General features: G+C 69.8%; 106 protein-coding genes (2 of these 106 only partly in view). 44 read left to right on the top strand and 62 right to left on the bottom strand.

Going from position 1 to position 111644, the window contains the following annotated elements; genetic code table 11:
- The 8 genes from ACVTJA_RS48005 to ACVTJA_RS48040 all read left to right on the top strand — a co-directional run.
- Window positions 1–343 carry the 3' portion of a hypothetical protein gene (locus ACVTJA_RS48005; RefSeq protein WP_465831036.1) on the top strand. 260 nt of this gene lie to the left of the window's left edge, so the window shows 343 of its 603 coding nt (coding positions 261–603); its start codon lies beyond the left edge, outside the window; the stop codon is at window positions 341–343.
- Window positions 344–359: 16 nt separating this feature from the next.
- On the top strand, window positions 360–1019 hold the full coding sequence (locus ACVTJA_RS48010; RefSeq protein WP_465831038.1) for a hypothetical protein: 660 nt from the start codon (window positions 360–362) through the stop codon (window positions 1017–1019).
- 110 nt (window positions 1020–1129) lie between these two features.
- Entirely contained in the window at window positions 1130–1828 is a 699-nt protein-coding gene (locus ACVTJA_RS48015) for a hypothetical protein (RefSeq protein WP_465831040.1), read from the top strand.
- Window positions 1829–1980: 152 nt separating this feature from the next.
- The gene (locus ACVTJA_RS48020; protein WP_465831042.1) at window positions 1981–3228 is read left to right on the top strand and encodes an Ig-like domain-containing domain; all 1248 of its coding nucleotides are present in this window, start codon (window positions 1981–1983) and stop codon (window positions 3226–3228) included.
- Between the two features lie 114 nt (window positions 3229–3342).
- Complete coding sequence (locus ACVTJA_RS48025) at window positions 3343–4821, top strand: PQQ-dependent sugar dehydrogenase (RefSeq protein ID WP_465831044.1); 1479 nt, start codon at window positions 3343–3345, stop codon at window positions 4819–4821.
- Window positions 4818–5159: a c-type cytochrome gene (locus tag ACVTJA_RS48030; protein WP_465831046.1), complete on the top strand. Its 342-nt coding sequence runs from the start codon at window positions 4818–4820 to the stop codon at window positions 5157–5159. Before ACVTJA_RS48025 ends, ACVTJA_RS48030 begins: the two co-directional genes overlap by 4 nt.
- Window positions 5160–5463: 304 nt before the next feature.
- Window positions 5464–6123: a TetR/AcrR family transcriptional regulator gene (locus ACVTJA_RS48035; RefSeq protein ID WP_465831047.1), complete on the top strand. Its 660-nt coding sequence runs from the start codon at window positions 5464–5466 to the stop codon at window positions 6121–6123.
- 39 nt (window positions 6124–6162) lie between these two features.
- Window positions 6163–7356: a cytochrome P450 gene (locus ACVTJA_RS48040; protein ID WP_465831049.1), complete on the top strand. Its 1194-nt coding sequence runs from the start codon at window positions 6163–6165 to the stop codon at window positions 7354–7356.
- A gap of 3 nt (window positions 7357–7359) precedes the next feature.
- Here the strand turns inward: ACVTJA_RS48040 and ACVTJA_RS48045 are convergent, their stop codons facing one another.
- Both ACVTJA_RS48045 and ACVTJA_RS48050 read right to left on the bottom strand, forming a co-directional pair.
- Complete coding sequence (locus tag ACVTJA_RS48045; RefSeq protein WP_465831051.1) at window positions 7360–8190, bottom strand: hypothetical protein; 831 nt, start codon at window positions 8188–8190, stop codon at window positions 7360–7362.
- Window positions 8187–10730: a TonB-dependent receptor domain-containing protein gene (locus tag ACVTJA_RS48050; protein ID WP_465831052.1), complete on the bottom strand. Its 2544-nt coding sequence runs from the start codon at window positions 10728–10730 to the stop codon at window positions 8187–8189. Before ACVTJA_RS48050 ends, ACVTJA_RS48045 begins: the two co-directional genes overlap by 4 nt.
- 102 nt (window positions 10731–10832) lie before the next feature.
- Here ACVTJA_RS48050 and ACVTJA_RS48055 point away from each other — a divergent pair, with 102 nt between their 5' ends.
- Window positions 10833–11717: a hypothetical protein gene (locus ACVTJA_RS48055; protein WP_465831054.1), complete on the top strand. Its 885-nt coding sequence runs from the start codon at window positions 10833–10835 to the stop codon at window positions 11715–11717.
- A 21-nt stretch (window positions 11718–11738) separates the two neighbouring features.
- On the opposite strand, the gene ACVTJA_RS48060 is transcribed toward ACVTJA_RS48055, so the two are convergent.
- Window positions 11739–12983 (bottom strand): hybrid sensor histidine kinase/response regulator, encoded by a 1245-nt coding sequence (locus ACVTJA_RS48060; RefSeq protein ID WP_465831056.1) that lies wholly within the window; start codon window positions 12981–12983, stop codon window positions 11739–11741.
- A 187-nt stretch (window positions 12984–13170) separates the two neighbouring features.
- Between ACVTJA_RS48060 and ACVTJA_RS48065 the strand changes: the two genes are divergently transcribed.
- Window positions 13171–13758: a DUF2378 family protein gene (locus ACVTJA_RS48065; protein WP_465831058.1), complete on the top strand. Its 588-nt coding sequence runs from the start codon at window positions 13171–13173 to the stop codon at window positions 13756–13758.
- A 90-nt stretch (window positions 13759–13848) separates the two neighbouring features.
- Here the strand turns inward: ACVTJA_RS48065 and trxA are convergent, their stop codons facing one another.
- The 7 genes from trxA to ACVTJA_RS48100 all read right to left on the bottom strand — a co-directional run bounded on the left by trxA (window position 13849) and on the right by ACVTJA_RS48100 (window position 19796).
- Complete coding sequence (gene trxA / locus ACVTJA_RS48070) at window positions 13849–14229, bottom strand: thioredoxin (protein ID WP_465831060.1); 381 nt, start codon at window positions 14227–14229, stop codon at window positions 13849–13851.
- 17 nt (window positions 14230–14246) lie between these two features.
- Window positions 14247–14570: an FKBP-type peptidyl-prolyl cis-trans isomerase gene (locus ACVTJA_RS48075; RefSeq protein ID WP_465831062.1), complete on the bottom strand. Its 324-nt coding sequence runs from the start codon at window positions 14568–14570 to the stop codon at window positions 14247–14249.
- Window positions 14571–14720: 150 nt separating this feature from the next.
- Window positions 14721–15893: an outer membrane protein gene (locus tag ACVTJA_RS48080; protein ID WP_465831063.1), complete on the bottom strand. Its 1173-nt coding sequence runs from the start codon at window positions 15891–15893 to the stop codon at window positions 14721–14723.
- 152 nt (window positions 15894–16045) lie between these two features.
- Window positions 16046–17938: an NAD(+) synthase gene (gene nadE, locus ACVTJA_RS48085; protein WP_465831065.1), complete on the bottom strand. Its 1893-nt coding sequence runs from the start codon at window positions 17936–17938 to the stop codon at window positions 16046–16048.
- Window positions 17939–18074: 136 nt separating this feature from the next.
- A complete protein-coding gene (locus ACVTJA_RS48090) occupies window positions 18075–18731 on the bottom strand; it encodes an LON peptidase substrate-binding domain-containing protein (protein WP_465831067.1) in 657 nt (218 codons plus the stop codon).
- A 156-nt stretch (window positions 18732–18887) separates the two neighbouring features.
- Window positions 18888–19331, bottom strand: a complete 444-nt coding sequence (locus tag ACVTJA_RS48095) for a MauE/DoxX family redox-associated membrane protein (RefSeq protein ID WP_465831069.1) — start codon at window positions 19329–19331, stop codon at window positions 18888–18890.
- A gap of 6 nt (window positions 19332–19337) precedes the next feature.
- Complete coding sequence (locus tag ACVTJA_RS48100) at window positions 19338–19796, bottom strand: 2,4'-dihydroxyacetophenone dioxygenase family protein (protein WP_465831071.1); 459 nt, start codon at window positions 19794–19796, stop codon at window positions 19338–19340.
- A gap of 108 nt (window positions 19797–19904) precedes the next feature.
- On the opposite strand from ACVTJA_RS48100, the gene pdxR reads away from it, so the two are divergent.
- From pdxR to ACVTJA_RS48115, 3 genes are read left to right on the top strand one after another with little or no spacing between them, the layout of a single operon-like run.
- Window positions 19905–21335, top strand: coding sequence for a MocR-like pyridoxine biosynthesis transcription factor PdxR (gene pdxR, locus ACVTJA_RS48105; protein ID WP_465831072.1), 1431 nt, complete (start codon window positions 19905–19907; stop codon window positions 21333–21335).
- Between the two features lie 17 nt (window positions 21336–21352).
- Window positions 21353–22360 (top strand): alpha/beta hydrolase family protein, encoded by a 1008-nt coding sequence (locus tag ACVTJA_RS48110; RefSeq protein WP_465831073.1) that lies wholly within the window; start codon window positions 21353–21355, stop codon window positions 22358–22360.
- Entirely contained in the window at window positions 22344–22928 is a 585-nt protein-coding gene (locus ACVTJA_RS48115) for an SMI1/KNR4 family protein (protein WP_465831075.1), read from the top strand. The genes ACVTJA_RS48110 and ACVTJA_RS48115 overlap by 17 nt, the downstream gene beginning before the upstream one ends.
- 131 nt (window positions 22929–23059) lie before the next feature.
- On the opposite strand, the gene ACVTJA_RS48120 is transcribed toward ACVTJA_RS48115, so the two are convergent.
- Window positions 23060–24049: a hypothetical protein gene (locus tag ACVTJA_RS48120; RefSeq protein WP_465831076.1), complete on the bottom strand. Its 990-nt coding sequence runs from the start codon at window positions 24047–24049 to the stop codon at window positions 23060–23062.
- A 181-nt stretch (window positions 24050–24230) separates the two neighbouring features.
- A complete protein-coding gene (locus tag ACVTJA_RS48125) occupies window positions 24231–26453 on the bottom strand; it encodes a M4 family metallopeptidase (protein ID WP_465831078.1) in 2223 nt (740 codons plus the stop codon).
- A gap of 317 nt (window positions 26454–26770) precedes the next feature.
- Between ACVTJA_RS48125 and ACVTJA_RS48130 the strand changes: the two genes are divergently transcribed.
- Window positions 26771–27475: a hypothetical protein gene (locus tag ACVTJA_RS48130; RefSeq protein ID WP_465831079.1), complete on the top strand. Its 705-nt coding sequence runs from the start codon at window positions 26771–26773 to the stop codon at window positions 27473–27475.
- A 39-nt stretch (window positions 27476–27514) separates the two neighbouring features.
- On the opposite strand, the gene trhA is transcribed toward ACVTJA_RS48130, so the two are convergent.
- Together trhA and ACVTJA_RS48140 are read right to left on the bottom strand one after the other, a co-directional pair.
- The gene (trhA, locus tag ACVTJA_RS48135) at window positions 27515–28156 is read right to left on the bottom strand and encodes a PAQR family membrane homeostasis protein TrhA (RefSeq protein ID WP_465831081.1); all 642 of its coding nucleotides are present in this window, start codon (window positions 28154–28156) and stop codon (window positions 27515–27517) included.
- Between the two features lie 8 nt (window positions 28157–28164).
- Complete coding sequence (locus ACVTJA_RS48140; RefSeq protein ID WP_465831083.1) at window positions 28165–28950, bottom strand: fatty acid desaturase; 786 nt, start codon at window positions 28948–28950, stop codon at window positions 28165–28167.
- Between the two features lie 60 nt (window positions 28951–29010).
- On the opposite strand from ACVTJA_RS48140, the gene ACVTJA_RS48145 reads away from it, so the two are divergent.
- On the top strand, window positions 29011–29670 hold the full coding sequence (locus ACVTJA_RS48145; RefSeq protein WP_465831085.1) for a TetR/AcrR family transcriptional regulator: 660 nt from the start codon (window positions 29011–29013) through the stop codon (window positions 29668–29670).
- Here the strand turns inward: ACVTJA_RS48145 and ACVTJA_RS48150 are convergent.
- The 3 genes from ACVTJA_RS48150 to ACVTJA_RS48160 all read right to left on the bottom strand — a co-directional run bounded on the left by ACVTJA_RS48150 (window position 29667) and on the right by ACVTJA_RS48160 (window position 31747).
- Window positions 29667–30044 (bottom strand): VOC family protein, encoded by a 378-nt coding sequence (locus ACVTJA_RS48150; RefSeq protein ID WP_465831087.1) that lies wholly within the window; start codon window positions 30042–30044, stop codon window positions 29667–29669. The two genes, ACVTJA_RS48145 and ACVTJA_RS48150, sit on opposite strands and share 4 nt — an antisense overlap.
- Window positions 30045–30206: 162 nt before the next feature.
- Entirely contained in the window at window positions 30207–30518 is a 312-nt protein-coding gene (locus tag ACVTJA_RS48155; RefSeq protein WP_465831088.1) for a hypothetical protein, read from the bottom strand.
- A 236-nt stretch (window positions 30519–30754) separates the two neighbouring features.
- Window positions 30755–31747: a quinone oxidoreductase family protein gene (locus ACVTJA_RS48160; RefSeq protein WP_465831089.1), complete on the bottom strand. Its 993-nt coding sequence runs from the start codon at window positions 31745–31747 to the stop codon at window positions 30755–30757.
- 114 nt (window positions 31748–31861) lie between these two features.
- On the opposite strand from ACVTJA_RS48160, the gene ACVTJA_RS48165 reads away from it, so the two are divergent.
- Window positions 31862–32770 (top strand): AraC family transcriptional regulator, encoded by a 909-nt coding sequence (locus tag ACVTJA_RS48165; protein WP_465831090.1) that lies wholly within the window; start codon window positions 31862–31864, stop codon window positions 32768–32770.
- A gap of 8 nt (window positions 32771–32778) precedes the next feature.
- Here ACVTJA_RS48165 and ACVTJA_RS48170 read toward each other — a convergent pair whose 3' ends face one another.
- The gene (locus ACVTJA_RS48170) at window positions 32779–33000 is read right to left on the bottom strand and encodes a hypothetical protein (protein ID WP_465831092.1); all 222 of its coding nucleotides are present in this window, start codon (window positions 32998–33000) and stop codon (window positions 32779–32781) included.
- A 34-nt stretch (window positions 33001–33034) separates the two neighbouring features.
- Entirely contained in the window at window positions 33035–35554 is a 2520-nt protein-coding gene (espC, locus tag ACVTJA_RS48175) for a serine histidine kinase EspC (RefSeq protein WP_465831093.1), read from the bottom strand.
- Window positions 35555–35687: 133 nt separating this feature from the next.
- On the opposite strand from espC, the gene ACVTJA_RS48180 reads away from it, so the two are divergent.
- Window positions 35688–35909, top strand: coding sequence for a hypothetical protein (locus tag ACVTJA_RS48180; RefSeq protein ID WP_465831094.1), 222 nt, complete (start codon window positions 35688–35690; stop codon window positions 35907–35909).
- Window positions 35910–36095: 186 nt separating this feature from the next.
- Here the strand turns inward: ACVTJA_RS48180 and ACVTJA_RS48185 are convergent, their stop codons facing one another.
- From ACVTJA_RS48185 to ACVTJA_RS48200, 4 genes are all read right to left on the bottom strand, one after another.
- Entirely contained in the window at window positions 36096–36365 is a 270-nt protein-coding gene (locus ACVTJA_RS48185) for a hypothetical protein (protein WP_465831095.1), read from the bottom strand.
- Between the two features lie 4 nt (window positions 36366–36369).
- Window positions 36370–37899, bottom strand: a complete 1530-nt coding sequence (locus ACVTJA_RS48190; protein ID WP_465831097.1) for a DUF4331 domain-containing protein — start codon at window positions 37897–37899, stop codon at window positions 36370–36372.
- A 156-nt stretch (window positions 37900–38055) separates the two neighbouring features.
- Window positions 38056–39183 (bottom strand): HupE/UreJ family protein, encoded by a 1128-nt coding sequence (locus ACVTJA_RS48195; protein WP_465831098.1) that lies wholly within the window; start codon window positions 39181–39183, stop codon window positions 38056–38058.
- On the bottom strand, window positions 39180–40388 hold the full coding sequence (locus tag ACVTJA_RS48200) for a tetratricopeptide repeat protein (RefSeq protein ID WP_465831099.1): 1209 nt from the start codon (window positions 40386–40388) through the stop codon (window positions 39180–39182). Before ACVTJA_RS48200 ends, ACVTJA_RS48195 begins: the two co-directional genes overlap by 4 nt.
- Window positions 40389–40795: 407 nt before the next feature.
- On the opposite strand from ACVTJA_RS48200, the gene ACVTJA_RS48205 reads away from it, so the two are divergent.
- Window positions 40796–42142, top strand: a complete 1347-nt coding sequence (locus ACVTJA_RS48205; RefSeq protein WP_465831101.1) for a sensor histidine kinase — start codon at window positions 40796–40798, stop codon at window positions 42140–42142.
- 36 nt (window positions 42143–42178) lie between these two features.
- On the opposite strand, the gene ACVTJA_RS48210 is transcribed toward ACVTJA_RS48205, so the two are convergent.
- The 3 genes from ACVTJA_RS48210 to ACVTJA_RS48220 form a co-directional block, all read right to left on the bottom strand.
- Complete coding sequence (locus tag ACVTJA_RS48210) at window positions 42179–43147, bottom strand: deoxyhypusine synthase family protein (protein WP_465831102.1); 969 nt, start codon at window positions 43145–43147, stop codon at window positions 42179–42181.
- A gap of 161 nt (window positions 43148–43308) precedes the next feature.
- A complete protein-coding gene (locus ACVTJA_RS48215) occupies window positions 43309–43857 on the bottom strand; it encodes a hypothetical protein (RefSeq protein ID WP_465831104.1) in 549 nt (182 codons plus the stop codon).
- Window positions 43858–43892: 35 nt separating this feature from the next.
- The gene (locus ACVTJA_RS48220; protein WP_465831105.1) at window positions 43893–44426 is read right to left on the bottom strand and encodes a putative glycolipid-binding domain-containing protein; all 534 of its coding nucleotides are present in this window, start codon (window positions 44424–44426) and stop codon (window positions 43893–43895) included.
- Window positions 44427–44599: 173 nt separating this feature from the next.
- On the opposite strand from ACVTJA_RS48220, the gene ACVTJA_RS48225 reads away from it, so the two are divergent.
- On the top strand, window positions 44600–45382 hold the full coding sequence (locus ACVTJA_RS48225) for a helix-turn-helix domain-containing protein (RefSeq protein ID WP_465831107.1): 783 nt from the start codon (window positions 44600–44602) through the stop codon (window positions 45380–45382).
- Window position 45383: 1 nt separating this feature from the next.
- On the opposite strand, the gene ACVTJA_RS48230 is transcribed toward ACVTJA_RS48225, so the two are convergent.
- The 4 genes from ACVTJA_RS48230 to ACVTJA_RS48245 all read right to left on the bottom strand — a co-directional run bounded on the left by ACVTJA_RS48230 (window position 45384) and on the right by ACVTJA_RS48245 (window position 48072).
- On the bottom strand, window positions 45384–46040 hold the full coding sequence (locus tag ACVTJA_RS48230) for an HAD family hydrolase (protein WP_465831109.1): 657 nt from the start codon (window positions 46038–46040) through the stop codon (window positions 45384–45386).
- A gap of 83 nt (window positions 46041–46123) precedes the next feature.
- The gene (locus tag ACVTJA_RS48235) at window positions 46124–46705 is read right to left on the bottom strand and encodes an ExbD/TolR family protein (RefSeq protein ID WP_465831111.1); all 582 of its coding nucleotides are present in this window, start codon (window positions 46703–46705) and stop codon (window positions 46124–46126) included.
- Between the two features lie 25 nt (window positions 46706–46730).
- Window positions 46731–47216, bottom strand: a complete 486-nt coding sequence (locus ACVTJA_RS48240) for an ExbD/TolR family protein (protein WP_206723897.1) — start codon at window positions 47214–47216, stop codon at window positions 46731–46733.
- Between the two features lie 121 nt (window positions 47217–47337).
- Window positions 47338–48072, bottom strand: a complete 735-nt coding sequence (locus ACVTJA_RS48245; RefSeq protein ID WP_465831113.1) for a MotA/TolQ/ExbB proton channel family protein — start codon at window positions 48070–48072, stop codon at window positions 47338–47340.
- A 324-nt stretch (window positions 48073–48396) separates the two neighbouring features.
- On the opposite strand from ACVTJA_RS48245, the gene ACVTJA_RS48250 reads away from it, so the two are divergent.
- From ACVTJA_RS48250 to ACVTJA_RS48265, 4 genes are all read left to right on the top strand, one after another.
- On the top strand, window positions 48397–49293 hold the full coding sequence (locus ACVTJA_RS48250) for a GspE/PulE/PilB domain-containing protein (protein WP_465831115.1): 897 nt from the start codon (window positions 48397–48399) through the stop codon (window positions 49291–49293).
- 66 nt (window positions 49294–49359) lie between these two features.
- Window positions 49360–50874, top strand: coding sequence for an AlkA N-terminal domain-containing protein (locus ACVTJA_RS48255; protein ID WP_465831117.1), 1515 nt, complete (start codon window positions 49360–49362; stop codon window positions 50872–50874).
- 65 nt (window positions 50875–50939) lie between these two features.
- A complete protein-coding gene (gene ogt, locus ACVTJA_RS48260; protein ID WP_465831119.1) occupies window positions 50940–51491 on the top strand; it encodes a methylated-DNA--[protein]-cysteine S-methyltransferase in 552 nt (183 codons plus the stop codon).
- A 273-nt stretch (window positions 51492–51764) separates the two neighbouring features.
- Window positions 51765–52577 (top strand): isocitrate lyase/PEP mutase family protein, encoded by an 813-nt coding sequence (locus ACVTJA_RS48265; RefSeq protein WP_465831120.1) that lies wholly within the window; start codon window positions 51765–51767, stop codon window positions 52575–52577.
- A 4-nt stretch (window positions 52578–52581) separates the two neighbouring features.
- On the opposite strand, the gene ACVTJA_RS48270 is transcribed toward ACVTJA_RS48265, so the two are convergent.
- From ACVTJA_RS48270 to ACVTJA_RS48280, 3 genes are read right to left on the bottom strand one after another with little or no spacing between them, the layout of a single operon-like run.
- On the bottom strand, window positions 52582–54495 hold the full coding sequence (locus tag ACVTJA_RS48270; RefSeq protein ID WP_465831121.1) for an ATP-binding protein: 1914 nt from the start codon (window positions 54493–54495) through the stop codon (window positions 52582–52584).
- Window positions 54485–56464 (bottom strand): PAS domain S-box protein, encoded by a 1980-nt coding sequence (locus ACVTJA_RS48275; RefSeq protein WP_465831123.1) that lies wholly within the window; start codon window positions 56462–56464, stop codon window positions 54485–54487. Before ACVTJA_RS48275 ends, ACVTJA_RS48270 begins: the two co-directional genes overlap by 11 nt.
- Window positions 56465–56516: 52 nt before the next feature.
- Entirely contained in the window at window positions 56517–58205 is a 1689-nt protein-coding gene (locus ACVTJA_RS48280) for a right-handed parallel beta-helix repeat-containing protein (protein WP_465831124.1), read from the bottom strand.
- Between the two features lie 420 nt (window positions 58206–58625).
- Between ACVTJA_RS48280 and queD the strand changes: the two genes are divergently transcribed.
- The 9 genes from queD (at window position 58626) to ACVTJA_RS48325 (ending at window position 66376) form a co-directional block, all read left to right on the top strand.
- A complete protein-coding gene (gene queD, locus ACVTJA_RS48285) occupies window positions 58626–58988 on the top strand; it encodes a 6-carboxytetrahydropterin synthase QueD (RefSeq protein ID WP_465831125.1) in 363 nt (120 codons plus the stop codon).
- 23 nt (window positions 58989–59011) lie between these two features.
- Complete coding sequence (locus ACVTJA_RS48290) at window positions 59012–59758, top strand: SDR family NAD(P)-dependent oxidoreductase (protein WP_465831127.1); 747 nt, start codon at window positions 59012–59014, stop codon at window positions 59756–59758.
- 153 nt (window positions 59759–59911) lie between these two features.
- Window positions 59912–60946 (top strand): M23 family metallopeptidase, encoded by a 1035-nt coding sequence (locus tag ACVTJA_RS48295; RefSeq protein WP_465831128.1) that lies wholly within the window; start codon window positions 59912–59914, stop codon window positions 60944–60946.
- Between the two features lie 83 nt (window positions 60947–61029).
- Window positions 61030–61587, top strand: a complete 558-nt coding sequence (locus tag ACVTJA_RS48300; protein ID WP_465831130.1) for a Uma2 family endonuclease — start codon at window positions 61030–61032, stop codon at window positions 61585–61587.
- An 89-nt stretch (window positions 61588–61676) separates the two neighbouring features.
- Window positions 61677–62318 carry a Uma2 family endonuclease gene (locus ACVTJA_RS48305; protein ID WP_465831132.1) on the top strand — a complete coding sequence of 214 codons (642 nt, stop codon included), beginning with the start codon at window positions 61677–61679 and terminating at the stop codon, window positions 62316–62318.
- 85 nt (window positions 62319–62403) lie between these two features.
- Entirely contained in the window at window positions 62404–62859 is a 456-nt protein-coding gene (locus ACVTJA_RS48310) for a hypothetical protein (protein ID WP_465831133.1), read from the top strand.
- A gap of 1 nt (window position 62860) precedes the next feature.
- Window positions 62861–63985, top strand: coding sequence for an alpha/beta fold hydrolase (locus ACVTJA_RS48315; protein ID WP_465831135.1), 1125 nt, complete (start codon window positions 62861–62863; stop codon window positions 63983–63985).
- Complete coding sequence (locus tag ACVTJA_RS48320) at window positions 63982–64893, top strand: alpha/beta fold hydrolase (protein ID WP_465831137.1); 912 nt, start codon at window positions 63982–63984, stop codon at window positions 64891–64893. The genes ACVTJA_RS48315 and ACVTJA_RS48320 overlap by 4 nt, the downstream gene beginning before the upstream one ends.
- 181 nt (window positions 64894–65074) lie before the next feature.
- Window positions 65075–66376, top strand: coding sequence for a PQQ-binding-like beta-propeller repeat protein (locus tag ACVTJA_RS48325; RefSeq protein WP_465831139.1), 1302 nt, complete (start codon window positions 65075–65077; stop codon window positions 66374–66376).
- A 6-nt stretch (window positions 66377–66382) separates the two neighbouring features.
- On the opposite strand, the gene ACVTJA_RS48330 is transcribed toward ACVTJA_RS48325, so the two are convergent.
- The 10 genes from ACVTJA_RS48330 to ACVTJA_RS48375 all read right to left on the bottom strand — a co-directional run bounded on the left by ACVTJA_RS48330 (window position 66383) and on the right by ACVTJA_RS48375 (window position 78827).
- Window positions 66383–67132 carry a queuosine precursor transporter gene (locus ACVTJA_RS48330; RefSeq protein ID WP_465831141.1) on the bottom strand — a complete coding sequence of 250 codons (750 nt, stop codon included), beginning with the start codon at window positions 67130–67132 and terminating at the stop codon, window positions 66383–66385.
- Window positions 67133–67155: 23 nt separating this feature from the next.
- On the bottom strand, window positions 67156–67935 hold the full coding sequence (locus ACVTJA_RS48335) for an SDR family NAD(P)-dependent oxidoreductase (RefSeq protein ID WP_465831143.1): 780 nt from the start codon (window positions 67933–67935) through the stop codon (window positions 67156–67158).
- Window positions 67932–68771: a dihydroneopterin aldolase gene (locus ACVTJA_RS48340; protein ID WP_465831145.1), complete on the bottom strand. Its 840-nt coding sequence runs from the start codon at window positions 68769–68771 to the stop codon at window positions 67932–67934. The genes ACVTJA_RS48335 and ACVTJA_RS48340 overlap by 4 nt, the downstream gene beginning before the upstream one ends.
- Window positions 68768–69493: an SDR family oxidoreductase gene (locus ACVTJA_RS48345; RefSeq protein ID WP_465831146.1), complete on the bottom strand. Its 726-nt coding sequence runs from the start codon at window positions 69491–69493 to the stop codon at window positions 68768–68770. The genes ACVTJA_RS48340 and ACVTJA_RS48345 overlap by 4 nt, the downstream gene beginning before the upstream one ends.
- Before the next feature lie 153 nt (window positions 69494–69646).
- A complete protein-coding gene (locus ACVTJA_RS48350) occupies window positions 69647–70165 on the bottom strand; it encodes a hypothetical protein (protein WP_465831147.1) in 519 nt (172 codons plus the stop codon).
- Window positions 70166–70300: 135 nt separating this feature from the next.
- Entirely contained in the window at window positions 70301–71428 is a 1128-nt protein-coding gene (locus ACVTJA_RS48355; protein WP_465831148.1) for a hypothetical protein, read from the bottom strand.
- Between the two features lie 166 nt (window positions 71429–71594).
- Window positions 71595–74783 (bottom strand): IPT/TIG domain-containing protein, encoded by a 3189-nt coding sequence (locus ACVTJA_RS48360; protein WP_465831149.1) that lies wholly within the window; start codon window positions 74781–74783, stop codon window positions 71595–71597.
- Entirely contained in the window at window positions 74780–76258 is a 1479-nt protein-coding gene (locus tag ACVTJA_RS48365; protein ID WP_465831151.1) for a hypothetical protein, read from the bottom strand. Before ACVTJA_RS48365 ends, ACVTJA_RS48360 begins: the two co-directional genes overlap by 4 nt.
- The gene (locus ACVTJA_RS48370) at window positions 76258–77718 is read right to left on the bottom strand and encodes a choice-of-anchor D domain-containing protein (protein WP_465831153.1); all 1461 of its coding nucleotides are present in this window, start codon (window positions 77716–77718) and stop codon (window positions 76258–76260) included. Before ACVTJA_RS48370 ends, ACVTJA_RS48365 begins: the two co-directional genes overlap by 1 nt.
- Complete coding sequence (locus tag ACVTJA_RS48375; protein WP_465831155.1) at window positions 77715–78827, bottom strand: vWA domain-containing protein; 1113 nt, start codon at window positions 78825–78827, stop codon at window positions 77715–77717. Before ACVTJA_RS48375 ends, ACVTJA_RS48370 begins: the two co-directional genes overlap by 4 nt.
- A 121-nt stretch (window positions 78828–78948) precedes the next feature.
- Between ACVTJA_RS48375 and ACVTJA_RS48380 the strand changes: the two genes are divergently transcribed.
- Window positions 78949–79665 (top strand): class I SAM-dependent methyltransferase, encoded by a 717-nt coding sequence (locus ACVTJA_RS48380; RefSeq protein WP_465831156.1) that lies wholly within the window; start codon window positions 78949–78951, stop codon window positions 79663–79665.
- A 53-nt stretch (window positions 79666–79718) separates the two neighbouring features.
- Here ACVTJA_RS48380 and ACVTJA_RS48385 read toward each other — a convergent pair whose 3' ends face one another.
- Complete coding sequence (locus ACVTJA_RS48385; protein ID WP_465831158.1) at window positions 79719–80633, bottom strand: MBL fold metallo-hydrolase; 915 nt, start codon at window positions 80631–80633, stop codon at window positions 79719–79721.
- Between the two features lie 87 nt (window positions 80634–80720).
- On the bottom strand, window positions 80721–81224 hold the full coding sequence (locus ACVTJA_RS48390) for a GreA/GreB family elongation factor (protein ID WP_465831160.1): 504 nt from the start codon (window positions 81222–81224) through the stop codon (window positions 80721–80723).
- A gap of 125 nt (window positions 81225–81349) precedes the next feature.
- On the opposite strand from ACVTJA_RS48390, the gene ACVTJA_RS48395 reads away from it, so the two are divergent.
- On the top strand, window positions 81350–81685 hold the full coding sequence (locus tag ACVTJA_RS48395) for a PilZ domain-containing protein (RefSeq protein ID WP_465831162.1): 336 nt from the start codon (window positions 81350–81352) through the stop codon (window positions 81683–81685).
- 153 nt (window positions 81686–81838) lie between these two features.
- Window positions 81839–82513: a dienelactone hydrolase family protein gene (locus ACVTJA_RS48400; protein ID WP_465831164.1), complete on the top strand. Its 675-nt coding sequence runs from the start codon at window positions 81839–81841 to the stop codon at window positions 82511–82513.
- 27 nt (window positions 82514–82540) lie between these two features.
- On the opposite strand, the gene ACVTJA_RS48405 is transcribed toward ACVTJA_RS48400, so the two are convergent.
- From ACVTJA_RS48405 to ACVTJA_RS48420, 4 genes are all read right to left on the bottom strand, one after another.
- Window positions 82541–83047: a hypothetical protein gene (locus ACVTJA_RS48405; protein ID WP_465831166.1), complete on the bottom strand. Its 507-nt coding sequence runs from the start codon at window positions 83045–83047 to the stop codon at window positions 82541–82543.
- 737 nt (window positions 83048–83784) lie between these two features.
- Entirely contained in the window at window positions 83785–86649 is a 2865-nt protein-coding gene (locus ACVTJA_RS48410) for an Lnb N-terminal periplasmic domain-containing protein (RefSeq protein ID WP_465831168.1), read from the bottom strand.
- Window positions 86646–87548, bottom strand: coding sequence for a hypothetical protein (locus ACVTJA_RS48415; protein ID WP_465831170.1), 903 nt, complete (start codon window positions 87546–87548; stop codon window positions 86646–86648). The genes ACVTJA_RS48410 and ACVTJA_RS48415 overlap by 4 nt, the downstream gene beginning before the upstream one ends.
- A gap of 68 nt (window positions 87549–87616) precedes the next feature.
- Window positions 87617–87976, bottom strand: a complete 360-nt coding sequence (locus ACVTJA_RS48420; RefSeq protein WP_465831172.1) for a hypothetical protein — start codon at window positions 87974–87976, stop codon at window positions 87617–87619.
- A 275-nt stretch (window positions 87977–88251) separates the two neighbouring features.
- Between ACVTJA_RS48420 and ACVTJA_RS48425 the strand changes: the two genes are divergently transcribed.
- From ACVTJA_RS48425 to ACVTJA_RS48435, 3 genes are all read left to right on the top strand, one after another.
- Entirely contained in the window at window positions 88252–88602 is a 351-nt protein-coding gene (locus ACVTJA_RS48425) for a hypothetical protein (RefSeq protein WP_465831174.1), read from the top strand.
- 346 nt (window positions 88603–88948) lie between these two features.
- Complete coding sequence (locus ACVTJA_RS48430) at window positions 88949–90070, top strand: LuxR C-terminal-related transcriptional regulator (RefSeq protein ID WP_465831176.1); 1122 nt, start codon at window positions 88949–88951, stop codon at window positions 90068–90070.
- A 30-nt stretch (window positions 90071–90100) separates the two neighbouring features.
- Window positions 90101–91249: a metallophosphoesterase gene (locus ACVTJA_RS48435; RefSeq protein WP_465831178.1), complete on the top strand. Its 1149-nt coding sequence runs from the start codon at window positions 90101–90103 to the stop codon at window positions 91247–91249.
- 3 nt (window positions 91250–91252) lie between these two features.
- On the opposite strand, the gene ACVTJA_RS48440 is transcribed toward ACVTJA_RS48435, so the two are convergent.
- Window positions 91253–92632: a thioredoxin family protein gene (locus ACVTJA_RS48440; protein WP_465831179.1), complete on the bottom strand. Its 1380-nt coding sequence runs from the start codon at window positions 92630–92632 to the stop codon at window positions 91253–91255.
- Window positions 92633–92743: 111 nt separating this feature from the next.
- Between ACVTJA_RS48440 and ACVTJA_RS48445 the strand changes: the two genes are divergently transcribed.
- The 3 genes from ACVTJA_RS48445 (at window position 92744) to ACVTJA_RS48455 (ending at window position 96221) form a co-directional block, all read left to right on the top strand.
- On the top strand, window positions 92744–94486 hold the full coding sequence (locus ACVTJA_RS48445; protein WP_465831181.1) for a GTPase: 1743 nt from the start codon (window positions 92744–92746) through the stop codon (window positions 94484–94486).
- Between the two features lie 181 nt (window positions 94487–94667).
- Window positions 94668–95063, top strand: a complete 396-nt coding sequence (locus ACVTJA_RS48450) for a helix-turn-helix transcriptional regulator (RefSeq protein WP_465831183.1) — start codon at window positions 94668–94670, stop codon at window positions 95061–95063.
- 84 nt (window positions 95064–95147) lie between these two features.
- Window positions 95148–96221, top strand: coding sequence for a hypothetical protein (locus tag ACVTJA_RS48455; protein WP_465831184.1), 1074 nt, complete (start codon window positions 95148–95150; stop codon window positions 96219–96221).
- Window positions 96222–96230: 9 nt separating this feature from the next.
- Here the strand turns inward: ACVTJA_RS48455 and ACVTJA_RS48460 are convergent, their stop codons facing one another.
- Window positions 96231–97772 (bottom strand): DUF2079 domain-containing protein, encoded by a 1542-nt coding sequence (locus ACVTJA_RS48460; RefSeq protein ID WP_465831186.1) that lies wholly within the window; start codon window positions 97770–97772, stop codon window positions 96231–96233.
- 204 nt (window positions 97773–97976) lie between these two features.
- On the opposite strand from ACVTJA_RS48460, the gene ACVTJA_RS48465 reads away from it, so the two are divergent.
- From ACVTJA_RS48465 to traB, 3 genes are all read left to right on the top strand, one after another.
- A complete protein-coding gene (locus tag ACVTJA_RS48465) occupies window positions 97977–99065 on the top strand; it encodes a glycosyltransferase family 4 protein (RefSeq protein WP_465831188.1) in 1089 nt (362 codons plus the stop codon).
- 167 nt (window positions 99066–99232) lie between these two features.
- Window positions 99233–101416 (top strand): outer membrane exchange protein TraA family protein, encoded by a 2184-nt coding sequence (traA, locus tag ACVTJA_RS48470; protein ID WP_465831189.1) that lies wholly within the window; start codon window positions 99233–99235, stop codon window positions 101414–101416.
- A complete protein-coding gene (gene traB, locus ACVTJA_RS48475) occupies window positions 101413–103047 on the top strand; it encodes an outer membrane exchange protein TraB (protein ID WP_465831191.1) in 1635 nt (544 codons plus the stop codon). The genes traA and traB overlap by 4 nt, the downstream gene beginning before the upstream one ends.
- A 298-nt stretch (window positions 103048–103345) precedes the next feature.
- Here traB and ACVTJA_RS48480 read toward each other — a convergent pair whose 3' ends face one another.
- From ACVTJA_RS48480 to ACVTJA_RS48530, 11 genes are all read right to left on the bottom strand, one after another.
- The gene (locus ACVTJA_RS48480; RefSeq protein ID WP_465831193.1) at window positions 103346–103957 is read right to left on the bottom strand and encodes an imm11 family protein; all 612 of its coding nucleotides are present in this window, start codon (window positions 103955–103957) and stop codon (window positions 103346–103348) included.
- Window positions 103958–103989: 32 nt separating this feature from the next.
- Entirely contained in the window at window positions 103990–104811 is an 822-nt protein-coding gene (locus ACVTJA_RS48485; protein ID WP_465831194.1) for an AHH domain-containing protein, read from the bottom strand.
- A gap of 93 nt (window positions 104812–104904) precedes the next feature.
- Window positions 104905–105663, bottom strand: coding sequence for an Imm49 family immunity protein (locus tag ACVTJA_RS48490; RefSeq protein ID WP_465831195.1), 759 nt, complete (start codon window positions 105661–105663; stop codon window positions 104905–104907).
- A complete protein-coding gene (locus ACVTJA_RS48495; protein ID WP_465831196.1) occupies window positions 105660–106265 on the bottom strand; it encodes an imm11 family protein in 606 nt (201 codons plus the stop codon). Before ACVTJA_RS48495 ends, ACVTJA_RS48490 begins: the two co-directional genes overlap by 4 nt.
- A 47-nt stretch (window positions 106266–106312) precedes the next feature.
- Entirely contained in the window at window positions 106313–107122 is an 810-nt protein-coding gene (locus ACVTJA_RS48500; RefSeq protein WP_465831197.1) for an AHH domain-containing protein, read from the bottom strand.
- Window positions 107123–107215: 93 nt separating this feature from the next.
- The gene (locus tag ACVTJA_RS48505; RefSeq protein WP_465831195.1) at window positions 107216–107974 is read right to left on the bottom strand and encodes an Imm49 family immunity protein; all 759 of its coding nucleotides are present in this window, start codon (window positions 107972–107974) and stop codon (window positions 107216–107218) included.
- A complete protein-coding gene (locus tag ACVTJA_RS48510) occupies window positions 107971–108582 on the bottom strand; it encodes an imm11 family protein (protein WP_465831198.1) in 612 nt (203 codons plus the stop codon). The genes ACVTJA_RS48505 and ACVTJA_RS48510 overlap by 4 nt, the downstream gene beginning before the upstream one ends.
- A gap of 34 nt (window positions 108583–108616) precedes the next feature.
- A complete protein-coding gene (locus tag ACVTJA_RS48515) occupies window positions 108617–109438 on the bottom strand; it encodes a hypothetical protein (protein WP_465831199.1) in 822 nt (273 codons plus the stop codon).
- Window positions 109439–109457: 19 nt separating this feature from the next.
- Entirely contained in the window at window positions 109458–110531 is a 1074-nt protein-coding gene (locus ACVTJA_RS48520; RefSeq protein ID WP_465831201.1) for a hypothetical protein, read from the bottom strand.
- Between the two features lie 18 nt (window positions 110532–110549).
- Window positions 110550–111014: a DUF4150 domain-containing protein gene (locus tag ACVTJA_RS48525; protein WP_465831203.1), complete on the bottom strand. Its 465-nt coding sequence runs from the start codon at window positions 111012–111014 to the stop codon at window positions 110550–110552.
- A gap of 19 nt (window positions 111015–111033) precedes the next feature.
- Window positions 111034–111644 carry the 3' end of a TIGR02270 family protein gene (locus ACVTJA_RS48530; RefSeq protein ID WP_465831205.1) on the bottom strand. The gene runs 814 nt beyond the window's last position, so the window shows 611 of its 1425 coding nt (coding positions 815–1425); the start codon falls outside the window, past its right edge; its stop codon occupies window positions 111034–111036.

Genomic DNA, 111644 nt, shown 5'->3' on the forward strand with positions numbered 1-111644 from the left:
CGTGAGCCTCCCGCACACCGCCTACAACGTCACGCTGCCCGCCACGGGCTTCTGCGGCTGGGGCGGCCGCGTCGGCTTCATCCCCGACGAGTCCGGCGAGTTCGCCTTCCTCCTGTCGCGCCACCGCGGCCTGCGCATCTTCGACGCCGCCACCGGCGCCGAGGTGGCTCGCGAGTGCCGCTACAGCGTCCCCACGAGCGTGTGCGGCGACCTGAAGACGGCCATCGTCGCGGACCTCGAGGGCGGAGTGGAGTACTACCTCCAGTTCCTGGCCATCGCGGAGCGGAACTCCGAGTTCACCCTCGTCATCGAGGAGGCGGCGCACGACCACTCCGAGGAGTAGTCGCGCCCGGGAAGCCATGTCCGCCCCCTTCCGCGTCCTCGCCCTGGCCACGTGTGCCCTGGCGCTCTCCGCCTGTGGCGGCAACACGCCCGAGCCCGTCATCGAGCCTCCGCCCGATGAGACGCCCGCGTCGACGGACCCGTGCGCACCCAATGGCCACGTCCATCGCGAGCCCACGGGAGACTGGTGCCACTGCAACCGCGGCTACCGCGCCGCCGCCGAGGGCCTCGCCTGTGAAACGGACCCCGACTATGTCCCCAGCGAGGGCTTCAGCTTCGGCGACAACGGTGAGCACGCCTGCTGGCACGTCACCAACGGGCCCTACGTCACCGTCACCGCGTCCACCACCCGCCTGCCCCGCGTGGATGACTTCCACACGTACTACACGGTGAAGCTCCGTCCGGAGGGAGGCCAGTACACGGGCACCTTCAGCTACAAGGCCTTCGCCACCGGCAACTTCGTCATCTACCTCAGCACCCCGGACGTCCCCGTCACGCTGGTGGAGACAGCCATCGGGACGACGGTGACGCCAGCCGGCACACGGCCCACCGACGACCACTGTGACGGCCTGAAGCACATGATTGGGTACGAGCTGACGGACCGCGTCCAGTACACGCTCACGCTCGGCCCCACCACCCTGCCCGAGCCAGGCATGGTGATTGAGCACCTGCCCTGACCACACGCCCCCTCATTCACGGTGACCGCGCGCCACGCACGCGGACACAGGGAGATGACCGGGCCGTTATTGCAACTCAGTTTCATCAGCCACTTCGAAAGGAACCCCACATGAATCGGATGAACTGGAAGCTCTGCGGTGCGCTGTTGGGCCTGTCACTGGCGGCCTGCGGCCCCGTGGAGGAGGACGGACTGGAGGTGTACGGGCAGCAGGAGCAGCAGCTGCCCGCGGACTGCACGTCGGTGGATGACACCAACATGACGGACCATGCGTGCGTCCACTACGGCAACAGCGCGGACAACGTGAATGTGACGGCGAGCGCCACGCGCACCACCAGCGCTCCTGCCATCAGCACGAAGCACAAGCACTACACCGTGACGCTGCCGACGGGCGCGGAGGGCTCGGTGACGTATGTCCCCTCGGCCACCACGGCGGGGGACACCACGGAGTCCATCGCGTTCTACCTGGCGCCGTCGGCGACACTCACCGTGCTGACCTCGGGCGGCACCACCGTGACGCCCGGGCTGAGCGAAGTCATCACCTCGGGCTGCGGGCTGTCGAAGGTGGTGACGTATGACCTGACGGTGGGCAGCACGTACATCCTGGCCATGGGTCCCGTCACCGGGAACCAGGTGCGCGTGGTGCCGGAGTACCTGGATGACAACCGCGTCCGCTGGTACCGCGACGCGGACGGCGACACCTACGGCACCAGCACCAACTCCATCCTCACCGCCTGCGAGCCGCCGTCCGGCTACGTGAATCGTCGCTTCGACTGCAACGACAACGACCCGGCCATCTTCAACTGCTGACCGTCTCACGCGAGCCCTCGGGCTCGTAGCACCGTGCACGTCCCGCTGACGCATCAGCGGGGCGTGCTTCTTCGCGCCGGCTTCCGTCGCCGCTGCTCATGCACTCCCCGCGGGTGCACTCGCCGCCTGCGTTCCCTTCTGGAGCAATCCCCATGCGACTCGCCCATGCCACCGCCCTGCTCGCCACCTGTGTCGCCCTCGTGCTGTCAGGCTGCGACAACGACGACCCTCCCGACACACCGGATGCGGGCACACAGCCCGACGCGGGAGACACGTCCGCGCCCACCGTGACGAGCACCACTCCCGCCTCGGACGAGGCACACGTGGCCGCTGACTCCGCCATCACCGTGCACTTCAGCGAGCCCATGAAGTCCGACCGGGGCACCGTGCGCGTCTCCGTGGACGGCGCGCAGCGGGCGCTCGGCATGAGCCACTGGAAGGAGGAGGGCCGCGCCTTCATGGTCCACCCCTCCGAGCCCTTTCCGTCAGGCGCGCGCGTCCAGGTCACCGTCGAGGCGGACTTCGAGGACGTCTCCGGCAACCGGCTCGCCGCGCCGCTCACCTTCCAGTTCACCGTGCACGGGACGGCCGCCGCCCGGCCGCACGTCACCGCGTCAACTCCCTCCGAGGGCGCCACCGGCGTCCTGCCCGTGGAGCTCTACAAGGCCGACGCCACCAACCTCGCTCAGCGCAAGGTGCTCGCCCTCACCTTCAACGAGCCCATGGACACCTCGACCGCGCAGGTGACGCTGCGGGACGTGACGACGCCCGCCAACGCCCCGCGCACGCTGACGGGCACGTGGTCCGCGGACGGCCTCACCCTGACAGTGGTCATTCCCCGCCCGGAGCCGGACCTGCCGCCGCTGGAGCAGGAGAACCAGTACACGCTCGACCTCGCGGGCCTGCGCGGTGCCACGGGCCAGCCGATGGACACGGCCCACGCCAGCCTTGGAGACGGGAAGCTGGACTTCACCACCGGCCGGCGCGACGCCAACGTCGAGCACGCCTGCACCCACGCGCTGCTCAACCCACCCATGGCCGTCACGGCCGGCAATTCGCCGACGAGCTTCTACCCGGCCACGGACACGGGCCACACCTTCTACGGCCTCATGCTGCCGGCGGACGGCGCATCCTTCCGGGGCTACACGGAGGTGGTGACGGACCCCGACCGGGACGGGAGCGTCGCGCTCTACCTCAACCAGTCCGTTCCCCTGACGGTGCACGACACGACGGAGGGCGAGACACTCGTGACCTCCACGCTGGAGCCCGCCGCGCCCGTCTGCGTCCCGGCGATTACGCACGTGGCGAAGTTCCCCGCGCCGTCGGGGGACCGATTCCTACGGCTCACCTTCGGGCCCACGACACACGAGACGCTCACCTTCGTCTTCGAGCGGTACTGAGGGCACTGTCTGTCGCGCAGGAAACCGTCGTCCTGCCCTGAATTGGACCAAGACGATGGCGACTCGTAGCGTCGGGTTCCTCACGTCCCCCCAGCCGAGGCTCCCTCGCCGCGTATGCGCTTCCTCCCTTCCGCACGCCCGCTCCTGACGGCGTGCGCGCTGCTGCTGCTCCCTGGCTGCTTCCACCTCTTCGGGGGTGGAGGCGGTGGCTCGACGGAGTTCAAACCGCCCCGGCGCGTGAATCCGGCGGACGTGGCCGTGCCGGAGGGCTACCGCGTCGAGGTCGTCGCCACCGGCCTCACCTACCCCACCGGCATCGCCTTCGACGGGGACGGCACGCCCTACGTCACCGAGTCCGGCTACAGCTACGGCGAGGACTTCGCCCAGTCGCGCCTGGTGCGCGTGGAGAAGGACGGCAGCCTCACGGAGATTGCTCGCGGAGACCATCCGCCCTGGACAGGCGTTGCCTGGTACCAGGGCGCCTTCTACGTGGCCGAGGGCGGAGTGCAGGGCGGCGGCCGCATCGCGCGGATTACGCCGGATGGCCGCACGACGCCGCTCGTGTCCAACCTGCCCAGCCTCGGGGACCACCACACCAACGGCCCCGCGGTGGGGCCCGACGGCGCGCTCTACTTTTCCGTGGGCACCGCGACGAACTCGGGCGTGGTGGGTCCGGACAACGCGAGCATGGGCTGGCTCCAGCGCAACCCGGCCTTCCATGACCTGCCGTGCCGCGACATCACCCTCGCGGGCGTCAACATCCCCAGCGACAACCCGCTCGCGCCGAACACCGGGCGCGTGAGCACCGGCGCCTTCGTCCCCTTCGGCACGGAGACGAAGCCGGGCCAGGTCATCAAGGGCGCCATGCCGTGCAGCGGCGCGGTGTTCCGGCTCGTGCCCGGCTCCACGGACCCGGAGTTGGTGGCGTGGGGCTTCCGCAATCCGTTCGGCCTCGCGTTCGCTCCGAATGGCCGGCTGTACGTGACGGAGAACGGGTACGACGTGCGCGGCAGCCGGCCGCTGTTCGGCGTGGCGGACTACCTCTGGGAGGTGGAGCAGGGCGCGTGGTACGGCTTCCCGGACTACGCGGGCGGCATGCCGGTGGACCAGGAGTGGTTCAAGGTGCCCGGCGGAGACGTCCCCAAGCGCGTCCTCCAGGAGCCTCCGGGCAAGGTGCCCCGGCCGGTGGCGCTGTTCGGCGTGCACTCGTCCTCCAACCACTTCGACTTCTCGCGCAGCCCGGAGTTCGGCCACGTGGGCGAGGCCTTCGTCGCGCAGTTCGGGGACCAGGCTCCAGACACCGGCGAGACGATGGCTCCGGTAGGCTTCAAGGTGGTGCGCGTGGACGTGTCCAACGGCGTCATCGAGGACTTCGTCGCCAACAAGGACAAGGGCAGCGGCGGGCCGGCGACGAAGCTGGGCAAGGGAGGGCTGGAGCGGCCCATCGACGCGCGCTTCGACCCGAGCGGCCGGGCGCTCTACATCGTCGACTTCGGGGTGATGCTGGTGAAGGCGAAGGGCGTCATCCACCCCTTCGAGAAGACGGGGGTGCTGTGGCGCATCACCCGCGCGGCGCCGGAGGCGAAGCCATGAGGAGCGCCCTACTGTGCGTGCTGGCCCTGGCCATGGTGACGGTGGCGGCCTGTGGCCCCTCGCGCCGGGGTCCCGCCTTCGGCACGCCCCGCGAGTTCAATGCGCAGCAGCAGGAGGGCCGTGTCCTCTTCATGCGCAACTGCAATCCCTGCCACCCGGGCGGCTCCGGCGGGCTCGGGCCGAGCATCAACAACAAGCCCCTGCCCTCCATTGCCATGCGCACGCAGATTCGCCGGGGCGTGGGCGCCATGCCTGCATTCACCGACGAGATGCTCAGCGACGCACAGGTGGACGCCATCGTCGCGTTCCTCAACAAGATGCAGGAAGAGACGAACTAGAAGCGCTGCCATTCCGCCCAGAGGTTTTCCACCGGCTTGCCGAGCTTCCGCGCGTAGGCCACGGCCTCCGCCGTGCCACCCTCGACGCCGGACCACCCATCGCGCTGCACGGACGTCCTGGTGCCGGCATGAGGCGTGAACGGCCCAGCCCCTGGGCGTCAGTGAAGCAGCCTGCCCATCGCGCTGCACGGGCGTCCTGGTGCCGGAGCGAGGCCTGACCGCTCCTGAACAGACGGCGCGCTCAGGGCAGCCCGCCCGTTTCGATACGCTTGCGTTCCGGAATCCCGGTTCCTAGCCTGGATTTATGGAACGACGCCGTCTCGTATCCCGCCGGCCAGCCCGCGCCCCCGAGAGCCCGCCGCCTACCGCTCCCGAGGCGAATGTCGCCCGCCGGCCCGGGCGCCCGAGGAGCGAGGAGGCCCACGGCGCCATCCTGGACGCCGCCCTCCAGCTCATCCGCGAGGTGGGCTACGACGCGCTCACCATGGACGCCATCGCCTCGCGGGCCGGAGTGGGCAAGGCGACCGTGTACCGGCGCTGGTCCACGAAGGAGACGCTCGCCGCCGAGGCCATCGAGCGCATCATGCGCGCCATCCCCGTCCCCGACACGGGCACCGTCGAAGGTGACTTGCGACGGATGATGCGCGACGCGCTGGGCATGTACAGGTCCTCGACCACCGGCGCGATGCTGTCCGGCTTCGTCGCGGCCATGGCCCGGAGCGAGCTCATCGCGCGGACCATCCGCTCCGGCTTCGTCGGCGTCCGTCGCGCCGCGCTGAGGCAGGTGCTGGAGCGCGGCGTGGCGCGGGGCGAGCTGCGGAAGGGGCTCGATTACGACCTCGTGCTCGACCTGCTCGGCGGTCCGTTCTTCTACCGCTTCCTCGTCACCGGCGGCCCCGTTGACGAGCGGTTCGCCCGAGGCGTCGTCGACGCCGTCCTGCGCGCCTTCGCGCCGAAGGACTGACGCCCACCCTTCCCACCACAGCCACCGAGGTCATGAGCCATGTTGGACTTCCTCTCCGACGAGATGCGCCGGGACCCGTACCCGCTGTTCGCCCAGGCCCGGAGCGCCTTCCCCGTGCTCCACGAACCCAACTCCGGCATGTGGCTGCTGTTCGACTACGACAGCGTGAAGCGGGCGCTCCATGACCATGAAGCCTTCAGCTCCGTGGTGGAGACACCCACGGGCAAGGCGCCCGATTGGCTCGTCTTCTCGGACCCGCCGCGCCACTCGAAGCTGCGCGCCATCGTCATGCGGGCCTTCACGCCGAAGTCCATCGCCTCCCTTGAGCCGCGCGTCCGGAAGCTGTCGCGCGAGCTGCTGGCACCGGTGCTGGAGCGCGGGGAGATGGACCTCGTCGCGGACTACTCGGCTCCGCTGCCGATGATTGTGATTGCGGAGCTGCTCGGCATCCCCACCGCGGACCGCCAGCGCTTCATGCATTGGGCGGAGGTCATCATGTTGCTGAGCTACACCGTCTCCGGCGGCGAGGAGGCGGCCCGGGCGCTGGCCGAGAACGCCGTGGTGAAGGAGGAGATGCGGGCCTACTTCGATGACCTCGCCGAGCAGCGGCGGAGGGCGCCCCAGGACGACCTCCTCACCCGGCTCGTCGAGGCCGAGGTGGACGGCGAGCGGCTGACGCCGAGCGAGTTCCTGGGCTTCTTCCAGCTGCTGCTGTCGGCTGGCACGGAGACGACCACCAACCTCATCAACAACGCGCTGCTGTGCCTGCTGGAGCACCCGGACCAGCTCGCGCGCCTTCGGGCGGAGCCCGGGCTGCTGCCCTCCGCCATCGAGGAGGTCCTTCGCTACCGCACGCCGGCGCAGATGGTGTTCCGCGCCACGAAGCGGGATGTGGAGTTGCACGGCCAGGTCATCCCCGCCGGAAAGCTGGTGCTGGTGATGGTGGGCTCTGCGAACCGCGACGCGACGAAGTTCGCCGACGCGGACCGCTTCGACATCACCCGCGAGCCGAATCCCCACATCGCCTTCGGACACGGCATCCACTTCTGCCTCGGCGCGGCACTGTCACGCATGGAGGGGCGCGTGGCGCTCACGGACCTGCTGGAGCAGTTGAAGGACATCCGGCTCGCGAGCACCGAGCCGTGGGTGCCGCGCAAGGCGCTCAACGTGCTCGGCCCCGTGAGCCTGCCCATCCGCTTCGAGCCCGTGCGGCGCGTCGCCCCGGGGACGTGAGGCTCACGCCGGCTCCCACGTCCCGGCGAAGGCGGTGTAGCGCCGCAGGTTGACGGACAGGGCGCGGTGCACCTGCGTCTCCGGCGTCACCTCCACCGGGGCACCACTGCGAGGGACCTCCAGCCGGTCGAAGTGCGCGCCCTCGAACCAGCGGTGCGGCTGCACCTCCACGACGAAGAGCCCTTCGTCATCCAGGTCCGCTTCGATGGGCACGAAGTCCACGCGCTGCAGCGCCAGCGGTGGCGGGAAGTCCAACGCGACACGGAAGGGCACGCGCGTCTCCTGGCGGAAGGCCGTGCCCTCCAGCACCACCGAGCGTCCGCCCAGCGGCGCTGCCTCCGCGCCTAGCGCCTTCGACGGAGGCTGGAGCAACAGCGAGAACGAGCGCGCCAGTCCGGCGATGCCCGGCGAGCGTCCCAGCACCCGTGCTTCGCCACCTCCCGCGAGCACGTCGTAGACCACCTCGCGGTCCCACTCACCGAGCACGCGGCCTCCGGAGAAGAAGTCTCCCTCGTGTGCTCGCACCGAGGGCACGAGCCACTCCGTCGCCCGGCGCAGCACGGCCGCCTGTGACTGGAGGGGCGACGCATTCTCGAAGAGGTAGATGGGGCCCAGCACCATCAGCCCGGAGGACAGCCGCACGCGCCAGCCGGTGTCGGTGGTGAACTCGCCTTGCACCGTCTCACCGGGTGCGCGCGCGGTGCGCAGCCCCATGCGGAACGTAATCGCCCGGCCTCCGGTGCCGGACAGGCCGCAGGCCGCGACGCCTCCGACCAGCGCCGAGCCCAACATCAGCGTGAAGGCGCGCCGCGTGGCGCGCAGCGAAGACGTCATGGCGTGCCCTCCTCCTGGAGGTCCAGGTACAGCGTGAAGGTGCCCGTGAAGGTGCGCGGCGCTCCCGCGGAGAAGTGACGCGTGGCCAGCAGCGACGCGGGCGCATCCGCGCCCCGGAAGTTGGAGACGTAGTTGAACTCCATCTCCCTCCAGCGCGTGTCGAGCAGGTTCTCCACGGCGAGCCCCACCTCGACGGCCTTCCACCTCGCGCGCGTGGCCACGTCGAAGAGGAAGACGGAATCGCTGAAGCGGTCCAGCGGGAGGGGCCGGGGGCCGATGGCGCTGTGCCCCACCGCCACGTTCCATCCCAGCCGTTCCCCCGCCAGGGTGGCCGTGCCCCGCACGGATGCATCCAGCCGGCCGAGGAGCTGCGGGATGTACGGCATCACCGTGCCGTCCCACAGCTTCCACTCCGAGGCCCCGGGCAGCGGCAGCGTGGCACGGGACCAGGCCAGCGAGGCCTGCACGTCCACCCGCTCCTGCCAGGTGCTCCGCGCGGAGACGAAGGCCCCCAGCCGCTGCGACGCGCCGATGGGCTGGTTGCGGCCCGCCTTCTCGTCGAAGACGAAGTCCTGCGACACGCGTGTGGCGAAGATGGCGCCGCGTGTCTCCAGGGTGTACGGACGGCCCTCGCCCTCCAGCTTCCAACCCAGCCCTGTCTCGGCGGCGGTGACTCGCGCGTAGGGCGCCAGCTCCGCGTCGGACAGGGCGGCCGCGTCGCTGGAGCGCGCGCCGAGCCCCACGCTGGTGAGCCAGCTCAGGCTCGGGGACAGGCGCACCTCGGCTGTCGCTCGCGGGCTGGCGAAGAAGCCGTAGGCCTCCAGCGACTCCTCGGGAATGCGCGTGCCGTCGCGGTCCTCGGTGGGCCGGTTCTCGTCGTCCACTCCGAAGAGGAAGGTGTCCAGCCGCACGCCGCCGCGCAGGGTGAGCCAGGACAGCGGCGCGGCCCGCAGCGAGGCGTAGGCGCCCACGTGCGTGGTGCGCACCCGGTTGTCGAAGCGCGTGGTGTACGGCGCACCGCCGCTGTCCCGCAGGCGCCGCGAGCGCGTGTGCACGTCGTCGAAGCGGGCCTCGTAGCCCAGCTCCAGCGGCATGGGCTGACCGAGCAGCGTGAGCCCCGGCGTGTAGCGGCCTCGCAGCCCGACGGTGGAGCCCTGGTAGTAGCCCTCCGTGTTGTCTCCGCGCTGGGCCTCGTCGACGGGTGGCGTGTCCTGGAGGAAGCCGGTGAAGTTGTCGCGAATGCGCGTCTGACGGAGGACGACGTAGCCCTGCTGCACGAAGCGGCCTCCGCGGCTCAGGCGGGAGCGCAGCTCGGCGGAGAGGATGTGGCGTTGGCCGGCGCCACCCTGGTTGGCATCGTAGAGGCAGAAGAACTGCGAGTCCGCGTCCTGGGCACACGGTAGCCGCGCGTCGACCACGTCCGTCTCCCGCACCACGCCCGCCGAGGAGAAGCGTGCGCCGGAGCTGGTGCCGAACAGGCGCAGCCGCGTCTCTTCGCCGAGCCGCAGCTCCACCTGCGCCATGGCGCCCGCGCTGGCGTGCGCGCGGTTGGGACCGAAGCCGTGGCCCTGGCGCAGCAGCAGTCCCACGAAGGTGGCGCTGCCGGACTCGGGAGGGCCCCACACCAGCGCGAGCCGGCGCGTGGCGAAGCTGCCGTAGGAGACGGACGCGGTGAGGCCCCGGCGCTCCAGGCCGAGCTGGTACTCCACCGAGCCCGCCACGCCGAAGTCTCCTTGCGACGGGTCGAAGGGTCCCTCGGTGACGTGCAGGGCCTCCACCAGCTCCGGGATGATGAAGTACGTGTCCGCGTAGCCGTGGCCGTGCGCGTGGGAGACCTCGTTGAGGGGCACGCCGTTGAGGCGCAGCTCCACGTCCTTGCCCTCGCCCGCGTCGAAGCCACGGATGAAGATGGTCTCCGCGTGGCCCTCGCCACCGTGGTTGGCGAGCATGACTCCGGGCGCGAGCAGCATCAGGTCCGCCGCCGAGTGGCGCGGCACGTCCGCGAGCTGCCCCACGGGGATGTGCAGGTCACCGACAGCGACGGGAGGCGGTGCGCTCGACGCGCCGCGCACGGTGGTGGAGAAGGAGGGTGCCTCGGAGGTGGGCTCGGCCGACTCCACGCCCGACCCGGTCGAAGTGGCGTCACCCTGCGCTACCTCCGCACCCCGGTCCTCCGTCCCGTGCGTCTCCGCGGCCACGGGCTCCAGGTGATGTCCGTGGACCGGAGGGACGAAGGTGACGGGGACATCGGCCCGCACCTCGATGGGTTCCTCGCCACGTCGCGCCGGATGGAACCTCCAGCGCACCGCAGCGGCCATGGCCTCCCGGTCGTACGCCACGCCCGCCGACTGCCGCACTTCCACATGTGACACCTCTCCCGCCGTATCGATGGTGAGGCGCAGGAGCACCGTCGCGGGCACCTCCGGAGGAGGCACGTCCGCCGGCAGCACCGGAGGCGGTGCGTCCAGGGGCACGGGCGGCGTCACGGGCACTTCGGCCGTGGCGCTCAACACGCAGAGCACCAACGTCGGAATCCACACGGGTGATGACCTCTCGCTCCAGCGCCCATCCAGGCACCGGCACGCCCTGATTACCCGGCCGCACGTTGACTTGCAACTCTATTGCATTTACATCCAGGAGACATGAAAGCACGACAGCAACAGTCCTGGAGGTGGTTTTGCGCGGCGCTGGTGGCCTGGGCGCTCGCGGGCGCGGCCTGCGACAACGTGGCCACCGGCGACGTGAAGGTGACGATGAGCGGTGGCGACGGCACCCAGCGCGGCCTGCCGGACACCCTCTTCGAGGATGGCTGGTCCATCCAGTTCACCCGCTACCTCGTGTCCCTGGGGGACTTCACCCTCACCTCCGCTTCCGGCGAGGTCCACACCCGCCACAGGCATGTCCTCGTGGACGTGCAAAAGGGCGACGTGCCGCTGACGGAGCTGAAGGGGCTGCCTCCGGGCCGCTGGGACGTGGGCTTCCGGCTGAGCCCGCCCCGGGAGGACACGGAGCTGGCTGACGGCCAGGTGTCCGCGGACGACGTGGCGATGATGCGCGAGCGCGGCTTCAGCTACTTCGTGGAGGGGCGCGCGGTGAAGGCCGGCGTGGGCGTGCTCACCTTCCGCATGGGCTTCCCCGTGGACGCGCGCATGAAGGACTGCATCAACGGCGTGGACGGCACCCGGGGCATCATCGTGCCGGAGGCTTCCGTGGCGGAGGCCGAGGTCACCATCCACGCCGAGCACATGTTCTACGACAGGCTCGGCACCCATCAGGGCGTGAAGCTCCGCTTCGACGCCATCGCCGCCACCGCCGAGAGTGGCGTCATCACCCCGGAGCGGCTCGCGTCCCAGCAGCTCACGGACCTGCACGATGCCGAGGGCCAGGAGCTGCGCGGCTCGGACGGCCAGCCCGTCATCTACCTCCCGGGCGCGTATGACGTGAGGACGCTCCAGGAGTTCATCACCCAGAGCATCGTCGACCAGGCGCACCTCAACGGCGGAGGCGTCTGCACCGTCGTGAAGTGAGGCACGCCCCTCTCCGGAGCCTCACGCGCTCATCGACAGTGCTTCCGGCGGCTCCTCGCACGGCGCGGGCTGTCGCGTGTCCACACGACGGGGCAGGCAGACGCGGAACGCCGTGCCCTCCTCCTTCGTGGAGCGCACACTGAGCGAGCCCCGGTGCGCCTCGACGATGCCGCGGGCGATGTAGAGCCCCAGCCCCAGGCTCTCGCGTGCCGTCGCCTCGGAGACGTCGCCCCGGCGGAAAGGCTCGAACAGGTGCGGCAGCAGCTCCGGAGGAATGGGAGCGCCCTCGTTGTGCACCTCGAGGAAGACGCCGTCGCCCTTCTCCCACGTGGACAGGCGCACCGGCGTCCCGTCCGGGCTGTGCTTCAGCGCGTTGTCCAGCAGGTTGGCCACCACCTGAGCCAGCCGCTGCAAGTCCCACGCGCCATGCAGGCTGTCCCGCGCGAAGTCGCACTGGATGACCCGGCCCGGCCGCGTCACGTTCAGCTCGTCCACCACGCGGATGCACAAGTCGTTCAAGTCGCCTGCCTGCGGGACGACGGGGATGCCTCCGCCCAGGCGGGCGCGCGTGAAGTCCAGCAGCAGGTCCACGATTTGCTGGATGCGCTCGCCACCGCGCGCCACGCGCTCGAAGGCCTTGCGCTGCGCGGGCGGCAGTGACTGCGAGCCGAGCTGCGCCTTCGCCGTGGTGAGGACGACGGACAGCGGCGTGCGGATGTCGTGGCCGACGATGCCCACCAACTGCTGCTCCAGCTCCGCCGCGCGCCGCAGCTCCTCCGCCGCGCGCCGCCGCTCCGCCAGCTCCAGCGCCTGGCGCTTCACTTCTTCCCCGCGCAGGTACAGGTCCACGAACACCTGCGCCTTGGCGCGCAGGATGTCCGGGTCCACCGGCTTGAGGAGGTAGTCCACCGCGCCCTGCGCGTAGCCGCGCGTGACGTAGGCCGCCTCGCGGCTGAGCGCGGTGATGAAGAGGATGGGCAGGTGTCGCGTGCGCTCACGGGCGCGGATGAGGCGGGCCGTCTCCAGGCCGTCCAACCCCGGCATCTGCACGTCCATCAGGATGCAGGCGAAGTCGCCGCGCAGCAGCTCCCTCAGTGCCTCTTCACCCGAGCGGACCGTCACCAGTTCCTGCTCCAGCGGCTCCAGGATGGCCTTCAGGGCCAGCAGGTTCGCCGGCACGTCATCCACGAGGAGGATGCGCGCGCGGAGCGGCGCATGGGAGAAGGCTTCGGAGGAGGGTACGGGGAGCTGGGACAGGGAAGGCACCTTTCAATCCATCCGCGGGCCCATGCCCACGTTGAGAAGAGGGAGCGGCGAAGCAGGGCCCCGAGAGCCCGCCCCCCGCGGACCGCCTCATCCTCAACACGCCTTTTTCCGCCCCCGTTCCCTCTTGGAGGTCCTGCCCCACTGCCCGCTCCCCCGCCCTGCACCCGGTGGAGTAGATAGGTGGCATATGGACTCTCCTCAATGGCTCCAGGCCCGCCTGATGCTGTGCCAGCCCGAGCACACCGTGCTGGACCTCTTCTTCCTGAGCCTCCGGCAGAGCATCATCGAGCTGACGGGGAAGCCCCTGGCCGCGGAAGCGCCGCCCCCGCGAAGCCTCTCCTCCCGCTCCGCCCCGGCCTTCCGCCCGGCGCGCGAGTACCTCCAGCTCCTCCATGAAGGCGCCACCGCGCTGGCCGCCACGGGCATGAGCTACGGCGACGCGGTGGAGAAGCTGTCATTCCACGCGGCCAACCGCATCTTCGCCGCGCCCGTGGGGGAGATGGTGCTGTCCGTCGCGGGGAAGGACCCGAACGAGGGCCTGTCCGTCACGCAGGGCATGGCCGGCGCCACGTCCACCTTCGGCGAGCGGGAGTACGAGCGCGTCTCGGACCGCTCCGCGCGACTCATCTTCCGGGACGAGTTCTTCGGCCCCGCGTGGAGCCGCGGCATGGCGCTCAGCGGGCTGCTCAAGGGCAACCCGCAGCTCTCCTTCAAGGTGGAGCTGGAGTCCGGCGAGCCGCCCTATCAGTCCTTCACGCTGCTCGTGAGCTGGTAGCCCCCGCACGCCGCCGGCCCGGCGGGCCCCCTCCCGGAAGAGGGAGCCCGGCTCGCAGCGGCGAGCGGTGTTTCCAGCGCCTGCCCCGGCTCAGGCCTGGGGCGTCTCGCTGGCGCGGCGTGCCTCGACTTCCTTCTTCACCTGCACCATGTCGAGCGCGCGCACCTGCTTCACCAGGTCCTCCAGCGCGGCGGCCGGGAGCGCCCCGGCCTGCTCGAAGAGGAGGATGCCGTCCCGGAAGACCATCAGCGTGGGGATTGAGCGAATCTCGAACGCGCCGGACAGCTCCGGCTGGGCGTCCGTATCAATCTTCCCGAAGACGATGTCCGGGTGCTTGCTGGAGGCCGACTCGAACGTGGGAGCGAAGGCCCGACACGGGCCACACCACGCCGCCCACCAGTCCAGGATGACGATGCCTTCCTTGGACACCGTCTCCTTGAAGTTGTCCTTCGTGATTTCCACCGCCGCCATGATGCGCCTCGCTTCCTTTAGCGGACTTCCAACAGCTCCACTTCGAACAGGAGGGTGGAGTTGGGGGGAATGACAGGCGGGAAGCCGCGCGTGCCGTAGCCCATCTCCGGGGGAATGGTGAGCTTGCGCACACCGCCCACCTTCATGCCGGCGACACCCTTGTCCCACCCCTCGATGACCTGCCCCGCGCCGAGCCGGAAGGTGAAGCCCTGGCCCCGGTCCCGGCTGCTGTCGAACTTGGAGCCGCTGGTCAGCGTCCCCACGTAGTGCACCGTGACAGACTTGCCGGCCGTCGCTTCCGCGCCGGTGCCCACCTTCACATCTTCCACCTTCAGGCTCATTCACCTCTCCTCGCACAACGGGGGTTGGACACCTTAACGCGAGGGGCGCTCACGCGCCGCATCGTAAAAGCGCGGTGGCGCGGAGCCCGTTGATTTCCGGGCCCCGCGCCACCCATTCAACCCGCGAATGCCACTTCCGCGACAGGCTTCTCAGAAGGTACCGCCAACGCTGATGGTGCCCTGGTAGCTGCCGCCCTCCTCGAAGTCACTGCCGCCGGACTCCACGCCCGGGGCGAACTCCTTGTCGAAGAGGAAGTTGTAGTTGGCGCGTGCGTCCACGGTGAAGTGGCCGATGGCGCCCCGGAGGCCGACGCCCGCAGGCACGCTGCCCACGGTGTCATCCCGGTAGCCCAGCGACTCGCCGCCGCGGAAGTTGTAGTCGTTGATGCCGATGCCACCCAGCACGTACGGCTGCCAGGAGGTGGCCATCAGACCCAGCGTGGCCACGGCCGTGCCGCCGTTGCGGACGAGGTCCGGGCCGTCCGTCACGCTGCTGTCGGTGCCGACGACGTCGATGTTGTTCAGCGCGCCGCTGTAGCCCAGCTCGAGGCCGAACACCCTGGACGGCCGGATGGCCGCGGTGACGCCCGCCGTGGCGCCGGGGTTGATTTGCGGCGCCAGCGCACCGGTGTAGCCCTCCACGCCGCCGCCAATCATCAGCGACAGGCCGGTCATGTCGTTCTTCTCCTTCTTCTTCTCCTCGACCTCCAGCGGCTGAATCGGCTCCGCCTTCTCCGCCGAGGGTGCGTACTCCGGAGGAGGTGTCGGCTGCTGGGCGATACCGCTACCGCCGGTGGCGTCCTCCTGCGGGTACGTCTGGGATTGCGGCGGAGGCAGTTCCTGGGTCGCCGGTGGCGGCAGCTGCTCCGCCGGTGGCGGCGTCAGCTCCTGCTGCGACGGGGCCTGAATCGTCCCGCTGCCGCCGGTGCCCTGCTGCACCGGCTGGCACTTCAGGATCATTTCACCCTGCTTGCCGCTGCCGCCGATACCCTGGTCCTGCTGTCCTACGTCCTGTTGTCCGAGGTCCTGCTGCTGGAGGTCCTGCTGCTGTCCGACGTCGCCGCTGCCGCCGACGCCTTCATTGAGCAGCGGGTCCTGCGCGGAGCCTGTCGCGTCGGGCACCGGCTCCGTCTCGATGACGGAGGAGTCCTCCTGCTGGACGTCGCCCTGAACGGGCTGCTCGTCCTGCGCCTGGGCCAACAGCGTCCCGTGCGAGGCGCCGTCAGCGCTGGCCCGTGAAGGCGGGCAGTCGCCGTCGGCGGCGACGGCCGCGGTGCCGTACATGAGCGCCGCGATGGCGCCCGCCAGAATCTTCGCTTTCATCCAACCCTCCATCGTCGAGTGGCTGACATGAAGGTTGTTTGCGAAGGCACATCCGGCAAGGCGCTGGGCAAGTCACGCGCGGGGCTGGAGGGGCCGACCGGGAGCCGGCCGGCCAGACGTGGCTTGAAGGCTACAGGGCTTGCGCGTGCGCGCTATCCGTCGCGCATCCACTCCGTGCCGGTGACGACAGGCAACTGCAGCGCGCGCTCACGGTCCAGGTCCAGGTTGCCGATGTGCAGCGACAGCGGAGACTGAACCCATTTGTAGATGGATTGCTGGAACAGGCGGACGAACTTTTCCACGTAGCCCTGAAGCCGCGCCTGCTCCACCTCCGGGAACATGGGGGTGAGCGCCTGGAGCATCTCCGCGGGGGTGAGCTTCTCGCCCGCGTGCAGATAGAAGCACGCGTCGAGCACGGGGAAGGGCATCAGCTCCTCCTCACCCACCTGGTTGTGCGCCAGCTCCGGGCCGGCCGGCTTGGCGAGCACCTTGCGGATGCCCTCGTAGCCCGTCGTCTCCTGCAGGTAGTCGAGCAGGTACATCACCACCGTCTTCGGGACGTTGGCGATGACGGCCAGCGCGCCCATGAGGTCACCGCCGATGGTGGTGTAGCCCACCGACTTCTCGCTCATGTTGCCCGTCTGCAAGAAGAGGCCGCCGCACGAGTTGCTCCAGTTCCACATGCGCTGGGCGCGCAGGCGGGCCTGGATGTTCTGCTCGGTAATGGGCGTGACGGGCTTGTCGCCGAGCATCTTCTGGGCGATGGCGCGCTCGCGCTCGTAGGCCTCGTCGATGGAGACAATCTGGAAGGGCACGCCCAGCTCGCGGGCAATCGTCTCGGCCGCGTCGCTGGTGGCGTCGCTGGAATAGCGGCTGGGCATGTAGAAGGCGCGGATGAGCGAGCCCGGGTCCTCGGGCCGGGCCTTCTTGGCGTAGCGGTGGGCGATGAGCAGCGTCAGCAGCGAGTCACGTCCGCCGGACAGGGCGATGCCCAGCACCTTGAAGGCGCGCGTCTTCTCGAAGTAGTCGCCCACGCCCAGGGCGAGCGCGTCGAGGATGTCCTCGCACAGGGCCGCGCGGGCGGGGCGGCGCTGGTCCGGGCCGGGGAGGAAGAAGCTGCGGTGCGGGGGCACCGGGAAGGTGAGCCCCTCGCGCCGGGTGCTGACGGCGCGGGTGCAGTCCAGCACGGGCACCTGCTTGCCGCCATTGGCCACCCACGCCTCGCGGTCCACGCGCCAGGTGGTGGCCTCGCCGCGCAGGCGCAGGGTGCGGTCCAGGTCCACCACCGCCGCGGACCAGCCCTCCTGGAAGCGCGGCGTCTCCCAGATGTGGCGGCCGTTCTGGTTGATGAAGCCGCCGCCGTCGAAGATGAGGCCGTCGTTGCTGCCCACCGCGTTGCAGTAGGCGATGGTGCACTGGTGGTCCGCCGCGCGCGTGGCGATGAGCTCGCGGCGCGTGTCCACGAACCCCAGACGGAAGGGAGAGGCGGACAGGTTCACCACCAGCTCCGCGCCGGAATAGGCGCGCCGTCGCATGGGGCCGTCCGCGCTCCAGATGTCCTCGCACACCTCCGGGGCCACCACGCCGAAGTCGAACTGGAAGAGGTAGTCACCCAACGGCACGCCGCGGTGCACCTCGGCCATGCCCGGCTGGCCGCGGCCAAACGTGCGCGCCTCGTAGAAGACGCTGTAGGTGGGCAGCTTCTCCTTGGGCACGAGGCCCAGCACGCGCCCGCCCGCCACCACCGCCGCGCAGTTGAGGCGCAGCCCCTGGAAGGCGATGCCCACGCCAATGATGAAGACGGTGGACAGGGAGGCCGTGTCGCGGGCGAAGCGCTCCAGCTCCGGCCACTGCCGGTCGATGAAGCCCTGCCACTGCACCAGGTCCTCGGCGGGATAGCCGGCGATGCACTGCTCCTGGAAGACGCCGACCGTGACTCCGTCCGCCGCCATCTTCTTCGCCAGGGCCAGGGCCTTGTCCGTGTTCCGGCTGAAGGCGCCCACGGTGGTGTTGACGCTGGCAAGCCCGACTTTCACGAGCCGCATGGTGATTCCAGTCCCCTTTCGGCCAGACGCGCCCGGGAGGGGCCGGCGTCCAGCACTGGTGTGGGGCCCAGCAATGCCCGGTCCGCCCGGCAAGGCAAGCCCAACCCGCGGTCGAGTGGGGCCCCCGCGGTCAGTGCTAGTTCAGCGGCCCGGAAGGCCGCACGGGCTGGAGGCGGCCGATGAGCTCGCCGATGTCCTCCATCACCGCTTCCAGGCGCCGCTTCACGTCCAGCTCGGCCAGCAGCTCCTGGCGCCGCTCGGCTTCCGGGATGATGGCCGAGGCCACCACGTCCGCCAGCGTGCCGCCCATGGCGCGCGCGGCCACCGGCAGCAGGTTCTCCGCGAAGGACGGCGGCACGCGGCCGGCCAGCTCGAAGACGGCCTGGCGGAGCTGCTCCTCCTCGGGCCCCTGGTACGGCATGTCCGGCAACACCTGCGCGGAGACTTCCCGGTACAGCTTGTCGCCCGTCAGCTCATCGGACATGCGGACGCGGCACACCCCCTGGAGGAGGATGTTGTAGCGGCCCTCTTCGACCTGCTCATCCCAGATGATGATGCCCGCGCACATCATGGACTGCATGGGCGGCTTGCCACTGTAGTTGCCCTCCCACCCGGACTCGAGCTGGGCCAGCGCCATGACGCGGTCTCCCGCGAGCGCGTCCTTCACCAGGGCGCGGTAGCGGGGCTCGAAGATGTGCAGGGGGATGACTGTGTGCGGGAAGAGCACCGCCGAAGGCAGTGGGAAGACCTTCAGCGCGCTGGCGGCGCGCTCGACGCGTTCTTGTGCGGTCATTGGGGGCACCCCTGTGGACATAAGCCCGCCGGCCCCAGGCCGCATTCCAAACATGCGGCCCGCCGAGCGCTCCACACAGGCTACAGGCACCCGCATCCAGGTGGCGCTCGGAAGCCTGGACGCTTCCAGGCTCCACGACACACCGACATGTGGGTCTCAGTCGTGGCGCCTGGGGTAAAGGGCCACGAGCAGCGCCCCCGCGGAGGCGGAGAACACCGAGTAGTCCAGCGGCTCCTTGGGCCCCAAGGACAGCGCCATGGCGATGCCGAACAGCGCCAGCAGCACGGCGGCGCCGAGCGCCACCTGCCGCCGCCACAGGCCCAGCACCAGCAGGATGCCGAGGGTGGTCTCCGCGACGGTGGCCGCCCACGCGAGGAAGGGGATGGTGGACGCGGGCATGAAGGCATTCACCTCGCCCGTGAAGCGGATGAAGCCCTCGAAGCGGCCGAGGCCGATGTCGCCCTTCCAGACACCGAAGCGGCTGGCCACGGCGGACAGGAACGCGGCGCCGAGCGCGAGGCGCGCGTACACGAGCCCGACGCGCTCCAGCGTCCAGGCACGGCTCGCGGCGGGGGAATCCTTCGCGGTCATGGGAGTCATTGCGAATCACTCGACGGTGGCGAGGAACGCGGCGCCGTGCTCCTCGCACCAGCGGCGGTAGGTCTTCAGCCTGTCACCCGACGTCACCCGGCCCGTCACCTCGCCGTCCTGGCCGAGGTACTCGATGGCACCGCGCACGGTGACAAGGAGGACCGTGGGCTCGTCGCCCACCGCCATCCAGGTGTCGACGTTGCCGGGCGGCTCGTAGACGTAGGTGCCCGGGCCAATCACCTCGCCGGTGTCGAGGAGCTTGCGGCTGCCGGAGAGGTTGTAGCCGTGCACCTCACCGGTGTGGCGGTGGCGAGGGATGACGGTGCCGGGCTCGAGCCGGAAGAGGTACATCCAGCCGCTGTCGTCCTTGAAGAAGTGGAGCGGCTTGAACGAGAGCCCCCGGGGGCCCATGGGAATCCAGGGCATGCGTTCCGGGTCCACGGGGTGCGAGGCGGCGAGGCTCATGGGCGTCATGGGTGTCTCCTGTCGTGTCGAAAGCAACGGCAGGGTGCCTCACGGCTGGCCCCGTGGCGGAGCCAGGATTGACGAATCTCACGGGTCCAATCCAAGGTCTGGGGTCGCATGGACCTGCACGTCAACCTCCAGAGCCGCCGCGACATCGCCGGGCAGATTTATCGGGCGCTGCGCGCGGCCATCCTCGACGGCCGGCTGCGGCGCGGAGAGCGGATGCCGCCCACGCGCGAGCTGGCGAAGCGCCTCTCGGTGTCACGCAACACGGTGAGCGTGGCCTACGAGTGGCTCGCCGCCGAGGGGCTGCTGGCGGGCCGCACCCGGGCGGGTAGCTTCGTGCAGGGCGAGGCGCCGAAGAGCCGGGTCCGCGCGGGAGCCACCTCGGCGGTGCGGCTTCGCGCGAGGGCCATCTGGAGCACCCTGCCCGACCCGCGCGCGCCCGACGTCCCGGCGACGCATGACTTTCGCGTGGGGATTCCCGACTCGCGGCTGTTCCCGTACGAGACGTGGCGCCGGCTGCTGGCGCGGCAGCTCCGAGCGGCGACGCTGCCGTCGGGCTACGCGGAGGCCTCGGGACACCCCGGGCTGCGCGAGGCGGTGGCGCGGCACGTGGGTGTTTCGCGAGGAGTGCAGGCGGACGCGGGGGACGTCATCGTCACGCATGGGGCGCAGCAGGCGCTGGACCTCATCGGGCGCGTGCTGCTGGAGCCCGGGGACTGCGTCGCGGTGGAGGAGCCGGGCTACCCGCCCGCGCGGATGTTGTTCCAGTCGCTGGGTGCTCGCGTCGTGCCCGTACCGGTGGATGGCGAAGGGCTCGACGTGCGCGCGCTGCCGGATGATACGCGCGTCGTGTACGTGACGCCGTCGCACCAGTTTCCGCTCGGCATGCCCATGTCGCCAGCGCGGCGGATGGCGCTGCTCGACTGGGCGAAGCAGCGGGACGCCGTGGTCATCGAGGACGACTACGACAGCGAGTTCCGCTTCGGCGGACGGCCGCTGGAGACGCTGTTCAGCCTGGACCGCTCCGGGCGGGTCATCTACGTGGGCTCGTTCTCGAAGGTGATGCTGCCCACGCTGCGGCTGGGGTTCCTGATTGCGCCGCCGTCGATTCAACGGGAGCTGCGGCTGGCGAAGCGGATGTCGGACCTGCACAGTCAGTGGCCCGCGCAGGCCGCGCTGGCGCGCTTCATCGAGGAAGGACTGCTCGCGCGGCACCTCCGCAAGATGCGGCGCGAGTACCAGGCCCGGCACGAGCGCATCCTGGAGCGGCTGGAGCGCGACCTCGGAGAGTGGCTCCAGCCCCTGCCCTCGGTGGCGGGGTTGCACTTGAGCGCCACGCTTCGCCGGGGTGGACTGAAGCTGGAGCGGGAGACGCTGGAGCGCGCGAGGGCGGCGGGTGTGACGTTGATGAGCCTGTCGAACTACTGCGCGAGCAGGCCCGCGCAGCCGGGCTTCGTGCTCGGCTATGGCGCGGTGGCGACGGCGCGCATCGACGAGGGCCTGCGGCGGCTGCGCGCCTGCATCGACAGCGCGGAACAATGAGTGCATAGGATGAGCGCATGGAGTCCTGGTCCCCGCTCCGCTCGCATGTCGTGGACGTCCTCTTCGCGGGGCTGGCTCGCCGCGCCCGGCTCTTCACCGAGGGCTGGGGCGACGAGCAGCTCTTGGAGAAGCTCGTGGGAATGTCCTTCTTCCCGGAGCCGGCCCGCGTCTCGCCCGTGTGGGGCGAAGCCCGCGCCCACCGGGGCGTGACGCTCCGCGACGGCACCTTCACCTCGCCGCTGCCGCACCTGGCCCCGCCCGTCCAGACGGCGCATGTCCGGTGGCTGAGCGCGGGAAGCACACGGGGCCGCTCTGCGTGCGTGGTGCTCGCGGCGTCTCGCGAGGAGGGCTTCGCGCTGCGCGAGCGCCTCTACATGCCGCTCGTCCGCGAGGGCATCGAGCTCTTCCTTCTGGAGAACCCGTACTACGGCGTGCGCCGTCCGCTCGGACAGAAGGGCGGCGCGTTGCGCACCGTGAGCGACCACGTGCTGATGAACCTCGGCATGGTGGAGGAGGCGCGCTCGCTGCTCACCTGGCTGGGTGATGCGGGCTACGAGCGCCTGGGCATCGCCGGCTACAGCATGGGCGGGTACATGGCGGCCCTCACGGCGGCGCTCTTCCCGGAGCCGCTCGCGGTGGCCGCGCTGGCCGCGGGGGCGTCCCCGGTGCCCGTGTTCACGCGCGGGCTGCTGTCATGGTCCATCGCCTTCGCGGAGCTCGACGGCGCCCGGCGAGACGCAGAGCAGGCGCGCCAGCGACTGGGCCGCATCTTCGACCTCGCCAACCTGACGAAGTTCCCTCCCCCACGCCAGCCCGGCGCGGCCATCCTCCTCGCGTGCAGGAAGGACGGCTTCGTCCCGGCGGAGGAGACGCGCACGCTGCACGCGCACTGGAAGGAGAGCGAGCTGCGCTGGGTGGATGCCGGGCACGTCTCCGCCATCCTCACCGAGCGCGGTGCGCTGTGCTCGGCGGTCCGTGACTCCCTCGCTCGCGTGATACAGATACAGCGTGTCCGACATCATTGAGAGCATCCTCGCCCTGAAGCAGCGCCTCGAGCGCGAGAAGGGCCTTCCCCTCCAGTCCATTCAGCTGACGCCCGTCGACGCGAAGGAGCTCCGGCGCCTGGAGGACGCCCTGGGTCCGGTGCTTCCTCCGGCGTACCTCCAGTTCATCACCCGGCACGGCCTGCTCTCCACGACGGACGCGCACGGCCGCGAGCACGCGCGGATGCTGAGTCCCTCCGAGGTGCTGGAAGAACACACCTGGCAGAAGGAATGCATCGAGGAAGGCTGTTTCGGTGACGAGGAGGACGAAATCGAGGCCTCCCGCCAAGAGGCGGAGGTCCGGTCCCGGCTCGTCCCGTTCCAGTACGTCACGTATTACGTACGGGACTTCTATGTCTTCGACACGGGGCTGCGCAGGGACACCGGCCCGCTCATCTTCGCGGCCCATCACGACGACTTCGACCTCGCGCCCTGGCTGCTGGACGAGTCCCCCGACGTGTCCGGCTGCACCTTCGACTTCGACGAGCACCTGCGCTGGGTGCTCCGCGAGTGCATGGAAGAGGGACGGTGGGGGCGCGAGGGCGGGTAGCCTCAACGCATGGACGCCATCCAGGCGCTGACCGGGCTCACGCTCGAACGGCAGCTCGCGACGCTCCACCTCACGCCGCTCGCGACGCGCGCCACGTCCCGGACGAAGTAGGGCACGCCCACGAGCCCGCGCTACGCCATCAGGACCTGGAGCCCCTGGAGCAGCCGCACGGCCAAGTCGCGTGACGGAACCCCGGCCTGCTGGATGAGCACGGCCTCGCGCTCCTCCTGCGCCACCTGGCGCTCCAGCTCGCGGAACGCCTCGGCGCGCGCCTCGCGCACACGCAGCAGCTCCTCGGGAGAGAGCCGTTCCGCCGCCCAGGCATCCACCGCCCGGGCCAGCTCGGCATGGCGCAGCTCATCCTCGGCAATCCGTCCCAGCTCGGCGCGCACGCGCGCATCCGTGGCGGTGCGCGCTTGCCACCCCGCCACCACCGCGCCGTAGGTCTCCCCGACGCAGCCCTCCCGCGCGTTCTCCATCAGCATGGCCTCCAGCGTGCGCTCGGAGAAGGGAGCCACCTCCGGCGCGGACACGGACGCCCCATGATGCCGGGCCAACGCCTCCATGGCCCGGGCGTGGCGCACCTCGTCTCCCGCCGAGCGCCGCGCGGCCCGGATGAGCGCCTCGGGCGCCCCGTGTGCCTTCAGTTCCTCCGCGAGCCGCAGGAAGGCCGGCACGGAGGCGGCCTCCAGCCAGGCCATCTCCGCGAAGAGCGCTCCTTGCGCGCACCGGGCCTCCACCCGCGCCGCCAGGAGCCCCTCGGGCCTGCGGCCGTCGTAATTGCACCCGGTATACGTTTCGATGTAGCGGCAATTCGTCCGGTAGCCGCGCACCGACCCAGCGTCCGCATTGCCAGCCTCGTACGGGGTGACACTGCAGCCCTGGAGCTTGGGCAGGTCCAGCGCCCGGCACACATCCATGCAGGTGGCGTCCGTGGGGACGCTCCCGTTCGGGTGGAGCTGGGTGGTGCTCCTGAGCGTCTCCCGGGACGTCTTGTAGTCCGAGCAGTCGGGCTCTCCACAGGCCGTCAGCGACAGCGTGGGAGCGAAGAGCAACAGGCCGGCGACGGTGCGGCGAAGACGGCGGTTCGGGGGAAGCTGCGGACTCCTGCCATGGCGCATCGAGATTCCTCTCGTGGCGAATGCCAGTCCGGCCCCCGTACTCGTACCAACGCCTGTATAGCACCGCCCCCGTGGCGTACCGGCACCCGGAGTACGAAAGAAAACACCCCGGCCACCCAACGCGGGCGACCGGGGTGCTTCCGTCAGGCCGTCTCCGGGAGACGGCCCTCATGCCTCGACATCAGTTGAACGTGATGATGAGCGTGCCGTCCGTGAAGCCGCCCTTCGCGCCGAAGACCTGCACGTAGTACTTGCCCGGCTCGAAGCCGTTCAGGTTGCAGTTCTCCGTGCTGTGCTCGTTCACGCCACGGCAGTCGTAGGCGGAGAACGTGGGCACCGCCGCGCGCTGCACGTAGAGGTCCGCGTTGCCCGTGCCGCGCAGACGGACGTGGATGTTGCGCGTGCCACCGTTGGTGCGCTCCGGAATCTGCACGGTGTACACCTGCGAGGAGCCCGCGGCGCCGGAGATGCCGTCAATCTGCACGTTCGGCTCGACGGGGATGTAGCCGCCCTCCCACGTCACGACCAGCGACACGCCGGAGTAGGCGCTGAAGCCGTTGATCATCGCGTACCAGGTGCCATGCGACGGAGCCGCGAAGGTGCACGTCTCGTTGTTGCCACCGGTGTACGGACGGCAGTCATACGAGGTGGACGTCGGCGCGTTGTTGTAACGGACGTACAGGTCCGCGTCGCCCGTGCCGCCGGACATGGTGAACTTCAGGTTCTTGGCGCCCTCGGGCACCACCACGGAGAAGTACACCTTGGCGTTGCGCGCACCGGAGAGGCCGGTGACGGGGACGCCCTTCTGCATCGGGGTGTTGGGCGGAGGAGGAATCGGCACGCCCACGCCGACGGCCTTCCACGCGTTGCCCACCGAGGCGACAGTCGCCGCGTCATAGCCGAGCTGCGCGGCCGCCTGCTCCGTGGCCGTCTTCGCGGCCTCGAAGTTGGACGACGGCAGGAGCAGGTCCGCGTTCGCCTTGTAGAAAATCTTGGCGGCCTTCTCGATGCCGATGCCGGCGACGACCTGCGTCGTCTTGGCGCGCGGGTGCGTGCCACCCTGCGACAGCAGGTAGAACGCCAGGTTGGAGATACCCGAGCTGTAGTGCACGTCCACGCCCGACGAGTAGTCCGGGTAGTAGTCCAGCGACGAGCCGTCCTGCGTCGGGTTGTTCATGTAGCGGAGCGCGTCGTTCGGGATGCTCGGCGTCCACACGTCGTCACCCACCAGCCAGTGACGCGGAGACACCTCGCCAGAACCGTCGCCGTACCACTCGCAGACCGCGCCGAAGATGTCGGACATGGACTCGTTGAGGCCGCCGGACTCACCCGAGTAGATGAGGTCCGACTCGTTGTCCGTCACCGCGTGCGTCAGCTCGTGCGCCGTCACGTCCAGCGAGTTCGCCAGGTTGGACGCATTCACCCCGTCGCCATCGCCGTACACCATCTGGGTGCCGTTCCAGAAGGCGTTGACGTAGTTGTTGCTGTAGTGCACCGAGCTGATGAGCAGCGCGCCGGCGTTGTTGATGGAGTCGCGGCCGAACAGCGTGCTGTAGCAGTTGTAGACGGTGCCCAGGTGGTCGTAGTTGGTGTTGACCACCGCGTCCGCGTGCGGAGCATCGCCCTCGTTGCGCGCCACGGGGCCGGGCAGCGAGGTGCCGTGGTTGAGGTTGTGCAGGCGGCGGTTGAGCGCCTCCTTGATGGTCGGGATGCGCACCTGCACGTCGCCCTTGTGCGCGTCCACCAGGAGGATGTCGCGCACGGGCGTGCCGTCCGGACGCTCACCGGTCTGCATGAGCTTGTACATCAGGCGCAGCTCGTCACCGTCGCGGAAGAACACCAGCTCCGCCTCGGGGTTGGTGACGGCGCCCGCGAGCGTGTCGCGGTCCGCGGACGCCGCGGCCACCGCCGCGTCCAGGGTGATGGAGGCCTTGTCAGCCGGAGCCGTCAGGTCGCTGCGGACGTTGGTGTTCGCCGCGAAGACCTTGCCGTCACGCGCGTGCAGGCGGAGCTCGCCGCCGTACACCGGGAGGCCCTGGCGGGAGACGGCGTAGCGGTAGTGAACGTCGCCCTGAGCGTCCTTGTACGCCTTCGTGAACTTCAGGTCCGCCGGGTCCAGGCTGAGCAGCGGAGCCACGGAGGCGACCACCGCCTCGAGCTGCGGGGCCTGCAGCGACTCGGCGCCCGTGCCCACCTCGGGCAGCACGCCCAGCTCACCACCGATGAAGCTGGCCTTGCCGGCCTTGTCCGTCTCGATGATGTTGACGCCATTCTCGACGCGTTGAGCGCGGCTGCCGGTCTCCGGAGCCTTCGCGTCCGCTGCCGGCTGCGCCTCGTTGCACGCACCCACGAGGAACGACAGCGCCGCGACCCCCAGCGCTCCACGTACTCGCTTCTGAATCATGAAACCCCCTGGTGAAATACGGCCATGTTGGATTCGGCCGTAATCAGCGTCTCACGCGATTTACCCGACTATCAAGTACCCACGACATTTTCCTGTGTTGCTGAACTTCCTACCTACCCGTGTGGGTCAGGAACCGGGAGATGTCCACCGGTGTTCAGGGGGTGTTTTCAGAGGGGCGGGAGACATCCAGCGTGCCCAGATTGTCGTTCCTCCCTTCCCTCCGGGGGCTCGTCATGCGTCCGCTCCTACTGTTGCTGTTGTGTGTCATCTGCAGTGCAGCCGCATGGGCCCAGGGGGAGGAAACGCGGCCCACGCCCATGCAGGGATGGGAGCCAGCCTATGACGCACACATCCGCGCGGAGGCGGCGAAGGTGCCGGCGCTGCGGACACTGCCCGCGGAGCGGATGTCCGATTTCTGTCCGAGGTGGGCGGAGCTGGGGCCCGACGCGCGCCTCCAGTTCTACGCGGATCTGCTCTACGCCATCTCCGGGCCCGAGTCCGGACGGGACAGGCGGGTGATGTTCAACGAGACGGGCATCATCGACCGGGCCACGCGGCGGCGGGTTGTCGATTCCGTGACACGGCGGCCGCTGCTCAGCGAGGGGTTGCTCCAGCTCTCCTACGCGGACATGGACGCCTATCCCCCGGCGGAGGGGCTGGGCTGCCGGTTCGACTGGGAGGCGGACCGCGAGGCCTTCGCATGGGACGTGGCCGCGAGCGCCGGGGCGCGCACGTTCCTCTCCAGCCACCCGGAGCGCTCGCTGCTGAATCCGTACGCGCAGCTCACCTGCGGCGTGCACGTGCTGAACACACTGGTGCGGCGCTTTCCCGAGGACGGCTTCCGCGCGGCGGCGGGACGCTACTGGTCCACGATGCGCCCGAGGAAGAAGGCTCACGCCCAGGTGGTGGCGGCGCTCCAGGCGCGCGAGAGCGCCTGCTTCCAGGAGGCTCCCGCGGCGTGGGCCTTCATGGCCGCGCTGGTGGAGTCGTGGGCCGCGCTGTCAGCGGACCGCGCGGAATGAGCCGCGGCCCCGGCGCCTCGTATCGGCGCGTGAAGCCGGCTACACGCTCGCGGCACGCACCAGCCGCAGCACCACGACGAAGTGGAGCGCGGCGCCCACGAGCGTCAGCGAATGGAAGAGCTCGTGGTACCCGAACACGCCGGGCCTCAGGTCCGGCCGCTTCAGCGCGTACGCGATGGCGCCCGTCGTGTACGCCACGCCGCCCGCCAGGATGAGAGACAGCTCGGCGGCGCCGAGCGCCCTGCGCGCATCCTCGAGGTACGGCACCAGAGTCCAGCCCACGCCCACCGCCAGCGCCGCCGTCAGCACCTTCGGCGCTCCCACCCAGAACAGCGACTGGAGGACACCCACGAGCGCCCCGCACCAGATGGCGAGCAGCAGGCTGTCACCCGCGGCACCGGAGACGCCGAGCAGTGCAATCGGCGTATAGGTGCCCGCGATGAGGATGAAGATGGACGCATGGTCCATGCGCCGCATCCATGCCCGCCCGCGAGGGGACCAGTCCACCCGGTGGTACGTCGCGCTCACCGAGAACAGCACCACCAGGCTGAAGGCATACAGCGCCGCCGCCGCCGCGGCCCGGGGCGTGGGCGCCATCGACACCAGCACCCCACCCGCTCCCAGCGCGCCCACGGCGGCGAACTGGTGCAGCACCCCGCGCAACCGGGGCTTTTGCGCCACCCCGGCGCTCAGGACGAGACCCGCGCTTCGGCGGCCGACTCCGAGGGGGGCCGGGGGATGAGGTAGTCGCGCTGGATGGTGGCGAGCCCCAGCTTCTCCAGCAGCACGCAGGCCCCGTAGCCGAGGTCGATTTCATGGCGGCGGTAGGAGAAGGACGCGGACCCCGGATAGCGGTGGTGGTTGTTCTGGAAGCCCTCGCCAAAGATGAGCCACGCAGCCAGGTGGTTGTTGCGCGAGTTGTCGTCCGTGTCGAAGTTGCGCCCGCCCACCGCGTGCCCGAGCGAGTTGACGAGGCCGCCCTGCACCGGGTGGCTCATCATCCCCAGGAAGTACGCCGCCCCCAGCAGCCACCCGATGCCCAGCCCCAGCGCGAGCCCCACCACCCCATGCACGACGTACGGCACGTACCAGCGCCCGGAGCTGTTCAGCCGGTTGAGCGGGAAGTCGAGGTCCTTGGCGTAGCGCGTGTACGCCGGCTCCTCGCGCAGCAGCCCCACGATGACCCGCTTGTAGCTGCGAAGCTGCTCCAGCCCGATGCCGAGGATGCCGACATTGACGGGCGAGTGCGGGTCCAGCGGCGTGTCGGAGTGCTCGTGGTGCAGCCGGTGCATCACCACCCACGCCTTCGGGTCCAGGCCGGTGAGCCAGTTGCCTCCGGCGATGACCGCCCTGCGCAGCGCCGGGTGGAGCCGTACGGCCTTGTGCGCCAGGCCTCGGTGATAGCCCACCGTAATCGTGAGAACGTTGAGGAGGTACGCGGCCAGGAAGACGGCTCCGCAGATGGCGAGATACATGGGGCCTCCAGCTCCGCCGACTGGTTACTGGCCAGTAGGTTTCGATTCGGTAAGTTACTCGTGAGTAGGTTCGAGGTCAACGTGGCGAAGAAGAAGCGACTGTCGGCGGCCGACCGCCGGGTCCAGTTGATGGAGGTCGGCCGGGGGGTCTTCGCCTCGCACGGCTACGAGGCGACCTCGATTGAGGAGGTCGCCCAGCAGGCGGGCGTGTCCAAGCCCATCGTCTACGAGCACTTCGGCGCGAAGGAGGGGCTGTACGCGGCCATCGTGGACCGGGAGATGGACGACCTGGTGGCGCGCATGTCGGAGAGCATCTCCCGGGGCACGCCGCGCGAGCGCTTCGAGGCGGCGGTGCTGGCCTTCATGACGTACGCGAAGGAGGAGCCCGCGGGCTTCGCGGTGCTGACGCGCGACTCGCCGCTGGCCACCGCGCGGCGGGGCCTGACGCGCGTCATCGACGACCTGGCGCAGCGGGTGGGCGACATCTTCCGCACCGAGTTCGAGCGCGCGGGCTACAACCCCAAGGTGGCCCCCATCTACGCCAACGCGCTGGTGGGCATGGTGACGCAGGTGGGCCAGTGGTGGGCGGCGGAGGGACGCTCGTTCTCCATCGACCACGTGTCGCGCCATGTCGCGGCGCTCGGGTGGATGGGGCTGCGCCACCTGCCCCGCGAGCCGGACTCTCCCGGGGCGCGGGCGGGCGCGAAGAAGCGCGGCTAGGACTGCTGGATGACGGAGAGCACGTTGCCGGCGGGGTCCTTGAACCAGGCAATCAGCGGGCCGCCGCCGTGGAAGATGCCCTTCGCGTCGGTGTCCTTCTCGAAGCGCGGGTAGTGCTCGAAGTGCACGCCGCGCGAGGACAACTGGTCCACGGCCTTCTCCACGTCCGGCACCGGGAAGTTGAGGATGGTGAAGGTGGCGGGGACGTGGTCCTCCTTGGGGTAGGCCAGCACGTCCTGCCCCCCACCGAGGTGCAGGAACAGCAGGCCATTCTCCACCGACACCTTCAGGCCCAGCGTCTCCTCGTAGAACTTCCGGGCCTTCTCCACGTCGTTCACCGAGAAGCCACTGAACGCCTTCGTGTTCCCGAACATCGGCGCGCCTCCTGCGTCAGTCTCTCGAGTCCATCGTGCGGGCCCGGGAGCGGCCTCGCAGCGGCGCTTGCGACGAGCGCTCGCCGCCCCGCCGGGTGAGCGGGCCCAGGGCACACGCGAGGCGCTCCACGCCCAGCTCGGCGCGCCCGCGCGCTGACGGACTCAGTGGAGGGTGCGGGGAATGACGTAGTCGATGGGCTCCCCGTCGCCCGGGTCGAGCACACGGACTTCCGAGGCGATGTGGAGCCCGCCGGCGATGTAGTAGCCGATGCGAATCTGCGCGTTGTCCGTCAGCCGGCCATCCTCGGTGACATCGGTCCAGGTATAGCGGGCGCGGTCGTCGATGCGGACCGTGACGTCCTCTCCCGCGGAGAGGTCATGCACCGTCAGGTGGTCCGGGCCGGCGTCCACGATTCTTCCGGTCACCAACCGCTCCACGTTGGCCTGGTTCTCGCTCCAGTTCTCCATCACCATGGCGCTCTCCCTGTCGTGCCCGTCCGCGAGGGCCACCCGGCGAACGAGCCCGTGGCCCGTCGCCCGGCGACGCGAGACGCTGCACCCGTCCTGTCCTCAACGTGCGCCCGGAGCAGGCCCGGCACCAGGACCACCAGGGCCCCTGCTCCGCCGCCATCCGATGGAGCAGCGGCCCGGAGCACAGGCGGGCCCGGAACATCAGTGGGAGCAGCGCAGCCCGGCGTGTGCTCACCCGCTCACCGCGCTGCTCTCGGGACGATGACCACCTTGCCCGAAGTCTCCCGCCCCTCCATCGCGCGGTGTGCGTCCGGCAGCTCGTGCAGGCCGAACGTCTGCCCCACGAACGCCTCCAGCTTCCCGCTCGCCGCGAGCTCGAAGACCTCTCGCAGCACCCCGGCCTGCACGTCCTGCGGCAGCGCGGGAAACGCGAAGCCCACGAGGCTCTGGTTCTGGAAGACCATCGGCCCGAGCTGCGCGCTGCTCACGCCGGTGCCGGACATGCTGTCGACGCCGAAGACGACGAAGCGCCCTCGAGGCGCCAGCGCCTTCAGGCCCTGCGCGAAGACCTCCCCTCCGTTGCGCTCGAAGACCACGTCCGCGCCGCGTCCGCCCGTGGCCTCGCGGACGCGCTCGGGCCAATCCGCGCGGGTGTAGTCCACCGCGACGTCCGCGCCCAGCCGCAGCGCCAGCGCCCGCTTCTCCTCGGTGCTCGCTCCGGCGATGACGCGCCCCGCTCCGAGCCGCTTCGAGAGCTGCACCATGAAGGAGCCCACGCCTCCCGCCGCCGCGGGGATGAACACCGATTCACCCTGCTGCACACGGCCGGCGATTCGCAGCAGGGCGAGCGCGGACGGCGCCGTGTTCAGCAGGGCCAGGGCCTGCTCGAAGGAGAGCCCGTCGGGAACGGCGGTGACGAGCGCGGCGGGCGCGACAGCCAGCTCCGCGAAGGCGCCCTGGGCCGGCAGCATCGCCACCACGCGCTGGCCCGCGCGCCACTGCGTCACCCCGGGGCCCACCGCCTGGATGACACCCGCGGCCTCGAAGCCCGGCGTGAAGGGCGGAGGCGGCACGCCCGGAATCCTCCCGGCCCGAATCAGCAGCTCCGCGTAGCTCAAGCCGGCGGCCTGCACGTGGAGGAGCACCTCGCCCTCCTTCGGAACCGGGGGCGCGAGTTCCTCGAGTCGCAGCTCCTCCGGCCCGCCGAACCGCTGCAATCGCATCGCCTTCATGTCTGTCTCCGTGGTGGACGCACTGAAGTGGCCCCGGAGAAGTAGCCCCGTGCTCCCGGACGGTCACTGGCCGGACGTCCGGATTCATGGTCCTTTCGTCCTGGAGGAGCGCCCATGGACGTACTCGCCGACACGCTGCGCGGCATCCACATGCGGAGCACGGTCCACAGCCGCTTGGAATTGTCCGCGCCGTGGGGCCTCCGCATCGAAGCGCGGGACAGGCCCTCGTTCTACGTCGTCTCTCGCGGAAGCTGCGTCCTCGAAATCGGGGGCGCGCGCCACGCGCTCGCGGGAGGCGACTTCGTCTTCATCCTCGGCGGCGTGTCCTATGTCTTCAAGGACAGCGGCAGGACGCGCCCCATCCCGGTCAGCGAGATTTATTCGAAGTGCGGCAGCATCGTCCGTCATGGGGGCGGGGGCGCGCCCACGACGCTCGTCTGCGGCGGCTTCGACTTCGACGGCACCGCGCTGAGCCCCTTCCTCGCGAGCCTGCCGCCCTTCCTCCACGTGAAGGCGGATGGTGGCGTCACCACGCGCTGGCTGGAGTCCACCATGCAGTTCGTCGCCTCCGAGCTGGACACGCGGCAGCCGGGCTACGAGACGGTGGCGAGCCGCCTGGGCGAGGTGCTCCTCGTCCACGCGCTGCGGGCACACGTGGCCTCGCTCCCGTCCGAGCAGGGCGGCTGGCTGCGCGCGCTGGCGGACCCGCGGCTCGGCACGGCGCTCCAGCGACTACACGAGAAGCCGGAGGCCCCCTGGACGGTGGAGGGGCTCGCGCGCGCCGCGAGCATGTCGCGCTCGGTGTTCGCCGCGCGCTTCAAGGCCGTGGTGGGCGAGGGGCCGCTGACGTACCTCACGCGCTGGCGCATGCACCGGGCCATGGAGCTCATGGGCAGCGGCACACACTCCACGAGCGAGATTGCCCAGGCCGTGGGCTACGAGACGGACAGCGCCTTCGTGAAGGCCTTCAAGCGCCACGTGGGCGAGACACCCGGCGCGTGGCGACGCCGGGTGAAGCGCTGACCTCCCGGCTACGGTTCCTCACCGAGCTCGGCACTGGCCACCATGCGGGCCGTCACGTTCTGGATGGCATCCAGCCGCCGGACCAGCTCGCGGTCCAGGAACTGGCGCTGCTCGAGTACCTCGTCGATGGCCGTCCACGCCTCGCGCGCGTTGTCGTATCCGTCATCCTCCCAGTTCTGGATGATTCGGTTGGCCCGCTCGGCCAGCGCGGCCCGCTCTTCGTCGGTCATGGTGTCGCTCCCTGATGAAGGGCGGCGACCCTAGCTAGTGCCGCGAGCCCCCTGCAACGGCAACGACAGGCTCCTGCTCCACCAGGGCCCCACTGTCAGTGAGGGCGGCCTCCACGGTGGCCATCAGCACCTCCGGGCGCACGGGCTTCTCCAGCACGCGGTTGGTCACCGACTCCATGAACGCGCGCGACTCCGCCGTGTACGCGCCGCCGGAGATGAACACCACCCGCTCCGCCTGGTCCGGGGCCGTGGCGCACAGGCGGCGGAAGACGGCGGCGCCGTCCACCTCCGGCATCTGCAAGTCACAGAGGATGACGTCGAAGCGGTGGCCCGCCGCCACCAGCGCCAGCGCCTCGCCGCCGCGCGTGGTGGTGACGATGTCGTGGTAGGGCTCCAGGAGCAGGCGCATGGACTGCGCGAGCCTCGGCTCGTCGTCCACCACCAGCACCCGCCCCCGCCGGCCGCGCGACGCGGGCAGCGGCGACGCCGCCGCGGGGCGCGAGGAGGCCGTGCTCACCTGCACCGGCGCGGCCGGCAGCAGCACGCTGAAGACGGAGCCGCGTCCCGGCTCGCTCCGGACCTCCAGCTCGCCGCCGTGCGCGCGCACCACCTGCTGGCAGATGGCGAGCCCCAGGCCGGTGCCTTCCCCGTTGGGCTTGGTGGTGAAGAAGGGCTCGAAGATGCGCGGCAGCACGTGGGCGGGGATGCCCGCGCCCGTGTCCATGACGTCCACGCGCGCCCGGCCGGACGCGTCCGTGCTGGTGCGCACGCGCACCTCATTCAGGGTGGGGCTGCCCTCGGAGATGGCCTGCATGGCATTCACCAGCAGGTTCAGCAGCACCTGCCCCAGGCGCGCCTCGCTGCCCAGCACGCGCGGCACCGGGCCGAACTCCTCCACCACGCGGGCGCGGTGGCGCAGCGCATGGCTGACGATGCGCACCGCCGGCGGCACCAGCGCGTTGAGGTCCACCAACCCCCGCTCCTGGTCCCCCTGGCGGCTGAACACCTGCAAGTCCCTCACGATGAGGCGGATGCGCTCGGCTCCCTCCAGCGCGCCCCGCACGCCGGACAGCGCGTCCCGCGAGGCCGTCCCCCCCCCCTCGGACAGGCTGCGCGCGGCGGCCTCCAGGTTGAGCACCAGGTACGCCAGCGGGTTGTTGATTTCGTGCCCCACCCCGGCGGCGAGCGTGCCCACGGCGGTCACGCGCTCGGCGGCGACGAGCCGCGCCTGCAGCTCCTTGGTGGCGGTGATGTCGCGGTGGGTGGCCACGAAGTGGGTGATTTCCTCGCCGGTGGCGCGCACCGGGGACATCAGCACCTCCGTGCGCACCACGCTGCCGTCCTTCCGGGTGATGGGCACCTCCGTGCACAGGGGCTCCCCCTTGAGGACGGCGGCCTTCACGCGCCGGGTCAGCTCCGGCTCCTGCTCGCCATAGACGAAGCATGGGTCCTTGCCCACGAGGTCCTCCCGGGGATGGCCCACCAGCGCGCAGAGGGCCTCGTTGACGAACACCGTGTGCAGGACCCCAGGGCCGCGCACCTCCGCGATGAGCACGCCCTCGTGGACGCCCCGCACGGTGGTGGCCGCCAGTTGGAGCTGCTCCATGGCGCGCTTGCGCTCCTCGCTCGCCGCCGCCACCAGCAGGCCGGTGACGGAGGTGACGGCGACGAAGAGCTGCAGCACCAGCAGGTCCTCCGTCACGTGGCCGGAGAAGAACGGCCCCTGCCCGCTCGCGGTCCCGATGGTGGCCGCCGTCGCGATGAACAGCGTGGCCGCGGACGCGCCGCCCGCGCCGAAGCGCAGCGCCGCCCACGCGGACATGGGGAAGAGGAGGAAGGCCGCGGCGTGCTTCGCGCTCATCCCCACGCCGGAGAGCATGAAGATGGCCGCGCCCAGCACGATGGTGAGCGCCGCCACCAGCAGCGCCTCGCCCCACCGGCGCGGGCGCCTCAGCCGCCTCAGGGCCAACAGCGACGGCGCCATCACCAGCACGCCCATCATGTCCCCCACCCACCACACCCAGATGGCGCGGGCCAGCTCCGACGAGGGCAGCACCTGGCCCAGCATCAGGCTCAGCGAGCCGAACGTGGCGCTGATGGCGGTGCAGGCGGCGCCCGCTCCCGCGCACAGCCACACGGCGTCCCGGACGCGGCACAGGCTGGCGTCGAATGACACCCGCCGCAGCAGCAGCGCGCCGGCCGACGCCGACAGCGTGGCGGCCACGGCGACGCCGAGGCTCGAGGGCAGGGGGGAATGTGTCAACCCGAAATTGACGCACAGCCCCCCCAGGAAGACGCCGGGCCAGCGCGAGGGTCCTCGCAACACCAGTGTCGCGAGCGCCACCCCCGCGGGCGGCCACACCGGGCTGATGTTGCTGCCCACCGTGGCCACCAGGAGGCCCAGCTTCCCGGCCAGGAAATACACGAGTGCCAGCGCCAGCACCTCCAGGAGGTACCTGACGTTGAATGCTCGAACACCGGCTCGGAGCAACCCGAAGATGACCCATCCCCCCAGGTACCGTCCGCCGACCCGACGCGTACCTATGGGCGCCATGCTAACCGGGTCCGGCGGCGCAATGCACCTGTCCCAGGGAGGGCAGGCAGGCAACCGTCCAGGAGCCGATAGCCGGTCCCATGCAATGGGTCCGAACCACCCGCGTAGTGAAGGGCAAGGAGGAAATAAAACGATGTCGCGTCCCGGAATCGCTGCCCTGCTGTCCTTCCTGATTCCCGGCGTGGGTCAGATCTACAACGGAGACATCCTCCGTGGCGTGTTCTGGCTCATCGTCACCCCGGGCTTCTGGATTGGTACCGGTGGGCTCCTCGGCTGGGTGTGCCACATCATCGCCGCCGCCACGGCGCACAGCCGGGCGGAGAGCCAACTGAAATACAGAGTCACCGTCGTCTAGCGGCAGCCGGCCGGTCCCGTGGGGGCGCCGGCCGGGAATTCCAGACCGCGGAAAGACGCCGGGCCCGGCGCCGGGGGACAACCTCCCGGCACCGGGCCCGTGTTTCATGACGACCGTGACACGAGGGCCCGGTGCGAGGAGAAGACTCCCCTGCCACCGGGCCCACGTACTTCCTGGAACGGCGTGCTACCGGAAGAACGAGTCCGGGAAGGCGTCCGTCGGCTCGCTGTCGACGAAGTTCCGGTTCTCCACCTCCACCGGCGTGCCGGTGGCGGTGGTCTGGTTCTCGATGAGGTCCTTCACGAACGCGGTGAACTCCGTGCCCGCGTCCGTGCCTGCGTCGGTGCCTCCGTCGGGGAACGGAATGGGACCCGGGTCCGGGTCGTCACTGCATCCGGTGTAGGCCAGGGCCGTCCCCAGGGCCAGGATGCAGGCCAGTGCTCTGAGCTTGCCCATGGCGTCACGTCCCATCGCCGTGAGCGCCCGGATTCGGCGTGCGCAGATAGGGGAAGGTCGTGTCGAACTGGGACGCATCCTGGAGCACGGCGTCGTGGAACGGCACGTTGCGAGACGGCGCGTCCGTGTCATTGGTCAGCAGGTAGCCCATGGCCACGCGCAGCTCGATGTCCACCACGTCGTCACCGGGGCGGCGGCCGTTGGGGAAGCCCGCCGTGTCGCAGCCCGGGTTGTTGGGGGTGAGCGCGCCGTTGACGAAGCAGGCCGCGGCGCCCAGGTTGTTCTGGTCCCCGCGAGCCTTCGGCGCAATCTCCACGTTGAGGCGCTGCATCTCCGCCGTGGAGCCGTTGGCATTCACATTGGGCACGCCGGTGAGGAAGGCCGCCACCAGGTCCGCGCGGGGGAACACCGTGGGCGCCCGCACACCGGCGCCGCTGAAGAGCGCCTCCAGCAGCGCGGGCAGCGTGGGGTGCGTGACGTAGTCGGCGAACTGCGCGTCGTCCTTCGGCTCGCTGGCGTTGAAGCGGTTCTTGTCCTTGAGGCCGATGACGACCTCGTTGACCAGCGGCATGCCCAGGCGGCTCACCTGCGTCCACGCCCCCCCCTCGCGCGACGGCGTGGTGAACGAGGCCTTCGGGTTGACGGCGCGCGCCTGACGCACGCTCGCCGTGGTCCACCCGCCGATGACAGGCTTGTCCGCCGTGCGCAGGCAGGCGACGGGCACCTCCAGCGCCAGCGTGGTGATGTTCTTGTCGTCCAGCGGGTTGGGCACCACGTTGCGGTTGGCGTCGTTGGCGATGACCGAGGCCGGCGCATTCACCAGGTCGAAGATGGGGCCCAGGTTGACGGCGAAGGACTCCTTGCGCTGCCCCACGAACACCTTCGCCTGGCCGGTGCAGCCGGGGATGTTCACGCTGTAGACGTGCTGCGCCGCGTAGGCCTCGTACGCCGCGGTATCACCGAAGGTCTTCGTGCCGGTGTAGTCCGTGGGCTTGAGGAACGTGGCGCTGCCGCCGCTGGCCTTCGTCACGTCCTGCGCGGTGCCGGTGCGGCGGTTGCCGCGGACGACCTTCAGCGTGTACGACTCCTCGACGTTGAGCTTGCTGCGGTCCGCCGCGGTGATGGGGCCCACGTTGATGAGGGGCACCGCCACGTTCTTCTGGTTGGCCCCGGTGCCGATGGGAAGACTCACGCCGTTGCCGCCGTTGGCCAGGGTGTTGTTGAAGCGGAACTGGAAGGTGATGTCCTCGACGGCGTCACCGTTGTTGTCGACGTGGATTTCGTACAGCGCATCCGAGTCCAACGTGAAGTAGTTGGGCCCGCCGTACGCGTCCTGCAGGGGCAGGTAGTTGGCAATCAGCGTGACGAAGTCCTGCCGGCCCGTCTCGTAGCTGCGGAACATGTAGAAGTCGGTGCCGTCCACCTTGGGCAGCTCCGTGATGAAGGGAGCTTCCCGGTGGCTGGATGCCAGTGCGCTCGTGGCACCCAGAGCGGCCGCGACGGTGAACGCCGCCGCGAGCTGTCTTGCTCTCATTTGATTCTCCTGTTGCGGGGTGTGGACTGCGGTTTCCCCGGGGCACACGCGCCTCACCGCACGCGCACCCGGGTCATGATTCACTACGGACTCACGGCATTCGTGGATGCGTGAAGGCGGGACTTCGCGCCAGCGCACCCGAGCGCGCGGCACGCGTCAGGTGATGGACATGCCAACGCCGAAGGCACGCTCGGCGAACCAGACGCATGCCACCAGGGCAATGGCAGCCGAGCCGCCGATGAGCAGCGCGCGGCGGTAGAGCACCGAGCCGCGCAGCGCGAAGGCCAGCGGGAGGAAGGCGGCCACGCACGCGAGCTGGCCCAGCTCCACGCCCACGTTGAAGCCCAGCAGCGTGACGGCGAGGCTGCCCGTGGGAAGCTCCAGGTCCACCAGCGTGGACGCGAAGCCGAAGCCGTGCAGCAGTCCCAGCGCGAGCGCCGCCACCCAGCGCGTGCCGCGCACCACGGGGAAGACGTTGTTGAGCGCGGCGGCGATGACGCTCGCGGCGATGGCGGACTCGACGAAGCGCGAGGGCAGCGACACGAGGCCCAGCACGGCGGCGCTCAGCGTGAGCGAGTGGGCCACGGTGAAGGCGGACACCACCTTGACGACATCCCGCAGCGCCGGACCGAAGCGCAGCACCGGCATCCAGCGGCCGTCCGCCTCGCGGCGCAGCACCGACGGCAGCAGCAGGGCGAAGAGGAAGAGCAGGTGGTCCAGGCCCGCGAAGATGTGCTTCACGCCCTCCACCACCACGTCCCCGAAGCGGCGCCAGGGAGACAGCCCCTCCAGCGACACGCGGGCCTCGTGATGCGACGCGGAGAGGACCAACGTCTCGGTGGCGCCGCCGCTGGCCACGCGCAGGATTCCGCGGTGCTGCGGGTCCCGGTCGAACAGCAGCGAGTAGTCGACGTCCAGCGCAGTGGGAGCCGAAGCGCAGCGCGCCGCGAAGTCCAGCACGGCATAGGTGCCGTCCGAGTGGCGCACCACACGAGGAGCGCCGCCCGCCTCCACCGTGCACGGAGCCCCCTCCGCGCTCAGTGCGAGACGCCCGAGCACGTACGCGGTGACGTCCGCCTGGCGCGCGCGCAGCTCGCCCCACGTAATCGTGCCGTCGCCCTGAGCGTCGAGGGAGAGGACCTCATCCAGGTCCTTCAGCGCCACGTCCCAGCGGCCGGTGAAACCGCTGCCGTCGCGCGTCAGGTGCAGGTAGCTGTCGCTGGGCTTGTGGGCCAGCGCGGCCAGCGGGGCGAGCAGCAGGAACAGCGAGACGAGGCGGCTCACGGCAGGCTCCTCCGCACGCGCTCCGCGAGCGCCACGAGTCCGGGGTCCTCGCATCGGGTGGAGTGCAGGAACTCCAGCACGGACGCCGCGGCCTCCGGCTTCCCGGCCGCGAGCGCGGCCTCCATCAAGAGCCGTGCGTCCCACGGCTCGCGCTGCACGTCCCACGAGGCCCGCGCGAGCGTGAGGGCCTTGTCCGGCGCCTTCTCCACGTGGAGCGCGAAGCGGGCCTCCTCGCGCGCGTGCAGGCCATCGCCGCGAAGGTGGCTGGCCGCGTAGCGCTCGGACAGGTTGGCGGCGAGCGTCGCGGCCTCGTCCGAGCCGAGCGCCGTCTCCGCCAGCACGAGGCGCAGGAGCTGGTTGTCGTCCTCGGTGTTCCCGCGCACCAGGGCGGCGGCCTCGCGCGGGCGATTCAGGTCGAGCAGCAGGTCCGCGAAGGCGGCGCGCGTGTACGCGTCACCGGGGTCCATCGCGAGCGTGCGCACGAAGAGCTTCTCCGCGCGCGCCGTGTCGCCCGAGCGAGCGGCGGCCTCGGCCAGCGTGGAGAGCGCCCAGGCCTCCACCTCCGGGCCCGTCGCTCCCCGGGCCAGCGCGTCCGTAAGCAGCGTGGCGGCCTCGAGCGAGCGGCCGGCGAGGCTCTTCACCTGGGCCTCGCACACCGCGGCCGTCAGCGGCCCGGCGAGCGCGGACAGCGGCGCGCAGCTCAGGGCGGCTTCCGTGTGCTGGCCGCGCACGCCCAGCACCACCGCGCGCGTCAGCCACGCCTGTGCGTTGCGAGGGTCCTCGCGCACGGCCGCGTCGAGGTCCGCGAGCGCGGCGGGGAACTCGTGCCGGCTCTGGAGGATGGTGGCACGCAGGAGCCGCACGCCGGGCGGAGGGCTGGGCGCGTCCCACCACGGCGCGAGCGCCGCCTGGGCGCGGCCGAGGTAGCGAGGGTCTCCCCGCATCCGGCTCTCCTCGATGTCCAGCCGGGCCAGGCGCAGCGCCAGGTCGAGCTGCTCGGGCTTCGCGGCCAGGGCGCGCCGCAGCGATGCGCGCTCGCGAGCGCGGGCGTCTCCCGCCGTGGCGGGCACCTGCTCCAGCACCACTTCGTCCGAGGTGGGAGTGAAGGGCACACGCTCGGCGGCGGGCGGGTTGCTGCCACACCGCAGGGCCAGCAAGGCGGCCACTCCCAGGGCGAGCTGGGAGGCGAAGCGGGTGCGTGGCATGTGGGCTCGCATCGATGACAGCTTTACGAAGCCCACACGTGGCTGGATTTCACGGAGCGTGCCGTGTCGTCCGCCAACCCCCGAGCGCCCTCTTTCCGACACTGGCGAGGCACCCGCGGCCCAAAGACATCGGAGGAGATCCACCCGGGCCCGCCACGCTCACCATTTCTCGACGACTTCATGCGCGGCCCCGGCCGCCCCTCGCGAGGAGCCCGACACCGACCCGCCCGAGACTTCCCGTTCAGGCACGGTGGAGCTTCACCGCCGTGCAGTCGCCTTCAGCGGCCCAGGTGCTTCCGACACGACAGCCGGACGCATCTGGGCCGTGCCGCTGAAACAGGCCCTTCGACATCCGCGGCAATTTCCACCGCCGTGTCCGACGGTGCGCAGGAGGAGTCCTCATGCCCATGAGCCCCCCACCCCTTCAGGAGCGCGCGGCGCGGCTTCATGCGGCCCAACTCCAGAGCAGCAGTCGGCGGGTGGACGGACTCTTCACGTGGCTGATGGTGGCGCAGTGGGTGTGCGGAGTGGCGATGGCCTGCGTGTTCGCTCCCGGTGCGTGGGAGCACACGGAGGAGTCCCACGTGCCCGTCGCCGTCATGTCGGGCACGGCCCTGAGCGTGCTGGCGGTGGCACTGGCGCGCTGGCGTCCGGGCTCGGTGCTCTCGCGACAGGGAATGGCGGTGGCGCAGATGCTCTGGTCCGCGCTGCTCATCCACCTCACGGGCGGGCGCATCGAGACGCACTTCCACATCTTCGCGTCACTGGCCCTGCTCGCCTTCTACCGTGACGCATGGGTGTTGCTCTCCGCGAGCGCCACCACCCTCCTGGCCCACCTCGCACGAGACCTCTGGTGGACGGAGTCCCTTCAGGGCGCGGGAGGCCCGGCGTGGTGGCGCTTCCTGGAGCATGCCTTCTGGGTGCTCATCACCAACGCGGTGCTCCTCACCGCGTGCCACGTCCTCCAGCGCGAGGCCTGGGAGAGCGCCGAGCGCCGAGCCGAGGCGGAGCTGGCGAACGAGCAGAAGCTCCAGGAGCTCCAGCAGCGATACTCGCGCGTCGAGAAGCTGGCCACCGTGGGGCAGATGGCCGCCAGCATCAGCCATGAGCTGCGCAACCCCCTGGCCGCCGCGCGCACGGCGCTGTCGTGCGTGCTGCTGCGGGTGGCGAAGCTCCAGGACTCGCTGTCGGACTCGCGCATCCTCCACTTCCTGGACGTCACGGAGCGCGAGCTGGCGGTGTGCGCGCGCATCATCTCCGACGTGCTGGACTTCGCGCGCGAGCGGCCGCCCCAGCTCGCGCCCTGCGCGCTGCGCCCGTTGGTGGATGAGGTGCTCGGCGTGGTGCCCCGGCGCGCGGGGGTGCGGCTCGTCAACGCGGTGCCGGAGTCCCTGCCCGTGCCCAGGCTGGACCGCGAGCTGTTCCGCATGGTGCTGGTGAACCTGGTGCAGAACGGCACGGAGGCGGTGGACCCCGGCAGTGGCGGCACCGTGCGCGTGGAAGCCGAGGGTGGCGCTGGAGTGCCCTGGCGCATCCGCGTGGTGGACGACGGGCCGGGCATTCCCACCGAGGTGCTGTCGCGCATCTTCGAGCCACTCTTCACCACGAAGCCCCAGGGCACGGGGCTGGGGCTCACCATCGTCTCCGCGCTGGTGCACAAGCACGGCGGCTCGCTCTCCGTGCGCAGCGAGCCGGGCCAGGGCACGGAGTTCCTCATCGAGCTGCCCACCGCCGTGCTCGTGCAGTCCGCGTGACGTCAGGAGCGGCGGTAGCCGCTCCCGAGAGCCGTGTCACACGTCGAGGACGTAGGAGAAGATGAGCGGTGCGACGATGGAGGCATCGCTCTCCACGATGAACTTCGGCGTGTCGACGCCGAGCTTTCCCCAGGTGATTTTCTCGTTGGGCACCGCGCCCGAGTACGAGCCGTAGCTCGTCGTCGAGTCACTGATCTGGCAGAAGTACGCCCAGAGCGGGACGCCCGTGCGCCGGAGGTCCTGGTGCAGCATGGGCACGACGCAGATGGGGAAGTCCCCTGCGATTCCGCCGCCAATCTGGAAGAAGCCGATGGGGCTCCGGGGCGCGGTCTCCGTGTACCACTCCGCGAGCGTGGTCATGTACTCGATGCCCGTGCGCACGGTGTGGACGTTCTTCACGTCTCCGGCGATGCAGTGCCCCGCGTACATGTTGCCGAGCGTCGAGTCCTCCCAGCCCGGCACCCAGATGGGGAGGTTCCGCTCGCAGGCCGCGAGCAGCCAACTGTTCCGGGGGTCAATCTGGTAGCTCCCCGCGAGCCGGCCTCCGCGCAGCACGCGGTAGAGGAACTCGTGGGGGAAGTGCCGGCGTCCGCTCTGGTCCGCCGCCACCCATTCCTCCAGGACGGCGGTCTCGATGCGGCGCATGGCCTCCATCTCCGGGATGCAGGTGTCCGTCACCCGATTCATGTGCCGTTCGAGCAGGGCCTGCTCGTCCGTCGGCGTGAGGTCCCGGTAGTGGGGCACCCGCTCGTAGAACTCATGGGCGACGAGGTTGAAGAGGTCCTCCTCCAGATTGGCTCCGGTGCAGCAGATGGCGTGGACCTTCCCGCGCCGAATCATCTCCGCCAGCGAGATGCCCAGCTCCGCCGTGCTCATCGCGCCCGCGAGCGTGACGAGCATCGAGCCTCCGGCATCCACGTGCCGGAGGTAGCCCTCCGCCGCATCGACGAGCGCCGCCGCGTTGAAGTGCTTGAAGTGAGTCCTACAGAAGTCCCGGATGTTCATGTGCTCCAGCTCCCGGCGACGAGGGACGGTCGTGGGAGCTGTCGCCAGGACGTGCCACGCCGAACGCCCTACGGCACGGGGACGTGCCGCCATCGAGGCGTTGGGTGGCTGAACGAAGCGCTTTATAGGAACCACGGGTGCGCGCCGCAACCCGGGCGTACTCAGGCGCTCCGGCGGCGGCAGGGCATCTCCTGCGTCAACCGCCAGGTGGCGCCGCCATCCTTGGAGAGGAAGCCGCGCCAGAGGAAGCTGTCGCGGGTGATGGCGGTGAACATCCAGCGCAGGAGGTTGCCCTCCGGGTCCGGCCCTTCGATGTGGATTTCCTCGCCGACGGGCCTGCCCGTCAGCACGGCGAGGAAGCCGGTGGTGGCGCCGAGCCAGATGACCTTCCAGCGGTCCGCCTTCGCGTCGTAGTGGCGCAGCGTGGTGCCGATGCGCCGCTCTCCCACGGCCGCGCTCAGGTTCGCCTCGGCGTTGGGGTAGATGAGCACGTCCTGGATGACGCGGCCGTCGAGGGCCCAGGAGAAAGACCACTCCCCGGGCTGGCGGAAGGTCTCCTTCCCGTCCTCGCCGTAGAAGATGACCTCCGCGTCCCAGGCGCCGACGAAGCGGCCGAACAGGTTCAGCTTGTCCGCGTGCGGGGCCAGGGGGCCCTTCGCGCGCAGCAGTGCCAGTGCCCGCTCGGAGAGCGGGGTCTCTTGGGTCGACATGATGACTTCCTCCGGGGGTGTTGAAAGGACGCGGGTCAGCGCGTTGCGACAACGCGCTCCCAGCCAGGCGGATAGTCGAGGACGAGCCCGAGCTCGTCCGTCTCCACCTCGGCCACGAAGCGGCCGCCGTTGCTCTCGTAGCGGTAGCGCGACGCCGTCAGCCGCGTGTAGCGCTGGGGCAGCGTCACCAGGGACAGGTCCGGCATGCGGACCCACGCGGCCGTCACGTCACGCCCCTGCCCCACTTCCAGCGCGAGCCGCCGGATGGGCAGCGTGTTCGTGGACGGAGAGAAGGAGAGGTCGATGTCCACGCAGCCGCGCAGTTGCGGCACCTCCTCCGCCCCCTTCCACCAGCGCTGCTGTTCATCGACACGAAGGTGGAGCGATTGCTCCACGCCCCCACGTCTCAGCAGGATGCGCGCCTCACGCGTCAGCCACTGTTTGTCGCACTGGAGGGTGTAGTCCGCGGCGAAGGGCTGCCCCTCGTGCGCGAGCACCACCGAGCCGGCCAGCGTCCAGCCGTCGGCGGCCTCGCGAAGCTCGAAGTACTCGCTCCCCGGCTGTTCCACGCGACGCCAGATGAGCGCGCGGAGACATCTCTGTGATTCGTGGCGCGGCGAATTCATGCGCCACACGGTAGGCGCGGGCCGCGCGGGCGTCTTACACGCCCTTGCTCTTTGCGTTCCGCAGTACACGCTCGCCGCGCTTGTCCCGGGCCCCGAGGCCTTGCCATGGTTGCGGCATGCCGCGCCTGCATGCCTCGCCCCTGCTCCGCGAATCGGACCTCCAGCTCTTCCGGGTGACGTGTGACGGCCATGACGGCCCACGCCTCAAGGAGGAGTCCTCGTCCAGCGAGAGCCTGGTGCTCGCGCTGCACGGCCGCTTCCAGTTCCGCGACGCGAAGACACGCACCGTGGTGGGCCCGGGCACCGGCCTCTTCATGCGCGCGCACCAGCCCTGTCAAATCAGCCACCCCCACGGCGGAGGCGACGCCTGCCTCTCCGTACGAGGCGCCTGGGTGCGCCGCTTCGCGGACCCGGCCCGGGCGACCTTCTCCGTCAGCGCGGAGGCCTACGTGCGCCTCCAGGCGGTGCTCGCCCGAGTAGCCCGCGACGAGGCGGTCGAGCGGCTCCAGGTGGAAGAAGCCCTCTGCTCCGCGCTGGCCCGCCCTGGGCCGCGCGCGGAGCCCGTGACGGCACGGGAGCGCAACATCGCCGAGGCGATTGCCCACGAGGTGTCGCTGCGCTTCGACGAGCGCCTCTCACTGGAGGAACTGGCACAAGGCGCGGGCGTGTCTGTCTTCCACGCCTGCCGCGTGTTCCGCCGCGTGGTGGGCGTGGGCATCCACCAGCACCAGCAGGAGGTCCGCCTGCGCCACGCGCTCGCCCTGCTGTTGGACACGCGCATACCGCTGGCCGAGGTGGCGCTGGAGGCCGGCTTCGCCAACCAGGGCCACCTGGGCAATGCCTTCATGCGCCGCTACGGAAGGACGCCGGGCGCCACCCGAAAGGGATTGAGGACCTGAATCAGGTCCGCGGATTGCGCAGCGCCGCCAGCAGCTCCTCCGCCGTAGCCGCCACCGCGCGCGCTCCATGGGCCTCGAGCTCGTGGCTCCGGAAGCCCCACGCCACGCCGACGCCGAACATGCCCGCCGCGCGCGCCGTGTCCATGTCCACCGCCGTGTCGCCCACGAAGCCGCACGCGGCGGGCGCCACGCCCAGCTCCGCCGCCAGCGCCAACGCGCCCGTGGGGTCCGGCTTACGTGGCACGCCCGGCCGCTCACCATACACAGCGCCGAAGGGCACGCCCGGCAGCAACGTCTCCACCAGCCGCTTCACGTAGCCGTCCGACTTGTTGCTCAGCACCGCCATCCTCATGCCCGTCCCCGCCAGCGCCGTCAGCATGGCGGCGATGCCAGGGTAGGGCCGCGTCCTGTCCACGAGGTGCGCGTCGTAGTACGCGCGCCAGGAGTCCAGCACCGGCGCGTGCAAATCCTCGCGCCCCGATGGCACCGCCCTGCGCACCAGCTCCTTCACGCCGTCACCCACCATGCGCAGGTAGGCGGCTTCCGGGTGCACGGGCAGGCCATGGTGCGAGAGCGCATGGTTCATCGCATCCGCGATGTCCCCCACCGAGTCCACCAGGGTCCCATCGAGGTCGAAGATGACGGCACGAAGCTGCATGGGATTGAAGTCTCCAGAAAACGAAAACGCCCCGGCCGGTGGGCCAGGGCGTTCGGGGCGTCGAAGCCCGTGTCAGGTGCTGGCTACTGCGTGACCTGGGCCGTGGGGCCCGCGGGCGTGTCGCCAGCGATGGTCATCACCGCGAAGTTGATGTTGTTGTAGCCGGCCGTGGCGCAGCTGAACATCACCCGCTTGATGATGGAGTACTCCACGTCCTTGTGGGCCTGGATGTTGATGTCGCCCTTGAAGCCGCCCTCGTCGTCCTTCGCCATGGCGTGGAGGTCCTCGTACTGCTTCTTCATGTCCCGCAGCTTCTCCTCCAGTGCGGGAATGTTGAGGTACTCGTCCTTGGTGAGGTCTTCGACGCGGCCGACGATGGTGCCGGACACGCTGACCTGCTCGCCGGACACCATGACGACGGGGTGCATCTCCACTTCCTTGACGTTGGCCGCCTCGGGAAGCTGGATGTCCTTGGTCATCATCAGCACCTCGCCCGTCGCGGAGAAGTTCGCGATGAGGAAGAGCACGATGATGACGAACATGTCGACGAGCGGGGTGATGAGCAGGTCGGCGTAGCCGCTCTTCTTGCCGTGCGCACCGTGTCCGAAGACCTTCGAGTGCGAGAGGCGCTTGCCGTACCGCTTGCCTGGAACCTGGATGGCCATGTGATTTCAGTGGCTCCGTGTGGGGCTAGCCCATCGCCGCGGACACCGACACCTGGGGCAGCCCGGCGCCGATGCACTCGTCGATGATGCGGACCAGGTCCTCGTAGCGGACCTTGTCCTCGGGCTGCAGGGTGATGGCGGACTGGTCCGGAAGCTGCGCCTTGAGCTCCTTGAAGCGCGCCACCAGCTTGGTCAGGTCCGTCTTGCCCTTGGCATCCTTGGTGAGGGGAATCGGGTCGAAGGCGCTCTGGTCCGCCGTCAGCCGCAGCTCCGTGGGGGTAATCAGCAGGCTGAGCTGGACCGTCTTGGTCTTCTCCTCCTCCTGCTGCTCCTCCGTGGAGGGGCCTCCCGCTTGAGAGACCTGGAGGCGGCCAATCTGTGTCCAGACGGCCGTCATGATGAGGAAGCTGATGGTCACTGCCATCAGGTCGATGAATGCGGTCAGGTTGATGGCGACGTCGAGCGACTTCTTGCCCTTGCCACCTTGACCTGTGTCCATTCCGCCGGCCATGGCGTTTGTCTCCTTTGGCCGTGGCTCACATTGGAGCCAGCGTCAGTTGCACCAAGGGCGCGCCGTGCGTCCCTCTCATGGGGACCAGACAGCGCGCCCGGTCACGGGGTTCCCGAACCGCCTACTCCTCGTCGCGGGCCGCGGGGACGTTCAGGTTCTTGAACTTGTCCTTGTTGGCCACGATGAGGTTGAGGACGGACACGCTGGTCTCGTTGATGTCGTTGATGAGCGACTGGGTGCGGCCCATGAGCACGGAGAAGGCCACCAGCGCCGGAATTGCCGTCACGAGCCCGAAGCCCGTGCAGTTCATGGCTTCCGAGATACCGTTGGCGAGAATGGTCGCCTTGTCGGCCGGGTTCACGTTGGCCACGGCCTCGAAACAGGAGATGAGACCGGACACCGTACCGAGCAGACCGGCGAGCATCGCCGCGTTGCCGAGCATGGCGAGGTAGCCGGTGCGGGCCTCCAGGCGCGGCGTCTCGCGCAGGCTGGCCTCGTCCAGGGCGGCCTGGACCTCGTCGTTGCCCTTCGGAACGTTCATCAGGCCGGCCTTGATGACGTTGGTCAGCGGGGTGGACTTCTGGCCGGCCACGTAGTTGATGGCCTTGTCCAGGTCACCGGCGTAGATGTGCTTCTTCAGGCCGCGCAGGAAGGCTTCCTTGTTGATGGAGGCCTTGCCGAAGAGGACGATGCCGCGCTCCACCATGATGGACAGCGCAATCACGAGGCACACCGCGATGGGGTACATACCCCACTGACCGGCCTCCCAGCGCCGCGCGATTTCCTCGAAGAGGCTGCGCTCGGGGCCGCCGGTGTTCGCAAGTACGGTCAGATTCGTCAGAAACCCCAGGTTCATCGCGTGATGCCTCCACTAGGCCTGGACCCGCTGAGGCGGGCCCTACATGCCTGCCGCCCCCCCGGGCGGTTGGTCCACCCTCATGGGCGGCAGGAATGGATGTTGAAAACGGTGTGCCGACTTTAGGAATGCGAGCCTGGGGTGTCAAGGTAGGCCCGGCGGCGTTAAGTGCTGAAATCTCACAGGAATTTTGCGGCGAAGCACCCCTTGTCAGGTGGTCTCCCCAGCAACAGGGCAGGCATTTTTGGGGGGGTTCCCAAGACGCGTCGGATGTGACACCGCGCGCGCTTTCGACCCCGCGGAACGCATGCTAAGGGCGCCGCCATGGCGAGGAAGCGCATTGGGGAGCTGCTCCTGGAGCAGAGGGCGATCAGCGTCGCGCAGCTCGAGGCGGGGCTGGCCGCGCATCGCAAGTCGGGGCAGCGGCTGGGGGCCACGCTCATCGCGCAGGGCGCGATTACGGAGGCCACGCTGGCGGGCGCGCTGAGCCAGGCGCTGGGGCTGCCCCAGGTGGACCTGGCGGCGATCACCCCCGAGTGGGCGGCGGTGCACCTCTTGCGGGCGCGGTTCTGCGAGCAGCACGAACTGTTCCCCATCGCACTGGAGAGCGCGGGCGGACGGCGGCAGCTCGTGGTGGCGATGGCTGATCCGCTCAACGTGACGGCGGTGGAAGAGATTGAGTTCACCACCGGCCTCAAGGTGAGCACGCGCGTGGCGGCCCTGTCCGCGGTGCGCAGCGCCATCCTTCGCTACTACCACAAGGTACCGGTGGCGGTGGCCAACGGGCAGGGCTCGGCGGCCCCGGCTCCGGCGCCCCGTAACCCGGTTTCGGCAAGGCCCGCGGCCCCTCCCGCGAGGCCCGCGGCTCCGGTGGCGCCGCCTCCCGAGGAGGAGAACGACGAGGAGGTCATCGTCGGAGAGGAATTGCCCCCGGGAGAGAAGACGCAGCGCACGTCCCTGGCGGACCTGATCCGCGAGCGGGAGGAGCAGCGCAAGCAGCGGCGGGGGCAGGCCTCGACGGCGAAACCGAAGCCGGCGACGGGCGGCGGCGGCGGCGTGCTGGATGATTTGGATTACCTCTTCGGGCAGGCGCGCGAGGACCCGGACCGCGTCGAGGAATTGGAGCGGAAGTTCTGGGCGCTGATGCGAATCATGGCGCGCAAGGGATTGCTGACGAAGGAGGAGTTCACCCGCGAGCTGGACGACGAGGGCGAGCGCTGACCGGTGGGAGTGTCGATGTCCGAAAACCGCGAGAGCGATTTCGGGAGACATGAGAAGGGTCCGGGCATGGACCTGCTCGACCGCGACGCGTGCTACCGCGCCCTCCAGACCCGTGATGCCCGGTTCGACGGACGGCTGTTCGTCGGAGTGACGTCGACCGGAATCTACTGCCGCCCCATCTGCCCGGCCCGGACCGCGCACTCGAAGAACTGTCAGTTCTACGCCTCGGCGGCCGCCGCGCAGGAGGCGGGCTTCCGGCCGTGCCTGCGCTGCCGGCCGGAGACGGCGCCGGACCTGGCCTCCTGGCGCGGCACGTCCAACACCGTGTCCCGGGCGCTGGCCATCATCGCGGACGGCGGGCTCGACGGGGGCGAGGCGGGCGTCGACGAACTGGCCGAGCGGCTGGGTGTGGGCGGGCGCCAGCTCCGGAGGCTGTTCAAGCAGCACCTCGGGGCGTCGCCGGTGGCGGTGGCCCAGACGCGGCGGGTGCTCTTCGCCAAGCAGCTCATCCAGGAGACGCGGATGCCCATGGCGGAGGTCGCGCTCGCGGCTGGCTTTGGCAGCGTCCGGCGCTTCAATGAAACCTTTCATGATTTGTATCACCGGCCGCCGAGTGAGCTGCGACGCAAGGCATTGACGGAGCTGCCGGCGGGCTCCACGGCCGAGGCGGGGGTGACGCTCCGGCTGCGATACCGCCCACCGTATGACTGGGAGGCGATGCTCGCGTACCTGGAGGCGCGCGCCATCGACGGCGTCGAGCAGGTGGTGGGCGAGGGCTACCGGCGCACGGTGGCGCAGGACGGGCGGCTGGGGACGGTGGAGGTGAGGCACGAGCCGGCGCGGAACAACCTGGTCGTCACGGTGCGCTTCCCTTCCGTGCAGGCGCTGCCGGCCATCCTCGCGAGGGTGCGGCGGGTGTTCGACGTGGGCGCGGACATCGAGACGATTGGCGCGCACCTGTCGAAAGACCCGTTCCTGGCGCCGCTGCTGGCCCAGCGCCCGGGGCTGCGTGCTCCGGGAGGCTGGGACGGGTTCGAGCTCGCGGTGCGGGCCATCCTCGGTCAGCAGGTGACGGTGGTCGCGGCGCGGCAGCTCGCGAGCAGGCTGGTGGCCCTCTGCGGCGAGGTGCTTCCGGAGGCGGCTCGTGTGCCCGAGGCGCTGTCGCGTGCGTTCCCTTCGCCGGAGCAGGTGGCCTCGGCGAACCTCGATGCGCTGGGCATGCCCTCGGCGCGGCGTGCGTCGCTCAAGGCGCTGGCGGAGGCAGCGATGGCGGACCCGCACCTCTTCCGTCCCTTCGGCACGGTGGAGGAGGCCATTGCGCGGCTGCGCTCCATTCGCGGCGTGGGCGAGTGGACGGCGCAGTACATCGCGCTGCGGGCCCTGCGCGAGACGGATGCGTTTCCGGCCAGTGATATCGGCCTGCTGCGGGGCGCGGCCAACGACGCGGGCGAGCGGCCGACACCCGAGGTCCTGTTGCAACGCGCGGAGCCGTGGCGGCCCTGGCGGGCCTATGCCGCGCAGCATCTGTGGGCCGCTGATGCGGTGGCGGGACAGCAGGCCCGGGAGGCGCGTCATGGCTGACACGCGATGCCCCATCAGCGAGGCCACCGAAGCCGGATTCGGCCATTGCTCCCGGGAGGCACGTCATGGCTGAGCCCCTGCGCCTGTTCATCGACCGGACCGGGACGCCCATCGGCGAGTTGGTCATCATCGCGGACCGGGAAGGCCGGCTGCGCGCCATCGACTGGGCCGACTACGAAGAGCGCATGCGCGAGCTGCTGCGCCTGCACTACGGAGCGGGCGGCTATGAGCTCGTGCCCGAGCGGAACCCTGGCGGCCTCACCACGGTGATGCGCCGCTACTTCGCGGGAGAGCTCGGCGTCATCGAGGGCCTGCCCGTGGAGACGGCCGGTACTCCGTTCCAGCGGACCGTGTGGGCGGCGCTGCGCGACATACGCTGCGGAACGACGGTCTCCTACGCAGAGCTCGCGCGCCGCATCGGCAAGCCCGCCGCCGTGCGCGCGGTGGGGCTCGCGAACGGCTCGAACCCGGTGAGCATCGTCGTGCCCTGTCATCGCGTGGTGGGCTCCAATGGCTCGCTCACCGGCTACGCCGGAGGCATCGAGAGGAAGCGCTGGCTGCTGAGCCACGAGGGTAACGCGGCATCTCAATCGCTCCTCCCGTTCGCGCGGTCATGACGCCTCGCGTCCCGAAGTCCACCTGAACGGTCTTGCGCCCCGAGCGCATGCCCCTGGTCCGTGAGCGCAATCGGGTTCGCGCATGACGGCGTGCACCCGCATGCCAGAACACCTGACCACGCCCCCTGAAGAGGAACCGCGTTCCGCTTACGGCGGTGTGCTCCCGCAGGCCTGAACGCGTGGCCCTGAAAAGAAACCGAGCTCCGCACTCTCGCGTGCGCGCCCGCACGCCCGAGCGCATAACTGCGCCCTCCGCGCTGAAAGGAAGTCCCAATGACCTCGACCCAATCGACGAATGTCCAGGTGTTCCGCAAGCTGCACACCGAAGGAATCCTGCTCCTCCCCAATGCATGGGACGCCGGAAGCGCCCGGCTGACGGAGAGCCTGGGAGCCAAGGCCGTCGCCACCACCAGTGCCGGAGTGGCCTGGGCGCACGGCTACGCGGACGGCAACCACCTGCCCGTGAAGCTGCTGGCCGCGACGGTGGCGGAGATTGTCCGCATCATCAAGGTGCCGCTCACCGTGGACATGGAGGGCGGCTACTCGGATGACCCCACCGCCGTGGGAGAGACAGTCGCCACGGTGTTGCAGGAGGGCGCGGTGGGCATCAACCTCGAGGACGGCACCGGTACGCCGGACCTCCTCTGCGCCAAGGTGGAGCACGTGAAGCGCGCGGCGGCGCGGCGTGGCGTGGACGTGTTCGTGAATGTGCGGACGGACGTCTACCTGCACGGGTTGGCCCCCCAGGAGCGCCGCGTCGAGGAGACGCTGGCCCGCGCGGCCCGCTACCGCGCCGCCGGGGCGGATGGCCTCTTCGTCCCGGGGCTGGTGGGCGCCACGGAAATCCGGGCGGTCGCTTCGGGAGCCGGCCTCCCGTTGAACATCATGGCCCGCCCGGGCCTGCCCTCCCCCGCGGAGCTCCAGTCGCTGGGAGTGCGCCGCCTGAGCGCGGGCATCAACATCGCCACGGCGGCCCTCGGCCGGGCGGCGGCGATGACGACTTCCTTCCTGCGAGATGGCGCCACCGCGGCCCTGTTCGAGGGCGCCCTCCCCTACCCCGAGCTCAACGCGCTGATGACGCGCTGACCGCTCACCCCACCGACAGCGGCAGTCGCACGGTGAACGTGGTGCCCGTGCCCACGGCGCTCTCCACCGTGAGCCGGCCACCGTGGTTCTCGACGATGCCCTGGCAGATGGACAGCCCCAGGCCGGTGCCCTTCCCCTCCGGCTTGGTGGTGAAGAACGGCTCGAAGATGCGCTGCAGGTGCTTGGACTCGATGCCCGTGCCCGTGTCGCGCACCGTCACCACCGCGTCCTGCCCGTCGCGCCCCGTGGACAGGAACACCGAGCCACCCGGCTGCATCGCATGGCACGCGTTGGTGATGAGGTTGACGAACACCTGCACCAGGTTGGCGCGCACGGCGGACAGCGGCGGGAGCTCCGCGTACTCCCGGTGCACGCTGACGCGCGCCTGCGCCACCACGTGCTCGCAGAAGCCCACCGCCATGTCGACCACGGAGTTGAGCTGTACCTTCTCCGGCTTGTCCTGCGCCGGCCGCGCGTAGCTCACCAAATCCCGCGTGAAGCGGAGGATGCGGTGGCTGCTCTCCAGAATCTTCTTCAGCTTCTCCTGGTCCGCCGGATTCGCGCCCGGCGTCAGCCGCGAGCGCTGCAGCAGCGCGTCCGCGTACGTGGCCACCGCCGTCATCGGGTTGTTGATTTCGTGCACCACGCTGGCCGCGAGCTGACCGATGGAGGCCAGCTTCTCCGCGTGGATGATGCGCTTCTCCAGCTCCTTCACCACGGTGATGTCCTGGCCGATGGCGATGACGCCCTCGACTTCACCGTGCTGCGTGAGCATGGACGACGTGGCGAAGGACACGCGCACCTCGCCGCCGTCGCGGGACAAGAGGCGCGTCTCGAAGTTGTTCACCGACTCGCCGCGCATGGCGGCGGCAATCACCTGCGTCACCCGCAGGTGCTCGCTCTCCGGTACCAGCCAGAAGAGGTCCTTGCCCAGCACGTCCTCCTTCCGGAAGCCGGTGAGCGCGCTGAGCGCCTGGTTGAAGACCACCACCTGCTTGTCCCGGCTGGCCACCAGGATGAGCGCGTTGGCCTTCTCCAGCAGGTCCTCCAGGTACTTGCGGACGAACGTCAGCTCGTCGATGAGCTTCGCGTTCTTCACCGCCACCGCCACCTGGTTGGCGAGCTGCAGGAGGACGCGCTCGTCGTGCTGCACGTCCGCGTCGAAGCCCTCCGGGTACTCCATGTTGATGGCGCCGAAGAGCTGCCCGCTCGCCACCAGCGGCGCGCTCACGCCGTGGGTGCTGCCCTGGAACAGGAGCGGCACCTCGGGCAGCACCGCCACCCGGCCCGGCGGCAGCGACGCGGGCGACAGGTTCGTCTTGTCCACCGCGCGCTGCAGCAGCGCCAGCGGCTCGTGCGCGCCCTCCTTCAGCCGTCCTTCCGCGTAGAGCGACGTCAGGCCACCGGTGCGCGCATCCGTAATCCGGATGCAGAACGAGCGCCCGGGGAACAGCTCCTTCACCCCGCGCGCCACCGCCGCGACCAGCTCCTCTTCGCCGCCGGACTCGGCCACGCTGCGGCCCAGGTCCAACAGCACGCTCTCCGTGCGCGCCTGCTCCAGCAGGGCCTTCTCCGCCACCACCAGCCGGTTGCGCGCCAATTCCGGCTCGTTGCGCGCGCGCACCGCCACCACGTCGCCCCGGCGCGACAGCGTCATCACCACGCCCGCCAGGCCGGACTGCAGCTCCACGTCACAGCTGGCGCCGTCCGCGGGCGCGCAGGCATCCGTCAGCGCCTTCGCTACGTCATCCACCGTGACGTGGTGCTCGTCACAGAAGCGGCGGAAGGCGTCGTTGACGGCCACCAGCCGCAAGGCGGGGTCGCACACGGCCGCGGGCGCGTCGAGCGCCTCGAAGAAGGCCTGGAAGGACTCGGCCGCGGGGCCGGGAATGCGCACGACGCGGGGTTCAGTCTTCATGGGAGCTTGCCTTGTCCAGGTCGAGAATCTGCTGCGCCCCCATGTACGACTTCGTCTCGTAGCGGGTGATCTTCCCAATCTTCCGGACGATTTCCGCCATGCGCTCCGCCTCGCGGTAGATGATGTCCACCGGCTTCCAGGCGAAGTCCTCCTCCTTCAGCTTGCGCTTGAGCAGCTCCGCGTAGCCCATGACGGACGTGAGCGGCTGGTTCAGCTCGTGCGCGGCCGTACCAGCGAGCGCGACGATGACGGCGCTCTTCTCGCTCTCCTCCAGCCGCGTCTCCACGTCCGACAGCTTGCGCTCCAGCTGCATGCGCGCGCGCATGTCCGTGAAGATGCCCACGCTGAACACCTCGCGGCCACCCTCGTAGACGATGGAGGCCGTCATGTTCACCGGCACGCGCTCACCGGAGCGGTGCATCAGCTCCTCGCGCGTGAGGGACAGCCGGCCCTTGCCGCCGTGCTCCGGGCTGCGGAGCATGGACATGATGCGCTTCGCGCCGCCGGGCGCGTAGAGCTGGTGGACGGTGAGGCCGCCGAGGGCCTCCTGCGCGGTGTAGCCGCACATGGCCTCGGCGCCCTTGTTGAAGAGGATGATGCGCCCCTTCAGGTCCGCCGCGATGATGGCGTCCACCGACGAGTCGATGAGCCGCTCCAGGAAGTCCTTCGTCTGGCGCAGCTCGTACTCCAGCTTGCGCGCGTCGGTGACGTCCCGGAAGGAGAGGATGGTGGCCGCGTCCTCGTCGCGCATGGGCGCGGCGGACATGGACAGCGTCAGCCGGCGGCCCGCGGGGGTGCACACCTCCACGTCCACGCCGGAGCGCGCGTCGCCGCGCGCGGCCGTCGTCACCAACTCCATCAGCACGCACTCGTCCACCGGCTGCGTCACCTGGTGCAGGTGCCGGCCGCGTGCATCCACCGCCGGGATGTCCAGCATGGCCGCGCCCGACGGGTTGAGCGACAGCACGCAGGCCTTGTCGTCGAGGATGGCCACGCCTTCACTGACGTGCGCGAAGAAGAGCTGGTAGGGCTTGAAGGACGCCGCCTGCTCCTCCGCCGCGAGGCGCGCCGTCTTCTCCGCCTCCGTCTGCCCGCGCACCGACTGGAGCACGGACGCGTTGCGCAGGGCCACCGCCGTCGCGTGCGCCACGGTGGTGAGGAAGTCGATTTCCCGAGGCGTGAAGGTGCGCCGCGTGCCCGCCGCGCGCACCAGCAGCACGCCGCGCACCTGGCCTCGCACCGGCAGGGGCAGCGCGGCGATGGCGTGGATGCCCCGCGCGGCCACCGCCCGGCGCTCCACGTCGCCCAGCAGCGGGTGCGTGGAGGCCTCCTGCATCACCACCGGCTTGCCGGTGCGCATCACCTCGCGAATCTCGGGGTAGCGAGACAGCTCGATGCGCAAATCCTTGAGCGTCGGGTCGTCGCTGGCGGCGACGATGACGCCCTCATCGGCGTTGCGGCCGAGCATCACCAGCGTGGCGCGGGCGATGGCCAGCTTCTCCGCCAGCCGGCGGGTGACGCCGTGGAGCAGCGCCTCCACGTCCGACGACTCGGCGTAGTCCGCCGTCAGCTCCAACAGGAGGGACAGGTCCTCCTGGCTGCGCTCCTGCTCGCCGCGCTCCACGTGGCGCGCGGCGGCGCACTGGAGCCGCCATGCCAATTCATGCGTGGCCACCGGCGTGGTGAGGATGTCCGCGGGCTTGAGCGCCTGCGCGGCGGCGAAGCCCCGCTCGCCGGGCTCCACCAGCGCCACCAGGGTGAGGCTGGAGGCGCGGGGGCCGTCGAGCAGGGCCCGCAGCGCGGGGCCACTGCCGGGAAGAGTCAAATCCACCAGGGCGAGGGAGGCCTCTTCCAGGCCGTCCACCACCCGCAATCCCGCACGCGCTGCCGAGGCGGCGAGCGCCTCACGCGCCTGCGAGTCGGGTGGCACCAGGGTGATGCCGAGGGCGAATTCCAGCGAGGACGGCACGTGAGAGTGGGGTCCAGGGGAGAGGGGCCCCCACTCTACACGTCCTGGCCGCCTAGGGGCAGTCCGACTCGAAGGCACCCAGGTCCGGGGCCGTCCCACAGTACGTCAGCCCCAGGGAAGCCCCCGCGTTGCGGGCCGGCGAGGCGGCTCCGAGGCGGAAGTCCCCGGTGTCGATATTGAGGAAGGCCGGCGACTTCTCCAGCGAGCGGCTGTCCAGGCCGCTGCCCGCCTTCCAGTCCGCGAAGTCCATGTCCACGCCGTTGAGGCGGAAGACGGCGGCCCCCCCGGAGCGGAAGTAGAGGTTGGAGCTCACCACGGTATTGGTGCGCTCCGGCCCGCCGCGCGCCGCCACGCCGCAGCCGGCGAAGACGTTGTTGCGCACATCCAGGGTGGCGCTCGGCCCGGTGTCGCCGTGGCCGAAGATGAGGCACGGGCCCGGCACGTTCCACACGGTGTTCTGCTGCACCTTCACGTTGACCGAGGTGTCCACGCGGATGCCGCTGCCCTCCTCGCTGCCACCGAGCGCGTCACGCACGAGGTTGCGGCGGATGGTGACGTTGGTGGGCGGGTCATTCACGCGCACGCCGCCGATGCTGATGGCGCGGCCGTTGCTGTAGAAGACGTTGTCCTCCAGCGTGACGTTCTTCGCGGACAGGTGCACCACCACGCCCTCGCCGCGCGACGTGGTGGACGTCTTGTGGCCCCAGATGATGTTGCCGCGCAGGGTGACGTTGGTGCACGTCTTGATGTCCGCGCCATTCTCGCGGTTCTCGTGCAGCTCGTTGTCCTCCACCAGGAGGTTGTCGAAGGGCGTACCGGAGATGGTGGCGCCTGCCTCGGGACCGATGCACTGCACCGCGTCCCCGGAGTTGTGGTGGATGTCATTGCCGCGCACCACCACGTTCTTCGACGTGGTCTGCAGGATGACACCGTGGCTGTCGTCGCTGCCGCGGCTGAAGTTGGAGATGACGTTGTTCTCGATGAGGATGTCGGCGGCCTTCTCGCCCACGTTGACGCCCGCGCCCGCGGTGCCGTTCTTCACGGTGCAGCCACGCAGCACGCCGTGGTGCGAGCCCACGCCGCGGTAGAGAACCGCGAAGGAGGCGTCACCCGCCAGGTCGAGCGTCAGGCCCTCGACGTGCCAGTACGCACCGCGCACGTCCACCAGCGCGGACGCGCTGCCCGAGGGCTTCAGCGTCACGGTGGCGCCGGGCGCGGCCATGACGGTGAGCGGCGAGGCCTCGGAGCCGCCCTTCTCCTCCAGCTTGAGGCGCTCCGAGTACGTGCCGGACTTGAGGTACACGGCCTCGTCCGGCTTGAGCAGCGAAAGCGCCTTCGTCACCGTGCGCAGCGGCGCGCCCTGCGTGCCGGCCGCGGTGTCGCTGCCGTTGGTGGCCACCCAGAGGATGCGGGAGAACGTCGGCGCGGGCGCGGGCGGCGGCGTGGGAGTCGGCGTCGGGGTTGGCGTCGGCGTCGGCGTGGGAGTCGGCGTGGGAGTCGGCGTGGGGTTGGAGGGCAGATCCGGAACAGGGAGCGGGCCGGGAATCGTGTCGGAGTCGTCCGGCGTGGTCGGCGTATCGGTGCCGGGCCGGACGACAGGCGGCGTCTCCGCCGAAGGGGCCTCATCCGAGCCGGTGCCCGCACCGGTGTCCTGGGCGAGCTCTCCCTTGCCATTGCAGGCAAGGGAGGAGAGCAGGACAGCGGAGCAGAGGGCCGGTATCAGCGGAAACCGTTGGCGCATCCTGTGTGACTCCTTGTGTGGGTCGCGACGCGTGGGGCGCTCGCGAGGACGGCCGCCAATTCCGGGCCCCGCGCTGTTCATTCCCGCACGCAACGGCAAGCCACGCCTGCCGGGCCGCAGGGGAAGAAGGCGGGAATCGCGATTTCGCGAGGTTGCGGAATGGGGAAGAAGTCCCGCTGATGTATCAGGCGCCGGACATTCGCCAGACGGGCAGGGCGCATGTGGGCCAGTGGAGGCGGAGATATTCCCGGTTCGAAATATCTCCGTTTCACCCTGGGAGAAGGCCGGCCCGGGCGGGAGCGGGCGGACGTGCGCGCGGGCGGGCGGCGAGCCTGTGGCGACCCACGGGGTCCTGCGTTCCTTGACGAGGAGAGGAGCGCGCGGGATATGAGCCCGCCTCACCCGTCGTCAGGAGACGCCTTGGACATCTTCAAGGAATTCACCTTCGAGGCGGCCCACCGGCTGCCCAATGTGCCCCCCAACCACAAGTGCAGCCGGCTCCACGGGCACAGCTACCGGGTGGAAATCCACGTGCGCGGCCCCGTGGGCGAGCGCACCGGCTGGGTGATGGACTTCGCCGACATCAAGGACGCCTTCGAGCCCCTGCGTCTCAAGCTGGACCACTATTACCTCAACGAAGTCGAGGGCCTGGAGAACCCCACCAGCGAGAACCTGTCGCGGTGGATCTGGAAGCGGCTGCGTCCGACGCTTCCGCAGCTCAGCCGCATCGTCGTGCGCGAGACGTGCACCAGCGGCTGCGTGTACCAGGGCGAGGACGACTGACGTCTGACTTCGAGGGCACTCACATGAACGTGTTCATCACCGGAGCCACCGCCGGGTTCGGCCTGGCCATTGCCCGCCGCTACCTCCAGAACGGGGCGCGCGTCATCGCCACCGGACGACGGACGGAGCGGCTGGAGGCGATGCGGGCCGAATTGGGCGAGCGTCTGCTTCCCGTGACACTCGACATCACGGACCGCGAGGCGGTGCAGCGCGCGGTGGCCTCGCTGCCGGCGGACTTCGCCGAGGTGGACGTGCTGGTCAACAACGCGGGGCTCGCGCTGGGGTTGGACCTGGCGCAGGCGGCGCGCGTGGAGGACTGGGACGTGATGGTGGACACCAACGTGAAGGGGCTCCTGTACTGCACGCACGCGCTCCTGCCCGGCATGGTGGCGCGCAACCGGGGCCACATCGTCAACATGGGCTCCATCGCCGCCGAGTTCCCCTACCCCGGCGGCAACGTGTACGGCGCCACCAAGGCCTTCGTGCACCAGTTCAGCCTCAACCTGCGCGCGGACCTGCACGGCACCGCCGTGCGCGTGACGGACATCGAGCCCGGCCTCGTCGGTGGCACCGAGTTCTCCAACGTCCGCTTCAAGGGTGACGACACGCGCGCCGCGTCCCTCTACGCCAACACCCAGCCGCTGACGCCCGAGGACATCGCGGACGCGGTGCACTGGGTGACGACGCGCCCCGCGCACGTGAACATCAACGTCATGTCGCTGATGCCGGTGGTGCAGTCCTTCGGAGCGCTGCCGGTGAAGCGGGGCTGAGCGGGGAAGCGCTCGCTCCGCTCAGCGTGAGCCTGGGGTCCGATGAAGGCTCCGGCCGGTAGCGGGCCCTCTTCGCGGACGACACCCGGCCCCGTCCGCCGTTCCCTCCATGAGAAGCCATGCGTGCACTGCGCGCGGGCGGGGGGAACGGCGATGACTCGTTACGGAACGGCTGCCTCGATTCTTCTCATCCTCCTGTTGGTCTACGAGGCGGTGATGTTCTTCGCCTCCTTCGCGGGCTTCGCGGGGGACGGGCCCATGGTGCCCACCGTGGTGGTGGCGCTGCTGACGTGGGGCGGCTTCAGCATGCTCACGCTCCACGGCATCCGGCGCGCGCTGGCCGTGCGCAGGGGTGAGGTGAACCGGTTCGACGCCACGGTGTTCTGGACGAAGACGCTGCCGTTGATTGGCGCGCTGCTGTCCATCGTCACGGCGTTCGCGTTCGGCTTCGGCGCGTTTGCCTCGTGCGGGCCGGTGTGGCTGTCGGGGCTGTACCACTGGGGTGGACTGGTGGGCAGCATGCTGTGCTTCGGCGCGTGGTTCGCGGCGCCGTTCATCGCGCGTGAGTACGCGGGGGAGACGGGGCAGCGCGTGGAGCGTCCCGGCTGGGGGAGGCTCGTGGTCATCGGCTCGGTGGTGTACGGAGCATGGGCCGTGGTGTGGCTCGTGGCGTGGATGATGTTGCGCGGCTCCATCGCGACGGGGACGTATCCGGTCGCGGCCAATTCGCCGTATCAGCTTCCGTATCCCCACGGAGAGCGCTCTTGGGTCATCCAGGGGAACAACTCGCACTTCAATCACAAGGGTGACGAGGAGTTCGCCTGGGACTTCCGGCGCCAGTGCGGCACGCCGGTGCTGGCGGCGCGCGGCGGCACGGTGCTCGGCGTGGAGGATGACTTCGAGGGGCACGGCAAGGGCAAGAAGAACAACTTCGTCACGGTGAAGCACGACGACGGCACTGTGGCGAAGTACCTGCACATCAAGACGGGCAGCGCGAAGGTGGCGGAGGGCGACACCGTCAAGCAGGGAGACCCGCTGGCGGAGGTCGGCAACGTGGGCAACAGCCTCACCGGCCACATCCACTTCGTCGTGGAGAAGGGAGGGGACAGCATCCCCGTCACCTTCCAGGACGTCGACGAGGACAAGGGCATCCCGAGGACGTTCGAGCGCTACGCCTCCGCGAAGTGAGCGCGGGACCGACATTTTCGTGAGTTACCTGGAAGGGTGTTCACATCGCACAGGATGTCAGAGGTCTGGTGCATGCTGGGCACATGAGCGACAAGCCGCAGCCGGGCGATGTGTATGAGGCACGTGAGCGCCTTCCCGAGGGCATTCTCAGTCAAATCATCGATGGCGAGCTGTACGTCAGCCCTCAGCCACGCATGACCCACAATCGAGCCGCTGGGGAGCTCTTCAGGGAACTCGCGCCCTTCGGAGAAGAAGACGAAGAATCTGGAGGCTGGCTGCACCTCATCAAGCCCGAGCTCCACCTGATCAGGGATGTGCTGGTGCCCGACGTGGCCGGCTGGCGGCGCGAGCGAATGCCCGAGTTGCCAGACGTCGTCGGAATCACGCTCGCGCCCGATTGGGTCTGCGAGGTCCTTTCTCCTTCCACCGAGGAGCTGGACCGGAGCCGGAAGATGGCGGTGTATGCCCGGGAGAACGTGCGACACGTGTGGTTCGTGGACCCGCGCATCCAGACGCTGGAGGTCTACCGGTTGGACGGCACGGGCTGGAGACAGGTTGGCGTGCACACGAGCGACGCCGTGGTCCGTGCGGAGCCATTCGAGGAGCTCCCATTGAATCTGGCGTTTCTCTGGAGGCGCTGAGGGGCAGGGGGTGGACTCATGGCCCGGGAACAACCCTGGAAGTCATCCCATTAGCATGAAATGTCAGAGGTAGGACGCATGCTGGACACATGAGCGAAGACATCCAGGCGCAGGAAGAGGGGCAGGTTGCGGTGAATGGGGCAGGGCCGCATCCTGGGGACATGGGCGACAAGCCAGAACCGAGAGACCCGTACGAGGAGTTGGAGCGACTCCCGGAGCACCTCACCGGTCAGATCATCGACGGTGAGCTGTACGTCAGTCCCAAGCCCGCAGTGCCTCACGTCCGGTCAGCATCGCGGCTCGGGGCCATCCTCGGCCCCTTCGACATGGGCACTCAGGGACTGGGAGGTTGGGTCATCCTGGTTGAGGTCGAGCTGCGCTTGGGCTCTCACTCCCGTCCCGATGTGCTCGCCCCTGACCTCGCCGGGTGGCGCCGCGAGCAGGTACCCGAGATGCCGAGAGTCGCCGCCATCCCGTACGCTCCCAACTGGGTCTGTGAAGTGCTGTCCCCTTCCACGGAGTCGTTGGACCGAAGCAAGAAGATGGCGGTCTACGCACGCGAGGGCGTAGGCCACCTGTGGTTCGTGGACCCGCGCGTTCAGTCACTCGAGGTCTACAGACTGGAAGGCAAGGGCTGGAAACAGGTCGGCCTGTACACGGGAGACACCTTGGTCCGCGCCGAGCCCTTCGAGGCGCTGCCCCTGAAGCTGGACCTGCTCTGGACGTGGTGAACGCACTGCGGCGACTCCCTGGAAGTGCCGAGAAGTGAATCACCCCTCATGTTCTCCAAGCCGCCCTCGGGATAGACTCCCCTCCATGAGTCAGTCGGACGCACAGGCTCCCAGCAGGGGGCTCCTCGCCCGCGGCCTGAAGCTGCTGGGGAACCTCACCCATCCACAGACGCGCACCGGAAAGGTGTTCACCCGCGCCGAGCAGGGCCTCACCAGGGTCCTCGCGCGCCTCGCGGAGAGCCCCACGTACCTGAAGGTCAGCGGTGGCCTCATGCGTCAGGGCTTCAATGCCCGCATCCGCCGCCGCGGGCTCGTGGAGCGCACCCTTCGCACCCTGCGCCTGCCCACCCCCTCCGAAGTGGAGGACCTGCGAGACCAGCTCCGCCGCGTGAATGACCAGGTGGAGGCGCTCGGCGTCCAGTTGGAGACCATGGTCGACCTCGTCCAGACGCCCGAGGCCCCGAAGCCCGCGCCCGACACCGCTACCGAAAACAGCGTGCCCCAAGTGCAGGGGCGTGCCTCCTCCACGCGCGACGCCTGAAATGACTGCGTCCACCTCCCAGCGTCTCCGCTCGTTCGTCGCGAGCAAGCTCGACCTTCCGCGGGCCGTGGCCACCGTCCTCAAGACGCGGCCGCTCAATCCGTACCCGTACCTCAAGCCCATCATCGAGAAGGCGTCCGGCGTGCGCGAGCCGCCCATCAGCGCCACGCCCCACACGGTGGTGTACACGCGCGGCAGCATGCGCCTGTTGCGCTACGCCGCGCCCCGGCGGCGCTACCGCACGCCCATCCTCTTCGTCTATTCGCTCATCAACCGCTGGTACATCCTCGACTTCCTCCCCGGCCGCAGCCTCATCGAGCACCTCACCCGCGCCGGCTTCGACGTGTACGCCATCGACTGGGGCGTGCCCGGGAAGAACGAGGAGCACGTCGACTGGGAGGAGCTGCTCGGCGGCATCATCCGGACGGCGGTGCAGTGGACGCTGCGGGTCAGCAAGAGCCGCGAGCTGACGCTCTACGGCTACTGCATGGGCGGCACCATGGCGCTGGCGTACACGTCCCTCTACCCCGAGGGCGTGCGCAACCTGGTGGCCCAGGCCACGCCGGTGGACTTCAGCAAGGGCGGCGTCTACACGCTGTGGACGGCGGCGGACCACTTCGACGTGGACTCGCTGGTGGACGCGTACGGCAACGTGCCCACCAAGGTGCTGGAGAGCGGCTTCATGATGGCGGCGCCAGTGCAGCGCCTCACGCGCTGGCTGGAGGTGTGCCGCCGCATCGACGACCCGGACTTCGTCACCACCTTCCTCGCCATGGAGCGCTGGGGCGCGGACCCCGTGCCCTTCCCCGGCGAGGTGTACCGGCAATACATCAAGGACTGCTACCAGCAGAACCTCTTCCCCAAGGGGGAGATGAAGGTGGGCGAGCAGTTCATCGACCTGCGCCGAATCACCTCCTCGGTGCTCAACGTCATCGCGGAGCAGGACAGCATCGCCCTGCCTCCCATGAGCGAGCCGCTGCCGACGCTGGTGTCCTCGAAGGACGTCGAGACGCGGCGCTATCCGGTGGGCCATATCGGCCTGTCCGCATCCAGCAAGGGCGCCACCGTGGTGTGGCCCTCCATCGCCGCCTGGATTGGCGAGCGCTCGAAGACGATGGAGCCATGATTTCCACCGACGCGGAGACAACGGGAGCAGGAGTCCAGGTGCGCGAGGGTGCCATCCGCCTGAGAGACGGGCGGCGGCTCGCGTTCGTCGAGTCGGGTGACTTGAATGGCCTGCCGGTGTTCTTCATCCACGGCAACCCGGGCTCGCGCTACATGCGGCATCCGGATGACCGACTCACGCACGGGCTCGGGGTGCGCCTCATCACCCCGGACCGGCCGGGCTACGGACTGTCGGACTACCAGCCCGGGCGCACGCTGCTGGACTTCCCGGATGACCTCGAGCAGCTCGCCAACGCGCTGAAGGTGGGGCGCTTCGCCCTCTTCGGCGTGTCCGCGGGCGGGCCGTATGTCGCGGCCAGCGCGTGGAAGCTGGGCGCGCGCCTCACCCGCGCGGCCATCGTCTCCGGGGCTTCGCCGCTGAAGCGGCCCGGAGCCATGGAGGGCGTGAATCGCGACTACCGCAACGCGTACTCGCTGGCGGCGTGGCCGGAGTGGCTGCTGCACCCGTTGATGGCCATGCACGACCGGCAGGTGCGCGCGAATCCGGCGAAGGCGCTGGCCGGAGTCCTGGCGCACGCGTCGCCGGACGACCGCGCAGTGCTGGCGGACCCGCTCATCGCCAAGCAGGTGCAGGGCTGGCGGCGAGAGGCCACGCGCCACGGCGTCGCGGGCATGCGGCGCGAGGCGCACATCCTCGCGTCGCCGTGGAACGTGCCGCTGGAGGAAATCCGCTGCGAGGTGGACCTCTGGTACTGGGAGGGGGACAGCATCGTCCCGCCGCAGATGGGGCGCTACCTGGCCTCGCGGATTCCTCGCACCGTGCCGCACTTCTTCCCGGGCGGCGGACACTTCTCCATCTACTCCCACTGGAGGGACATCCTCGCGCCGCTGGTCCACGAGGGCGTCTGATTCACGCCTCGGCTCATTGAGTCGCCCGGTGTCAGGGCCTCGACGTTGGGTGGCCCCACGAACACTCGAGACGGGCTCGGCTTCGCGCGCTCCGTGAAGTAGCGAACCTCGACCTTGCCTCCCTGGGCAGGCCTGCACAGTTTCGCGACCGGCCGGAAGCAGGGGCGGAGCGGGGACGGGCATGGTGCGTTGGCGGGCAGGCACGGCGGGGCTGGCGCTGGGCGTGTGGGCCGCGCTCGGCGGGGGTTGTGACGCGGGGAAGACGGCGCCCCCGGCTCAGTCCATCGTCGAGGAGCCGGCCCCCGCGCCCGTGATTCCCGAGCTCCAGCCCGGGGACGCCCGCTGGACGGCGCACACCGCGCAGGCCGGGAGACAGGACGTCGTCGCCGTCGCCTCGGATGGGAGCGGCGGCGTCATCGTGCTCGGCACGAGCGAGGCGCCGGCTCCCCGCTACACCTCGCTGGACCCGGATGGCACGACGCTCACCGTGTCACGCCATGACGGCAACGGGCAGCAACTCTGGACGCGAAGCTTCACGCCGGAACCCGGCGACGAGGGCATCGCGGACGTGGATGCGCCGATGCTCGCGGTGTCCGCCACGGGCGATGTCTTCGTGGCCGGCAAGGTGGAGGGCCGGCTCCGCGTGGGGGACACGGTCATCTTCGACAGCGCCTTCGTCGCGAAGCTGGCTCCGGACGGGAGTCCGCGCTGGGCGCACGCCACGGGCTCCGTGAGGGCGCTGCTGCCGGACGGAGACGGCGAAGTGGTGGTAGCGCACGGGCTGGTGGTGGAGCGCCACGACGCGCAGGGAGGCTCGCGCTGGAAACGGGACGTGCCCGCGGTGACCTCGGCCACCGTCGCGGCACTCGACTCGGAGGGCGGCATCGTCATGGCGGGACTGAAGCCCGTGGACCCCTTCGAGAGCCTCGGCTTCATCGTGCGACTCACGCCCGACGGCGAGGTGCGCTGGGAGCGCGAGGTGGGCCCCACCCCGCCGAACTTCACGGACGTGTCCTTCCGTCCGGACGGCGGCTTCCTCTTCACCGGAGACTTCAACGGCACCTTCGAATGGGGCCACGACACCCTGCAGACGCCCTGCTCCCGGCGCGGCTGCCATCCCACCGTGTTCGCCCTGGCCGCGGACGCGTACGGCGAGCCGCTGTGGGGGCGCGTGCTGGACAGCGAGGACACGAGCGGCTCGGAGGGAGCGCGGCTCGCGGTGGACTCGGATGGGAGCTCGGCGATGCTGTGGCGGCACGGCTGCGGCTCGGAGATGGCGCGCCTGTCCGCCGGGGGCGACGTGCTGTGGCAGGACTTCTACGTCACCACGCCGTGCTTCGCGACGCCGCTCCTGCGTGACGTCACCTTCCTGCCCGACGGAGACGTGGTGGGCGCGGGCATGTTCTTCGGCACGCGCACCTTCGGTAGCCGCTCGTTCGCCGCGGACGACACGGACGTCTTCCTCCAGCGGTTGGTGCCCTGAGCCGGCTCAGGCGGCGCGGAAGGAGGAAGCCTCGACGGCGGCCTGCGCGGGCGCTTCCACGGGCTCGCCATTCTCGCCCAGCACCACGGGCTTGATGCCGAGCTTGCGCTCGACGAAGGCGTGGCCCAGGTAGACGAACGGCGTCAGGCCCACGGCCACCAGCAGCTTCACCACGTACGACGTGTAGATGATGTTGAAGATGGTCGCGGTGGGCAGCACGTCCGTCCACGCGATGAACTGCACCACCACCGTGTCGATGAGCTGTGACACCAGCGTGGAGCCCGTCGCGCGCAGCCACAGCATCTTGTTGTGCGTGACGCGCTTGAGCAGGTTGAAGATGGCGATGTCGCAGAACTGGCCGACGAGGTACGCCACCATCGACGCCATCAGGATGCGCTGCGAGCCGGCGAAGATGTTGTTGAACGTGGCCTCCACCGCGCCCCGCCAGTCCGACGCGCGGGTGAGCGGAGCCCAGGGCACCCTCACGGCAATGGCAATCACGATGAAGGCGAAGATGGCCATGAAGAAGCCCACCCAGGTGATGAAGCGGGCGGCCTTCTTCCCGTAGAACTCGTTGAGGATGTCCGTGAGGAGGAACGTCACGGGGAACGGCAGCATGCCGATGGACATCACCGCCGTGATGGGCCCCAGGTTCACCTCGAAGAGCTTCACCGAGATGATGTCGCCCACCACCAGCGCGATGACGAACACCGCCGCCAGCACCACGAAGAGCTGAATCCGCCTGTCGAGAACCATCGCGCGCGCGTCTATACCGCGCCCTACTCCCGGAGCAGTAGCCCCCCGTCCAACACGAGCTCCGAGCCGGTGAGCCAGGAGGCCCCCAGGAGGTACCGCACCGCCTCTGCCACCTCCTCCGGATGCCCCAGACGGCCGAGCGGGTGCAGCGCCCGCAGGCCCGCAAGCTGGGCTTCCTGACGGCGCGCGTACTCCTGGGAGGACAGCGGGCCTTCACCCGGAGCGAGCCGCACCTCGCGCGTCATGTCCGTCTCCACCACGCCCGGGAGCACCGCGCTGGCGCGTACGCCTCGCGCCGCTCCGGCCAGGGCCAGCACCTTCATGACCTGGAGCAGTCCCGCCTTCGCCGCGCTGTACACCGCGCTGGTGAGGACGGGCCGCGTGGCCAGCGTGGAGGCGACGAAGACCTGTGCGCCACCGGGCTCCAGGACTTCCAGCGCCTGCTCTCCGAGGCGGAGCGGGGCCACGAGGTTGACCTCGAGCTGCGCGCGCAGGGCGTCCTCGCCGATGTGGCCCGGAGGCTGGTGCACCACCTGACCGGCGCTGTGGACGAAGCCGTCCAGCCCTCCGAGGAGCGTGGCCGCCCGGCGCAGCAGTCCGTCGCGGGCCTCCGGTGCGGAGAGGTCACACGGCAGGGCGAAGGCCTTGCCCGGCCACTCGCGCGCGAGTGAGTCCAGCACGTCCGCGCGCCGGCCCGTCACCACCACCTGCCCACCGCCGCGCAGCAGGGCTTCCGCCACCGCTCGGCCGATGCCCGTGCCGCCGCCGGTGACGAGCACCTTCCTGGTGCCGATTGCGCTCACGGACTGCGCTCCGCCGGCGAGCCCGGGGCCACGGGGGCTTCGTGCGGGTAGTAGGAGAAGCCCGTCGCGGGCGCGAGGCCTTCCCCGGGCGGCGCCGTCTCCACCTCGTCCGTGGGGATGAAGCGCGGCCGGTCCACGCAGAGCACTGTCTGCTCCGTGGCCGTCGGGTTGTCGTAGCGGTGCGGGAAGCCCTTCGGCCAGTGGAAGGCCATGCCCCGCTCCACCGGCCTGCCCTGCAGCAGCAGCCCGGGGCCGAGCACCAATTCGCTCTCCTCCATCTGCTGGTGCACGTGCGTGGGAATGGTGCCTCCCGGCTTCACGCGCAGGCGGTACACGCCGTACCCCGCGCCCTCGTGGATGATGTCCACGCGGCCGAAGGGCTTGTCCTCGCGCGCGTACTCCATCTCCTCGGCGGTGCGGTGAATCTGCATCGACGGCACCGCCATGCCTCCCAGCGCCTGCGGCTTGGTGACTCGCACCGTGGCCGCGTGCACCTGGGCTCTCGGCACATCCACGGTCGGCGGAGCCAGCAGGTAGCGGCACACGGCCTCGGCGGCGGACTCCAGCAACTCGAAGCGGCACGCCTCCAGGAGGAAGCGCAGCTCGCCCGCGAGCCGGCCGTAGTTCACCGTGTTCGCCAGCTTGCCGCCCGCCGCCGCGCTGCGCGTGTCCAGGAAGAGGGCCACGTCCAGCCGCAGCGGCTGCGCCGCGAAGCGCTCGCGGTTGAAGACGCCCACGATGCAGTCCACCGTGAGGCCCCGCAGCTCGATGACGTCCAGCGGCCGGCCCTGCGGCGTCGTCACCACCGGCGGGTGGAAGGGGGGCTCTCCATTCATAGCTGTGCGCTCCTGCCGCCATCCACGGCGATGACCTGCCCGGTGATGTACGGCGCCTCGCGGGCGAGGAAGACGACGGTGCGCGCGATGTCCTCGATGCTGCCCTCGCGTCCCATGGGAATCCGCTTCAGCACCGCCTCGCGCGCCGCCGCGTCGAAGTCCTCCGGGAAGGCCACCGTGCCGGGAGACACGGCGTTGACGCGCACGTGCGGCGCCAACTCCACCGCGAGCGCACGCGTCAGCATGATGAGCCCCGCCTTGCTCACCGAGTAATGCGAGTAGTGACTCACCGGCCGCTCGCCGCCGATGTCCGTGAGGTGCACCACCAGCGGGTCCTTCCCCGCGCGCAGTGACGGCAGCAGCGCCTGCGTGAGGAAGAAGGGCGCGTCCAGGTTGACGCCCAGCATGCGGCGGTACTGCGCGCGGGTGATGGAGGCGAAGTCCACGCGCTCGAAGAGGCCCGCGTTGTGGACCACCACGTCCAGCGAGGGGCAGGCCTCGCGCACCTGCGCGCCCAGCGCGTCCACCGCGTCCGGGTTGCTCAAGTCGCCCGCGTGGAGGGTGACGCGGCGGCCGAGCCCCCGCAGTTCCTCCGCCAGCGACTCCAGCGAGTCGAGCGAGCGGTTCGCGTGAAGGGCCAGGTCATAACCGGCGCGGCCGAGCGCGCGGGCCACCGCGCTACCGATGCGGATGCCGGCTCCCGTGACGAATGCGGTACCCATGGGCCGCATTCAGTAACAGGCCGCTGGCGGAAAGGCACCCCGCACCTGAAAAGGCACGGGGCGCACCGGACTACCCCCGTAGTCCGATGCGCCCCGCGATACATGTACTTCCCCTACTGAGGTACTTCCCCCTGAGTCAGAAAACCGTCTTCGCTACGGGTAGTAGCTGGCCGCGTGGGGGCGGTTGCGCCAACCGCCGTTGTCGTAGGAGACCCAGACCCACTCCTGCACGGCCTCGTAGTGGCCGGGCACCCACTGCTGCTCGTAGTAGCCGCCCGTGCACTTCGTGACGCGGCCGCGGCGGTGGTGGCGCTCCCTGCAGACCTCGGGGACCCACACGCGGTCGTAGCGGCCGTCGACGTAGCGGTTCACCGTCTGGAGCTCGTAGCGGCCGCGGGCCTGCGGAGGGGGCAGCGGCGCCGGGCCGTGGCGGCACGCGTCGCCGTGCACGTGGACCTCGACGTGGCCACCCCGGCGGTCATCGCGGTAGTCGCGGTCGTGGTCGCGGTCACCACGGCCATCCCGGTAGTTGTTGGGGGTGGTGCCGTTCGTGCGGCGCGAGGCCTCCTGGTTGGCCCAGTCACGCACGCTGCCGTCTTCCGCCAGAGCTGCCGTGGAGCCGAAGAGAAGGGTGCCGAGAACCAGGGACGCGATACCAGTCTTGAGAGCCATTGCGTTCAACCTCCGTCGTCCTGCTTGCACCTTCTGACGGGGGGCCCCGTGTTTCATTCAATGAACCGGGCATCCGCCCCCTCCCGGGCGGGCACCACCTGGACCTACACCCAAAACCCTCGGCGGTATGCGGAGTTAGCGGGGTGCGACCTCGGCACAGGTCAGCCCCTCCTGGGGGGCACAGTTCTGTCCCACGAGGCAGCCGCCCACGCCTCCGGAGTCCACGCAGCGGATGGGCCGGCAGTCCGCGTCCTCCGTGCAGGCTCGACGGCTCACCGTGCACGCGCCCTGGCTGCATGCGTCCTGCACGCAGTCCGCGTCCTGCTGGCAGGTGCAGAAGCCCTCCACGCCCCCCTCCGCAATCGCGCAGCGGCCCGCGCACGCGCCGGTGCCCTGACCGGGTGACTTCACGCAGCGGCCACCGTGTCCGCAGTCCGAATCACCGCTGCACGTCAGCGAGGGCACGGGCGCGCACTCCGCATCCGAGCGGCAACGGGCCCGGCTCGCGGCCACCACCACGTCCGCGCACTGGTAGCCGTTGGGGCAGCCCTGCCCCTGCGAGCAGTCCACGCCGCAGAAGGCGCTGCCCGGGTTGGCCGTGTCGCGCAGACAGAAGTTGGCGCCTCGGCCGCAGACCTGGAGGCCGCCGCCGTACGTGCAGCTCGCGCAGTAGGGGCGGCGCGTGGGGTCGAAGTCGCTGTAGCAACTCTGGGTGGTGCCGCAGCGCTGGCTGAAGGCGCAGTCGGTGTCGTCCGCGCAGAAGGCCGCATCGCAGACGCCGAGCTCGCAGGCGGCGCGGCCTTCGGGCGTGGTGGCGTCGCAGGTGCACGGTGCGTCGCCGCAACGGCAGGCAGTGCCAGGGCAATCGCCTTCGCTTCGACAGCCGGACACGCAGGTGGTTCGCGAGACATCGCAGACCTCACCCAGCGGGCAGTGCAGGTCCGAGGTGCAGCGGCCTCGCGTGAGGCAGGTGCCCGTGCCGGCGTCGCAGAAGAGCGAGGCGTCACCGCAGTCCGCGTTCGACTCGCAGCCCGCGCGGTCCTGGCAGAAGCCCGCTTCGTTGCAGAGCTCGCTCGGGCCGCAGGCGGTGTCCGTGCGGCAGCGGCAGGCGTGCGTCTGCGTGTCGCAGCGGAAGGCCTCGGCGGGCGTGCCGCAGTCCGCGTCCGCGCCGCAGGCCGTGGTGCCTGGCGCTGGAGCGTTGTCATGACAGGCAGCAAGTACGAGCAGCAACAGCGCGGCGAGCCATGAACAGCGGTGGCTCATGAGCGGTCCAGCGCGCTGACCGGCCACGTTACTGGCGAGACGGACGTTCATCAGTCGAGGGCCTCCGAGCAGCGCGGCATGCAGGCCCTGCCCATCGCGACAAGGCGACGGCTCACAGGTCGACCCCCCTCTGCCAGAACATGCATGTCACGGGCGGCGCAACAACTCACGGGTCGAAGACCTCCGAGCGTCCGAGCACATAGGCCGTCCACGTCACGGGCGAGAGGGTGTCGTAGGTCCACTGCGCGTAGTCGAAGCGCGGCACTCGCGCGGTGGACAGGTCCGCGCGCAGGCGCGTGTTCCCGGGCAGTCCGGCGCGGAGCACCTCCAGCGCGGGCTGCGGGAGCGTCACCTGTGTCTCTCCTCCAGGGAGGATGGCCGTCCAGCGGATGCCGGTTCCTTCGCCCACCGCGGTGAGGGTGAGCCGCTGCACGTCGGGCACCTGCGCGGAGGTGTCCGTGCTCCACGCCACCGCTCCGGAAAAGCGCTGGCCGGAGGGTGGCGCGGTGAAGACGGGTAGCGGCAGCAGGGGCCCGAGCATCATGCCCTGCGCGGGGTCTCCCGGCTGGCGGTGGTAGAGCAGGCTCTGCGGATACGTGGTGGTGCCTCGCAGCAGGTCGAGGAACAGGAGGCTCGTCCCGTCCACGCGAGGCAGGCCGGGGAAGCTGAGCCGTGGCCCCGGGCCTTCGATGACGGAGAAGAAGCGCGTGCCCGTGCCCCAGTTGTGCGGATGCGGCACCAGGCCCTCCGCGCCCAGGTCCAGCCATGCGTACACCTGGTGCAGCGCGGACTGTCCCGACACCGTGATGGGTCCATCCACCGTGAGCGGCGCGGTGACGTCGAGGTGCATGTCGAGCACCACGTCCTGCCCCTCCGCGACCCGCGTGGACGAAGCCGCGATGCCTCGGCGGATTCCGAGCAGGTAGGGCTCGAAGTCCACTTCGTCCCTCAACACGCCGAGCACCGCGTACACCGCTCGCAGGCCGGGCTGGGCGTGGACCTGGAACGTGCCGCCTTCCGCTCGTACTCGCCACGTGTCCGCGCGCCGGTCTCCGGGGCCCGCGAAGGGCGGGCCGGAGGTGGGGCTCGGCTGTGCGACGAAGACGCGGGCCTCCAGCACTTCGTTGGACGCGAGGGGCCTTGGCGGCTTGAAGCCTCGCACTCGGCCGGTGATGGTGGCCGGAGGGAGGTCGGGCGGGTTGCCCGGGTTTGAGTCGCTCGTGAGCTTGCGCAGGAACACTGTCAGGTTCTCCGCGCGGATGCCCGCCACCGTCACCGCGTCGTAGCCGTCCTTGAAGACCGTGACGACCTGCGCGCCCACCATCCGTGGGTCCGAGAGCGTGAGTTGCCCCCGTGCATCCGTGAGCCCCTGGAGCGGTGTCGCCGCGTCCGTGCCGAGCATCACCCGTGCTCCCGCGACAGGCTGTCCGTACGCTCCGGATGACGTGTCGAGCACCGTGACGTTCAGCGTCCCCGTGAGCGGCCCTCCGGAGAGTCCTCCCGGTCCTCTCGGGTCGAAGTACGTGAACAACTCGGGGAGCGCGGCGCGGGTGGCGCCTCGTGTGACGGCCACCTCTACGGGAGCCTGCACTCGCGAGGACGGCGTGCGGCAGGTCAGCGTGTGGCCGTCCACCAACTGCACGTCCGTCGCGGGCTCGCCTCCGAAGGTGACGATGGTGCCGGCTCCGAAACCCGCGCCTCTCACCGTGACTCGGGTGCCTCCGGCGATGGCGCCTCGGGCGGGCTCCACCTGGGCGAGGGTGAGCGGTGCTTCGTAGGTGAAAGCATCCGGCAGGAGGGCTTCATTCTCCGGGTCGCTCGCGGAGAAGACGTGGAGGGCGTGCGCGCCCGCGCCTCCTGGCGGCGTCGTGAAGCGCAACTGTTCCTGCGTGGGTGTGGATACGGCCATGGCTTCGAGCGCCCCCACCCGCCCCACCGCGTCCGGTGGAATGAACGTTCCTTCCACCGCTACCGATGTGCCTCCGGTGGTGGGGCCCGTGTCGGGTGTCGCTCGGGAGAGCGAGAGCTGGAAGGTGTAGCCATTCGGGAGGCTGGCGCTCGCGGCGCCGGTCGTGGCGCTCACGGTGACGATGCGTGGCAGGGAGGCGCGTACGGGCACGGTGACGGTGGCCGTAGTCGGTGTCACTGTGGCGAGCGTTGCGGCCTCGCCTCCGAAGGACACCGCGAGCCCGGGCGCGTCGAGCCCGCTTCCCGTGAGCGTCACCGTGCCGTCCGCTCTCGTGCCGACGTGGGGGAAGACTCCGTGCAGAGCGAAGCCTGATGAGGCGGGCTCCTCGTAGGTGAAGCCGTTGCGCACCGTCCAGGCGCCTCGTGGCGTGACGACTGTCACATCGATGGCTCCCGTGCTCGGGCCCGTGGGCGCGGTCACCGTGAGTCGCGATGGAGAGTCCACCTGGAACAGCGGGGCGGGCGTGCCTCCGAAGAGAACGGCGGTGGTGCCCTCGAAGCCCCTGCCCGCGAGCACCACCTGCGTGCCTCCGGATTGAGGGCCAGTGAGCGGCGTGACGTCCATGATTCGCGGGTCGTCGATGTAGCGATACGCGCGCCGCAGCACGCCTCCACTTCCCTGTCCCTGGACTCTCACGTCCACGGGGCCGGCGCTCGGGGCGCGAGGGACGATGACTCGGAGCTCGTTGGAGGAGACTCGCGTGACGGCGGGACTGGCCGTGCCTCCGAAGAGGACCTGGACCTCCACCGGGAAGCCCGTGCCCACCAGCGTCACCGTGTTGGCGCCGGAGAGGGCGCCTGTCGCGGGGGAGAGGTCTCGCAGGTCGAAGGACTCGAAGTACGTGAAGCAGGCTCCGCAGCGGGCCGTGCCTCGCGGATTCACCAGCGTGATGCTCACGGGCCCCGGTGTTCCTGGCGGCGTGCGGAGGTCGAGCGAGGTGTCATCGATGAGCTGGAAGTCGCGCACCTCGCGCTCGCCGACCTTGAGCACCGAGCGACGGGCCGCCTCCGTGGGAGTCGCGGCCACGCCCTGGACGAAGCCGCTGCCCATCAGCCGCACCCAGGTGCCGCCTCCGCTCTCGCCTCGTGCCGGCAGCGACGAGAGAATCGTGGGTGCCGGGCCCGCGTCCGTCTGCGCGCCCGCATCGGTGCCCGCGTCTTCGGCCGGCGTTCCCGCGTCGGTGACGCCAGCGTCGTTGATGCTTCCAGGTGGACGCGGACTGTCACCACAGGCGGACAGCAGCGGCAGCAGGCAGAGCACCGCCACGAGCAGGAGCCCTGCCCTGGCACTGGCGTGTTCCCGACAGCAGTCGCCATGACGGATGGCGCCCGCTCCACCGCGACGGAGGCGTGCTGGCAGCGCCCGGGCGCGGAGACCTCGGCTCATGGCAGCAGCTCCGCCTGGAGGGTGTAGCCATTCGTGGTGCGCGCATCGTCTCCGGTGACTCGCGCGGTGAGCGTCCTTCCTCCGGCGACGGATGCGGGCAGGGAGACCATCGCTCCGCCGGCCTCCGTGGAGCACCCCAGTTCCTGCGTGCCGTCTCCTCCGAACAGGCACAGACGCAGCAGCCCCTCCGCGGCGACGTAGTTCGACAGCACCACGCGCACGCCCCGCCCCTCCGGCACCGTCAGGCGGAAGTGGTCCTGGTCCTGGGGACACAGCATCCCCTCGATGAACGGACCCGCTGCGACAGCCGTTGTCGTGGCGGGTGTGTTGTTGGGCTCGTGGGAGTCGTCATCACACGGCGTTCCGCGCGAGAGGAAGAAGCCCACGTCGTAGAAACGAGGCTCGCTTCCCTGCGCGGCGATGCGCACGGTGTACGTGCCCGGCACTGCCGCGACATGCGTTACCAGGAAGTGCCCTGACGCGAGCACCCTCCCGCTCGCGTCCTGGAGCGTGGTGGAGAACGCCGGCTCCGCGAAGGCATCCGCCTCCACGTTCACGCCGAGCTGATCGCCTCGCTCCAACGTGATGGAGAAGTGGTCCGCGTCGTCCGGGCAGAGCGTGAGACCGACGTACTGACTCGCGCGCACGGGATATGCCGTCGTGGAGGTGTTGTTGGGCTCCAGCGCATCCGGCGCGCAGGCCCTTGGCACGCACGTGCCGGTTCCCACGTCACAGCGCTGGTCCGCTGCGCATCCATCGTCCGAGGTGCAGGGAGGCAGTGCGGGCAGGCAGGCTCCGCTCGGCACGTGGCATTGCAGCGGCACCGTGCAGTCGCGGTCCGAGTAGCAACGCGGTGTCGCCGCGCAGCGTCCCGCGGCATCACAGATGAGACCGGGCCCGCACTCCGCATCCGCCTCGCACTGGACGCACCGGCCTTCCGCGCAGCGCTCGCCGGAGGCACAGACCTGGGGCACGGTGGCCTCCGTGCAGCGAGGCACGCAGGCGTGCAGCCCCGTGTTGCAGCGTTCTTCCGCACCGCAGTCCGCGTCCTCCACACAGCCGAGGTCCTCCTCACAGACGAGGCTCGCCGTGTTGCAGCGCTGGCCCGAAGGGCACTCGTCCTTCGTGCCCGAGGGGCAGAGGACCACGTCCGCACGCTGCCGGCAGAGTCCCTGGCGGCACCACATCCCGAGCTCGCAGTCCGCGCTGGCCGTGCAGTCGGTGCCCCAGCCGTCGCGAAGCGTGCAGACGTGCGCCTCCGCGTCACAGCGCTCCTTCAGCCGGCACTGGCCGCTGGACTCGCAAGGGCCACAGAAACCTTCCGTGCCGCAGACCTGGCCGCCCTCGCAGTCGTCGCGGTGCTCACAGGCCGTTACCTCGGGGCCCGCGTCGGGCGTGGGCTTCGCGGGGTCAGAGGGGCATGCGGTGATGAGCACTCCCAGCGACAGGACGAGCAGCACGGCGGCACGCGACATCACGGCACCTCCGTGACGATGCCCGAGGGCCACTGCACGTCCGCCACCTTCCACATGTCGCCCTGCTTCGCCAGCGTGCGGCGGTACTCGCCCTTCAGCACGCCCCGGTCGTAGACGCGCACCGTGGCCTCGCTGCGCGGGTCCACCGCTCCGTTCTCGCGGGCGAGCACCACCGCCACGCGGTAGGTCCCGGACACGGGGATCTCGTAGCCGAATACTTCCGGCCCGTAGCCCGTCAGCCGGTCTCGCAACAACTCCGGGTCATCGAGTGGACCGGGGTCGCCCCAGTCAGGGCGTGGATTCGCGTAGTGGCAGTCATCCGGCGCGGAGCCCAACTCAGCGTCCGTGCTTCGCAGCACGTGCAGGTCCAGGTCCGTGGCCGCGTTGTTCCAGGACACCTCGACCAGCAGGCGCTGCGCGGGCACGGCCAGCACTCGGGCCGTCGCGGACTGGAGGTTGCGGGCTCCCGCCGCATCCGTGACGTGCAGCTCCACCTCGTACTCACCCGGCACCACCGGGTCCAACCGCAGCACCGTGCTCGCGGCTGCGGGGTCCGCGATGGTGGCCTGTGCTCCCACGGGCCGCTGGCGGAGGGACCACTCGTACTCGAGCGGTGTGTCTCCATCCAGGTCCTGCGAGCCCATTGCATCGAGCACCACCTGCTGACCCGGAGCGTTCGCTCTGAGTGGCGCGATGACCGGCAGGGGCGCACGGTTCACGCCGCCGACCAGCGACACCGTGGCCTCGCGGTGGTCCGGGTCCGTGGTGCGCAGACGCAGGGCGCCGCTCGCTGGCTCGGGCGTGGCTCCCACGGGGGCGGTGTAGCGCACGGTGAGCGGAGATTCTTGGCCAACGTCCAGCACCGCGGGCGTCCGCGTCGAGCCGACCAGCTCGAAGGTGGTGGGCGTCTCGCTCGTGAGCGCGACTTCTTCCAGCACCAGAGGCGCGCTGCCTCGCGAGCGCACGGTGAAGGTCCGCACAGCCGCGCTTCCTTCCGCGACCCTGCCGAAGTCGAGCTGTTGCGGGTCCAGCTCAATGACCGCCGCGGTGCGACCTTCTCCTCGGAGTGCCACCTCCACCGAGCCCTGCTCCGGGTCGTCCGTGCGCAACTCCAGGGTGGCCGAGTAGGTCGCTTCTCGCGGAGGAGTGAAGGCCAGCGTGACGGGCGCTTCGCTCTGCGCGGCGACTTCCTCCGGCGCGGAGACCACACGGAAGGGAGTCTCCGCTTCGCGCACGGTGATTCCGAGGATGCGCAGCGACGCGCGCCCCGCGTTCACCATCGGCAGCGTCACCGTGCGCTCGTTCAGTGCGGGCACCGGTCCGAAGTCGAGCGCCGGTTCCGGCACCACCCAACGAGGGCGCACCGTGCGCGAGGGCCCGTCTCCGTCGCACGCAGTTCCAATGAAGCACAGAAGCGCGAGGACGAGGACGGACAACTTGTGGAGAACGCGACGCCTCACGACGCGTCCCCCTCCACGTACTCCAGCTCCACCCGCGTACCGAGTCCTGGAACGGACTCGCCCGCGAAGAACACCACGCGCCGCTCCGGCTGGTACGTCCACCCATCCGCCCCGCCCTGCACCGGCGTACACACCGCCTCCAGCGCTTCCGCCGGCTGGCCTTCGCAGGCCGTGCGGTCCACGGACTCACAGCCCCGAATGGACTCCGGTGGCACGCCACACGGATAGCGCACGCGTACCTTCAGTGAGTCCACCTTCGGCGCCTGCTCCAACGCGAACGTGCGTCGCAGCCCTACCGCGCTTGTCGCCAGGGTCCTCAGCGTGTCCGCGAAGTCCGCGTCGCAGATGCTCCCCACCTCGCCCCCCGTGAGCTTCACCAGCTCCGCGTACCGCGCTCCCGGCTCCGCGCCGCACCCGTTCGACGGCACGCCTCCGATGATGGCCGACGCCACCACCGTCCCGTCATTCCCAATCCCCTTCGCCTGCTCGAAGGTGCGCCAATACGTGCGCACGTCGTGCGGCGAGCGGTCGTCCTCGTCCGTCACGAACGCCAGGTACAGCCACGCCCCGGGACGCAGGAAGGCCACCGGGTGTGCCGCCGCGCATGCCTCGCGGCAGGACTCCGACGCACAGCCCGACTCGCACGCCGCACGCGCCTCCAGCACCGGCGCGTTCTCCCGCGCCTGGCGCTCCAGCACGAGGCGCGCCGCCTCCAGGCCCGCTTCGTACGCGCTGCCCTGCGTGCCCACCCGCACGCTGTCCCCGAAGGCCTGCTCCAACCCAGGCGTGTCCGGCGCCAGCACGCGCGGCTCGCTCACCAGTTGTCCCGGGCGCGTGAAGATGTCCGTCGTCGCCACGCCCATCCGGAAGTCGATGTGCCCCTCGCGAAACAGCGCGATGAATGCCTGGAAGTTGCGCGCCAGCGACTCCTGCCTCGGCGCCATGGAGCCCGAATCGTCCACCACCCAGAGCACGTCCACCGAGGACGCGGAGCGCTGGGCGTACGTGTCCACGTGGTAGCCCGGTGGCAGCGACGGCACGAGCCGCTCGTCACGGCAGGCCACGGTGAAGAGGAGCGCCAGGAAGGCGACAGCAGCGGCTCGGCGCATGGGGCGTGCAGCCTAGCCCATCCTCCCCGCCTCGCGCCCCGCCCGGGCTCCGTCCTCCACCCTCCACTTCGGACAACACGACACCTGCACCCGCTAAAGATGCGCTACATGCGAGGGCACCATGTTCCACCGCCAAGGGCCCACCTTCGTCGAGCTGGCCACCCAGGCGCTCACCTCCGTCGAGCGCGGGTACGATTTGCTCGCCCCCAAGTTCGACTACACGCCCTTCCGCACTCCGGACCCGGTGCTCAAGGTCGCCGTCGAGCAGCTCGGGCCGCCCCACTCCGTCGCCAGCGCGCTCGACGTGTGCTGCGGCACCGGCGCGGCCATGCGTTTCCTGCGGCCCCTCGCCCGCGAGCGCGTCGTCGGCTTCGACCTCAGTCAGGGCATGCTCGAGGAGGCCGACCGCCGGATCCACGGCGCCCCCGGTGACGCCCGCTTCGAGTTCATCCGCGGCGACGCGCTGGAGCTCCCGTTCGACAGGGAGTTCGACGTCGTCACCAGCTTCGGCGCCTTCGGTCACATCCTCGAGGAGGACGAGCCTCGACTGGTGCGTGGCATCACCCGAGCGCTGCGCCCCGGAGGCCGCTTCCTCTTCGTGACTTCACATCCGCCCTCGAAGCTCCGCCCGGGCTTCTGGCTGGCCAAGAGCTTCAACGCGGCCATGCGCGTGCGCAACGCGCTCTGGCGGCCGCCGTTCGTCATGTACTACCTGACGTTCCTGGTGCCTCGGGCCCGCGCGCTGCTGGAGGCGGAGGGCTTCACCGTGGAGGTCCGCGACGGCATCCTCCCAGAGCCCTTCACGCCGCTCAGCGTCGTCATCGCCACGAAGCGGTGAGACGGCCACGGGGCCCGCCGCGTCGCGGTCGGGCCCGGTGGCTGCTCATGCGACTACGGCGTGGTCGCGCTCGTCTTCTTCGCGCCCGCGCTCTTCTCCAGGCTGGTGAACACCGTCTCCAGCCACGTGTCCGTGTTGATGTAGCCGGCGCCCCAGGACTTGAACTTCTCCGGGAGGCCCTCGGCCTTCACCTGCGCCAGCGTCTTGCCGGCCTCACGCCTCGTGCGAACAATCTGCACCGTCTCGCGGATGGTGGCCACGAAGCGCTCCAGCTCCGCGCGGCCCGCCAGCGGACCGTGGCCCGGGATGATCTTCACGCCCTGCGGCAGCGTGGCCAGCACCTTCTCGATGTTGGCCAGGTAGCCCTCCACCGAGCCGCCACCGTTCAGGTCGATGAACGGGAAGGTGTCCACGAAGAAGTGGTCACCCATGTGCAGCACGTTGGAGCCCACGAAGTACACCGTCGAGTCGCCGTCGGTGTGGCCCGCGGGCAGGTGCGTCAGGCGAATCTCCTCGCCGTTGAAGTAGAGCGACATGCCCGTGTCGTAGGTGATGAAGGGCAGCGCTTCCTTCTTCGCGGGCGGAATCTTGCCCATGGCGCCCATGTCCACGCCGGCAATCAGGCGCGTGCGCACCTCGCGGTGCGCGATGATCTTGCCCTCCTTGCCGAACACGCCGTTACCGCCCGTGTGGTCGAAGTGGTAGTGCGTGTTGAGGATGTACGAGAGCTTCGCCTTGCTCAGCTTGTCCAACGCCTTGTGAATCTTCGGGGCAATGACCTCGAACTGGTCATCGACGATGAGCAGGCCGTCCGGGCCCACCGACACGCCGATGTTGCCGCCCGCGCCCGTCAGCATGTGCACGTTGCCGGCGACGGGCTCGCTCGTCACGTTCGCCTTCGCCGGGTCCGGAAGCTGCGCCAGCGCCACCGAGGGAACAGCCACCAGGACGGCCAGGAGACTCTTCATGTTCTTGTGCTCCACGAAGCAGGAAACGACGGTCGCGCAACATAACCGGACGCACGCCACCGGGCCTGCTTTTGTGAGCCTCTCGACTCACGTGACGTAGTCCACCCGCGTCACCGTGTACTCCACCGCGCCGCGTGGACGCTCCACCGCCACGGACTCTCCCACCTCCTTGCCCAGCAGCGCCTTGGCCAGCGGCGACTCCACGTTGAGCCGCCCCGCCTTCACGTCCGCCTCGTCCGGCCCGACGATGCGGTAGCGCGCGCGCGCTCCGTCCTCGTCCTCCAATTCCACCCACGCGCCGAAGAAGACGCGCCCCGCCTGGGCCTCGTCCGGCTCCACGACGCGCACCTCTTCCAGCACCGCCGCCAGCTCACGCGCACGGCGCTCGCGCTCCTTGCGCCGCCCTCCCTGCTCCAGCGGCGTCAGCGCCTGGGCGTCGGGGTCCGGCCCCTGCATCGCCTGCAGTTCCTCCTGCAGCGCGCGGTAGCCCTCCGGAGTGATGTAGCGCTTCTCTCCCGACGGCGAGCGGGGCCGCGCGGGGAGGAGCCCCTCGTCACCCGCCGAGTCCTCCTTGGTGAATGCCTTTGACATGCCTGCCTCCACCGTCAGAGATTCTTCAGTCCTTCCGAGGATTTGTAGCCCCTCCCGTGCATGCCTGACAGTCCAGCGGGCGGCCCTCTTTTCCGTCTATTATGAAAAATGGCAGAATCACGGGCATGCTCAAGCCACGCAATCTCCCCCGATTCGCGCACCGGCTCACCGTCCGTCTGCGCGGGATGTTGCCTGTCTACACGCATGACGTGTCCGAGGGCGGCTTCTGCGCGGAGATGCTCCAGCCGCTGAAGACGGGCACGACCATTGAGGGCTCCATCGCCGTGGGCGAGGAGGAATTGCCCTTCCAGGGCGAGGTCGTGTGGACACAGCGCACGGCGGGAGAGCGCTTGCGAGGCCGCTGCGGCGTGCGCTTCACCCACGTCACCGCGGAGTTCAGCCGCCGCCTCCACGAGTACCGGAAGATGCAGGGCAAGCGGCTCGTGCGCTGGTTCACGTGAGCGGGCGCCGATTCCGGTGCATGGCGCTGGAGCCTGTCGCCGGACTTCGCGCCTCGTGGGCTCGGAACGATGAAGGCACCGACCTTTCGCGTGCGCCACTCCGGAGGCCGTGAATAGGCTTCGCCCCTCTCTTTTGCGCGAAGGGGTGAAGCGATGGCGGAACAGGCGAAGCTGATTGGCCCGAAGGGCCAGGAGCTGACGGGTCATCTCAGCGAGGCTCCCGGCGGTTCGTCCCGTGGCGCGGTGGTGCTCATCCACGAGTGGTGGGGCCTCAATGCGCACATCCGTGGCATCGCGGACCGGCTCGCGCGCGAGGGCTTCACCGTCTTCGCCACGGACCTGTACGGCGGCCGCGCGACGAAGGACGCAGTGGAGGCCGAGCGGCTCATGAACGGGCTCGACTGGAGCAAGGCCGCCGCGGACCTGCGCGCCGCCACCGAGGCACTGCGCCAGCGCGCTCCGGGCACGAAGGTGGCCATCATGGGCTTCTGCATGGGCGGCGCGCTGACGCTGCTCGCCGCCGCGAACGACCCGGGGCTCGACGCGGCCGTGCCCTTCTACGGCATTCCTCCCGAGCAGGGCGCGGATGTGACTCGCATCCGCGCCGCCGTGCTCGGCCACTTCGCCCAGCATGATGACTGGTGCACGCCCGCGCGCGTGGATGCGCTGGAGAAGAAGCTGAAGGGCGCGAAGGTTCCGGCGGAGCTCCACCGGTATGACGCCGAGCACGCGTTCTTCAATGACACGCGGCCGGAGGTCTACTCGCCAGAGAACGCCGAGACGGCGTGGAAGCGCACCGTGGACTTCCTCCACGCGAAGCTCGGCTGAGCTCGCGCGTGGAGGGAGACGTCACGCTCAGGTCCCGGCGCTGGGCGTGGACGGAGAGGACGGCGCCTGGGGCGCCGAGGGCGACTCGGGCGCCGCAGGCGACTCCGGCGTCGCGGGCGAGGCAGGCGTCTCCGGCGACGCGGGAGTCTCCGGCGTGGCGGGCGCCTCCGGCGCGGGCGCCTGGCCCGAGGGCATGAGCTCCAGGCGGTAGGTTCTCACGCCCGGGGGCAGCACCACCTCGACCAGCGGGTTCTCCTTCAACAGCTCCGGAGATACATCAAACGTCACCACGCCATCCGCGTCGCTCGTGGCCGACAAGCGCCCGCGGGTGTCACCGGCGAGCACCCGGGCTCCCGGCACGGGGCGGTTCGTCGCCGGGTCCACCACGCGCATCGCCACCGTCTTTCCCGCGGCGCTCGCCACGTTATGGGAGTCCGGCTGCACCACGTCCGCGTAGCGGGGACGCAGCGAGCAGGCGGACAGGAGGGCGGTCGAGGCCAGGACAGCGGTCAGCAGCGTACGGCGAAGGCTCATGGGGAATTTCCGTGAGGGGTAGGAGAGGGTGCGGCCGAGCGCGGCAGCATAGCCGCAACGCTTACGGCCGCCAGGGGCATGAACCATCTTCCCTCCTCCACTCCGTCATCTGGCGCGCAGCCACTTCATCCGGAAGAAGGGAGTGCGCCAGGGCTCGCAGGGTGGCCCGCCCATCGGTGCGCCGGGCAGCCCTTCCTTGTTCCCGCCGCCGTCCCAACCTCAAGGGCATCAGCGTGGCCTCACCCTGTCCATGGGAGCTTCGACGCACATGCCTGAATTCATCAAGACCGACGCGGGCAACTCGCCACCTCCCTACTCGCCGGAAATCCACTACGAGTTCGTCCGCTCCGAGCTGCCCCCGGGCGTCACCATGAAGCCCGAGCAGGTCGTCCTCAAGCGGCGCATCTTCGTCACCAGCGTCCTGACGATGTTCATCGCCAGCTTCGTCACCTTCTGGGTTCCCCTCTTCAACGGACTGCTGGGAGGCGCCTTCGGCGGCTACCACGCGGGCCGCATGAAGCGAGCGCTCGCGGCCGCCGCGGTGAACTCCGTCGCGGTGCCGGCCGTTCTCTACGTCCTCTATTTCTTCAGCCACCAGGACTCCGGCCGCTTCTTCTACGGCCTCGGCTTCCAAGGCTTCGTGGTGCTCCACGTCATCGGCACCTTCATCGGCGCGGTGGCGGGCGCGGCGAGCCGCCCGCTCGTGGGTGAATACGTGGGCCGAGAGCCCCTCGCCGTCAGCGCATCTCGAGCCCCAGTGCCAGGCGCCGCTCCGACGTACCGTCCCACCACGTCGACGGAGACAGTGACTCGCGATGAGACGAGGGCGCGAGTGAGCCCTCCCAGCGGACCTGTGCGCGAGGAGTGAGCAGCACGCCGAAGGGCCCTGCCCGTCCCAGCCACCACTCCACCTGGAGTGACGCCCCCGCCTCGTGCGTGACGTGCTCGTCACCCACGCGCCAGGTGGGGGCATAGGCCGCCTCCAACCGCACGGCGTTGGCGCCCGAGCCGGGCAGCCCCGTGCGGTGCGCCACCGAGAAGCGCGGCCCCGCCGCCGGAGCCATGGCTTCCTGACTCCAGTGCATCGTGGCCATCCCGCCCACGCCCACCGCCGTGAAGTGCGAGAAGCGCTCGCCCTCGTCGAGCACCATCAGCGCCTCCGCCTGCACCGAAGCCCGGTGCGGCATCGAGCGCGCCGGGTCCGACGTCACGCGCGCCTCCGCGCCCCAGCCCAGCGAGTCCCACGTGGACTCGCGGAACTGCGGCAGCTCACGCAGCAGCGTGCGGTAGCCCACCAGCGTCAGCTCCGAGGCCAGCAGCCGGGGCACACCCCAGCGCGGCTCCAGGGACAGCTCTCCGTCCAACACGCGCAGCTCGCTGCTCGGCTGGAAGCCGTGAAGGCGCGCATCGCCGAGTGCCTCGGCCATGCCCGCGGTGCGCACGCTCACCACCGGCCTCGCGCCACCGGCCCGAGGGAAGTCCACGCCCAGGCTCACCACCGTGTGCCCCGCGCCGGAGTCGCGCAGCGCGCCCGACGCCCAGGCTGTCTCTTCCCGCACCTTGCGACGGTGGTCCTCGTCGAGGAAGGCCACCGGGTCCACCTCCGCGAACACGCCGTCGTTGAGCGTGCCCTGCGCCTCCGTGGCCTGGATGAAGGCGGCCTCGGTGCGCTCGGCGCGAACCACGATGCGCAGTTCCTCCGGCGAGGGAGGTCGGCGCTGCGCGGTGGCGAGCGCTTCCTGCAGCAACGTGGTGCGGTCCAGCACCGCGAGCTTCCGCTGGAGGGCGTCCTCGTTCTCGAAGATGCGCTGGCGCTCGCGCACACCCGCCTCCGCCGAGCCCCGCACCGGCACCTTCACCGCGAGCAGTTGCTCCCGCTCGATGCGCAGGCGCTCGCCCTCCGCGCGGTCCACGGCGGCGCGCTCCACCCGCACCGCATGGGCCACGTAGGCGTGAAGCCGTCCGCGCACCTCCGCGCGCTCCGCGGACGTGGTCGAGGCGAGCACCGCCCGCACCGCGTCGGGCAGGGCTTCATATGCGGCGCGCCGCACGTCCGGGTCGGGCGACTGGAGCTTCGCGTGGAGCTCGCGGAGCCGTGCGTATTCGGCGGCCCCCACGTGCGCGGCCAGGGTGGACAGGGCTTCTTCACGTGCCTCGTGCGCGCGCAGCGCGCGGTCTCCCGTGGACTCGAAGGTGTCCGGGATGTGCTCCAGCAGCGGGCCCGCGCGTCCGTCTCCGTCCGAGCCCACCACTTCCAAGTGGGCCAGTGTGTCCAGCGTGGCCGTGGGCAGCACCCAGAGCGTCCCGGGCGCGCGCACCTGGCGCCCGCCTTCGAGCGCTCCGTTGAGGAGGAAGAGGAGCGCGCTCGCACAGTTGTCGGTGAAGAAGTAGTAGCCCATGTAGCCACGGCGCTCGAGCTCCCAGACGCGCTCCAGCATCCGCGCCTCCTCGCCGCGCGTGAGGCGCAGGCGGAAGCGGCGGATGCTGCGCTGCTCCAGCTCCAGCGCTTCGTGGGACAGGTCTCCCATCGTCCCGGTGAGGAAGACGGTGTCGTAGCCGCCCGTCATTCCCTTCACGAGGTAGCCCAGCCCCTTCGACTCCATTCCGGTGAGCGCGACGAGCTGCACCACGCGCTCGAAGGTGGGGCCGCGCGGCACCGCGCCCTCGCGCCACACCGGGCGCAGCAGCAGGTGACCGAAGAGGGACTCCGGCTGGCGCCCCGTGGAGGCCACGAGCAGCACCTCGAAGTGCGACAGCGCGTCCAGGTCCGCCCATTCATCGAAGGCCGGGCAGGCGCCTCGCGGCGACAGGGTGCCGAGGCCGGACGCCTCCAACTGCTCCGAGAGTGCTCTCGACTTGGAGAACTCCTGGCAGCGCACCTGGTCGTCCACGGGCAGCGCGTCCGCGCGCAGCGACTCCACGGGGACGAACAACTCCTCCGCGAAGGTGACGAGGTCGAGTGAGGCGCTCCGCTGTCCGAGGGCGCGGCTGAAGGCCCCCACATAGGTGAGGCGTGCTTCCTCCTTCCACACCAGGGGGCGCTCGAAGGGCTTCTGCCAGCCAGAGAGCCGGCGCCACGTGGGCGTGTTGCTCCAGCCGCGTGCGTCGTCCCAGCGCTGCACCACCGCGTGCACCACCGCGCGGCGGCGCCACAGGCGCTCCGACTCCGCCTCCGCCAGCCGGGACAGGCGCAGCGTGGCGCGATGCTCGCTGGACGGCGCGTACCGGTAGAGGTGGAAGCGCGCCCTACCCTCCGTCCAATCGGGACGCTGCGGTGTTCCGTCACCGAGGCCGAGTGGCGATGACTCCTCATGCAGCACCAGCTCCAGCGGGCCTCCAGGAGCATGGCGCAGCGTGGGCGGCAGGGCCTGGAGTCCTGCTTCCACCTCGGTCACCAGCGCCGCGTCCCTCGCCGCCGCGCCGCGCAGCACGACTCCGAAGCTCCGCAATGTCTGCACGCGCGCGGAGAGGTCCACCGGCGCATCCACCGGCACCACCATGCCCGCGCCGTCCACCGTCTCCACGCGCCCGGACGATGTGCCCATCGCCGCCGTGGGCAGCACACACGTCAGGCCGACGAGCCACGCCGCCGCGCGCCTCAACGCGACACCTCCGCTGTTTGCGCTCCTTCCCGTGTCGAGAGGAAGGCACGACGGTCCGCGTCCAGCCTCGGGTCCGCGCTGGCCAGCTCGCCCACGCGCTCCATCCACGCGAGCGCCTTCGCGGGCGTGAGGGTGCGCGCATCCGCCATCATCAGCAGCTCCTGCCGGTGCGCGCGCAGCACGCGGCCGAAGGTGCCCAGGTTCTCCCGGCGGATGTGCGCCGCCGCCGCGAGGTCCTCCACCGTCGGACCCGCGCCCAGCGCCAGGTCCTCGCGAAGCTGGTGTGAGCGCGAGCGCAGGTACACCTGCGCCGTGCGCCCCAGCTCCTTCGGCTCGACGTCCTGGCGGCGCTCGGCCGCCGCGTACGCCTGCCAGATGAGCACGCCGAGCCCCACCACCACCGCCCCCACCGTCACCGCCGACACCACGTTGTTGTTGTCGCTGTGGCTGCTGTTGTCCGAGTGCGAGCGCGAGGCCTCGCCCTCCGCCTTCTCCGTCCCGCTGGAGCCCTCGCTCGAGCCGCCCTCCTCGGAGCTGCGCGAGGTCCGCTCACTGGAGCCACTGCGGCTCTCGCTGGAGCCACCCGCCTCCGAGCTCTTCGACTCCGAGCTGCCGCCCGAGTCCGACTTGCTGGAGGCACCGTCGCTGGAGCCGCCCGAGTCCGACTTGCTGGAGGCACCGTCGCTGGAGCCGCCCGAGTCCGACTTGCTCGAATCTCCCTGGCTGGAGCCGCCCGAGTCCGAGCTGCCGCCCGAATCACTGGAGTCCGCCGCGGCCGAGGCGCCCGTATCCGAGGCGCTGAGGCCCTGATTTCCCATCGCCGCGGGCGTCCTGCAGCCGGAGACGGCCATCACCACGGCCATGCACAGCGCGCACTTCGCGGAGCTCTTGGTCTTCATCCCACTCCTCCTGGGTGTCGTACTTCTCCGCGCGGCCCGGCCGGCGCACGGTCCTGCGTGGCGCGGGCTCAGTGCGTCGCGTGCGCCACCAGCGCGGCCTCGAAGTCCCTCCTCAACTGCGGGTGCTCGCGCACCAGCGAGCCCACACGCTGCATCAACTCAAGCGCGCTCGCGGGGCTGAGCGTGCGCGCGTCCGCCAGCGCCAGCAGCTCGTCGCGATGCGACTTCAGCAGCGAACCGAAGAGAGGGACGTACTCGCGGCGCAGCATCACCACCGACGCCAGCGCCTCCACCGTGGGGCCCATGCCCAGCGCCACGTCCTCGTGGAACTGGTGGAGCTGGATACGCAGGTATTCATGCGACAGCCGGGCGGCGCGAGCCAGATGCGGAGCCACTCCGGTGACGGCGGAATTCCTTGTATCGCGCATCCAGCCCCCTTCGAGAGCACGTCCCCACTTATTGCGTTTGTTCATGCATTGCGGATCGCCCCCCGTAGCCAGCCGCGTGCCGCGCTCGGTAGCGGAGCCGTTTCGCGGCCTTGCGCCACGACGCCGCGCGGCAAGGCGCGAACACCGATTGTCGGAAGTGCGTCACCGCCTACGCGCCAGGGGCTCGGCGGAGCGCTCCTCCACACAAGCGCGAGCGCTTGGATTCATGGGGGGGCGACTCCACCGTTCCTCCAGCGACTTCGTGGAGCCATGTCATGACCCTGGGACTCTCCATCCTCGGACTCTTCACCGCGCTGCTGGCCCTGGCGGTGCTCTTCCCCCCCGGCGAGCCGAGCTGGTTCGGCTTCGGCATCCTCGCGGCGGGCCTCTGCGCGCTCGGTGCCGCCTTCAGTGGTCCGCACCTGCGCACCGCCGCGCCGTGGGCCATCGGCACGGCCCTCTGCATCTGGGGACTGGTGGGCCTGGGCGCCTCCGAGCTCAGCGCGTGGATGGCCTGGGCGACGCTCGCGTTTGGCCTCGCGTACCTGGGACTCGGCTCGCTGCACTTCCTGCGGAGGGTGGTGCCAGCCGAGCGCCTTCCGCGCTTCCTGCGTTCGGCACCCTGACGTCCTTCCGTGCGGCTCCCCGTTCAGGTGCCGACAGCGACCGCCAATCGATGGGACATGTTTGGGAGTGTTCGGCCGGCTCGGCGGGAAAACGGAGCAGCGCGCCGGGCACCCGGAGGTCGAGTACCCGGCGCGCGCTCACGCACCGCGGTAGCGGCCCTCCCCCCCGGGAGCCGACGCGAGAGTGTCCCCGTTATGATGTTCTGTGGTCCATACGGGAAACCCGATGGGTCATGTCGCACCCCGGACATTCGCTCGCGCGAGACGTCCAGGCTCGGACGATTGGGGTTCCCCACGGGGTCGCCCGTGACGAGCGCCCTTGCCTTGGGAGTATACTCGGCAAATCTTGATCCGTTTGAATTCCGAGGAGCAGGGCCTGCTTGCGGACCTGGAGGTCCTCCTCGCGGAGGCCGAGCCCAGTGCGGAGGCCCTTCCGTCTGTGCTGGGTGCGCTGCGTGAGGTGATGAAGGCCGAGCGCGCGGTGGCCTACGGCGTGGATGTGGGCCCCGACCGCAACAACGCCAGCTACTCCCATTGCCTGGGCTTCTCCATGCCGGGGCCCGTCGTACATGGGGTGCTGGACGGTTCCATCTCCGCGGGCAACCCGTGGGGTTGGTTCGATCCAGCCCGGCCCGAGCCGGCGCAGCGCAACCGGGCGCTGCACTTCCGCTCGCTGACGGAGACGGAGGCACAGCGGATGCCGCTGCCGGACCTGCCCGCGGGCGAGGTGGGGCGGAGGCTGGGCCTGAGCGAGGGCGAGTTGGAGACGGTGCGCGAGCGCGCGCTCACCCGCTCCGGCGCGGTGTTCCGGCAGCTCGGCGTGGAGAAGATGGCGTGGCTGCGCACGCTGGTGTGCGAGGGCCCGGCGCTGCTCGGCTGGGTGGGCCTGGGCCGCGAGGAGCCCTTCACCGAGCGCGAGCAGCGGCTGCTCCAGGGACTGACGCCGGCGCTGCAGCGGCGGCTGCAGATGGAGGCGCGGCTGCGCGAGTCGGGGCTTTTGTCCACCGCGCTGGAGGTGGCGATGGAGGCGCTCGGGCGCGCGGCGTGGGTGGTCAGCGCCAGCGGCCGCGTGGTGCACGCCAACAGCGCCGGGCGCGTGCGGCTGGAGCGCGGCGAGCCGGAATTGATTGAGCAGCTCAAGCGCGGCGCCCAGGGCATTCCCTGCTCCGGTCCGCTGACGCTGACGCCGCTGCGGACTCCGGGCCTGCCTTCGCACTACCTCGCCATCGACACGGGCACCGCGTCCAGCGCGGCCGCGCGCGTGCAGGCGCTGTCCGCGCGCTGGTCGCTCACGGCGCGCGAGTCCGAGGTGCTCACACACATCGTCCAGGGCGAGACGAACAAGGCCATCGCCGCGCGGCTGGGTTGCGCGGAGCGCACGGTGGAGGTGCACGTCACGCACCTCTTGAGCAAGGCCCAGGTGGAGAGCCGTTCGGCGCTCATCGCGCGCTTCTTCCAGTCCTCCTGAGCCGCCGCGCGCGTGCCTTAGGATGGGCGTGTGAACGACGACGCCCGCATTCAGGCCGCCCTCACCCGTGCCTCCGAGGCCGTGGCGAAGGGCCCCCACTCCACACCCGCCGATGGACGCCCCCGGAAGCGGAGGCTCGTCATGGGCGACCCGCAGGCCGACATGGGCCGCGTGCTGGCCATCCTCGCGCACCATGACGCGCTGGGGGACGACGGCTGGCTGAAGCCCGACGTGCAGCTCGTGTCCGTGGGAGACCACTTCGACTGGGGCAAGCCGCACGAGCGCGAGTCGGGCGCCATCAGTGCCCTGTCCCTGGTGGCCTGGCTGGCCGCGCACCCGGCGGACCAGGTGGTGATGATTCTGGGCAACCACGACCTGGGCCGCGTGGGAGAGCTGGCGGGCTTCACGGATGCCACGTTCGCCCAGGCGCAGGCGGAGGCCGACCGGGCCTACCAGGGCGGGCACACGGACGAGGCGGTGGAGCGCGAGCTCCTCGCACGCTGGCCGCAGGTGCCCACGGCGGAGCTGGTGGCACGAGACTTCGGCAACTTCCGCGAGGTGCAGCGCGCATGGGTGGAGCACCTGCTGCGAGCGCGGCGCTTCCGCACGGCCTACGCGGCCGGGCCCGGGCTGCTGGTGCTGCACGCGGGCGTCACCCACGAGGACCTGGACGTGACGGGCCTGCCGCGCGAGCGACGGGCAGACGCGGGCGCGGTGGCGGATGCACTGAACGCGGCGGTGGACGCGGCGGTGGACGCGTGGACGGGAGGGCCGCTGGTGGTGCCGGGGCTGCACCGTCCTGGCAACGCGGCCTTCGGCGAGGGCGTGGGCATCTTCTACCAGCGCCCCAGCCTGAAGCCGGAGGACGCGGAGCGCGTGCGGGGAACGCCGCGCAGGCGCTTCGACCCGAGGCGGCTGCCCGCGGGGCTGACGCAGGTGGTGGGGCACACGCGCGACAAGCGCAACCGCGAGCTGCTGGGCTTCTCCACGGCGGAGGCCCGCGATGGGGTGGTGCGCCACCTCGTCACGGATGGAGCGCGCTTGCACTACGCGCACGGAGCACCGCCGCCATCGAGGCCGGAGGAGGCGGTGCTCGTCTTCACCGACGGCGGCATGCGCGAGTGCCCGGTGGAGCAGTACGAGCTGTTCGACCTGGACACCCGCGCCGCCGCTCGCTGAGCGCTACTTCGGCGCGGCCTGCGACTGGGGCTGCGCCACCGTGGCCTGGATGCCGGCGAGCTTCTTCTCCAGTCCGGCCACCGCGCGCGGAGACACCTGCGACGCCGGCAGCGTCTTCGCGAAGGCAATCGCCTCCTCCAGCGTCTTCACCGCGCCGGCCGGGTCCTTGCGCGCGACGTAGATGTCCGCGCGGCCGGAGAGCACCGTCAGGCGGCGGGCCCCCTGCACGCGGGCCAGCGCGCGGTCACTCGCGGCGAGCGCGTCGTCCAGCCGGCCCTGCAACCGGTACAGCGTGGCCAGTCGCGCGGGCGGGTTGTAGTCCTGGGGCAGGTCCTTCTCGCTCTGCTCCAGCGCCGGAATCACGCGCTCGGGCGCGTTCAGCTTCATCGCCGCCAGCATGCGGTGCGAGTCGAACACGGAGCGCGCGTCCGGGTTGGGAGCCTTCGCGGCCTCGCCCTCCAGGTACTTCAGCCACTCCTCGGCGAGGGCCTTCGCGCCGGCCTCGTCCTTCGCCGCCTCACGCGCCTCCACGCGCACCTCGTACAGGCCGGAGCGGTCATCACCCGCCATCTCGATGGCCGGCGGCGCCAGGGCCTCGGCCACCTTCGCCTCCGTCGCGTCGCGCAGCTCCTTCGCCGCAGCGGCGTCCTCGGGCAGCGCCAGCGCGCAGGACAGGCCGAGCAGCGCGCCGTTGGCCCACGACAGCGAGCGCGGCGTCTTCGGCAGCTCCTCCAGCGCCTTGCGCGCGCACGGCTCGTACTGCTTCGCGCCGTACATCGCCGTCAGCAGCGACTCCACCGCGCGGCCCCGGCGGTGCCAGTCGGCGGGTGCCTCGTTGAGGGCCTCGGCCAGCGTCTCGGCGGCCTCGGTGGCGTGGCCCTCGCCGTACAGCGCGTCGCCGCGCGCCAGCAGCGCCTCGGCGCCGGTGACGCCTCCCTTGAAGGCGCGCTCGCCGTCATCGAAGAGCTTCTCCAACTGCGACACCGTGGCGCTGCCGGCGAAGCGCAGGAGCGGCTTCTCCTGGCGCGGGTCGATGACGTACAGCGTGGGCCAGAACTCCACCGGGTACTTCTCCTGGAACGCCGCGTTCGACGTCAGGTCGGTGTTCACCTCCAGCCAGACGAAGCGGCCGGCGTGCTTCGCCAGCGCCTTGTCCGACATGACGTACGCCTTCATGGAGCGACAGGTGTGGCACCACGGCGCCCAGACGTCGACGAAGAGGGGGAGCTCCTTCGCCTTCGCCTCGGCGAGCGCGCGGCTGTAGTCGTCTTCGATGAAGGGCAGCGGAGAGCCGGCATGGGCCTCGTCCGCGGGCGCGTTGGTGTTGGCGGCAGTGCAGGCAACGAGCCCCATCAGGAGCAGGCAGGCGGCGGGAATTCGCATGGAGCCCAACCTAACGCCAACAGCCCAGCTCTGTCCTCGACCGACACCCGCGTGTGCTCTGTCCTGGGCAGCGCGCCGCCTGCATGCTCTGGTGCGCGCGGACTTCCGGTGATGAGAGACCCGTACAGCCTGCGCACCTCCCTCGCGTCCGCCCTGGACGCCCTCCCCGCCCCCGAGCGCTTCCCGGAGGCTCCAGACGCGGACGCCGCGCGTCGCCTCGCCGAGCGCCTGCGCAGGGATTTGCTCCCCCGCCTGGGCTCCGCGGACGCGCCGCTGTTGCTGGTGGCCATCGCCGGCCCCAACAACGTGGGCAAGTCCACCCTCTTCAACGCGCTGGTGGGCGCGGCGCTGTCCCCCGCGCGGCCCGAGGGCGGCCTCACCAAGCAGTGCCTCGCGGCGGCGCACCCGGAGACGTGGACGGGCTCGCTGAAGGACTTCCTCACGCGGCGCTACGACACGGTGCCGGTGCCGTCGGGTGACATGGCGCCGGTGGACCAGCCGGGCCCGGCGGGGCGCCTGTACCTGGTGCTGTCGGACGCGGTGCCGCGTGGGCTGCTCGTCATGGACACGCCGGACTTCGACAGCGTGTACCGCGACAACCGCGAGCGAGCGGAGGCGCTGCTCGTCACGGTGGACGTGCTCGTCTTCGTGGTGAGCCGGCAGACGTACCAGAACGCCGCGCTGGTGGACTTCCTGCGCGCGGCGGTGGGACACGGGCGGCCGTATCTCCTCGTCTACAACGAGGCCACGCGCGAGGAGGTGGCGCGCGGGCACCTGGACAAGCTGGCCTCGGACGTGGGCCATCCGCCGCTGGCGCGCTACCTCGCGCCGCACCAGCCGGAGGTGGAGGCGGGGCTGAAGCCGCTGGCCACCGAGCCGCTCGACGGCAGGCCCCCGCTGTCCGCGCTGCTGGGCCAGGCCGAGCACGCGCGAGAGTTGAAGGCTCGCGCGCTGGAGGCCTCGCTGGCGGACGCGCGCGCGGAGCTGGACGTGGTGGCGAAGGCGGCCGCGCGGGCGGCGCAGGAGCCCGAGCGCCTGCGACAGCGGCTGCGGCACGAACTGAACGGCGTGGGCGCGACGGCGGCGCTGAAGGCGGTACCCGCGGACGTGCTCATCGACGCCTTCCGGGACGAACTGGACGCGCGCAGCCACTTCCACAAGTGGGTGCGGCTGCCCTTCCGGGGGCTGGCCACGGCGCTCACCTACGTCAGCCGCAAGGTGCGCCAGTCCTTCACCGGACCGGAGCCGGAGGGCGCGGAGACGCCGACGCTCGCGGTGGACGAGTCCATGAAGGACGGCGTGCGCAAGCTGGTGGACGCCATGGCCTCGGAGGTGGCCGCGTGGCGCGGCGACGCACAGACGCGCGCGAAGCTGGCGGAGGCCTTCGGCCCGGAGACGCTGGCGAAGCTGGAGGAGCCGCTGGGCTTCGAGCCGCTGCACGCGCACGCGGCGGACCGGGCCACGCTGTACACCTACTGCCGCGAGCTGGTCGCCATGGAGCTGCAGGGCGGCATGCGCGAGGAGCTGCTCCAGACGCTGACGACGCTGGTGTACTCGGTTCCGTCGGGCGCGGCGGCGGTGGTGACGGTGGCCACGGGCGGCTTCGGCCATGACGCGGTGGTGTGGGCGGGAACGCTGCTGTCCACGCCGCTGATGGAGCGCTTCGTGGACCTCCTGGGCGCGCAGGTGCGGGCCCGCGTCACCCGGAAGTGGGCGGACTCGCACGGGGCCACGCTGGCGAAGGCGCTGGAGGCGCGCTTCTTCTCCGGCATGCTGGGACACCTGGATGGCCTCGCGGACGACTGGACGCGCACGGCGGCGCGGCTCGAGGAGACACGGGCGAAGCTGGCCTGAGCGTCCCCGTGCCTCGGATGACGTGCCGCCGGACAGGGTAGGGTTCGCGAGCCCGATGGGAGAAATCGGGTCGGGACGGCAACCTGCCGGGTCCTGCCCTCAACCCCACTCCGCGTGTCCTGTGCCCCCAATCCATTAAGTCGTATCTACGGCCCAGGACTTTACAGGATGGGCTAGCGGGATGCTCGGCGAGCGCGAGAAGTCGTCACTGAAGAAGACGCTGGGCAAGAATGCCCAGGCGGCACGCCTGCGCCAGGCGCTCACCCAGGAGGACGTGGCCGAGCGCCTCGACATGGCGACGGAGGTGTACGGCCGCATCGAGCGCGGACGCGCCTTTCCCAGCATCCCCACCTTCTGGCGGCTGTGCCACGTGCTCCAGGAGTCCGCGGACCGGATGCTGGGGCTCCCCACGGGCACCCTGCCTCCCGGCCCATGGCAGGTGGCCGAGCCACCGCCTCCCTACCAGGAGCACCCGCCCGAGCTGCGCCGCCTCATCCGCACCCTCCGGGGCTTCGAGCCCGACGAGTGGCGCGCGCTGAACAAGTTCCTGGTGATGCTCCAGAAGCAGGCGCGCTGACGCCGCCGGCGCCAGGCAGGCAGGCGGGCACGGGCGAACTCCGTTCGTGCGTGGGCCGCGGCAATGCGCCATGCTGGCGGTGTCATGAACGGCTCGGACCCGGCCTCGCCGGGGTCTTCACCTCCCGTCCTGTCCTTCCGCCACCTGCTGACCGATGCGGTCGGCAGCTTCCTGGACGAGGCCCGCATGACGTGCCCGCAGACGGCGGACTCCATCGGCGAGCTCATCATCACCCTCTCGCGCTACCGCGAGGAGGGCGCCCCGCTGTTCCCCATGGCCTTCGTCTGCGACGACCTGGGGCAGATGCTGGCGCAGCTCGGCGGGCATGACCCCATCGCGATTGGCATCGGTCCCCGCTCGCGGGCCACCGTCCAGCGCGCGCTGAAGCAGTGCGCGTCGCTGGGCCAGGGCCGCTGGTGGGCGCTGTACCTGCTGCGCGTGCCGGAGGGCTTCGCCTACGGCGTCTTCCGCACGGACCCGTTCCCCCTCGCCGAGACGCCGCTGGAGCGACTGCGGCGCGCGGGTGAGGGAGGCGCGGGCGTGGTGGGCGTGCTCCAGCTCGCGGACAACATCCTGGAGCTGCGCGCGTGCGGCGGGCTGTGCCGGCACGTGTACCTCTCGGGCGCGCGCGTGGAGGCGGCGTCACCGCCGGAGGTGCTGGACGAGCTGGCCGAGGCCGTCACGGACGGCGTGGCCACCGCCAGCCGAGAGCGTGCGCGCGGCTTCTTCCGCCGCGTCCTCTTCGAGGTGATGCAGGGCTCGCACGGCACGCTGGTGGCGGTGCTGCCCCGGGAGCGCGCGGGCTCGATGCTCTTCGTGGACGGCATCATCCTGCCGCGCCCGCTGGACGTGGTGGCCCTGCTGGACCGCTACCATGCGGACCCCACGGACGCGGCCGCCACCGCGGTGCGCGCCACGGCGCAGTTGCTGCGCGGCATGATGGCCACGGATGGAATCACCGTGCTCCGCGCGGATGGCTGCATCGTGGGCTACAACATCTTCGTGAGGCACCCGGAGACGCTCACGAGCCAGCCCTCCATGCTCGTCGGCGGCGCGAGGCGGAGGACGTTCGAGGTGCTCTGCCAGGCGCTGGGCACCGAGCTGACCGCCGCGCTCATCCGCTCGCAGGATGGCGACGTGAGCTGCCGCCGGGCGTGAGGGGCCGCGTCAGGTGCTCGGGACCGGCGTGCGGATGAGCACGAATCCGCCCCCCAGCTCTTCGACGCGGCCGGCGCTCCGGGCCTCCGCGACCGACGCCTCCAGGGCGCCCTGCTCGTAGGGAGCGGGGTTGAGCCGGAGGTTGATGAGCATGGGCCACTCCGGATGTCCCCAGCAGTCGTTGAAGAGGGGCCGCAGCGGAAGCTGGTACGGCAGATGGGGATAGATGACCGTCTGGACGCAGATGGGGCCCGTCTCCCGCGCGAGCCGTGCTCGCACTTCCGGGAGCGCCTGGTGGACCTCCATGGGCGGACGGGTGAACCGCGCATAGCCCCGGCCCACGAGCGGGAAGAGCAGGAGCGCGACTCCGAGCAGGGCTTCGCGCCATGCACTGACACGCGAGCTCCGCCCGAGCACCCGCCAGGCCTCCACCAGGCCCCAGAAGAAGAACGGCAGCAACGTCACCGGGTAATACATGCGGTACTCATGCATCACCGGGTACGACGCCGAGCCGAGCAGGAACAGGGTGGGCAACATGGGAGGCACCGCCAGGCGCCCCAGCAGCGGCAGGAACAGGGCCGCGCCGAACATCCGGGACCAACCAGACGTCAGGATGTCGCGGGCCAGGCGCAGGGGTGACCTCGCCATGTTGCCCAGGATTTCAGGAAGCGTTTGCCCGTACTGCCCCCAGAAAGAGACGTAGCTGGGCACGGCGTACGCGGAGCCGCGCAGCATCAGCGGCTGGAAGTACTTCACGTTGAAGACGAAGAGCGCGGCGGCACCGACCACCATGGCGACAGCCGGCTTCCAGCGCGCTCGCTCGAACAGCAACACACCGACTCCGAAGGTGGCGACATACAGCGCCGCGTCTTCCTTGATGGCCAGGAAGGCCAGCAGCGATGGCACCCACCTCGCGGGCCGCCGCTCGACCCAGCCATCCGCGAACAGCAGTCCGAACAGGGGGTAGAGGACCTCGGGCCGGAAGCCTCCATCCATGAGGATCGACGTGAAGGGGTTGGTCAGATACGCCAGCACGAGCAGGACACAGAGCCCGTCGTGGAGCCCTGCGTGCCGGCCCAGGCGCCAGAGGGGATACGCGGCGCCGCCAATCGAAAGCGCCGTCACCATGCACAACAGCAGCGGCCCTTCGAAGAGCCGGTGCAGTGGCATCAACGGGAGCAACACATAGGTGGCGTGAACTCCGAAATGGTTCACGTCATAGATGGGCGAGTACCCCCAACGCCCATGGTTCGAGTTGAACAGCATCCAATCGAAGATGCTGAAATCAACGCCGTTGACCTCGAAGTTGAAGAAGCGCCCGAGCTCGACCGACACACAGAACACGAGTATCGAGAATGCGAAGAAGCGCTTCACGACGACGGGCAGGTGGACCGGCTCGCCACGGTAGAGCCCGTTCCAGGCGACCACGACCGCCAGCACGACGTTGAAGACGGTCTGCCAGTTTCGAAACGCCCCCAGCTCGCCGTGAATCCAGGTCAGGGGCGTGACGAGGCAGAAGACGATGCTGACTGCCATGACGTAGGCCGTCATGGTGCGCTGCAAGGTGGGACGGGGAGCTGCGGGAGCGGCCTGGGACACCGAGGCACTCCAGCAGAGTTCCCCCTCCCCACCAACAACATCCTGGGACGGTTTCCGTGCGGCCTGAACCTGTCCATTCGCGGGCTGCCTGGCGCCGACTGACCGCACCGAGACGATGGACAGGAGCAACCGTCGCCGTCGAGAGTACCGACCCGGATGAACTTCGTTTTTGTCGGCACCAGCAAGGGTGCGCGGGGCACGGAGACGCACCTGGTGTCCCTGGTGCGCGCCCTGGCCCAGGCGGGGCACAACGTCCTCACCGTGGCGCGCCCCGAGAGTTACATCTCCCGTGAGCTCGCGGCGAGCGGCCTGCCCCTGGAGCCCGGCATCTTCCGCAACGCGGTGGACGTGCGCGGAGCGCGCGGCGTGCTGCGCGCGATTCGCAAGGTGAAGGCGGACTGGCTGGTGGGCAGCTTCGGCCACGAGTACTGGCCGCTCTTGATACTGGGCAAGCTGACGGGGACACCGGTGGCGCTGTTCCGGCACCTCAACAGCCGGCTCAAGCCGATGTCCCGCGTGCTGCTGCCGAAGTGGGCGGACCGCTTCATCGTGGTGTCCGAGCACATGCGCTCGTTCATGGTGGAGCAGGGCGTGGCCCGTGAGCGGGTGAGCCTGCTGTACAACCCGCTGGAGATGGAGCGCTTCCGCCCCGACGCGGCGCTGCGGGCGGAGTCCCGGCGGGCGCTGGGCGTGGAGGAGGATGCGGTGCTCGTGGGGTTCGTCGGGGCGCTGAAGCCGGAGAAGGGGGCCTTCCGGCTGGCGGGGGCCTTCAACCAGGCGATGGCGCTGCGTCCCTCGCTGCGTGCACTGTGGGTGGGGGAGGAGTCCGCACACGCGAAGTTGCGGGAGGCGATTGCGCCCGGGTTTCACGGGCGGCACCTCCTGCGAGGTTGGACGGCGGACATGCGGCCGCTCTACGCGGCGATGGATGTGTTGGCCGTACCCTCGGAGTGGCTGGAGCCCTTCGGGCGGGTTTCCATCGAGGCACAGGCCTGTGGCGTCCCGGTGCTCGCCAGCCGGATTGGCGGGCTTCCGGAGACACTTCGCGAGGGGGAGACGGGCTTCCTCTTCCCTCCCGGAGACGAGGCTGCCTGGCGTGACGCGCTCGTCACGGCTGTCGACATGTCGCCGGAGCAGCGACGTACGGCCGGTGAAGCCGGGGCGCGCTTCGTGCGGGAGCGGTTCTCCACCGAACGCATCGCGACGGAGTTCATTGAACTCCTTGGGTCCCCTCGGGTCAGGTGAAGTGCGGGGAACCTGTCACGTTGTGTCGGTGACCTGGCGTGTTCCAACTCGATGAGCAACTACTTGAATTTGCTCTTGTGAGGGGTTTCCAGCAAGCTAGCGCGGTTTTGAGATCCCCCCTGCTCCAGTTCGCGCGTATCGCGCTCACTTTGCTCTCGGTGTGTCTCGTGGCCTCGCCGGCCCTGGGGCAGAAATTGCCGGACGTCACCGTCCTGGGTCCCCCAATAGCGCCTGCGCTCACCAGCAGTGGCCAGGGCCTGTGCGTGGCCTCCAACGTGTGGACGCGGACCCTGGGCGAGTTCCCTACGACGCGCGGCACGTACCTGGATGTCATGAACGGGTACATGGAGGAGCCCGCGAGCAAGCAGAGCCGCGTCACCACGGTGCTCCGCAAGCCGTTCGATTTGTCGAACAACCTCAACGACGGACGCACGCTGAGCTACGGCGACTTCGTCGGTCAGGTCACGGAGCCGGGCTGCTCCACGGGTGGCTGCAGCTTCAACATCATCAACGACAATGATGCGACCACGCCGTTTGTCTCGCGCTTCCGCGGCTTCCTGAACGTCCCCTCCGGGCTCGAAGGACAGCCGCTGCACTTCGGCTTCTACGCGGACGATGCCATCAGCCTCGTCATCTACGACCGGGGCCAGACGTACACAGTCATCAACCGCCCTCCCCAACTGGGCACGCCCACCTGGCGGACAACCAACAGCGTCTCGTTCAACCAGCCCGGCCTCTACGCCGTGGAGATGCTCTACACGCAGGTGGCGGAGCATGCCGCGCTCGAGCTGTCGATGCGGACCGGCACCTTCACCGACTTCGAGCGGGCCGCGAACACGCCACCCATCGTCAACCTCTTCAGCTCGAACTTCCAGCTGCTACAGCCCGCGCAGTTCTTCCAGACCGAGAATGGTCTGCCGTCGTTTCCGGGCAACCTCGACACATGCCAGCAGTGCGCCCGCGCGGACGTCAACGCCCCGAACAACGGTGGCTGTAGCTCCTTCTACTACTGCAACGCCGCTGCGCTATGCGCGCCGTGCAACTCCGCCCTCAAGTGCGGCGAGTCCTGCTCTCCCTGCGGGCTGTCCACGCCCTACTGCACCAACCTCAACGGCCGCACCCAGTGCGTGGAGTGCACCGACGACTCGCAATGCGCCAACGGCCGCTGCGACCTGACGGACAACGTCTGCCGCGGCTGCAATGAAGACAGAGACTGCCCCAACGGCCGCTGCGACCTCTCGGACAACACCTGCCGCGGCTGCAACGACGACGGCGACTGCCCCGACAACGGCCGCTGCGACACCACCACCAACCAGTGCACCGGCTGCAACGACGACAGCGACTGCCCTGGCGCAGTGTGCGACGTGGACAACGCCACCTGTGTCGAGTGCGTCACCGACGACAACTGCCCCGGCGACCAGGTCTGCGACACCGCCACCCACACCTGCCAGGAGTGCAATGACGACTCGCAGTGCCCGCGCGGAGAGATCTGCTCCAACCACGTGTGCACGCCCTGCACCACCAACGACTCATGCGCGGGCAACTCCTGCAACTGCTGCCCCAATGGCACCCAGTGCGCGGCCCCGACGCCCGGCGCCACTCCGTCCTGCGTCGAGTGCACCTCCGACAGCCAGTGCGCCACCGGCCAGAAGTGCGACCCGCTCAACGGCCGCTGCGTGGACGAAATCCCCGAGTGCAACACCGCCGATGCCTGCGGCCCCGGCTGCGCCAAGTGCCCCGGCGAGCGCCCCTACTGCCTCGACGGCGAGGTCTGCGTCCAGTGCCGCAACGACTTGGAATGCGGCGACGGCCAGTTCTGCCTCAGCGGCGAGTGCAGCACCTGCACCACCGACCGGCACTGCGGCCCGCGCTGCGGCGCCTGCGAGGGCGACACGCCCTTCTGTCTCTCCAACGGCTCCGTCCAGGGAAGCGCCTGCGTGGGCTGCCGCGACAACGAGGACTGCGGCAGCGGCATCTGCAACCCCACCACCCGCACCTGCGAGAACGCCGGAGCTTGCGCGGTGACGTGTGAGCAGGGCCTCGTCTGCAACGGCGAAGCCTGCGTGGAGTGCTTCGCCGACGCGCACTGTCCCTGCGGCGGCACCTGCGACCTCGACACCAACACCTGCACCGAGTCCTGCAAGGACAGCGGTGACTGCCTCGGCGTGCAGTTCTGCTCCGCCGAGACGCAGGAGTGCGAGCGCGGACGCCGCAAGCCCGGCACCAAGCCCCAGGGTGGCGCCTTCTGCTGCGGCACCACCGCCGATGCCACTCCCGCTGGCAGCACCGCCTTCCTGGTGCTGGCCGCCGCGGGCCTCATGCTCCTCCGGAATCAGCGCCGCGCCCGATGAAGCCCTCGCACCTGTCGCTCCTCCTCCTGGCGCTGGGGTTGTCCACCGCCGCCACCGCCCAGCCGGACACGCGCTTCAACATCCAGCTCTTCCGCCCCTCCGCCACGCCGCAGGACCTGGTGGTCGTGCAGCAGTCACGCCCGCTGTCCCATCTCACCGTGGCCGGAGGCCCGTACTTCAGCTACTCGGTCAACCCGCTCACGCTGGTGCCCGAGGGCGGTGACGTGGGGAAGATTTCCCTCGTCGGCAACCGCCTCCAGCTCGACGCCATGGCCACCGTGGGCCTCTTCGACTGGGCCGAGGTGGGCGTGGACATGCCCCTCATCCTCGCGCAGGGCGGGCAGAACCTGGAGGTCATCGGCACCGAGGGCTCCGTGGAGAGCTTCGTCCTCGGAGACCTGCGCCTCACCGGCAAGCTGGCCATCCCCGGCCTGCGCCGCCCCGCCGAGGGCAAGGGCTTCGGCGCCGCGCTGACGCTCAACGTGAGCTTCCCCACCGGTGTGCAGGAGGCGTTCGCCGGCGACGGCGAGCTGACGTGGGCGCCGGGCCTCGTGCTCGACTACCGCTTCGGCAACGGCATCCTGCTCGCGCTCAACGGCGGCTTCTGGAAGCGGCCGGACCACGTCTTCGAAGGCGCGTCGGTGGGCGACATGATGCCCTTCGGCATCGGCACCGAGGTGCCCATCCTCCGCGGCAGCGGCATCACCGCCGTGGGCCTGGTGCACGGCGCGGTGGGCCTCGACAAGCTGCCCGACGAGCCCCGGCAGGTGCCCGCGGAGTTGCTCATCGGCCTGCGCTGGTACAGCTCCACCGGCCTCACCTTCACGTTCGGCGGTGGCGCGGGTTGCGGGTGCTCGCTCGCGTCGCCCAACCTGAGCTTCTTCACGTCCATCATCTGGATTCCGGCGAAGACGCGCGAGTGGGAGGCGCTGGAGCGCTTCAAGGACCCGCCGGAACCCACGCCTCCGCCCCCGCCGCCGGTGGACCCGGATGGTGACTCGGTCATTGGCGAGGGCGACCTCTGCCCGGACATCCCCGGCCCCGTGGGCAACTCGGGCTGCCCGGACACGGACCGCGACGGCGACTCCGTGGTGGACCGGCTCGACAAGTGCCCGGACCAGCCGGCCGGCAAGCGCGGACGCGACGGGTGCCCGCTGGCCCGGCGCGACGGGAGCAAGATTGTCATCCTCGAGCAGGTGAACTTCGCCACGGACCAGGACGTCATCCTCTCCGAGTCCTTCCCCATCCTCGAGGAGGTGGCCCGGGTGATGAACGAGAACAAGGAGGTGGACCGCATCCTCGTGGAAGGCCACACCGACTCGCGCGCGAGCGACGCGTACAACCTGGACCTGTCCAAGCGCCGCGCCGCCAGCGTGGTGCGCTTCCTCATCGAGAGCGGCGTGGCGGCGGAGCGGCTGTGCTCGCAGGGCTTCGGCCGCAGCCGGCCGCTGGCCGACAACGAGACGGAAGAGGGCATGGCGCTCAACCGCCGCGTCGAGTTCACGATTCAGCCGCCGAGCGACGGGCCCCGCCCGCCGTGCCCGGACGAGCTCGACAAGAAGCTCAAGCGCGGGCGCCCGAAGGCGCAGACTCCCAAGGCCCCGGCACCCGCCACGGCTCCGAAGAAGTAGCTGTCAGCGGAGGGCCTCTCCTCGCGATGAGGGGGAGAGGCTCACGGCGAGCCTCCAGGCCGAGGCGAGCCTGACGGGCCAGGCACGCGGTGGCGCGCAATTCATCCCTGGGGACGCCACGCCACCCGCCCGGAGCCCTGGGCAAGGAGGGCGGAGACGTGAGGCTGGAGACCTGCTCGAACGGGTCAGCTCACCGGTGGCGGTGAAGCGGTTGACGGGCCGCCCACCTCCGGCTCCCGGGCGTGCTCCCCTGCCTTGCCGCTCGCCGACATCTCGACGAAGAGCATGTTGGGTGCGCTCATTCTCGCAGCCTCCCCCACTCCCGGCCGTAGTCGTCCATCTCCTGGAAAATCATTCCATCGCATTCCGCGTCGAAGATGTCGTCGGCCAGGTCGTCACGGATGATGACAAGATTGCTCTTTTCCTTGAGTCGGAAGAGCTTCGCGTCGGACGGGATTCTCGATTCGTCCAGTGCCAGTCGGAAGAACGTGAAGACCTGGTCCGGCCGGATGGCCGAGGTGTCGAACTTCGACTGCTGACGGTCCACACACTCGACGGTGCCCACGATGTTCGCGATGAAGTAGGGCTCCTGGACAAGGCGGCCCTTGTGGTTGCGGATGTGCACGGGAAGGAACTCGATGTTCGCCCCGGACTTCCCCTCCAGGACGTGTCTCAGCTTCTCGGAGACGATGAGCAGATGGAGCGTATTAGGAATGGAGTCCGCCAGCCGGATGCCATAGTCATCATCGAGATGGAAGACCGTGTCCGTCGGGAACCAGGACTTCACCGACACGCCCTCGTTCAGCAGATACGAGTCCATGCAGTGCATGAGAAAGTCTGAATCCTTCGTTATCCAAGCAAAGGAGTCGTCTTCATCATTCCTGACCCAGGGATAGTATTTCAGCTTCACGTTTCTGCCTTTCAGAATGGGGCGCTCCAAAATCAACGCTTCGCCCGTGGCTGTTTCTGTGCCTTGGGAGGCTTCATCTTGACCAACTCGTTGATGTTCGCCCCGGCCCCCAGTGGACGGTGCTCACCGAAGGCCACGACGTACTCCCAGTACCGCTCCTGAAGTTTGAGAAGCTCCTTGGGGATGGATTCCGGCGGCTTCCAGTTCTCGCACACATTGCCAAGCTGGCTGCGCACCAATCCTTTCAGCTGCACGCAGTCATCCTTCACCTGCGCGGTGTAGTCTTTATGGAAGTCGTAATGACACGGCAGCCGGTGCACGTTGCAGTAGCGCAATGCTCGCTTCTTCCACGTCTCCTCGTTCTCCCGCCGCGCTTCCGTGCTCAATCCATTCCACACCTCGGAGCCGGACTTGTCGCCGCGCTTGAGCAGGTACACCTCGACCGCCTGTGAGAACCCCGGCAGGAAGATGATGTTCTTGCCGTTGTTCACGTCGTAGGGCACGCGCTTGAGGATTTCGAGCTCGTCCTCCGTGAATACCTCCTTCGGGCTGAAGACCTCGCACGGCACCAGGTGGTGGGCGATGTTGGAGTAGGGCTCCTGCCCGGTGGTGAAGCACACGAAGTGGTACAGCGCCGCGTGCGCCGGACTGTGTTTCAGGACGCTCCTGGCGCGCGGGGACACGTCGTAGTGCTGGAGGTACTCGATGATTTTCGCGTCGTTGTCATAGACGCGCGCCCGCTTGCTCGCGTTGGCCGCCAGCTCGGCCCTCCCGTTGTCGCGGTAGTCCGCGCTCCGCCCCAGCCGGGCCCGAATGGGCATGCTGCTCAGGATGTGGCTTCCTTCGTCGGCCATGGCGTTCAACTCCTGAAGCTCACGCGACTCCCAGGTGGACGGCGGCCACCCGGCCAGAGTCCGAAATGGAGCTGGAGACCTGCTCGAACGGGGTCAGCTCGCGCGGGCGAGGCCGGGCATGAAGAGGTGTTCAGCCTGAACCGAGAGTCCGCGCCGCTCGGCCAGGCGAAGCAATGCGAGCCCCTCCACGAAGACGAAGCGTTCCGTCTCGGAGTGCTCGTCCTTCACGCTCCAGGACTTCGCCTTGGCCTGGAAGTAGCGCTCGCGCTCCTCCAGCAATGCCTGGAGGGCGTTGTCGAACCCCTCCTGCGCGTGGGCCAGCAAGGCGCGGCACAGGTCGAGGCGCGGCGAAGGCTCGCCCTCCATCACCCGCTCGAAGGCGTCGAGGGAGTCCTCGGCCTCCGCTCGCTGTGATTCATCGCCGGCCACGAGCCGGCCGAGGAAGCGCGCGTAGTGGAAGTCGTCTTCGTATTCGTCCCGCCGGACATGCGCGGTGAAGGAGAGACGTGCGATGTCCCGGGCCAGTTCGTCGGCGCCGGCCGCGAGCGCGTCACACAACGGGCCGTAGTTGCCGGTGGCGGTGAAACGATTGACGGGCCGTCCCTGCTGGTGGGCGAGCTGGAGCAGTCGGCGCCGAGCCTCACCCGAGCGTGTGAGGTGCTGACGGAAGGCGGGCCCGTCCGCATACGCCAGCAGGCGGGCAATGCCGGCGGCGCGGGCGTAGCGGGAGAGGTGGAAGAGGATGCGCTCCACTTCCTCTGGTGGCCGGTGCCCCACCTCCAGTTCCCGGGCGAGCTCCCATGCCTTGCTGCTCGCCGACATCTCGACGGCAAGCATGCTGGGTGCGTTCATTCTCGCAGCCTCCCCCACTCCCGGCCGTAGTCGTCCATCTCCTGGAAAATCATCCCATCACACCCGGCACGCAGAATGTCTTTCCCGAGGTCTTCACGAATGATGCTGAGGTCCGTCTGCTCCTTGAGGCGGAAGAGCTTCGCGTCGGACGGGATTTTCGATTCGTCCAACGCCAGTCGGAAGAATGTGAAGACCTGGTCCGGCCGGATGGCCGAGGTGTCGAACTTCGACTGCTGACGGTCCACGCATTCGACGGTGCCCAGGATGTTCGCAATGAAGTAGGGCTCCTGGACAAGGCGGCCCTTGTGGTTGCGGATGTGCACGGGGAGGAACTCGATGTCCGCTCCGGACTTCTCCTCCAGGACACGTTTCAGCTTCTCGGAGACGATGAGCAAGTGGAGCGTATTGGGAATGGAGTCCGTGAGCCGGATGCCGCGGTCGTCATCGAGATGGAAGACTGTGTCTGTCGGGAACCAGGACTTCACCGACACCCCCTCATTCAGCAGATACGAATCCATGCAGTGCATGAGGAAGTCCGAATCCTTCGTTATCCAAGCAAAGGAGTCGTCTTCATCATCTTCGACCCAAGGATAGTATTTCACGCACATTCCTCCATGAAGCGAAATCACAGTTAAATTCCGGCAGTGTTTCAGAGAGCAAGTTTGCCCTTCGGGGGCCTCACCTTGATCAGCTCATTGATGCTCGCCCCGGCGCCCAGCGGGCGGCTCTCACCGAAGGTCACGACGTACTCCCAGTACCGCGCTTGAAGCCCGAAGAGTTCCTCGGGGATGGACTGGGGCGGCCTCCAGTTCGCGCACACCTTGCCGAGCTGGCTTCGCACCAGCCCTTTCAGCCGCGCGCAGTCCTTCTTCACCTGCGCGGTGTAGTCTTTATGGAAGTCGTAATGACACGGCAGCCGGTGCACGTTGCAGTAGCGCAATGCTCGCTTCTTCCACGTCTCCTCGTTCTCCCGCCGCGCTTCCGTGCTCAATCCATTCCACACCTCGGAGCCGGACTTGTCGCCGCGCTTGAGCAGGTACACCTCGACCGCCTGTGAGAACCCCGGCAGGAAGATGATGTTCTTGCCGTTGTTCACGTCGTAGGGCACGCGCTTGAGGATTTCGAGCTCGTCCTCCGTGAATACCTCCTTCGGGCTGAAGACCTCGCACGGCACCAGGTGGTGGGCGATGTTGGAGTAGGGCTCCTGCCCGGTGGTGAAGCACACGAAGTGGTACAGCGCCGCGTGCGCCGGACTGTGTTTCAGGACGCTCCTGGCGCGCGGGGACACGTCGTAGTGCTGGAGGTACTCGATGATTTTCGCGTCGTTGTCATAGACGCGCGCCCGCTTGCTCGCGTTGGCCGCCAGCTCGGCCCTCCCGTTGTCGCGGTAGTCCGCGCTCCGCCCCAGCCGGGCCCGAATGGGCATGCTGCTCAGGATGTGGCTTCCTTCGTCGGCCATGGCGTTCAACTCCTGAAGCTCACGCGACTCCCAGGTGGACGGCGGCCACCCGGCCAGAGTCCGAAATGGAGCTGGAGACCTGCTCGAACGGGGTCAGCTCGCGCGGGCGAGGCCGGGCATGAAGAGGTGTTCAGCCTGAACCGAGAGTCCGCGCCGCTCGGCCAGGCGAAGCAATGCGAGCCCCTCCACGAAGACGAAGCGTTCCGTCTCGGAGTGCTCGTCCTTCACGCTCCAGGACTTCGCCTTGGCCTGGAAGTAGCGCTCGCGCTCCTCCAGCAATGCCTGGAGGGCGTTGTCGAACCCCTCCTGCGCGTGGGCCAGCAAGGCGCGGCACAGGTCGAGGCGCGGCGAAGGCTCGCCCTCCATCACCCGCTCGAAGGCGTCGAGGGAGTCCTCGGCCTCCGCTCGCTGTGATTCATCGCCGGCCACGAGCCGGCCGAGGAAGCGCGCGTAGTGGAAGTCGTCTTCGTATTCGTCCCGCCGGACATGCGCGGTGAAGGAGAGACGTGCGATGTCCCGGGCCAGTTCGTCGGCGCCGGCCGCGAGCGCGTCACACAACGGGCCGTAGTTGCCGGTGGCGGTGAAACGATTGACGGGCCGTCCCTGCTGGTGGGCGAGCTGGAGCAGTCGGCGCCGAGCCTCACCCGAGCGTGTGAGGTGCTGACGGAAGGCGGGCCCGTCCGCATACGCCAGCAGGCGGGCAATGCCGGCGGCGCGGGCGTAGCGGGAGAGGTGGAAGAGGATGCGCTCCACTTCCTCTGGTGGCCGGTGCCCCACCTCCAGTTCCCGGGCGAGCTCCCATGCCTTGCTGCTCGCCGACATCTCGACGGCAAGCATGCTGGGTGCGTTCATTCTCGCAGCCTCCCCCACTCCCGGCCGTAGTCGTCCATCTCCTGGAAAATCATCCCATCGCATTCCGCGTCGAAGATGTCGTCGGCCAGGTCGTCACGGATGATGATGAGGTCCGTCTGTTCCTTGAGTCGGAAGAGCTTCGCGTCGGACGGGACTCTCGATTCATCCAGTGCCAGCCGGTAGAAGCGGAAGACCTGATCGGGACGGATTTCTGAGTTCCTGAATCTCGACCGTTCGCGGTCCACGCACTCGACAGTGCCCAGGATGTTCGCGATGAAGTAGGGCTCCTTGACAATCCTGTCCTTGTGATTGCGGATGTGCACGGGGAGGAACTCGATGTCCGCTCCGGACTTCTCCCCCAGGATGCGTTTCAGCTTCTCGGAGACGATGAGCAGGTTGAGCGTATTGGGAATGGCATCAGCGAGTCGGATGCCATAGCCGTCATCAAGCCGGAAGACCGAGTTTGTCGGGAACCAGGACTTCACCGACACGCCTTCATACAGCAAATACGAGTCCATGCAGTGCATGAGGAAGTCCGAATCCTTCGTAATCCAAGCGAAGGCGTCATCTTCATCATCCACAACCCAGGGATAGTATTTCAGCTCCACATTTCCGCCTTTCAGAATTGTTTACGTTCCGAAATCAGCGCCTCATTCGTGGCGGCTTCCGTGTCTTGGAAGGGTTCACATTGATCAGCTCGTTGATGTTCGCTCCGGTCCCCAATGGGCGTCTCTCACCAAAGGTCACTACATGCTCCCAGTATTCAGCTTGGAGCCTGTACAGCTCCTGCGGGATGGACTCCGGCGGCCTCCAGTTCACACACACCTTGCCGAGCTGGCTGCGCGCCAATCGTTTCAGCCGCGCACAGTCATTCTTCACCTGAGCAGTGTAGTCTTTATGGAAGTCGTAATGGCACGGCAGCCGGTGCACGTTGCAGTAGCGTAATGCCCGCTTCTTCCACGCCTCTTCGTTCTCCCGCCGCGCCTCTGGGCTCAATCCGTTCCACACCTCGGAACCGGACATGCTCCCGCGCTTGAGCAGGTACACCTCAACGGCCTGTGAGAACCCCGGCAGGAAGATGATGTTCTTGCCGTTGTTCACGTCGTAGGGCACGCGCTTGAGAATTTCGAGCTCATCGTCCGTGAACACCTCCTCCAGGATGAAGACCTCGCACGGCACCAGGTGGTGGGCGATGTTGGAGTAGGGCTCCTGCCCGGTGGTGAAGCACGCGAAGTGGTACAGCGCCGCGTGCGCCGGGCTGTGCTTCAGGACGCTCCTGGCGCGCGGGGACACGTCGTAGTGCTGGAGGTACTCGATGATTTTCGCGTCGTTGTCATAGACGCGCGCCCGCTTGCCCGCGTTGGCCGCCAGCTCGGCCTTCCCGTTGTCCCGGTAGTCCGCGCTCCGCCCCAGCCGGGCGCGAATGGGCATGCTGCGCAGGATGTGGCTTCCTTCGTCGGCCATGGCGTTCAGCTCCTGAAGCTCACGCGCTTTCCAGGTGGACGGCGGCCACCCGGCCGGAGTCCGAGAGGGAGAGGACGAGGGCCTCTCCTTCCAGGTTGTCGCCCAGGAGGAAGGCCCCCACCGCCACTCCCACTGCGAGCGGGGCACTCGCCGTGCCCACTTCGCCCAGGCACTCGGCCGGTACCGTGAGGCGGCACCGCTCGAAGTCCAGATGCTCGCGTGTGAGGTACATCTGGGCACTGCCCCACGCCTTGCCCTTCCAGTCCTCGCCATTGAGGTCCAGCAGCACGTCCCCCCGGAAGGGCCTCTCGCGCGGCAGCACGCGCCGCACCACTTCGGCCAGGGCTCGGCCGAGCTCCTCAGGCATGACGTCTTCCACGGGAGCCTCTCCGGTGGCCACCGCACGCACCCGGCCGCCTCGCTCGGCACCCCGGGCCCGGGCCACGGTGTCTGCCTCCAGCAGCAATGCGGCGCCCGCCTCGCCCGGCTGGGTGCCGCTGGAGTGTGTCGCGGACTGGAGGCGCCCCTTGCCTCGCAGCCATTCGAGGCTCTCCCCATCCAGGTAGGAGTCCGCGGCCAGCACCACCACGCGGTCCACCCGGTGCGCGGCGACATCCGCCTCCGCGTGATTCAGCGCCTCGGCCAGGGCGCAGTGTCCCAGGCCCAGCACCCGGAGGTGGCCCTCCGCTAGGGGTACGCCCAGCGCGCGCATCACCGGCGGCGCGTACAGGTGCGCCCGTACAGCTGGAATCTCCATCAACAGCTCGGGGAAACGCTCCGCGTCAGCCGCGGGGCCCAGCAGGGTCAATCCCGTGCGACTCCAGAAGTCGGATGACGATGGGAGGGGAGCACGGTGCACCATGTCCGCGAAGGCCCCCAGCGCCAGCCGCACCCACGCACCTGGCCCCCAGAACCCCTCCGCGAAGCCCGTCACCGGGTGGCCCACCACTCCCGTCTCTCCGCCCTCGCCATCCTCCATGCGAAAGGCATGCAGCACGTGGGGACGGCTCACGTCGGCACGCAACGCGGCCAGGGTCCCCATCGCGCCATGGCCCACCGCCGTCACCATTCCCAAGCCGGTAATGGCCAGCATCGCGAGTCTCCTCCAGGGCTACAGCTTCTTCTTGCAGCACAGGCACACCGCGTCCTCGGGGCGCTCGCCCGCGGCAACCACCGGCGGCTGTACGAGAGGAAAGGGCGACGTGTTCTTGTCGTTGTGGGTCATCAGGTCGAAGGCTCGCGCCACCCCCTTGCCCTCCACCTTCACGTCGAAGGACCAGGTGACGAATTCCGCCTTGCCCTTCGTCTGGCCGGAGAAGACGCCCCCTCCGGCGGTGCCCGCTTCGTTGCCGGTGCTGGTGGAGAAGGTGGAGTCTTTCACCCCCATGGGGTTGCCCTGCACCGCCACCGTCTTCGCGGCCTGGGCGATGTCCGAGGACTTCGCCACGTTCGGGTAGGGAATCGGCACGGGCCCGGCGGGGCTCGGCGTCTTGCACACGTCCGGGAAGGCCACGGTGGTGCCGCCCGAGTCCTGGTGCACCACGCTTCGACCGTTGGCACCTACGTCGTTGCCCATGAGCATCTCCTTTCGCGCTTCAGCGACTCATCCAGGTGGCGACGGGGCGCAGCGAGGAACCGCCCTTCCATGCGCGGGCGGCGGCAAGCTGGTGGTGCTGCACCCGGGCCCAGGTGCGCGTCTCCACCCTGTGGGCGCCGCCGGTGCGGAGGGCCAGCTCCAGCGCCAACACGGGCCGCCGCCGCATGGACGCCACTTCCAGCGTGTCCAGCAGCCGAGCGGCGGTTGCGGACTGTCCGCCCAGGTAGCGTGTCTGTCCGTCAAAGCCCTTGCGCGCCTCGGCCCACCAGCGCTCCACCTCGGCGGCAACTGGCAGGGGCAGGTCCTCCTCCGGCCCGGGCAGCGGGTGGGTGCACACGTCCTCGTCCAGCGGGAGGGAGTCCGCATCGGAGGGACGCCGCGCGTAGCGATTCTCCAGCTTCAGGCCGGTGACGGCGCAGAAGGCCTCGGCCGCGAGGCGTCCCATGAGCGAATCACTCAACCAGGGCAGGCACGCTTCGGCGGCGGCCATCCGGCCGGAGAAGCCGAGGGCCCAGAGGGTGTCCCCGCGAAGCAACGGCACCTCCAGCAACTTCACGAGTCGCGCGACGTCGGCGTCGTCGCCTCCCAGGGCCAGCAGCAAACGCGCCG

Source organism: Pyxidicoccus sp. M6, assembly GCF_055568925.1.

Bases quoted from the DNA above. Each gene is read 5' to 3' on its own strand.
- ACVTJA_RS48180 (WP_465831094.1), top strand. From the start codon at position 35,688: ATGTCGCGTCCCGGAATCGCTGCCCTGCTGTCCTTCCTGATTCCCGGC.
- ACVTJA_RS48230 (WP_465831109.1), bottom strand. From the start codon at position 46,040: ATGCAGCTTCGTGCCGTCATCTTCGACCTCGATGGGACCCTGGTGGAC.
- ACVTJA_RS48150 (WP_465831087.1), bottom strand. From the start codon at position 30,044: ATGTTCGGGAACACGAAGGCGTTCAGTGGCTTCTCGGTGAACGACGTG.
- ACVTJA_RS48270 (WP_465831121.1), bottom strand. From the start codon at position 54,495: ATGAAGACTGAACCCCGCGTCGTGCGCATTCCCGGCCCCGCGGCCGAG.
- ACVTJA_RS48500 (WP_465831197.1), bottom strand. From the start codon at position 107,122: ATGGCCGACGAAGGAAGCCACATCCTGAGCAGCATGCCCATTCGGGCC.
- ACVTJA_RS48010 (WP_465831038.1), top strand. From the start codon at position 360: ATGTCCGCCCCCTTCCGCGTCCTCGCCCTGGCCACGTGTGCCCTGGCG.
- ACVTJA_RS48165 (WP_465831090.1), top strand. From the start codon at position 31,862: ATGGACGTACTCGCCGACACGCTGCGCGGCATCCACATGCGGAGCACG.
- ACVTJA_RS48095 (WP_465831069.1), bottom strand. From the start codon at position 19,331: ATGACTCCCATGACCGCGAAGGATTCCCCCGCCGCGAGCCGTGCCTGG.
- ACVTJA_RS48360 (WP_465831149.1), bottom strand. From the start codon at position 74,783: ATGAGCCGAGGTCTCCGCGCCCGGGCGCTGCCAGCACGCCTCCGTCGC.
- ACVTJA_RS48440 (WP_465831179.1), bottom strand. From the start codon at position 92,632: ATGCGAATTCCCGCCGCCTGCCTGCTCCTGATGGGGCTCGTTGCCTGC.
- ACVTJA_RS48235 (WP_465831111.1), bottom strand. From the start codon at position 46,705: ATGGCCATCCAGGTTCCAGGCAAGCGGTACGGCAAGCGCCTCTCGCAC.
- ACVTJA_RS48200 (WP_465831099.1), bottom strand. From the start codon at position 40,388: ATGCCACGCACCCGCTTCGCCTCCCAGCTCGCCCTGGGAGTGGCCGCC.
- ACVTJA_RS48385 (WP_465831158.1), bottom strand. From the start codon at position 80,633: ATGAAGAGTCTCCTGGCCGTCCTGGTGGCTGTTCCCTCGGTGGCGCTG.
- nadE (WP_465831065.1), bottom strand. From the start codon at position 17,938: ATGCGGCTCGTGAAAGTCGGGCTTGCCAGCGTCAACACCACCGTGGGC.
- ogt (WP_465831119.1), top strand. From the start codon at position 50,940: ATGGCTGAGCCCCTGCGCCTGTTCATCGACCGGACCGGGACGCCCATC.
- ACVTJA_RS48405 (WP_465831166.1), bottom strand. From the start codon at position 83,047: ATGAGCCTTCGCCGTACGCTGCTGACCGCTGTCCTGGCCTCGACCGCC.
- ACVTJA_RS48505 (WP_465831195.1), bottom strand. From the start codon at position 107,974: ATGAACGCACCCAGCATGCTTGCCGTCGAGATGTCGGCGAGCAGCAAG.
- ACVTJA_RS48515 (WP_465831199.1), bottom strand. From the start codon at position 109,438: ATGGCCGACGAAGGAAGCCACATCCTGCGCAGCATGCCCATTCGCGCC.
- ACVTJA_RS48395 (WP_465831162.1), top strand. From the start codon at position 81,350: ATGCTCAAGCCACGCAATCTCCCCCGATTCGCGCACCGGCTCACCGTC.
- ACVTJA_RS48090 (WP_465831067.1), bottom strand. From the start codon at position 18,731: ATGACCGCACAAGAACGCGTCGAGCGCGCCGCCAGCGCGCTGAAGGTC.
- pdxR (WP_465831072.1), top strand. From the start codon at position 19,905: ATGGACCTGCACGTCAACCTCCAGAGCCGCCGCGACATCGCCGGGCAG.
- ACVTJA_RS48325 (WP_465831139.1), top strand. From the start codon at position 65,075: ATGGTGCGTTGGCGGGCAGGCACGGCGGGGCTGGCGCTGGGCGTGTGG.
- ACVTJA_RS48425 (WP_465831174.1), top strand. From the start codon at position 88,252: ATGACCCTGGGACTCTCCATCCTCGGACTCTTCACCGCGCTGCTGGCC.
- ACVTJA_RS48110 (WP_465831073.1), top strand. From the start codon at position 21,353: ATGGAGTCCTGGTCCCCGCTCCGCTCGCATGTCGTGGACGTCCTCTTC.
- ACVTJA_RS48125 (WP_465831078.1), bottom strand. From the start codon at position 26,453: ATGATTCAGAAGCGAGTACGTGGAGCGCTGGGGGTCGCGGCGCTGTCG.
- ACVTJA_RS48025 (WP_465831044.1), top strand. From the start codon at position 3,343: ATGCGCTTCCTCCCTTCCGCACGCCCGCTCCTGACGGCGTGCGCGCTG.
- ACVTJA_RS48215 (WP_465831104.1), bottom strand. From the start codon at position 43,857: ATGTCGACCCAAGAGACCCCGCTCTCCGAGCGGGCACTGGCACTGCTG.
- ACVTJA_RS48315 (WP_465831135.1), top strand. From the start codon at position 62,861: ATGACTGCGTCCACCTCCCAGCGTCTCCGCTCGTTCGTCGCGAGCAAG.
- ACVTJA_RS48320 (WP_465831137.1), top strand. From the start codon at position 63,982: ATGATTTCCACCGACGCGGAGACAACGGGAGCAGGAGTCCAGGTGCGC.
- ACVTJA_RS48250 (WP_465831115.1), top strand. From the start codon at position 48,397: ATGGCGAGGAAGCGCATTGGGGAGCTGCTCCTGGAGCAGAGGGCGATC.
- ACVTJA_RS48450 (WP_465831183.1), top strand. From the start codon at position 94,668: ATGCTCGGCGAGCGCGAGAAGTCGTCACTGAAGAAGACGCTGGGCAAG.
- ACVTJA_RS48030 (WP_465831046.1), top strand. From the start codon at position 4,818: ATGAGGAGCGCCCTACTGTGCGTGCTGGCCCTGGCCATGGTGACGGTG.
- traB (WP_465831191.1), top strand. From the start codon at position 101,413: ATGAAGCCCTCGCACCTGTCGCTCCTCCTCCTGGCGCTGGGGTTGTCC.
- ACVTJA_RS48365 (WP_465831151.1), bottom strand. From the start codon at position 76,258: ATGTCGCGTGCCGCCGTGCTGCTCGTCCTGTCGCTGGGAGTGCTCATC.
- ACVTJA_RS48015 (WP_465831040.1), top strand. From the start codon at position 1,130: ATGAATCGGATGAACTGGAAGCTCTGCGGTGCGCTGTTGGGCCTGTCA.
- ACVTJA_RS48420 (WP_465831172.1), bottom strand. From the start codon at position 87,976: ATGCGCGATACAAGGAATTCCGCCGTCACCGGAGTGGCTCCGCATCTG.
- ACVTJA_RS48465 (WP_465831188.1), top strand. From the start codon at position 97,977: ATGAACTTCGTTTTTGTCGGCACCAGCAAGGGTGCGCGGGGCACGGAG.
- ACVTJA_RS48080 (WP_465831063.1), bottom strand. From the start codon at position 15,893: ATGAAAGCGAAGATTCTGGCGGGCGCCATCGCGGCGCTCATGTACGGC.
- ACVTJA_RS48380 (WP_465831156.1), top strand. From the start codon at position 78,949: ATGTTCCACCGCCAAGGGCCCACCTTCGTCGAGCTGGCCACCCAGGCG.
- ACVTJA_RS48485 (WP_465831194.1), bottom strand. From the start codon at position 104,811: ATGGCCGACGAAGGAAGCCACATCCTGAGCAGCATGCCCATTCGGGCC.
- ACVTJA_RS48460 (WP_465831186.1), bottom strand. From the start codon at position 97,772: ATGACGGCCTACGTCATGGCAGTCAGCATCGTCTTCTGCCTCGTCACG.
- ACVTJA_RS48390 (WP_465831160.1), bottom strand. From the start codon at position 81,224: ATGTCAAAGGCATTCACCAAGGAGGACTCGGCGGGTGACGAGGGGCTC.
- ACVTJA_RS48190 (WP_465831097.1), bottom strand. From the start codon at position 37,899: ATGAGAGCAAGACAGCTCGCGGCGGCGTTCACCGTCGCGGCCGCTCTG.
- espC (WP_465831093.1), bottom strand. From the start codon at position 35,554: ATGGCGCCCATAGGTACGCGTCGGGTCGGCGGACGGTACCTGGGGGGA.
- ACVTJA_RS48055 (WP_465831054.1), top strand. From the start codon at position 10,833: ATGAAAGCACGACAGCAACAGTCCTGGAGGTGGTTTTGCGCGGCGCTG.
- ACVTJA_RS48040 (WP_465831049.1), top strand. From the start codon at position 6,163: ATGTTGGACTTCCTCTCCGACGAGATGCGCCGGGACCCGTACCCGCTG.
- ACVTJA_RS48340 (WP_465831145.1), bottom strand. From the start codon at position 68,771: ATGAATGGAGAGCCCCCCTTCCACCCGCCGGTGGTGACGACGCCGCAG.
- ACVTJA_RS48045 (WP_465831051.1), bottom strand. From the start codon at position 8,190: ATGACGTCTTCGCTGCGCGCCACGCGGCGCGCCTTCACGCTGATGTTG.
- ACVTJA_RS48295 (WP_465831128.1), top strand. From the start codon at position 59,912: ATGACTCGTTACGGAACGGCTGCCTCGATTCTTCTCATCCTCCTGTTG.
- ACVTJA_RS48065 (WP_465831058.1), top strand. From the start codon at position 13,171: ATGGACTCTCCTCAATGGCTCCAGGCCCGCCTGATGCTGTGCCAGCCC.
- ACVTJA_RS48290 (WP_465831127.1), top strand. From the start codon at position 59,012: ATGAACGTGTTCATCACCGGAGCCACCGCCGGGTTCGGCCTGGCCATT.
- ACVTJA_RS48280 (WP_465831124.1), bottom strand. From the start codon at position 58,205: ATGCGCCAACGGTTTCCGCTGATACCGGCCCTCTGCTCCGCTGTCCTG.
- ACVTJA_RS48245 (WP_465831113.1), bottom strand. From the start codon at position 48,072: ATGAACCTGGGGTTTCTGACGAATCTGACCGTACTTGCGAACACCGGC.
- ACVTJA_RS48300 (WP_465831130.1), top strand. From the start codon at position 61,030: ATGAGCGACAAGCCGCAGCCGGGCGATGTGTATGAGGCACGTGAGCGC.
- ACVTJA_RS48305 (WP_465831132.1), top strand. From the start codon at position 61,677: ATGAGCGAAGACATCCAGGCGCAGGAAGAGGGGCAGGTTGCGGTGAAT.
- ACVTJA_RS48310 (WP_465831133.1), top strand. From the start codon at position 62,404: ATGAGTCAGTCGGACGCACAGGCTCCCAGCAGGGGGCTCCTCGCCCGC.
- ACVTJA_RS48210 (WP_465831102.1), bottom strand. From the start codon at position 43,147: ATGAACATCCGGGACTTCTGTAGGACTCACTTCAAGCACTTCAACGCG.
- ACVTJA_RS48375 (WP_465831155.1), bottom strand. From the start codon at position 78,827: ATGCGCCGAGCCGCTGCTGTCGCCTTCCTGGCGCTCCTCTTCACCGTG.
- ACVTJA_RS48330 (WP_465831141.1), bottom strand. From the start codon at position 67,132: ATGGTTCTCGACAGGCGGATTCAGCTCTTCGTGGTGCTGGCGGCGGTG.
- ACVTJA_RS48205 (WP_465831101.1), top strand. From the start codon at position 40,796: ATGAGCCCCCCACCCCTTCAGGAGCGCGCGGCGCGGCTTCATGCGGCC.
- ACVTJA_RS48415 (WP_465831170.1), bottom strand. From the start codon at position 87,548: ATGAAGACCAAGAGCTCCGCGAAGTGCGCGCTGTGCATGGCCGTGGTG.
- ACVTJA_RS48240 (WP_206723897.1), bottom strand. From the start codon at position 47,216: ATGGCCGGCGGAATGGACACAGGTCAAGGTGGCAAGGGCAAGAAGTCG.
- ACVTJA_RS48355 (WP_465831148.1), bottom strand. From the start codon at position 71,428: ATGAGCCACCGCTGTTCATGGCTCGCCGCGCTGTTGCTGCTCGTACTT.
- ACVTJA_RS48400 (WP_465831164.1), top strand. From the start codon at position 81,839: ATGGCGGAACAGGCGAAGCTGATTGGCCCGAAGGGCCAGGAGCTGACG.
- ACVTJA_RS48130 (WP_465831079.1), top strand. From the start codon at position 26,771: ATGCAGGGATGGGAGCCAGCCTATGACGCACACATCCGCGCGGAGGCG.
- ACVTJA_RS48455 (WP_465831184.1), top strand. From the start codon at position 95,148: ATGAACGGCTCGGACCCGGCCTCGCCGGGGTCTTCACCTCCCGTCCTG.
- ACVTJA_RS48525 (WP_465831203.1), bottom strand. From the start codon at position 111,014: ATGGGCAACGACGTAGGTGCCAACGGTCGAAGCGTGGTGCACCAGGAC.
- ACVTJA_RS48255 (WP_465831117.1), top strand. From the start codon at position 49,360: ATGGACCTGCTCGACCGCGACGCGTGCTACCGCGCCCTCCAGACCCGT.
- ACVTJA_RS48035 (WP_465831047.1), top strand. From the start codon at position 5,464: ATGGAACGACGCCGTCTCGTATCCCGCCGGCCAGCCCGCGCCCCCGAG.
- ACVTJA_RS48020 (WP_465831042.1), top strand. From the start codon at position 1,981: ATGCGACTCGCCCATGCCACCGCCCTGCTCGCCACCTGTGTCGCCCTC.
- ACVTJA_RS48185 (WP_465831095.1), bottom strand. From the start codon at position 36,365: ATGGGCAAGCTCAGAGCACTGGCCTGCATCCTGGCCCTGGGGACGGCC.
- ACVTJA_RS48170 (WP_465831092.1), bottom strand. From the start codon at position 33,000: ATGACCGACGAAGAGCGGGCCGCGCTGGCCGAGCGGGCCAACCGAATC.
- ACVTJA_RS48155 (WP_465831088.1), bottom strand. From the start codon at position 30,518: ATGGTGATGGAGAACTGGAGCGAGAACCAGGCCAACGTGGAGCGGTTG.
- ACVTJA_RS48520 (WP_465831201.1), bottom strand. From the start codon at position 110,531: ATGCTGGCCATTACCGGCTTGGGAATGGTGACGGCGGTGGGCCATGGC.
- trxA (WP_465831060.1), bottom strand. From the start codon at position 14,229: ATGGCGGCGGTGGAAATCACGAAGGACAACTTCAAGGAGACGGTGTCC.
- ACVTJA_RS48265 (WP_465831120.1), top strand. From the start codon at position 51,765: ATGACCTCGACCCAATCGACGAATGTCCAGGTGTTCCGCAAGCTGCAC.
- ACVTJA_RS48225 (WP_465831107.1), top strand. From the start codon at position 44,600: ATGCCGCGCCTGCATGCCTCGCCCCTGCTCCGCGAATCGGACCTCCAG.
- ACVTJA_RS48100 (WP_465831071.1), bottom strand. From the start codon at position 19,796: ATGACGCCCATGAGCCTCGCCGCCTCGCACCCCGTGGACCCGGAACGC.
- ACVTJA_RS48350 (WP_465831147.1), bottom strand. From the start codon at position 70,165: ATGGCTCTCAAGACTGGTATCGCGTCCCTGGTTCTCGGCACCCTTCTC.
- ACVTJA_RS48345 (WP_465831146.1), bottom strand. From the start codon at position 69,493: ATGGGTACCGCATTCGTCACGGGAGCCGGCATCCGCATCGGTAGCGCG.
- ACVTJA_RS48160 (WP_465831089.1), bottom strand. From the start codon at position 31,747: ATGAAGGCGATGCGATTGCAGCGGTTCGGCGGGCCGGAGGAGCTGCGA.
- ACVTJA_RS48120 (WP_465831076.1), bottom strand. From the start codon at position 24,049: ATGCGCCATGGCAGGAGTCCGCAGCTTCCCCCGAACCGCCGTCTTCGC.
- ACVTJA_RS48140 (WP_465831083.1), bottom strand. From the start codon at position 28,950: ATGTATCTCGCCATCTGCGGAGCCGTCTTCCTGGCCGCGTACCTCCTC.
- ACVTJA_RS48445 (WP_465831181.1), top strand. From the start codon at position 92,744: ATGAGAGACCCGTACAGCCTGCGCACCTCCCTCGCGTCCGCCCTGGAC.
- ACVTJA_RS48075 (WP_465831062.1), bottom strand. From the start codon at position 14,570: ATGAGCCTGAAGGTGGAAGATGTGAAGGTGGGCACCGGCGCGGAAGCG.
- ACVTJA_RS48490 (WP_465831195.1), bottom strand. From the start codon at position 105,663: ATGAACGCACCCAGCATGCTTGCCGTCGAGATGTCGGCGAGCAGCAAG.